The sequence below is a fragment of the Rhodococcus sp. MEB032 genome, assembly GCF_030208925.1.
Taxonomy (GTDB): Bacteria; Actinomycetota; Actinomycetes; order Mycobacteriales; family Mycobacteriaceae; genus Rhodococcus_F; species Rhodococcus_F qingshengii.
On record NZ_JARVSY010000032.1, the window covers coordinates 1 to 81,616 of the forward strand.

At 63.5% G+C, this 81,616-nt stretch carries 52 protein-coding genes and 1 riboswitch; of the genes, 28 read left to right on the forward strand and 24 right to left on the reverse strand.

Annotated features, from left to right (window positions below):
• The 5 genes from QRN54_RS27120 to QRN54_RS27140 all read left to right on the forward strand — a co-directional run.
• A partial coding sequence (locus QRN54_RS27120; RefSeq protein ID WP_285183464.1) for a HAMP domain-containing protein occupies window positions 1-942 on the forward strand: 942 nt, incomplete at its 5' end.
• A 159-nt stretch (window positions 943-1,101) separates the two neighbouring features.
• Window positions 1,102-1,743, forward strand: a complete 642-nt coding sequence (locus QRN54_RS27125; protein WP_019748499.1) for a ScbR family autoregulator-binding transcription factor — start codon at window positions 1,102-1,104, stop codon at window positions 1,741-1,743.
• Window positions 1,744-1,753: 10 nt separating this feature from the next.
• Window positions 1,754-2,113, forward strand: a complete 360-nt coding sequence (locus QRN54_RS27130) for a VOC family protein (RefSeq protein WP_019748498.1) — start codon at window positions 1,754-1,756, stop codon at window positions 2,111-2,113.
• Window positions 2,113-2,628 (forward strand): DUF1990 domain-containing protein, encoded by a 516-nt coding sequence (locus QRN54_RS27135; RefSeq protein WP_116056725.1) that lies wholly within the window; start codon window positions 2,113-2,115, stop codon window positions 2,626-2,628. The genes QRN54_RS27130 and QRN54_RS27135 overlap by 1 nt, the downstream gene beginning before the upstream one ends.
• Before the next feature lie 201 nt (window positions 2,629-2,829).
• Window positions 2,830-3,612 (forward strand): alpha/beta hydrolase family protein, encoded by a 783-nt coding sequence (locus QRN54_RS27140; protein WP_285183465.1) that lies wholly within the window; start codon window positions 2,830-2,832, stop codon window positions 3,610-3,612.
• 415 nt (window positions 3,613-4,027) lie between these two features.
• Here the strand turns inward: QRN54_RS27140 and QRN54_RS27145 are convergent, their stop codons facing one another.
• The 7 genes from QRN54_RS27145 to cobG all read right to left on the reverse strand — a co-directional run bounded on the left by QRN54_RS27145 (window position 4,028) and on the right by cobG (window position 8,991).
• Window positions 4,028-4,618: a dihydrofolate reductase family protein gene (locus QRN54_RS27145; RefSeq protein ID WP_285183466.1), complete on the reverse strand. Its 591-nt coding sequence runs from the start codon at window positions 4,616-4,618 to the stop codon at window positions 4,028-4,030.
• 77 nt (window positions 4,619-4,695) lie between these two features.
• On the reverse strand, window positions 4,696-4,935 hold the full coding sequence (locus QRN54_RS27150) for a PLDc N-terminal domain-containing protein (RefSeq protein ID WP_007729843.1): 240 nt from the start codon (window positions 4,933-4,935) through the stop codon (window positions 4,696-4,698).
• Entirely contained in the window at window positions 4,932-5,255 is a 324-nt protein-coding gene (locus tag QRN54_RS27155; RefSeq protein ID WP_285183468.1) for a nuclear transport factor 2 family protein, read from the reverse strand. Before QRN54_RS27155 ends, QRN54_RS27150 begins: the two co-directional genes overlap by 4 nt.
• A 77-nt stretch (window positions 5,256-5,332) precedes the next feature.
• Window positions 5,333-5,692, reverse strand: a complete 360-nt coding sequence (locus QRN54_RS27160; protein ID WP_076948440.1) for an HNH endonuclease — start codon at window positions 5,690-5,692, stop codon at window positions 5,333-5,335.
• A gap of 26 nt (window positions 5,693-5,718) precedes the next feature.
• On the reverse strand, window positions 5,719-7,206 hold the full coding sequence (gene cobJ, locus QRN54_RS27165) for a precorrin-3B C(17)-methyltransferase (protein WP_030536355.1): 1,488 nt from the start codon (window positions 7,204-7,206) through the stop codon (window positions 5,719-5,721).
• A complete protein-coding gene (locus tag QRN54_RS27170; RefSeq protein ID WP_007729839.1) occupies window positions 7,203-7,829 on the reverse strand; it encodes a precorrin-8X methylmutase in 627 nt (208 codons plus the stop codon). Before QRN54_RS27170 ends, cobJ begins: the two co-directional genes overlap by 4 nt.
• Before the next feature lie 19 nt (window positions 7,830-7,848).
• Window positions 7,849-8,991 (reverse strand): precorrin-3B synthase, encoded by a 1,143-nt coding sequence (cobG, locus tag QRN54_RS27175; protein WP_064444610.1) that lies wholly within the window; start codon window positions 8,989-8,991, stop codon window positions 7,849-7,851.
• Window positions 8,992-9,042: 51 nt separating this feature from the next.
• Window positions 9,043-9,174: riboswitch (cobalamin riboswitch) on the forward strand.
• A gap of 39 nt (window positions 9,175-9,213) precedes the next feature.
• Here cobG and QRN54_RS27180 point away from each other — a divergent pair.
• The gene (locus QRN54_RS27180; RefSeq protein WP_042919753.1) at window positions 9,214-12,834 is read left to right on the forward strand and encodes a cobaltochelatase subunit CobN; all 3,621 of its coding nucleotides are present in this window, start codon (window positions 9,214-9,216) and stop codon (window positions 12,832-12,834) included.
• A 39-nt stretch (window positions 12,835-12,873) separates the two neighbouring features.
• Here the strand turns inward: QRN54_RS27180 and QRN54_RS27185 are convergent, their stop codons facing one another.
• The gene (locus QRN54_RS27185; protein WP_081305393.1) at window positions 12,874-14,529 is read right to left on the reverse strand and encodes a GMC oxidoreductase; all 1,656 of its coding nucleotides are present in this window, start codon (window positions 14,527-14,529) and stop codon (window positions 12,874-12,876) included.
• 203 nt (window positions 14,530-14,732) lie between these two features.
• Between QRN54_RS27185 and QRN54_RS27190 the strand changes: the two genes are divergently transcribed.
• Window positions 14,733-15,113 carry a PPOX class F420-dependent oxidoreductase gene (locus QRN54_RS27190; protein WP_042450954.1) on the forward strand — a complete coding sequence of 127 codons (381 nt, stop codon included), beginning with the start codon at window positions 14,733-14,735 and terminating at the stop codon, window positions 15,111-15,113.
• 7 nt (window positions 15,114-15,120) lie between these two features.
• On the opposite strand, the gene QRN54_RS27195 is transcribed toward QRN54_RS27190, so the two are convergent.
• The 4 genes from QRN54_RS27195 to QRN54_RS27210 are packed head-to-tail and all read right to left on the reverse strand — an operon-like array spanning window position 15,121 to window position 19,699.
• Window positions 15,121-16,026, reverse strand: coding sequence for a TIGR01777 family oxidoreductase (locus QRN54_RS27195; RefSeq protein ID WP_285183470.1), 906 nt, complete (start codon window positions 16,024-16,026; stop codon window positions 15,121-15,123).
• Entirely contained in the window at window positions 16,026-17,384 is a 1,359-nt protein-coding gene (locus QRN54_RS27200; RefSeq protein ID WP_285183471.1) for a metallopeptidase TldD-related protein, read from the reverse strand. Before QRN54_RS27200 ends, QRN54_RS27195 begins: the two co-directional genes overlap by 1 nt.
• On the reverse strand, window positions 17,381-18,901 hold the full coding sequence (locus QRN54_RS27205) for a TldD/PmbA family protein (RefSeq protein ID WP_003944822.1): 1,521 nt from the start codon (window positions 18,899-18,901) through the stop codon (window positions 17,381-17,383). Before QRN54_RS27205 ends, QRN54_RS27200 begins: the two co-directional genes overlap by 4 nt.
• A gap of 30 nt (window positions 18,902-18,931) precedes the next feature.
• Window positions 18,932-19,699 carry a TSUP family transporter gene (locus QRN54_RS27210; protein WP_285183473.1) on the reverse strand — a complete coding sequence of 256 codons (768 nt, stop codon included), beginning with the start codon at window positions 19,697-19,699 and terminating at the stop codon, window positions 18,932-18,934.
• A gap of 38 nt (window positions 19,700-19,737) precedes the next feature.
• Between QRN54_RS27210 and QRN54_RS27215 the strand changes: the two genes are divergently transcribed.
• Together QRN54_RS27215 and QRN54_RS27220 are read left to right on the forward strand one after the other, a co-directional pair.
• Window positions 19,738-20,901 (forward strand): sensor histidine kinase, encoded by a 1,164-nt coding sequence (locus QRN54_RS27215; RefSeq protein ID WP_064074782.1) that lies wholly within the window; start codon window positions 19,738-19,740, stop codon window positions 20,899-20,901.
• A gap of 57 nt (window positions 20,902-20,958) precedes the next feature.
• Window positions 20,959-21,618 (forward strand): response regulator, encoded by a 660-nt coding sequence (locus tag QRN54_RS27220; RefSeq protein WP_003945024.1) that lies wholly within the window; start codon window positions 20,959-20,961, stop codon window positions 21,616-21,618.
• A gap of 37 nt (window positions 21,619-21,655) precedes the next feature.
• Here QRN54_RS27220 and QRN54_RS27225 read toward each other — a convergent pair whose 3' ends face one another.
• Entirely contained in the window at window positions 21,656-22,315 is a 660-nt protein-coding gene (locus tag QRN54_RS27225; protein ID WP_003944837.1) for a hypothetical protein, read from the reverse strand.
• 250 nt (window positions 22,316-22,565) lie between these two features.
• On the opposite strand from QRN54_RS27225, the gene QRN54_RS27230 reads away from it, so the two are divergent.
• From QRN54_RS27230 to QRN54_RS27255, 6 genes are all read left to right on the forward strand, one after another.
• Window positions 22,566-23,126, forward strand: coding sequence for an FxsA family protein (locus QRN54_RS27230; RefSeq protein ID WP_064074781.1), 561 nt, complete (start codon window positions 22,566-22,568; stop codon window positions 23,124-23,126).
• Between the two features lie 12 nt (window positions 23,127-23,138).
• Window positions 23,139-24,773: an amidohydrolase gene (locus QRN54_RS27235; RefSeq protein WP_218695019.1), complete on the forward strand. Its 1,635-nt coding sequence runs from the start codon at window positions 23,139-23,141 to the stop codon at window positions 24,771-24,773.
• Window positions 24,774-24,810: 37 nt separating this feature from the next.
• A complete protein-coding gene (gene lnt, locus QRN54_RS27240; RefSeq protein WP_003944845.1) occupies window positions 24,811-26,379 on the forward strand; it encodes an apolipoprotein N-acyltransferase in 1,569 nt (522 codons plus the stop codon).
• Window positions 26,380-26,471: 92 nt separating this feature from the next.
• Window positions 26,472-27,302 (forward strand): hypothetical protein, encoded by an 831-nt coding sequence (locus tag QRN54_RS27245; protein ID WP_064074779.1) that lies wholly within the window; start codon window positions 26,472-26,474, stop codon window positions 27,300-27,302.
• A 136-nt stretch (window positions 27,303-27,438) separates the two neighbouring features.
• On the forward strand, window positions 27,439-28,092 hold the full coding sequence (locus QRN54_RS27250) for a hypothetical protein (protein WP_228400993.1): 654 nt from the start codon (window positions 27,439-27,441) through the stop codon (window positions 28,090-28,092).
• The gene (locus QRN54_RS27255; RefSeq protein ID WP_276116942.1) at window positions 28,089-29,267 is read left to right on the forward strand and encodes a PrsW family intramembrane metalloprotease; all 1,179 of its coding nucleotides are present in this window, start codon (window positions 28,089-28,091) and stop codon (window positions 29,265-29,267) included. The genes QRN54_RS27250 and QRN54_RS27255 overlap by 4 nt, the downstream gene beginning before the upstream one ends.
• A gap of 429 nt (window positions 29,268-29,696) precedes the next feature.
• Here QRN54_RS27255 and QRN54_RS27260 read toward each other — a convergent pair whose 3' ends face one another.
• Window positions 29,697-30,035, reverse strand: a complete 339-nt coding sequence (locus QRN54_RS27260) for an RNA polymerase-binding protein RbpA (protein ID WP_003944971.1) — start codon at window positions 30,033-30,035, stop codon at window positions 29,697-29,699.
• A 189-nt stretch (window positions 30,036-30,224) separates the two neighbouring features.
• Here QRN54_RS27260 and QRN54_RS27265 point away from each other — a divergent pair, with 189 nt between their 5' ends.
• The 4 genes from QRN54_RS27265 to QRN54_RS27280 all read left to right on the forward strand — a co-directional run bounded on the left by QRN54_RS27265 (window position 30,225) and on the right by QRN54_RS27280 (window position 59,285).
• A complete protein-coding gene (locus tag QRN54_RS27265) occupies window positions 30,225-30,581 on the forward strand; it encodes a hypothetical protein (RefSeq protein ID WP_042450945.1) in 357 nt (118 codons plus the stop codon).
• 294 nt (window positions 30,582-30,875) lie between these two features.
• Window positions 30,876-57,452, forward strand: coding sequence for a non-ribosomal peptide synthase/polyketide synthase (locus QRN54_RS27270; protein WP_285183475.1), 26,577 nt, complete (start codon window positions 30,876-30,878; stop codon window positions 57,450-57,452).
• A 110-nt stretch (window positions 57,453-57,562) separates the two neighbouring features.
• Window positions 57,563-58,738: a lipase family protein gene (locus QRN54_RS27275; protein ID WP_054827626.1), complete on the forward strand. Its 1,176-nt coding sequence runs from the start codon at window positions 57,563-57,565 to the stop codon at window positions 58,736-58,738.
• A gap of 73 nt (window positions 58,739-58,811) precedes the next feature.
• Window positions 58,812-59,285, forward strand: coding sequence for a DUF5709 domain-containing protein (locus QRN54_RS27280; protein WP_003945009.1), 474 nt, complete (start codon window positions 58,812-58,814; stop codon window positions 59,283-59,285).
• Here QRN54_RS27280 and QRN54_RS27285 read toward each other — a convergent pair.
• Window positions 59,274-60,596, reverse strand: a complete 1,323-nt coding sequence (locus QRN54_RS27285; protein ID WP_285183477.1) for a GGDEF domain-containing protein — start codon at window positions 60,594-60,596, stop codon at window positions 59,274-59,276. The genes QRN54_RS27280 and QRN54_RS27285 overlap by 12 nt on opposite strands.
• A gap of 398 nt (window positions 60,597-60,994) precedes the next feature.
• Between QRN54_RS27285 and QRN54_RS27290 the strand changes: the two genes are divergently transcribed.
• Window positions 60,995-61,822 carry a hypothetical protein gene (locus tag QRN54_RS27290; protein WP_285183478.1) on the forward strand — a complete coding sequence of 276 codons (828 nt, stop codon included), beginning with the start codon at window positions 60,995-60,997 and terminating at the stop codon, window positions 61,820-61,822.
• Window positions 61,823-61,829: 7 nt separating this feature from the next.
• Here QRN54_RS27290 and galE read toward each other — a convergent pair whose 3' ends face one another.
• Genes galE through QRN54_RS27315 form a run of 5 tightly spaced genes read right to left on the reverse strand, consistent with a single transcriptional unit; the run spans window position 61,830 to window position 67,226 of the window.
• Window positions 61,830-62,828, reverse strand: a complete 999-nt coding sequence (galE, locus tag QRN54_RS27295) for a UDP-glucose 4-epimerase GalE (RefSeq protein ID WP_064688194.1) — start codon at window positions 62,826-62,828, stop codon at window positions 61,830-61,832.
• The gene (locus QRN54_RS27300) at window positions 62,825-63,955 is read right to left on the reverse strand and encodes a nucleotidyltransferase family protein (protein ID WP_064688195.1); all 1,131 of its coding nucleotides are present in this window, start codon (window positions 63,953-63,955) and stop codon (window positions 62,825-62,827) included. The genes galE and QRN54_RS27300 overlap by 4 nt, the downstream gene beginning before the upstream one ends.
• A complete protein-coding gene (locus tag QRN54_RS27305) occupies window positions 63,934-64,812 on the reverse strand; it encodes a hypothetical protein (protein ID WP_244993111.1) in 879 nt (292 codons plus the stop codon). Before QRN54_RS27305 ends, QRN54_RS27300 begins: the two co-directional genes overlap by 22 nt.
• Before the next feature lie 7 nt (window positions 64,813-64,819).
• Window positions 64,820-65,092 (reverse strand): PqqD family protein, encoded by a 273-nt coding sequence (locus QRN54_RS27310; protein ID WP_007732082.1) that lies wholly within the window; start codon window positions 65,090-65,092, stop codon window positions 64,820-64,822.
• 46 nt (window positions 65,093-65,138) lie between these two features.
• Complete coding sequence (locus QRN54_RS27315) at window positions 65,139-67,226, reverse strand: glycosyltransferase (RefSeq protein WP_285183479.1); 2,088 nt, start codon at window positions 67,224-67,226, stop codon at window positions 65,139-65,141.
• 52 nt (window positions 67,227-67,278) lie between these two features.
• Here QRN54_RS27315 and QRN54_RS27320 point away from each other — a divergent pair, with 52 nt between their 5' ends.
• Window positions 67,279-67,560, forward strand: a complete 282-nt coding sequence (locus tag QRN54_RS27320; protein WP_285183480.1) for a hypothetical protein — start codon at window positions 67,279-67,281, stop codon at window positions 67,558-67,560.
• Between the two features lie 451 nt (window positions 67,561-68,011).
• Here the strand turns inward: QRN54_RS27320 and QRN54_RS27325 are convergent, their stop codons facing one another.
• Window positions 68,012-68,809 (reverse strand): ArsR/SmtB family transcription factor, encoded by a 798-nt coding sequence (locus QRN54_RS27325; protein ID WP_285183482.1) that lies wholly within the window; start codon window positions 68,807-68,809, stop codon window positions 68,012-68,014.
• Between the two features lie 411 nt (window positions 68,810-69,220).
• Between QRN54_RS27325 and QRN54_RS27330 the strand changes: the two genes are divergently transcribed.
• Window positions 69,221-70,636, forward strand: a complete 1,416-nt coding sequence (locus QRN54_RS27330) for an NAD(P)/FAD-dependent oxidoreductase (protein ID WP_003944885.1) — start codon at window positions 69,221-69,223, stop codon at window positions 70,634-70,636.
• An 84-nt stretch (window positions 70,637-70,720) separates the two neighbouring features.
• Here QRN54_RS27330 and QRN54_RS27335 read toward each other — a convergent pair whose 3' ends face one another.
• Window positions 70,721-71,149, reverse strand: coding sequence for a PaaI family thioesterase (locus tag QRN54_RS27335; protein ID WP_285183483.1), 429 nt, complete (start codon window positions 71,147-71,149; stop codon window positions 70,721-70,723).
• Between the two features lie 236 nt (window positions 71,150-71,385).
• Complete coding sequence (locus tag QRN54_RS27340) at window positions 71,386-72,168, reverse strand: hypothetical protein (protein ID WP_285183484.1); 783 nt, start codon at window positions 72,166-72,168, stop codon at window positions 71,386-71,388.
• Window positions 72,169-72,370: 202 nt separating this feature from the next.
• Between QRN54_RS27340 and QRN54_RS27345 the strand changes: the two genes are divergently transcribed.
• The 3 genes from QRN54_RS27345 to QRN54_RS27355 are packed head-to-tail and all read left to right on the forward strand — an operon-like array spanning window position 72,371 to window position 75,767.
• A complete protein-coding gene (locus QRN54_RS27345) occupies window positions 72,371-73,831 on the forward strand; it encodes a FecCD family ABC transporter permease (protein ID WP_073512408.1) in 1,461 nt (486 codons plus the stop codon).
• Window positions 73,828-74,919: a FecCD family ABC transporter permease gene (locus QRN54_RS27350; RefSeq protein WP_003944960.1), complete on the forward strand. Its 1,092-nt coding sequence runs from the start codon at window positions 73,828-73,830 to the stop codon at window positions 74,917-74,919. The genes QRN54_RS27345 and QRN54_RS27350 overlap by 4 nt, the downstream gene beginning before the upstream one ends.
• Window positions 74,916-75,767 (forward strand): ABC transporter ATP-binding protein, encoded by an 852-nt coding sequence (locus QRN54_RS27355; protein WP_030536377.1) that lies wholly within the window; start codon window positions 74,916-74,918, stop codon window positions 75,765-75,767. The genes QRN54_RS27350 and QRN54_RS27355 overlap by 4 nt, the downstream gene beginning before the upstream one ends.
• A 10-nt stretch (window positions 75,768-75,777) precedes the next feature.
• On the opposite strand, the gene QRN54_RS27360 is transcribed toward QRN54_RS27355, so the two are convergent.
• The gene (locus QRN54_RS27360; RefSeq protein ID WP_285183485.1) at window positions 75,778-78,351 is read right to left on the reverse strand and encodes a bifunctional lysylphosphatidylglycerol flippase/synthetase MprF; all 2,574 of its coding nucleotides are present in this window, start codon (window positions 78,349-78,351) and stop codon (window positions 75,778-75,780) included.
• A gap of 191 nt (window positions 78,352-78,542) precedes the next feature.
• On the opposite strand from QRN54_RS27360, the gene QRN54_RS27365 reads away from it, so the two are divergent.
• The 3 genes from QRN54_RS27365 to QRN54_RS27375 all read left to right on the forward strand — a co-directional run.
• On the forward strand, window positions 78,543-78,956 hold the full coding sequence (locus tag QRN54_RS27365; RefSeq protein ID WP_003944876.1) for a BlaI/MecI/CopY family transcriptional regulator: 414 nt from the start codon (window positions 78,543-78,545) through the stop codon (window positions 78,954-78,956).
• 25 nt (window positions 78,957-78,981) lie between these two features.
• Complete coding sequence (locus QRN54_RS27370; RefSeq protein ID WP_003944922.1) at window positions 78,982-79,935, forward strand: M56 family metallopeptidase; 954 nt, start codon at window positions 78,982-78,984, stop codon at window positions 79,933-79,935.
• Window positions 79,936-80,196: 261 nt separating this feature from the next.
• On the forward strand, window positions 80,197-81,616 hold a 1,420-nt coding region (locus QRN54_RS27375; RefSeq protein ID WP_285183486.1), incomplete at its 3' end, for a DEAD/DEAH box helicase.

The window sequence follows — 81,616 nt, forward strand, 5'->3', positions numbered from 1 at the left end:
CGAAAACCATCGGGAATTCACGTGCGGACGCTCCATGCTCGCGTGAAATTGCTGACTGCAGGCCTGGTGGCGATCGCGGTGATCGTGTCGGCGTCGGCGGTGTACATAGTGTTCAACGCGTATTTGCAAGGCAACGTCGATCGACAACTCGAGCGCACGAGTGACGCGATCACCGACACCGTCAATTTCGGCGGTGTCACACCGGTTCTGGGATTGACGGCCGGCGCGGATACAGCGGTCATCCAGGCGGTGGGGCTTCTTACTGCCGACGGCGCCTTGGTGACGGCGACTCCCGGTCTGCCGCCGTTCAGCACGAGCGCAGACGCCATCAGGTCGATCGCAGACGGCAATTCGTCGCAGACAATCGCGACGGTTGATGCGTATCGAATTCTTGTCGAGCCCTCGGTTGCGGGCCAGACTTTGGTTGTCGCGCAATCCCTGGGGCCGACGCGTTCGGTACTCAAGCGACTGGCAGTGGTGTTGGCGGCACTCGGGGCGGCCGGAATCGCCCTAGCTTACGCGGCCGGAGATGCTGTGGCACGCACAGGATTACGGCCGATTGCGCGACTTACTGCGGCGACGCGGCGGGTCGCCGAAACGGATGATCTTGCGCCGATCCCGGTGACCGGTGACGACGAGTTGGCGTCGTTGACAGTCAGTTTCAATCGGATGCTCGGGACGTTGTCGGAATCGCGGGCACGCCAGAGAAGTCTGATCACCGAAGCGGGCCAGGACCTTCTGGCTCCTTTGACTGCACTTCGCACCAATATCGAGTTGTTGATGTCTTTCGATACCAAGTCCGGCGCGATTTCCGAGGCGGATGCAACGCAGCTGCGTGAGGAAATCACCGACCAGATGATGGAGTTGACGCTCCTCGTCGGAGAGTTGGTGGACCGTGCGAGGGTTGACGAAAGCACGTTGGGGAGAGGAGATTCCCTCTAAATCGGACGTCTGACCAGCGACTTTGTTGCATTCGTAATTGAAGCAATGGAAGGAGCGCTGGTAATGTGGGGCAATTGTGAAGTTTTTGGGTATAGCTGGAATGTGGCGCGAACCGTGGGGTTTGCTGGGCGGGGGCCTTTGGAGGACGAGAGGGATTCAGTGGTCAAGCAAGCACGCGCCGAGCTGACTCGGCAGCAAATCGTTGCCGGCGCGGCCGCGCAGTTCGAGAAGACTGGTTACGGCAGCACCAGCATGGCCGACATAGTCTCGGGGGCCGGTACTACCAAGGGCGCGTTGTATTTCCATTTCGCGTCGAAGGACGAGCTCGCGCAATTCATCATTGCCGAACAGCATCGGCTCTCGATCGAGTCGGTGCAGGCGATTTCCGCGACGGGCAAGGACCCGTTGGAACAGATGATCATGCTCACGCACGAAATGGCACGCCAGATTGTCGACGAGCCGATCGTTCGCGCGGGCATTCGCCTCACGCTGGAACTGAGCACGTACGAGGGGCCGGTGGAACCGTACGCCGAATGGATCTCGGCAATCACCGATCTCACCGCCAGAGCTCAGGCGGAAGGTGAAATCCGAAAATCGGTCAGCGCAGAATCGTTCGGCAGGTTCATGCCCTCGGCATTCACGGGGGTACAGCTGGTTTCGAACGTCCTCACCCGACGCTCGGATCTTCCGGATCGTGTCGACGAGATGTGGCAGATCCTGCTTCCGGGAATCGTCAGCGACGAACTTTCCGGTGATATCGAGCGCCTCGTCAAGTCGCGGTGGACTCCGGCGGCGGCGTAGCCTGCGGGACATGGCCGTCACGCGGATAGTTTCGGATCTGTCGAGTAGCTCGCTCGAGGCCGCGCAGCGCTTCTACACCGAAGTGCTGGGCCTCGAAGTTGTCATGGATCACGGGTGGATCGTGACGTTGGCTTCGCCGACGGATCCGTCATTGCAGATCAGCGTCATGACGCACGACGCTCATGCGCCCGTAGTACCGGACGTCTCCGTCGAGGTGGATGATCTCGACGCGGCGTACGAGGCCGCGGTGCAGCGCGGCGACACCATCGTCTATCCCGTCACCGAGGAGCCGTGGGGTGTGCGCAGGTTCTTCGCTGCCGACCCCGACGGCCACGTGATCAACATCCTCAGCCACCGACGCGAGCAATGATGGCGTCCCGCCCGGGCGGGCTGACGTACCTCGAGGTGGGCGCAACGTCAGGCGTTCTCCCCGCCGGCTATCACCACGTTCACGAGAGCGCGACGGTCGGATCCGGACGGGAGGATTTCGAGGTTGCCGCTCGAACCGTCGCGAATTGGGGAATGCACCGCGGAGCCGGACTGGCCGTACGGACGGCAGCCCTGACCGCCGTGGCGGGTCAGGATGCGACTTTCGGACTTGGTCCGGTGACTATCCCCGTTCGGATCGTCTATGTCGTAGACGAACCCAATCGCAAGGGCTTCGCGTACGGAACCCGCGCGGGCCACCCCGAATGCGGGGAGGAATTGTTTGTCGTCCAGTTCGACGAGGCCAGCCAAGCGGTTCGTATCGAGATCGTTGCGTTCTCCAAGCCCGGAACGTGGTGGGTGCGTCTCGGCGCTCCGATCGGACGTCGAGTACAGGCGTTTGTCACGCGCCGCTACATCCGTGCCGTCCGCCAGAGCGTCGCCCGATCGCGGGTATGACCGCTGCCGGGCGCGCTGGAAAAATGATTGGACGAGCTTCGGTTCGGGTTGATAGCTTGTGCGAGACCGTGACAACACGCCAGGAGGTGAGACCCATGAACGCTGTAACCATGTGGGTGCTCCCACTCGTGTTCACGGATCGGCGATTGACGTAGGTGTCGCCGGGAGCGCCTCGAGTAGGCAATCCCGAAAGGTAACACCATGCAATCCAATTCTCAGACCATCGAATTCACCTCCGAGACAACGTCGAACGGTGCCATCGAACGCCATTTCGTTGTAGACGACATCACCGGCGTGCTCTGGTCACCGCCATCCGGATCCGTCGGATCACCACTTCTGCTGTCCGGGCACTCCGGCGGCATGCACAAGAAGGCGCCGGGACTGGTTGCCAGCGCACTCCACAGTGTGAGCTCCCACGGGTTCGCAGTCGCCGCGATCGACGCGCCCGGACATGGCGATCGGCCGCGGAACACACAGGACGAACAGTGGGTCGAGGCGATCCACCAGGCTAGGGCGGCCCACGAGCCGATCGCTCCGATCGTCGTCGAGTACAACCGATCGCTGGCGGAGCGTGCAGTGCCGGAATGGCAGGCGACCATCGACGCTCTGCAAACGCTGCCCGACGTCGACGCCGACGCTCCGATCGGCTTTGGCGGCGTGTCGCTAGGGGTCGTGACCGGGCTGATGTTGGCCCCGGTCGAATCCAGGATCGCTGCCGTGAGCTTCGGTGGAGTTTTTGTGGACGACTCCCTCATCGAAGCGGCACGAAAGCTCACGGTCCCGGTCGAGTACCGGATCCCTTGGGACGACAAGGATTACGACCGCACGTCAGGGGTAGCGTTGTTCGATGCCTTCGGCTCGAAGGAGAAGACGCTGCACGCCTACTCGGGCAGGCACTATCCGGTGCCCGACTACGAGCGAGACAGTTCGGCTCGGTTCTTCGCCCGCCACCTCGGCGGGAGCGGTGGCGCTCCTGTGAGCTGACGTGAACACGTATCGGCGTCCGGCCTGTGTCGGACGCCGATACGATCTCGATCCTTCGCTCGCTAGTAGCCGTCCAGCTTGGCCACTTTTGCTGAGGCGCGCGAGGGTGCGCGCAAGCATGGCCCTCGACCGGGGGTGCTTACAGCTCGAGGTGCAGTGCCCGTGGAATAAGGGGCCAGAGTGTTCGATAGCGACAAGTGGTCCTTACTGTCCGCCGGACGGAACGAACTTGTTCGTGATCCAGTTCGATGCTTCGATCTCGTCGAGGGTTGTCCGGAGAACTTCGGTGGCTAATGTTCATGCTGTGCCGAGTGTCCGGTCGATACCGAACACCGAACAAGACTGGGAACTCTTCTCGCGTCCGAACTGAGGCGACGACATGTCTTTCAACCGCGCATGTCCAGCCATGCGTCGACTACCCGTCCGATACCTGACCAGGGGGCGGTATTTGAGTGGGCCGATATCGCACGGCGACTGCACCCGACTGGAACTCGTGGCGATCGACGAGTTCGAGTTGGATGCGCTTGCGCAGACCGGCGAGCAACGTCGGTCCGTGTCCGGCGAGGACCGGTTGCACAAGGAACTCGTACTCGTCGATCAGTCCCAGGTCTGCCAATGCCAGGGGGAGTGTTACGCCGCCAACCCACAGGCCTTCGCCGGGCTGCTCCTTGAGTCGCTGAACTGCTGGCCCCAAGTCGTCCAGCACCAGTTCGGCATTCCAATCGACCCCGCTCAGCGTGTTCGACACGACGTACTTCTTAGCCCGGTCCATTGCCTCGGCGAACGGGATCTCCCACTCGTCCATCCAGTCAGGCCACGCCCCCGTTGCGGGCCGCCGCCACGCCGACTCCATCATCTCGTAGGTCACCCGGCCGAACAGCAAAGCATCGGCTCGTTCCATCTGAGCGGTCCAGTAGCGCATCGACTCCTCGTCGGGTGGAAGCCCCGCCTCGTGATGGCAGCAGCCGTCGAGGGTGACGTTGATCGAGTATCGAAGTGGTCTCATCTCGTTGTTCTCCCCTGATACGCGCAGAGTGACAGCACCGGACCGTACTCAGACTACTGCCGGGCCGTCGGTGTAGATCAGGTTCGGGACCTGGAGTCACGCGGGGGTCGACCGAACAGTAACCAGACGAGCGCACCGAGTACAGGCACCGCGATCACCAGTGCCGACCACCAGAATTTGCTCCCCAAGCGGTCGAAATCGGTGCGCACGATCGCCACGAGCGCGCTAATCGTGATGAAGATCCAGGCAAGAACGAAGACGGTGAAGGTGATGTCCATCCAAAGCGGAATGGTGGGGTTGGGGGTCGATTCGTTCACGCTTCCAGACCACTTTCGACGACTGTGCCTTGATGAAACAACACGCTCCATCGATTCTCGGTGAACCGCCAGATGGATGATCGCTCGGTAACTCGTTGCGCTTGCGCCAGCCGGTACGTCACCAGATACGTGTCAGGCGCAATCCGGCTCAGCGCTGGCCGGTCAGCCGTCCACCCGAGTTCGGCGGCGTCGTTCACCTCGCCGCGGAGGCGTCGGCGCTCAACTACCGACTGCACGTAGTCGCGGGTGTATCGAGCGCCGGAGGCTCCGATCTCCCGGAACTGCGGGTCGACGACCGCATCGAACTCGTCTCGTGACATCGCTACTCAAGTTCGGTGAAACAGAGGTTCGAACTCCATCAACTCGTCGAGGATCGGGCGAAACTCGTGTGGGGTCGTCACGACTGCTCCGAGAACTGCGCCCTCATCTCGATCCCTATCTCCGCGTGTCGCAGGAGGAAGGCCTTCTCGTCATACCCCTTGCGCCGCAACCAGAGAGTGACCTCGCTGTTGCATTTGCTTGCATTGCACGAGCGGCACGCCGGTGCGATGTTGTCGAGTGTGTAGCGCCCACCGCGGGAGATCGCCAGCACGCAGTCACGTTGCGGCGACTCGTCCGACTCGCCGCAGTACGCGCAGCCACCCCAGGCCGCTTTGAGCGCGGACCACTGCTCGACGGACAGATCGTGCTCCACCAAATCCATCCGGCGTTTCCGTTTACGCGCGTATCTTGCTTTCCGGGTCCGGTTGACGGGCATGACGCCATGCTATCGCCGTGCGGCGTTCACTCCGGGTAGCGCCGCGGGGTGAACACCTGACGGCCCGAACCGGTTTCGACGACGGTTGTCATCGACGAACCGACGATGAGCAGCGTCCGCATGTCGATCTCGGAAGGCTCGAGCTCGCCGAGGGTCACGACGCGAACTGATTCCTCGGCACCGGCAACATCGCGGCCGATGACGACGGGAGTCTCGGGGGAGCGGTGCTCGAGCACGAGGTCCTTCATGGCTTGGACCTGCCACGTCCGGGACTTCGACGCCGGGTTGTAGACCGCAAACGCCATGTCCGCGGCTGCAACTGCCGAGATACGGCGCGCGACGACATCCCACGGCTTGAGGCGATCAGACAACGAGAGCACCGCGTAGTCGTGCCCGAGGGGAGCACCGACGCGACTGGCGACAGCGTTTGCCGCCGTCATGCCGGGAAGGATGCGGACCGGCACGCCGCGCCACTGGTCTTCGGCGGCAACTTCGAGAACTGCTGCAGCCATGGCGAATACGCCGGGATCTCCCGACGAGACGACAGCTACACGGGCGCCGTTCTTCGCCAGGTCCAACGCCATCGCGGCGCGTTCCGCTTCGACGCGGTTGTCGCTGGAATGGCGACGCTGGCCCGGACGCGTCGGCACGCGATCGACGTACGGGCCGTAGCCGACGAGGTCGGTTGCCAACGAAAGCTCATGCGCCACTTCGGGTGTGGTCCAGGCGGTGTCGCCCGGCCCGAGTCCGACCACGACCACCTCGCCGCGAGACTCGGTCGCAGGTCGAGGGTTGTTCGACGGGCTCGGAACGATGGCGATCGAAAAGTACGGAACTCCGTCCGGGTCGACCTCGGCAGCGGATTCGACGCGTTGACGTGTGGTGCTCGCGCGCTCGACGTAGTGGGCCTCGCCGAGGCGACCGGAATCCTCGAGCGATTGGAGGACCGGTGGGAAGGTACGTCCGAGCTTGAGGATGGCCGCGGCGTCGGTTTCCTTGAGCCGCCTGGTCAGCTCGGCCTGCGGCAACGTTCCGGGCAGGATCGTGAGGATCTCTTCACCCTCGACCAGCGGCTTTCCGAGTGCAGCAGATGCCGCGCTGACGGAGGTGACGCCGGGAATCACTTCGGCGTCGAAGCGATCGGCCAGTCTCTTGTGCATGTGCATGTAGGAGCTGTAGAAGAGCGGATCGCCGGCGGCGAGCAACGCGACGGTTCGACCGGCCGCGAGGTGAACTGCCAGCCGTTCGGCAGCTGCTTCGTAGAACTCGTCCATCGCGCCCTGGTATCCGCCGGGATGATCAACGGTCTCGGTGGTCACGGGGTAGACGAGGTGTTCTTCGATCTGTCCTTCGCGCATGTACGGCGCTGCAACTCCGCGGGAGATGCTCTTGCCGTGCCGCGCGGAGTGGAACGCAACCACATCGGCCTCGCCGATGACGCGGGCGGCCTTGACGGTCACCAATTCGGGATCGCCGGGGCCGATACCGACACCCCAGAGCTTGCCTGCACTCATTCGACTTCGCTCGCAATCGCATTGACGACGGCGGCGGTGATCGCGCTGCCGCCGCGTCGGCCGCGGAGAACGAGATGATCGATCCCGCTGGCGTGTTCGATGAGGGCTTCCTTCGACTCGGCAGCGCCGATGAAGCCGACCGGACCTCCGACGATGGCGGCCGGACGGGGTGCGCCGGCTTCGATGAGGTTCAGGAGATGGAACAGTGCGGTGGGTGCGTTTCCGATCGCGACAACAGCGCCCTCGAGCTTGGCTCCCCACAGTTCGAGAGCAGCCGCCGAGCGAGTGTTGTCGATGGTCGACGCCAGCACGGGAACCCGCGGATCGCCGAGGGTGCAGATGACGTCGTTGCCGGCGGGCAGACGCTTGCGCGTGATGCCGGCAGCCACCATCTGGGCGTCGCAGAAAATCGGCGCGCCGTCGCGCAGAGCTGCGCGCGCAGCCGAGACGACACCGGGTGTGAAGGCGACGTCGTCGACGAGATCGACCTGGCCACTTGCATGAATCATGCGCACGACAGCTTGCGAGACATCCGCCGGGAAACGGCTCAGGTCGGCTTCGGCCCGAATGGTGGCAAAGGACTGGCGATAGATTTCCGCGCCGTCACGGATGTACTCGATCATGTGCCACACGATAGAGGCATCACCGATCGGCCGGATTCACCCGGTAACCGTCGCCCGTCGCAATCACATCCGCTACGTCCCCGCGGGGACGTCCACAACTGCGGTCGCACCCGGCCCAGTGCTGGCGCCCGACAACGGGAAGTTCTGCCTGCTCGACGGCGGTGATCGCGTCGGTGCGCACATCGGCGAGCGACTTCTCGCATCCCGGACTTCCGGTGCAGGCGGTGACCTCGAGCCACGGTGAGTTCTCGTCGAAGATCAACCCCATGGGTGCCAGCACCCGGACTACCTGCTCGGCTGCCCATTCGTCGAGGTCGAAGATATGCACCGATCGCCACGGCGTCACGACGACGGGCTTGTCGACGGCGGCGAGGAACTCGGCCAGCCGAGCGTCGAGCAGCCCGAATCGCAGGCCGCCGCCCAGAGCTACGGTCCCGTCGCGCTGCTCGAGCCAGCCGATAGTGGGCCGTGCATCCGGCGTGAGGTCCGCCGCAACGGTGGACTCGGCGCTCAGACCCAGCTGCTCGAGGGTGCGTTCGATTCCGTCCGGAACCTCGGCCAGGCGCCAGTGCTTGTCGCGGACGTCGAGGAATGATCGAGCCGCCTCGAGGAGCAATTCGACGGCGTCGTCCGCCTGGACGAGATGAGTGGTGTGGTGACCGGCGAGCACCAGTGAATGCTCGGTGGCGCTGCGCGCATGGAGTCCGAAATCGCCCCGTAGCCCGGTGATGTCTCCGCGCCCGTCGTCGAGGGTGAACAGGGTTCGCCCTGGCAGATCCGCCAATGCTTGATCCGCTTGGATCGCCGAATCGAGACGGTGGACCAGTTCACGAATGTCGGCGACGCCCCCGATACGGCCGGACAGTGGGGACGCGAGGATGTTGCGCACTCGCTCGTGCGTCGCGGACGGCAGCAGGCCGGCCGACGCGATTCGCGCTGCGAAGGCTTCGGGATCCGAGACCGAGCGCAGTTGGACGTTGCCCCTCGAGGTGAGTTCCATCTGCCCGTTGCCGAGATCGCGCGCTGCGTCGGCGAGCGTCTGCAATTGGACCGGGGTGAGGAGTCCGCCGGGTAGGCGCACGCGTGCCAGTGCGCCGTCGGCGGCGTGGTGAACTTGCAGTGCACCCGGGCACGCGTCTGGCTGTGAACGGTCCGTGGGCATGGCTCCAGGGTACGACCTGTCATGAGTGCCTTCTGCGGACCGGTAGCATCACCACCACCAGTGACGGCAGTTGAGGAAACCGGTGAGAGTCCGGTGCGGTCGCGCCACTGTGAGTGTTGCTCGAGCGGGACGTGTTCCGCTCGGAAACACGAGTCAGACCCTCAACCGCCGTCTATGACAGATCTGTGCCACGGGGCGCGAAACCCCAGGAAGGCTTCACCCGTGATTCTTCTGCTCTCCACGTCCGACACCGATCTGCTGAGCGCCCGCGCCAGCCAGGAAGCCGGCGACGGCGTCTCCTATCGCTGGGCCAACCCCTCACGCTTGCTGGTCTCGGAGGACTTGCCGCCCTTGCTCGACGGCGTCGACCTCGTGATCGTTCGTATCCTCGGTAGCCGTCGCAGCTGGGAAGACGGCCTGGACATGGTCCTCGCCTCCGGACTCCCCGTAGTCGTTCTCGGCGGCGAGCACGCGCCGGACGCCGACCTCATGGAGTGCTCGACGGTTTCCGCCGGTGTTGCTGCCGAGGCTCACAACTACCTGGCCGAGGGTGGCGCACAGAATCTGGCACAGCTGCACCACTTCCTGTCCGACACCGTCCTGCTCACCGGCCACGGGTTCGAACCGCCGGCCCACCTGCCTTCCTGGGGCATCGCTGATTTCGCGCCCGATCTCGACTCGGCGAGCGGTCCGGTCATCGCAGTTCTGTACTACCGCGCCCAGCATTTGGCCGGAAACACCCGGTACATCCAGGCGTTGTGCGACGCGGTCGCCGAGGCCGGTGGCACCGCGCTGCCGATCTACTGCGCATCTCTGCGAACCGCAGAAGCCGAACTTCTGAGCACGCTCCGCCGCGCCGACGCCATGGTCGTGACAGTTCTTGCTGCCGGTGGCACGAAGCCCGCGACCGCGTCCGCCGGTGGCGACGACGAAGCCTGGGATGTCGCCGCACTCGCTGCGCTCGACGTCCCCATCCTGCAGGGCCTGTGCCTGACCAGTAGCCGCGCCACCTGGGACGAGAACGACGACGGACTGTCGCCTCTCGACGTCGCGACCCAGGTCGCGGTGCCGGAATTCGACGGCCGCATCATTACCGTCCCGTTCTCCTTCAAGGAAATCGACTCCGACGGACTGTCCACGTACGTCCCCGACGTCGAGCGCGCTGCCCGTGTCGCCGGGATCGCGGTCCGTCACGGCAAGCTGCGCCACATTCCCACCACCGAGCGTCGCGTTGCTCTGATGCTCTCGGCGTACCCGACCAAGCACGCCCGCATCGGCAACGCCGTCGGTCTCGATACTCCGGCGAGCGCAATCGACCTGCTCACCGAAATGCGTTCTGCCGGTTACGATCTCGGTCCGGTCGACGGTCCGGACGCAGTTCCCGGCCTGGCGGCGAAGGACGGCGACGCGCTGATCCATGCCCTGATCGCGGCCGGCGGACAGGATCCCGACTGGCTCACTGCCGAGCAGCTCGAGGGCAATCCGATCCGCATCTCGGCAGCGAAGTACCGCGAATGGTTCGCCACCCTGCCCGAGGAACTGCGCAGCGGTGTCGAAGAGCACTGGGGCGCAGCGCCCGGAGAGCTGTACGTCGACCGCTCGCAGGATCCCGACGGCGAAATCGTCATCGCGGCACTGCGATTCAACAACATCGTCCTCATGGTCCAGCCGCCGCGGGGATTCGGTGAAAAGCCCGTCGCGATCTACCACGACCCGGATCTGCCGCCGAGCCACCACTACCTCGCGGCCTACCGCTGGATCGCTGCAACACCGGACAACGGCGGATTCGGCGCCGACGCCGTTGTGCACCTCGGCAAGCACGGCAACCTCGAATGGTTGCCCGGCAAGACACTCGGCATGTCGAGCAACTGTGGCACCGACGCAGCCCTCGGCGACCTGCCGCTGATCTACCCGTTCCTCGTCAACGACCCGGGTGAAGGAACACAGGCAAAGCGTCGTGCCCACGCGACACTCGTCGATCACCTGATCCCACCGATGGCCCGCGCCGAAAGCTACGGCGACATCTCCCGTCTCGAGCAACTGCTCGACGAGCACTCCAACATCTCCGCACTGGACCCGTCCAAGCTGCCGGCCATTCGCCAGCAGATCTGGACGCTGATGCGGGCAGCCAAGATGGACCACGACCTCGGCCTCGCGGAGCGTCCCGAAGAAGACGTGTTCGACGACATGCTCCTGCACGTCGACGGGTGGCTGTGTGAGATCAAGGACGTCCAGATCCGCGACGGCCTGCACATTCTCGGCCGCGCACCCGAGGGCGACGCCGAAATCGAACTGGTCCTGGCTATGCTCCGTGCCCGTCAGATGTGGGGCGGCGAACAGAGCGTCCCTGGTCTGCGCGAAGCTCTCGGGCTCAGCGAAGACGGCGACGAGTCCCGCAACCGTGTCGACGACGTCGAGGAAAAGGCGCACGCACTGGTTCGCGGCATGTACGACGCCGATTGGAACCCCGCTGCGGCAGAACAACTCAGCGACGACGAGACCGTCGTGAAGATCCTTCAGTTCGCCGCCACCGAAGTGGTTCCACGCCTCCGACAGACGAACAACGAGATCAAGCAGGTCCTGCACGCGCTCGACGGCGGCTTCATCGCCGCCGGCCCGAGTGGGTCACCGCTGCGCGGCCTGATCAACGTGCTTCCCACCGGTCGTAACTTCTACTCCGTCGATCCCAAGGCAGTTCCCTCACGACTTGCGTGGGAGACCGGTCAGGCGATGGCCGAGTCGCTCGCCGCTCGATATCTCGCCGATCACGGCGAGTACCCGCGCTCGGTGGGTCTGTCCGTGTGGGGTACCGCCGCCATGCGTACCTCCGGCGACGACATCGCCGAAGTGTTCGCGCTCCTCGGTGTTCGCCCTGTCTGGGACGAAGCAAGCCGACGTGTGGTCAACCTCGAAGTCATCGATCTCGAAGAGCTCGGCCGCCCGCGCATCGACGTCACCGTCCGCATCTCCGGATTCTTCCGTGATGCGTTCCCGCACGTGCTCGCACTGCTCGACGACGCTGTTCAGTTGGTCGCCGCATTGGACGAGACGGACGAGCAGAACTACGTGCGCGCCCACGCGCAGGCCGACCTTGCCGAGCACGGCGATGCCAGGCGTGCGACCACCCGCATCTTCGGTTCGAAGCCCGGAACTTACGGCGCCGGCCTGCTGCAACTCATCGACTCCAAGACCTGGCGCGGTGACGACGACCTCGCCGAGGTGTACACCAACTGGGGCGGCTTCGCGTACGGCCGTGGGCTCGACGGAATCCCGGCAGCCGACGACATGCGCAGTGCATACCGTCGAATCAACGTGGCGGCCAAGAACACCGACACGCGTGAGCACGACATCGCCGATTCGGACGACTACTTCCAGTACCACGGCGGCATGGTTGCGACCGTGCGCGCGCTGACCGGAAAGTCGCCCGAGGCGTACATCGGCGACAGCACTCGGCCGGAATCGGTTCGCACACGCACACTTTCGGAAGAGACCGCACGTGTCTTCCGGGCGCGCGTGGTCAATCCCCGCTGGCTCGACGCGATGCGCCGTCACGGGTACAAGGGTGCGTTCGAGATGGCGGCCACGGTCGACTACCTCTTCGGGTACGACGCCACCACAAACGTGGTCGCGGACTGGATGTACGAAAAGCTCGCCGAGACCTACGTTCTGGACGAGCAGAACCAGAAGTTCATGACGCAGTCCAACCCGTGGGCCTTGCACGGAATCGCCGAGCGGCTCCTCGAAGCCGCCGAGCGCAACATGTGGGAGCACCCCGAGCAGAAGACACTCGACGGCTTGCGTCAGGTGTACCTCGAAACCGAAGGCGAGCTCGAGGGGGAGTAGACCTCGAGCATCACCGGCAGATCCGGGCGCTGAAGTGAGTCAGCGTCCGGACTTGATGATCTGAGCGATGTTCCGCTCCGCCAGAGCAGTGATGGTCAGTGACGGGTTGACGGTGCCGGTGCTGCCCGGAATAGCGGCGCCGTCCATCACGTACAGGCCGTCGTAGCCCTTGACTCGCCCGTAACCGTCGGTGGCCTTGCCCAGAACCGCACCGCCTAGGGGATGCGCGGTGAACGAGGAATTGACGTCCTTCGCGAACGGCAATGCCGACGGCAGCGTGGTGCCGGCGAAGGCCATCTTGTTCTGGACGGCGCGTAGTGCCTCGACGGTGGCGTCGTTGCCGTTCTTCGGCCAGTTCAGCACCACCCGATCGGAGCCGCCGTCGTAGGCGAAGTCGGCGCGCTGCGAGTCGAGGGTCATCCCCAATGTTCCGAGCATGCCGATGTTGACGGGTAGGCCGGGGACGTACCAATTTTCCAGGGAGAGTGGCATTCCCGACTCGTCGACGATGCGTGATGCCGACGGTGCGGCTTGCGCAGTGCCGTCACTGAAGCCGAACGAGCGCACCATCCCGGCGTCGCCGTTCGTTCCCCAGCCCTTACCGACGTGTTCGTTGAGGTTGGGCAGCGCGCCCGTCGCCTGGGCGCGTACCAGCAGTTCGGAGGTGCCGATCGAGCCGGCGCCGAGGAACAGACGGTCACAGGTAAGAGTCTTCCGGGCCAGAACGCCACCCGTCGGATCCGTCGATTCGACGTCGACGACGTAGCGTCCATCACGTTCGCGACTGATCGCGAGCACCTGATGTCCGTAACAGACGGTGGCTCGTCCGGTGGCTTCGGCGGCGGGAATGTAGTTCTGTGTGAGGTCGAACTTCGCGCCGTTGGAGTTACCCATGTTGCTGTCACCGACAGTGGCCGAGGCTCGGGTTCGGCCGTCGAGTTCTGAGCGCACCACGTCCCAGTTCCAGATCCCGTCGATCCGCTGCGGATCGAATCCGGCACGACGAGCGTCCTGATCCCAACGACGCGAGTGGCCGAAATTCGGGGTTTGGTAAATGTCTTCGGGCAACGGGCTCAGACGCAGCATCTGGCGCACCTTGGGGTACCAGGTGGACGCCATCTCGTCGTAGTCGAGGGAGTTGCCGAAGACTGCGTCGAAGAATCGGCGCTCGGGCGCGATCATCACGCCGGTGAAGATGATGGAACCACCGCCGACTGCAGCGCCGCGCCAGACCGAGATGTGTTCGTAGTCGGTGGCATCGAGGACGCCGCTGAAGTAGTCGCACACCACCGGGAGTCCGGTGAGGTTGGTGAACGATGTTCGCCGGAAGACTCCGCGGCCGTCGGCCAGCATGTCGGAGGTGTGAATCTCCCGTTGCGGATCGTGGGGCCACCGAAGTCCGCGTTCGAGGATGGTGATCTGGGTGCCGCTCTGCGCCAACCGGAGAGCGGTCGCGCTGGCGCCGAATCCGGACCCGATGACGATGGCTTCGGAATGCTCCGGGGGAGTAGGAGAGGGTGCGAACAACTCGGGGACGAGCGCGCGGTAGTGATCAGCACCCATCGGGAGCGCCCGCAGTGGTGCGGGGGTGGCGTGGCTGGTCGACGTCGACATGAGCGGTGTCGCGGCTGCAACTGCCGCCCCCGCCCCGGCGGCTTTGAAAAAGTCACGACGCTGCATGTCACGGCGCTGCATGTGTAAGTTCGACTCCCCAGTTCGACGGTTTGCCTCAGAATAACTCGAGATGGAGTTCGGGGACGAAACGGCGTGTCCGACGTCAAGAAGAACCGGATAAAACGTGCATAAGTGGCACTTCCTGGGTGGTACTGATCAGTCGCCAGATAGTCGCGGAATCCTGTCGGTGTTCAGCGAGAGGCGCTCGCACCTATCCTCGAGGAGTGAACTCCGACTTCAAGCGCGTCTCCGAGGCCAAGTACGTCCTACTCACGACCTTCCGCAAGGACGGAACGCCGGTGGCGACTCCGCTCTGGGCCGCGCCGGACGGCGACAAGCTCCTGATGTGGACCGTCACCGATTCCTACAAGGTCAAGCGCATCAGGCGAAACCCGTCGGTCACCGTCGCTGCGTGTGACGCGCGGGGAAATCCGAAGGGTGAACCGGTGGCCGCCGTCGCCGAGATCCTCGACGGACCGGGCACCGATCATGCTCGCGACGCGATAGCACGTCGGTACGGAATCCTCGGCTGGATCACCATGAAAGGCAGTCTCCTTCGCCGCGGCAAGACCGGAACGATCGGACTTGCCGTCACTGCAGCCTGACCGCGCTTCAGTTGCCGAGCAGATCGTCCAACGCTGAGTCGAAGCGCGGATAGGTGAATGTGAAGCCTTTGTCCGCCAACACTTTCGATACGGCTTGACGACCCGTCAGGCCCAGGGCAGCGTCGCTGCGAAGAAGGAACGCGCCGATTCTGACCATGAAAGCGGGCGTCGGCGGCGCAGGTGGCCGGTGAAGGTGCTTGCGCAGCCCGGCCATCAGTTCTGAGTTTCGGACGGGATCCGGAGCCGTCGCGATGACCACGCCCGAGGCAGCCGAATCGGGTTCGAGTGCCCAGCGCACTATCGACAGCCAGTCCTCGATGTGAATCCAACTGGTCCACTGCCTACCCGAGGCGACGCGTCCGCCCAGACCGAGACGCACGAGCAACAGCAGTCGCTCGAGCGCCGGTGTGCCCTTCTCCAACACGACACTGGTTCGCAGGATCACCACTCGTGACGCGTTTGCTCCCTCGACCGCTGCCTCCCAGTCCTTTGCGACGTCGGTCATCTGAGGTGGTCCGTCAGCGAGTGGGGAAGCCTCGTCGAGTCGGGTCTCTCCGGCGTCGCCGTAGATTGCGAGCGTGCTCGCCTGGATCCACACCGGAACAGGGTGCGCCAGTAGTTTCGACGCTTCGACCAGCGCGCGGGTCGGATCGACTCGGGAGTTGGTGAGCAGTGCGATGTTTGCCGGGGTGGGTCGGCGATCGACCAACTCGCCGGCAAGGTTGATCACAGCGGCGCCGTCGAGTTCGCGTGCCCAGTCGCCCACCGTGACGCCGTCCCACTGAACCTGCCTGTGCCTGCCGGGTTTCGGTGAGCGAGTCAGGACCACGACGTCATATCCGCGGTCCGCGAGATCGTCGCTGATTCGGCGGCCGAGAGCGCCGGTGCCGCCGGCGATCACGACCTTCGTCATCACTGCGCCTGGCTGACCGAGGACATGTGGAAGTCGGGAATGCGCATCGGCGGCATGGCCGTGCGGGTGAACCAATCTTTCCACTCCCGGGGAAGCGTGATCTCGGTGCGTCCAGCCTCGGTGACCCGCCGCAGGAGATCGAGCGGACTCTCGTTGAAACGGAAGTTGTTGACGGCGCCGACGATCTTGCCGTCCTCGATCAAATACACCCCGTCACGGGTGAGTCCGGTCAACAGCAGCGTCGTGGGATCGACCTCACGGATGTACCAGAGGGTTGTGAGCAGTAGACCCTTCTCGGTACCTGCGATCATGTCCTCGATCGAGGTGTCGTCACCACCGGTCAGGATGAGATTGTCGCCGGGAACTGCGACAGGTCGACCGAATTCTCGTGCAGCGTGGCGCGGGTACGCCAGCGCATTGACGACGCCGTCTCGGACCCAGTCGACGGGTTCGATCTCCATACCGTTGTCGAACAGTGAGACGGATTCACTCGACGACGTCGTGATCACGAACGGCGCGGATTGCAAGCCCTCGGCGCCGGGGTCGGAGGTGAGTGTCAGTGGCAATCCGAGCTTCTCGCCGATCCGGGTTCCACCGGTGGTGGACAGTGCGGTGTGGCCTTCTTCGGCGCCGCGACCCTCCATGGTCCACATCAGATAGATCATCAGGTCCGCCACAGCAGACGGCGGAAGAATTGTCTCGTAGCGGCCGGCAGGCAGACTGACGGAGTTACCCGCCCAGTCGAGTCGAGTGGTCAACTGCGACAAGAGCTTCGGTATCGAGATATCGCTGAAATCGACAGTTCCGGATCCGACCCAGGCGCTGGCGTCGCCGCGCTTGCCGTTGATTTCCACGGAGCCGGTGGCCTGAGCCGTTCTACGTCGCACGCCCGTCGAAGTTCCGAGCCAGGTGGTGTGCAACTGGTGGTGAGCGAAGCCGAACAACTGGTCGCCGCCGTCGAAGCCCTTCGCCAGGTCGGCAGCCAACTGAGCAAAGACACCGATGTCGGTCAGGGCGGCCGGCAGGTCCCAGTCGGTCTCTGCCGCCGACTGCGTGATCAGGTCGGACGCGTCGTCAGCCGGAGTGGCTATGCGCGCAGCTTCTTCGCTTGCCTGTACGAGTACGGAAATCTGCTCCGGATCGACACTGCTGGAACTGACAGTGCCCACCTTCGCGATGTCACCCTCGCGCACGATCGAGATCACCGTCCACGTCCGGGACAGCGAAACTCCGTTGGTGGTCATCGAATTGTTGGCCCACCGCAGCGACGCCTCACTCGCATCGGTCACGATCACCAACGATTCGTCTACCGTCCTCGCGGCCAATGCACGCTCGACGACCTGCTGCGGATCGATCACTGCTGAGCCTCCGAACGAGTATTGAGGATGTTGACTCCGCGGAACAGAGCGGACGGGCAGCCGTGGCTGACCGCCGCAACCTGACCGGGTTGCGCCTTGCCGCAGTTGAATGCGCCTTGCAGACGCCAGGTCGACTCACCGCCAACGGCTTCCATCGAGCCCCAGAAATCCGTCGTCGTCGCCTGATACGCCACGTCGCGCACCTGACCGTCGAGCTTTCCGTCACGGATCTTGAAGAACCGCTGACCGGTGAACTGAAAGTTGTAGCGCTGCATGTCGATCGACCAGGACTTGTCACCGACGACGTAGATGCCGTTCTCGACTCGCGAGATCAGGTCTGCAGTCGAGGTGTCCGTAGAAGGGTCGGGGGAGAGCGAGACGTTGGCCATTCGCTGGATGGGAACGTGATGTGCGGAGTCTGCGTACGAGCAACCGTTGGAACGCGTCAGCCCCAGCCTCGGCGCGAACACGCGGTCTAGTTGATACCCGACCAGTGTTCCCTCTGCCACCAGATCCCACCGTTGAGAGGCGACGCCGTCGTCGTCGAATCCGACGCTGGCCAGGCCGTGCTCTTCGTTACGATCGGCGGTCACGTGCATGAGTGGCGTTCCGTATTTCAGCGTTCCCAGCTTGTCCGGCGTCGCGAACGACGTACCGGCGTAGGCCGCTTCGTAGCCGATCGCCCGGTCGTATTCGGTGGCGTGTCCGATGGATTCGTGGATCGTGAGCCACAGATTGGTCGGATCGATCACGAGGTCGGTCGGACCCGCTTCGACGGTCGGTGCCTTGGTCTTCTCGGCCAGCCACTCCGGGATCTGCGCGAGCTCATCGCCCCAGTTCCATGTGCTCTCCGCCCCGAGGTACTCCCATCCGCGGCCTACCGGCGGCGCCAAGGTGCGCATCGATTCGAAGCTGCCGGCCGACTTGTCGACGGCGGTCGCCTCGAACTCGGGGTGCAGACGCACCCGTTGCTGGGTGATCGACGAACCGGCCAGATCCGCGTAGAAGGTCTGCTCCTTGACCTGGAGGACACTCGCCGTGACGTGATCCACGCCGTCGGCGGCTTGAAGCCGTCCGGAGTAGTCGACCAGCAGGCCTACCTTCTCGGCCGTCGGTGTCGCGAAGGGATCTTCGAGGTACGGCGACACCCACGTCGCGTCGGCGTAGACGGGCTCGTCGGCGAGGGTGACCGGATCCCGATTGAGCGAGCGCAATGCCTTCGCGACCTCGACCGCTTGGCGTGCCAGCGCAGCAGCGACATCGGGGGACACCTCGGCGTGCGAGGCGAATCCCCACGTGCCGTCGACGATCACACGGACGGCGACCCCGATCTCGTCTCCGTCGGACACCGCCTGAACTACGCCGTCGCGCAACCTGATCGACTGTGTGAGCACGCGGTGGACACGAACATCGGCGTGCTGGGCGCCGGCCGTTCTCGCTGCCGACAGCGCCGCATCAGCGACAGCTCGCAGCGGGAGGGCGAGGAAATCTGCATCGACATCTCGGGTGACGGTCACGCACACGACGCTAGCCGACGACCGCCGATCTCAGCCGAACTGCTGCCATCCGAGGCGAATCACCATGGCGATCACGACCACCAACAGCGTGATCCGCACGAATCCGGATCCCTTGCTCAGCGCCATCCGCGAACCGATGACCGCGCCGAGAACGTTGCACACCGCCATCGCCAAACCCAAACTCCACCAGACATGCCCGGTGACGGCGAAGTAGGCGAGCGCGCCGAAATTGGAACCGAGATTGATCACCTTCGCCATCGCTGCGCTCCGAACGAATTCGGTTCCGAGGAAGGTCGCGAAGCTGATGATGAGGAAGGTGCCGGTGCCGGGTCCGAGCAGACCGTCGTAGAGGCCGATGAGTCCGGCGGAGAGCAGCAGGACGAGGACGGTCTTGCCCTGCGTCGGACGATGGGTCGCGATCGTGGTGCCCAGCGTCGGACGCATGGTCACGAAGACGGCGACGGCGACGAGGACGACCATCACGATCGGAATGAAGTACTTCTTGTCGATCAGCGAAACGGCCGCCGCCCCGCACGCGGCCGTCACCGCAGCCAACGCGGCTGCCGGCGCCATCTGCCGCCACTCCATCGGGATTCGACGGGAGAACGTGTACACCGCAGCACTCGTCCCGGTGAATGCCGTCAATTTGTTGGTGGCCAGTGCCGCCTGTGGGGTCAATTGGGGTGCGACCAGAAAGAGCGCCGGCAACAGAATCAATCCACCGCCGCCGACCACGGCGTCGACCCAACCCGCCGCCGTCGCTGCCGTCATCAGCAGTCCCCAATCAGCAATATCCACGGCGGTGACTCTTTCACAGCTGTGACACTCTTGAGCACATGCGGAGGTTCAGCCTGTGGCTGCGAGGAAAGCCGATGATCGCGGACAGCGCGCTGGCGCTCGTGTTCTTCGCGCTCGAGGTAGTCACATTCGTCAGTTCGCCGCGTGAGGAGCGGTGGCCTCAGCTCGTCGTCGGATTTCTGATCTGCCTTCCCGTCGTGTGGCGTCGCAAATATCCGCGTGTGTCCGCTGCGTCCATTTTGTCGTTGTCGTACTTCGCAACCTTGATGATGTGGGCGACAGGGGATCCGGCTGCGGAACATCCAGGCCTGTTGGCGCTCGGGGTCTCGCTCTACACACTCGTCGCCTACGTCGATCGACGCACCGGGGCGATTTTCGCGTGCTTCCTTGCCCTGGACATGACACTCTCGTTGCTCGTCATCCGCGAAGACGTGATCCTCACGATCATCATTGCGACCCTGCTCTATGCACTGGCCTGGATCACCGCCGAGTTCTTGAGCGCCCGCCGCGCCTACGACGAGGAAGTGGCCGCCAGACTCGAAGTGGCCGAATACGAACGGGATCGGCGGGCCGAGGATGCGGTGGCCACGGAAAGAACCCGAATCGCCCGCGAACTCCACGATGTCGTCGCCCACGCGGTCAGCGTGATGATCGTCCAGGCGGACGGCGCGTCGTATGCGGTCGATTCCAATCCCGCGTTGGCCAAGAAGGCGCTCGGCAACATCTCCAGCACCGGACGCGACGCCCTTGCCGAGCTTCGCCGGACCGTCTCGCTGCTGCGCACCGAGGTCAGTAGTGATGCGATGCCGCAACACGGAACTGCCGGCATCGCCAAGGTCGTCGAGATGATGCGGGCCGCTGGTCTCGGCGTGCGCCTCGAGCTGACCGGCGAGCTCGACGACGTCAGTCCTTCAGTCAGCCTGGGAATTCATCGCCTCGTTCAGGAATCACTGACCAATGTCCTCCGCCACGCCGGCGCAAACCCGAAGGCCCGAGTCACCGTGCGCCGCACCGACACCGCGGTACTACTCGAGGTCGTCGACAACGGAACGTCGAGTTCGACCTTCTCCCACGGTTCGGGGAATGGACTGGTCGGCATGCGTGAGCGGGTGGCGGTACTGCACGGGACACTCGAGACCGGACGACGCCCCGACGGCAGTTGGCGTGTGTACGCAGAGCTGCCGCTCGAGATCCACGATTGATACCGGCTCGCCGCAATCGCATTGGCACCGACGTCTCAGGCCCGATAGGTTTACGCCGTGCCCATCACCGTGCTGCTAGTCGACGACCAGGAACTCATGCGGATGGGCCTGAACATGGTGCTCGAAGCACATGAAGACATCTCGGTTATCGGTGAGGCCGGTGACGGAGCCGCGGCGGTCGCAGCGGCGGTGGCGCTGAAGCCTGACGTCGTGTTGATGGATGTGCGGATGCCGATTGTCGACGGGGTGAAAGCGACGGAGCAGATTCTTGCGTCCGGGATCGAATCCAGGGTCCTGGTGATGACGACGTTCGACCTGGACGAACACGCGCTCGGCGCCCTGCGTGCCGGAGCGAGTGGTTTTCTTCTCAAAGACACCCCGCCCGAGGACCTCGTGTCGGCTATCCGCAGCGTGGCAGCCGGTGACGCGGTTGTCTCCCCGAAGGTGACACGTCGTCTGCTGTCGAGGTTCATCGTGGACGGTCCGGCGCCCCGGCGCGATCCGGTGGTTCTCGACGTCCTGACCGAACGCGAACGCGAAGTCCTCGGGCACGTGGCCACGGGACTGTCGAACATCGAGATCGCACAGCAGCTGTACCTGTCCGAATCGACGATCAAGTCGCACGTCGGACGCATTCTCACCAAACTCGATCTGCGTGATCGTGTGCAGGCTGTGGTGCTGGCCTACGAGACCGGACTGGTGACTCCGGGCGCGTAGGCCAGCCGCCTGTCAGGGATCGAGCGTTTCGCTCTGCTCAAGCATCAAAAGCGCCCACGGTTGGCAGCACGATGCAGGTCTTCCCGTCTGCGTAATCGACATTGCCGAACAGAGCGGCAAACACCTTGCCGTCACCGGTGTCGACGACCTTCGAGAGCAACGGCGTATCGAGTACGGGCAACTTCTCGTCCAACGGGACGATGCCGCCCTTGAACGTGCCGACGTTGATCCAGGCAACACTCAACCCTGAGGTCTTGGGTATGCCGACGTAACCCGGGATTGCCTGGAACCGGAGATGGTCGGCCTCGACCCACGGCGGCAACGGGAAGTTCGGACCGGCCTGTGCGGAGCTGAGGGTGACGGTGACGGGTTCACCGGCCACGCCACACCCGACCGTCGGTGCGGGGTACATGAACGACTGCGGCTTGGTGACGCCGATGTCCGGGAGATCGAGAGCGGTCGTGATCTGATCAGCGCCTGCCGTGCCGATCAACTGCTGAACAGCAGCAGAGGCTTCGGGGGAGATGGCTGCGGCCTGCGCGATCAGTGCGGCAATCCCTTCGGGTACCACCGGTTCTGCGGCCGCGGTTCCCGCGCTGATCATCGCGCTGCCGGCGGTGAGTGCCACGACGGCGGCAGTGCCGGCGATGGCAGCGGGAATGCGTCGGGCGAGTGTCTTGCCGGGGAGTCGGCTCATGTCGGGCTCCTTCATTTCATGAGGCCGGGAAATGCGGCCCGAAGTGACTTGACCATGCGCAGAGTCTCAACGTCAACTTGAGGTTTAGAATCGTTAGCGGAGCGTTAGTTAACGCCAGGCAAGTCGCACGTGCGTGAGAGAAGGCCCGTGTGACTCACGGCACCCACCTGTTTTGCACCTCTGCGTCGTTGTCGGGAGAAAAACCGGCCCCTCGAGCGTTGAACGAATAGACCGTCTGAAAGGGGACGTCATGATCGCCGCCGTATTTCTCCTCTACGTGATCGTCGAGATCGCAGCCTTGGTCATCGTGGGCAACGCCATCGGTGTCGCCTGGACAGTGCTGCTGTTTCTCGCCGGATCGCTTGTCGGATTGATCCTCATGCGCTCGCAGTGGCGACGGGTCATGGACGGGTTCCGTAAGGCCACGCGGGGTGAGGGATCGCCGTCACTGGCGGTCGCCGACGGCGCCTTGGTCGCGGCGGGCTCCGCGTTGATGTTCGTACCCGGACTCGTGACTTCGGTTCTGGGCCTGCTGCTTCTGATTCCGCCGACCCGCTGGGCGCTGCGCCCGCTTGCAGTGCTCCTGGCAGGTAAGCGCGCAGCAGCATTTGCCGCCGGTGGTGACGCCTTCGCCGGAACCGTCGGCTACGCGGCGCGGATGCGCGGAAACGGCGAGGTGATCGACGGCGAGATCGTCGTCGAGACACCCGAAACCACCGAGTACGTCGCCAGCAACGGCAAGGAACTGGTGCTCGAGGGTGAGATTCTGGACACGGATACACCCACCCGTTCGCGGGGGCCGCAGTACTAACAGGCAGACTGGGTGCTCGTGACTACTCGTCTGCTGGTCAACGGCCGGATCTACAGTTCATTTGCACCTGACGCGACCTCGATCGCCATCACCGACGGCACCGTCGTGTGGGTCGGCGACGAGCGCGCCGGACGGGCGTTGCACCCCGCCGCGGAGATCGAAGACCTGGGTGGTGCGTTCGTCACTCCCGGGTTCGTCGACACCCACGTCCACATCACCGCACTGGGACTCAATCTCGTCGGCCTCGATCTCGTGGGCGCGAACTCTCTGGACGAATGTCTCGCGCGAGTACGAACATTCGCAGCCGCGAACCCCGAAACTGCCCATCCCGACGCAGTCATCTGGGGACACGGTTGGGACGACACCGAGTGGGCCGAACAGACCCCGCCGTCGACCGCAGATCTCGACGCGGCCGCCCCTGGCCGCAAGGTGTATCTCTCGCGGATCGACGTTCACTCGGCCGCGTGCTCGAGCGCACTGCGCGACGGGATCTCCGGCCTCGCCGACACCGCTGGATACTCAGCCGAAGGCCCGTTGACGTTCGACGCACACCACCTGGCGCGCAATGCCGCTCGGAATCTGCTGACGGAAACTCAGCGCGCTTCTGCTCGTACCGCTGCGCTCGATCTCTGCGCCTCACGCGGAATCGTGGCCGTTCACGAGTGCGGGGGACCGGACATCTCGGGATTGACCGATTTCCAGGAACTGTTGGCCCACGATCACGGCGTGGAGGTTCGGGGCTACTGGGGTGAGCGTGTCGACAGCGAAGAGGATGCTCGCGCGCTCCTCGACAAAACCGGAGCAGACGGACTCGGCGGGGATCTCTTCATCGACGGCTCGCTCGGTTCGCATACCGCGTGGTTGCTCGAACCCTATGCAGACCAACCTGATTCGACGGGCAATGCCTACCTCGACGTCGACGCGATCGCCGCACACATCCGGGCCTGTACCCTCGCGGGCGTCCAGGCCGGGTTCCATGCCATCGGTGACGGCGCCGTCTCGTCGGCAGCTGCCGCGTTCCGCAGGGTCGCCGACGAACTGGGTGGCCCCAAGGTCGCCGCGTTGGGTCACCGCCTCGAGCACGCGGAAATGATGTCCATGGCCGACGCGGAAACCTTTGCCGCCTTGGGTGTCATCGCTAGCGTCCAACCGGTGTTCGACGCACTGTGGGGTGGCACCGACGGTCTTTACGCCACGCGCCTGGGAGTCGAGCGCGCAGCAGCGTTGAATCCGTTTGCACCTGCTGCCGGTAAGGGTGTCTCGCTCGCATTCAGCTCCGACGCCCCGGTCACCCCCATCGAGCCGTGGGCGATGCTGCGCGCCGCTGTCCAGCACCGCACCGACGGAAGTGGAATCTCGCCGCGTGCGGCCTTCTCCGCGGCAACTCGCGGCGCCTGGCGCGCGGGCGGAGTGCGGGACGGCGCCGCGGGAACCCTCAATCCGGGCGCACCGGCCTCCTACGTGTTGTGGGAGGCAGGCGAACTCGAAGTGAGCGCACCCGCCGACTCGGTTCAGCGATGGTCTACCGATCCGCGCTCGCGCGTACCCGCTCTGCCGAGGCTGGCGGAAGATGCGCCGATTCCGGTCTGCATCAAGTCGGTGCATCGCGGACGCGTCGTCTATCAGCGCGGCTCGTCGAGTGAGTGAGGCCGGCGCAGAGGCGTCTGTCGGTGATCGCTCCCGTGTGAGCGCTGTGCTCACCGGTTCCGCATGGCTACGTTCGCTGTACGCGGCCGCTGGTGGATTCCTGATCTTCGCAGGGTTCCCACCCCGCCCGCTGTGGTTCTTGGCGCCCGTCGGGATCGCTCTTCTGACGTGTGTGTTGACGAACTTCGGGCGCGGCGGACTGCGCCTTCGTGCCGGCTTCGGTTACGGATACTTGGCCGGTCTCGGATTTCTGGTTCCGTTGCTTCCGTGGATCGGTGTGTTCGTAGGTGCGGTCCCGTGGATCGCGTTGGCCGCGGTGGAGTCGTTGTTCATCGGACTGTTCGGGCTGCTTGCGGTTCTGGTGGCGAGGTTGCCATGGGCACCCTTGTGGATTGCCGCGACCTGGACGCTCACCGAGTGGCTTCGTTCCAGCGTTCCTTTCGGCGGATTTCCTTGGGGCAGGCTCGCATTCGGTCAATCCGAAGGGTGGCTCCTCCCACTTGCGAGTGTCGGCGGTGCGCCGCTGCTCAGCTTCGCGGTGGCCCTGACCGGTACCGGCTTGGCAGCAGTTGCAGTCGCTGTCGCGGCCAAACGATGGGACCGAGGATTCTTCGGAGCTGTTGCCGCTGCCCTCGTGCCCGTGATCATTGCTCTCGTGGTGTCGCCGTTCTTGTCCACCATGGATTCCGGTGATCGAACGATCACCGTCGCCGCCATTCAGGGAAGCGTTCCGAGGTTGGGCTTGGACTTCAACTCGCAACGCAAGCAGGTCCTCGACAACCATGTCGCCGAAACCGTGAAACTTGCTGCCGAGGTGGACGCGGGCCGCGTCGATCAGCCTGACGTCGTGATCTGGCCGGAGAACGCCTCGGACATCGACCCCCTGCGAAACGCCGATGCCGCTGCCGACATCACCCGGGCCTCCGAAGCGATCGGAGCGCCGATTCTTGTCGGCACCGTACTCGTGAACGCCGATCGTACGACCACCAATTCGGTGATCGTGTGGGACGGCGCCAACGGTCCTCAGGAACAGCACGACAAGAAGATCATTCAGCCGTTCGGCGAATACCTGCCCTACCGAAGCTTCTTCCGGAACTTCTCCTCGTACGCCGATCGCGCGGGCAATTTCGTTCCCGGCGAGGGCAACGGCGTTGTCCATGCAGCGGGGGTACCCATCGGTGTCGCGACTTGTTACGAGGTGGCGTTCGACCGGGCGTTCCAGGAATCGGTGCGCAACGGTGCACAGTTGCTGGCGGTACCGACCAACAACGCCACTTTCGGGGACACCGAGATGACCTATCAGCAGCTGGCAATGTCGCGTGTGCGGGCAGTCGAGCACGGCCGCGCCGTCGTTGTCGCCGCAACCAGTGGTGTCAGCGCCATCATCGCTCCCGACGGTGCGGTGACTTCGCAAACCGACCTGTTCGTGCCGGCGGCCCTGGTGGCGAAGGTGCCGCTCTCGACCAGCTCCACCCTTGCCAGCCGAGTAGGTCCGGTGCCGGAGATCGTGCTCAGCATCATCGCGGTCGGCGCGATTGCCATGGCAGTGCTGGCCCGGCGCCGAGATCAGGCTGAGCACTCACCCGAGGAGACTGCGGCAATCTGAGCCGAGCATCGGATATTAGGGCTGCCGATGTTCCGAGGAGCGCCTACGCGGGTACTCGCTGTGCCACCCGTTCCTGCGTAAGGCGGCTTCTTGTGACCGAGCCTGAGAAAACCGAGCCAGACAAGTCCGAGACCCGGGATGCAGTTCACAAAACCAGTGTCGTCGACGCGGTTCTGCAGTCACCGCTCGCCGGCCTGTCGCCGTGGATCTTGCTGTCCTTGCTCTCCGGGCCGGGAAGGTTCGAGGAATCCGCGGCCGCAGCCCTCGGGTTGTCGCTGCTGATCTTGGCGGCCAGTCACCGGCGCGGCGGCACCGTGAAGCTGTTGGAGGTCTTCGACGTCGTGTTCTTCGGCGTTCTGGCGGCCATCGGCCTCCTCGCGTCGGCGAACACGATTCGGTGGTTCGAACTCTGGGGAGGCGAACTGACCAACATCGCGCTGGTGGTCTTTGCCTTCGGATCGATCCTGCTCCGCAATCCTTTCACTTTGCAGTACGCGAAAGAGTCGACGCCTGAAGAGTATTGGACGACGCCACTGTTTCTGCGCATCAACTACGTCATTACGGCGGTGTGGGCTCTCGCCTTCACCTGGTCGGCCGTAGTGGGCCTGTTCGGAGACGCACTGCTGCACGACGGTGACAACTTCTGGACCGGATGGATTCTGCAGTTGCTCGGAACCTTCTTCGCGATCTCCTTCACCGAGTGGTACCCCGAGTATGCGCCGAACAAGGCCGCTCAGGCTCAGGGCCTCGAAACCGAACCACCGCAGTCGATTTTCAGGCTGTTCGACTTTTTGCCGGTGTTCGTAGCCGTGACCGGCATCGCGGGGTTGGTGACCGACTCCGTTTCCGTGACCGCAGGCGTCACGTTGATTCTGGTCGGCGTGTTCGGACATCTGGCGATGCGACGGTTCACCGTCGACTAGGAGCTCTCGGTGATCTCGCGCCTACGGGAACTTGGTGCACGATCGTCTCGATGACCGGCAGGTGCCGGCTGATGCACGGAATTTGTCCGTTTCTGCGATAGTCAGTGCGCCTGCCGTGCAATGGAAACGAGGGAAATTGAGCGTTATTTCGAGTACTGCACACAAGCACGAGCCCCTACACGGAAGACGTCCACCAGCGGATCACCGCTTCCTCGGATTCGACACACGAGTCTTTCCACACGCCCTCGCGATCTTGGCGGTGTGGATGCTCTGGACCGTGATCGTGCCCGCCATCGATTCCGCTGTCTCCTCCGAAGATCCAACCGGCGCCGGAGACCGGATGGCCGTGACCGAAACGGTCTCCTTCGCCGCACCTGCGGGCTGGAATGTCGACAGTGGTTTCCGAACCGACCAACATGGCGCGTCCGATTCGCTCCCACGTGTGACGTTGACCGATGGCACCGTCACCGTGAGCGTCGACGCCGACACATTCAGTGGAACTGCCGACGAACTCCTTTCCCAAACAGATGCCGTGAGTCTTGCGACGAACGGCAGTTCCGTGCTTGCGGTCTCCGGTGCGCGCCAGCCGATCAGCACCGCCGGGGGTCTGAGCGGCGTCCAGGTCAGCTTTGACACTCCGCGGTCCGCCGGATCGGTGACCACATTCGTCGTCGACGGCAAGGGAATTCGGGTACAGGTAGTCGGCCCACCCGATCAGATCGCCGCCCGCAGTCGAGAAATCACCGACATGATCGCCTCTATCGGCACACACGAGGGAGACACCAAGTGAGCACCGATCTCCTCGAAACCCGCTCCCGCGCATTCGATACGACGGCCTGGGGCGAGAAATTTCACTTCTTCCAGCCACGCAACGTCGTGTTCTGGATATACCTGTGGATGTGCGGATTCGGCCTCGTCAAAGGCTGGCAGATGTTTGCTCCCTTCGCCGGATACTTCGGGCGCGCACTCCTCGTTGCCGGCATCGTCGGCGTCATCAGCGCCGCGGTCTGGACATGGTGGTTCCGGCACATCGACCGCTACGAACGCCAACCCGTAGGACTAGTGGTCACCGGCTTCATCTGGGGCGCCACCGCAGCAACGTTCACTATCGCAGTACCCGCGAACGGAGCAGTCGGTTCGCTCTACTCGAAGATTTTCGGGCAGGTATGGGCTCAGGACTGGCATGCGGGCCTCTCTGCACCCTTCGTGGAGGAAACCGCCAAAGGCATCGGCATCGTAGTCCTCCTCGCGCTTGCACCACGCCTGGTGCGCACCGCAACCGACGGCCTGCTCCTCGGTGCTTTCATCGGCTTGGGATTTCAGACCAGCGAAGACTTTCTGTACTCGATTGCCGGCGCAACACAGGGCTTCGGCGCCCACCAAACCGACGGCCTGCTCGGTTCCATCGCCACCCGCACCTACTCCGACATCGTCTCTCATCCCCTGTTCACCGCCCTTTTCTGCGCCGGCGTGATCTATCTGATCGGCACCCCGGCCCAGCCCCGGCGGATCGGACGCGGATTGGCGTTGATCGTGGCACCCATCCTGATCCACGGCGTGTGGGATTCCATGCTCGCGATCGCCGGCGGCAGCAGTTCGCTCGTGTTTGTCATCATGATCGGCGACATCGTCTTCGCGTTCACTGCCTTGTGGATCGCGTTCGTCTGGGCGCACCCACGTGAATCCCACTTCGTCCGTGACATTCTCGCCCCGGAAATCGAGTCCGGCGTCCTGACCGACGCCGAGGTGACAGCCGCCGGCGGATGGCGACAACAACGCACTTACGCGAAAGCCGCACCCACTCGCGCCGAACGTCGCCAACGACGACATATCGTTCGTGCCGCGCTGGATCTGTGCAGCGACCTAGCTGTCAGCAAGGGCGACGACAGCCCCCAGGTCGTCGAATCACGCAACGAAATCACCCGCCTCCGCCAAGGAACCGCGGCACAGAGCATCACTCGGTGACAGGGAAGTAGCGGAAGAACCGTTCAGCACCGCAAAACATTCACCCACACCTCAGTCGGCCGGGTTGCTTGCCATCGTCACTTGGCAAGCAACCCGGCCGAGTGACTGGGCTACCAGTTCACTCCGTATCGAAGTTTGGTGTACCGAAGTTTGGTGTGCCGCGGGGTGGGGGATACAGCTCACACTGGTGCACGAAGCAGTGCCGATGGTTCTCCAGCGCAAGTCCAGGATTTGCGCACTGTCGGCCCGCGAGTGCGCCTGGATGCTGAATGACGTTGCCCTGAAGTGTCTTTGAGGACCGCGAAGCATCCTGAAGTTGCCACGTCGAAGAAGGGCCGAAGTATGACGTCGACTTGTGAACGATCACTCCCCGAAGAACGAGAAAGACCGCCCGGTGTAGAACCGGACGGTCTTGATCGAAGTGCTAGTTCATGCGCCGCGACGCTTGGCCTTCAGCAAATCGAGACGCTCTTTGAGGAGCTCTTCGAGTTCCTCGACCGAGCGACGCTCGAGCAGCATGTCCCAGTGGGTGCGGGGAGGCTTGACCTTCTTGGCTTCGGGAGCAGTCCCCTCCATGAGGGTGCCTTCGAGGCCGTTTCGGCACAACCAGGTGCCGGGGATCTCGGCTTCGTCCGCGAACGGGATGTCGAAGATCTCGCCGTTCTCGCACTTGTACTTGGCCATACGACGGGGCGCGAGGTCATGGTCACGGTCGGTCTCGTAGCTCACAGCTCCGAGTCGGCTACCTCGAAGTACGCGATCTGCCATGGTGGTGTCCTCTCTTCGTTCGTCACCGCTGGTGGGCGCCCTGACTTGGGGAGTAGACGCTCACACTCATCTACAACGCCACGAGCACCCGATTGGTTCCCGTGTGGCGAGAAGACGCAACCTCTCCATCTTACCGGGTACCGTGCGCGTTCATCGAAGGCGTCCGAATCTCGAGTACAGTGTCGATTCATGGCTGAGAGCACACGCGTCGGATCACCGCAGTCTGCGCGTTCGGGAAACCCGTGTGTGTGGTGTGGTCGAGAGGTCGCGGTGACCGGTGTCGGTCGTCGACGCCGGTACTGCAGCCAGTCTTGTCGACAGCGTGCGTACGAGCAGCGCAATGCCGTCAAGGGCACGTCGATCCCGGCTGACGCCGTCATCTTGACCGCAGTCGAAGCGGTCGAACTCGTGGATCGGATGTTCGAGGTCCGATGCGCTGCCGAAGATGTGGCGACAGCAGTTGCCGAGGGCGCAGAGAGTTCAGAGCTCACACAGTTGTGTGAACGGTTGACCGAGCTTGCCCGCGAAGCCGAACGTTTCCGGTAGAGCAGGTGTGGGCAACCGGTTTCTAGCCTTGCGTCGAGCACTGCAACACTGCGGTGCTCCTGACGCCTGACGACGACAAATTTTGATCCTGAGTTCGGACCTTCGGGGAGGTTCGGACTTCGAAGCGACCCTTCGTCGAGGTCGATGACCTTCGGCTGCGCTCTCGCAGGATCGCCACATGGTTTCCACTCGATATCGAGGCGGTGCGATGTTTCTCTTCAATCCCCGAGCCACACTTCCCGGCGCTGATCGTGACAACGCTGATCGTCGCAACGCTGTGTGGGGGTGGTCGTGATGGATACCGACAAGAGGATCGACCCGCTCACCGGATCGCGAAGCCTGCCGGCAGGAGCGTTCCCCCTGTCTGCGGTGCAGCGCAGCATGTGGTTTGCGCAGCAACTTCACCCGACGGTCCCGTACTTCATCGCGCAGTACATCGAGTTCCACGGCGATTTGGACATGCAACTGCTCAGTCGCGCCGCGGTGGAGGCTGCCCACGAGTTCGAATCGCCGTTTCTACGGTTGATGTACCCGGATGGGGAGCCCTGCCAGATCGTGGACTTCACAATCGACCCGGGCATCGACTACTTCGACTTCCGCGAGCGTGAGAACCCTCGGCAGGCTGCCTCGGAGTGGATGGACAACGATTACGCGACGACGCTCGATCTGACTCGCGATCGTCTCGTCGAGATGACAATTCTTCAAACTGGTGATCGGGATTACCTGTGGTACACCAGGATTCATCACGTCGCTCTCGACGGATACAGCGGTATGACGATCGTCAATCGGATTGCGGCGATCTACACCGCAGCCGTCGAAGGTCGAGAGCCTGCGGTGAACAAGGCGCTCGACGTCACGACGCTGTCCGAGCTCGACCAGAAGTACCGCGAATCGAGCCGATTCGAAGCCGACCGCGAGTACTGGGCCCAGCGTGTGTCGGGCGTCGAACACGGTTCGACGTTGGCCACCCGTGAGGGACCCCCGACTGCACGCAGTGAACTCGTCAGTGCCGCGATGTCGGCGGACAGCCTTGCTGCCTTGGACGAGTGGAATTCACGTTCCGGTGCAACTCCGGCCGCAGTGTTGATTTCGGCACTGGCGTGCTACCTGTCCCGCAGTACCGGCTACGACGACGTGCTGATCAACCTGCCGGTTTCCGCGAGGACGACGGCACCGCTGCAGCGGTCCGGCGGAATGCTGGTCAACGTCGCGCCGCTACACATCCACGTAAACCCGGACGAAAGTGTCGACGATCTGGTCGGGCGCGTGCAACTCGAACTTCTCGGTGCGCTTCGTCATCAGCGATGCAGCCTCGAGGACATCCGGCGTGATGCCGGTCTGACCGTCGGCGACGCGCGTCTGTCCGGCCCGATGATGAATGTGATGCTCTTCCGGCAGGAGATAACCCTCGGGCCACTGACCGGTGAGTATCACATCGTCACGTCGGGTCCGGTCGAGGATCTGCTGGTCAACGTGTACCAGAGCGGCGATCCGGCGCAGACGTTGATCGACTTTCGCGGAAACCCCAATCGCTACGGCCACGACGAACTGGCCGAGCACCACCGGGCGTTCACCGAGTTGGTCGCAGAACTGACAGCAGCACCGGCCGGTACGCCGATGAACCGGATTCATCCGGCAAGTGCCGAGGCAGGGGCGCGCAGTGCACAGCGCAGGGAACTCGAGCGGTTCTGGGCGAGATACCTGGGGGACTCCGACGAGGGCTCCACACTGGACCTCGAGACACTGGGCCTCGAGCGAATCGACGCCGAATCGGAGCCCACCGGTACGAATCGGCTGAGCGTCCCACTCGATCCCGCGGTCGCCGAACTTGCGCGCACGGAAGGCGTCTCCCTCTTTGCCGTTGTCCATGCCGCATTTGCTGCGTTGCTGTCGAGATCGACCGAGCGCCGGGACGTGCTGATCGGAACGAGGACCGAGTGGGGAACTCTGCCCCTGCGCTGCGAGGTCGATCCGGCGGCACCGTTCGACGAGTTCGTGAGTTCTCTTGCTCGAGAACGCGATACGTTGTCGATTCGATCGGCGGCAGGTGTCCCCGCACTGCCCGAGTTGCACGTCCACCTCAACGACGGCTCGCAGGAGACCACGATTGCCGGCCTCGACGTGGCGATCGACGTCCACGCAGATACCGGCGCCCTCGAGGTTGCGTACTCCACGCAGCACTACGCCGAATCCACGGTCCGAGCCTTCCTCTCGCGACTGGTGCGGATCCTTGCAGGCGCAGCAGCAGCCCCGCGAACTCCGGTCGGAGACCTCGATCTCCTCGACGACTTCGAGCGTGAGTCCCTGGTACCGGCGCGGGGAGCGACCGCGTCCTCCCCGTTGACCCTCCCCGATATTCTCCGCCGGGCCTCGGCTGTGAACCCCGATGCCCCAGCGCTCGTTTTCGGTGATCGTGAGGTGAGCTACCGGGATCTCGACGCCGAGTCGAACACACTCGCCCGTGAACTGATCAACAGGGGAGTCGGCCCCGGCACCTATGTCGCCCTTGCGCTGTCGAGGTCTCTCGAATCGGTGACCGCGACGTGGGCGGTGGCCAAGACCGGCGGTGCCTTCCTCCCGATCGATCCGCACTACCCCGAGGATCGTATTCGGCACATGCTCACCGATTCGGGAGCTGTAGTCGGAATCAGTGTGGGGGAGCACCACGGCGGGCTCGCCGATTCGGTGGATTGGCTGCTCCTCGACGAACTGGACACCTCGCACCATTCCGATGCACCGGTCGACGACGCCGAGCGGCGTACGCGCCTGAGCTACGACGATCCGGCATACCTCATCTACACGTCCGGCTCCACCGGTGTCCCCAAAGGCGTCGTGGTCAGTCACCGCGGGCTGAGCAGCTTCGCCGACGAAGAACGAGTCAGGTTCGGAGTCGAACCTGGAGACCGCACCCTGCATTTCTCTTCGCCGAGCTTCGACGCTTCAGTCCTCGAACTCCTCCTTGCCTTCGGGGGCGCGGCAACGATGGTGATCGCGCCGCCCACCGTGTACGGCGGCGACGAACTGGCACAGGTGATGCGTATCGGACGGGTCACCCACGCATTCGTCACCCCGGCCGCGCTGGCAACAGTCGATCCCGCCGGCCTACCGGATCTACGAGTGGTCGTGACCGGCGGCGACGCATGCTCACCCGCGCTGGTGGATCAGTGGTCACACGGACGCTCGATGTTCAACGCGTACGGACCGACCGAAACCACCGTCGTCGCCACTCTGACCGGACCGCTGAGCAGCGATGTTCCCGTCACCATCGGGAAGCCGATGCGCGGAGCCGCAACCGTCCTCCTGGACTCGCGGCTTCAACCGGTGCCGATCGGTGTCGCCGGCGAGCTCTATGTGAGCGGTGTCGGTTTGGCGCGCGGGTACCACGCGCGTGCCACGATTACGGCCGAACGATTTGTTGCCGACCCCAACGGTGTTGCGGGAGAGCGCATGTACCGCACGGGTGACCTCGCGCGGTGGAACGGCGAGGGTGAGCTGGAGTACCTCGGCCGGAGCGACTTCCAGATCAAGATCCGCGGTTTCCGCGTCGAGCTCGGCGAGATCGACGACGTGCTGCGCCGCCACCCGAGCGTCGCACAGGCAGTCACCGCCGGAGTTGCGGGCCCGAGTGGGGAAACACTGTTGGCGGCGTACGTCACGGCGGCTGCGGGCACACACATCGACAACTCCGAACTGGTCGCCCACGCGAGATCTTCGTTGGCAGCCCACATGGTTCCCGCGCGGATCGTCGTCCTCGACTCCATTCCGTTGACTCCGGCAGGAAAGATCGACAGGAAAGCGTTACCGGACATCGATTCTGTGGGGGGGTCGGCTGAATACCGTGCCCCCGAGACCTCGACCGAGAAGCGAATTTCGGCGGTGTTCTGCGATCTGCTCGGTATCACCCGGGCGGGAGCAGACGACAGTTTCTTCGACCTCGGCGGTGACTCGTTGATCGCGACCCGCGTCGTGTCGCGAGTCAACGGAGCTCTCGGAACGACGCTGAGCGTTCTCGACCTCTTCGAGGCGCCGACCGTCTCCGCTCTGGCCGCACGTGCCGACCTCGCGGACTCGCGGAACACACGTGCCCCGGCACTGACGCGTATCGATCGCCCTGACCGGATACCGGTATCTCTGGCGCAGCAACGAATGTGGCTGACCAATCAACTCGATCCGAGTTCGCCGGCGTACAACATTCCGATCGCGGTTTCGATGACCGGCGATCTCGACGTCGATGCACTGTTCACCGCGCTGCGGGACGTGATCGTTCGACACGAGATCTTGCGGACCGTTTTCCCCGAGAGTGCGCGTGGCCCCGTCCAGCACGTTCTCGGTGTAGACGAGATGTTCGATCATCTCGAGGTGGAAACGGTGCCTGCCGCAGCGACCTCGGCGCGGGCGAGTGAGCTCGCGCGAGAGGGATTCGACGTCAGCGAATCGGTGCCGATCCGCGCGATTCTGCTCGAGGTGAACGAACGCGAGCACACCTTGGTCCTCGTCGTGCACCACATTGCAGCAGACGGCCTGTCGATGGCGCCGCTGGCTCGTGACGTGATGGTGGCGTACGCCTCGCGGGCGAGCGGACGCGTGCCGGCGTGGCTGCCACTCGAAGTGCAGTACGGCGATTTCAGCGAGTGGCAACGCGGAGCGCTCGGTGAAGCGTCCGACCCGGATTCGATTCTTGCCGAGCAGTTGCGGTTCTGGTCGCACACGCTCACCGAACGCGGTGAGCTCGCGGAACTGCCGATGGATCATCCGCGCCCTGCGGGTGTCTCGCTGCGCGGTGACGATCTCGATTTCCGGATCGACTCCGCGACGTACCGCCGGGTCGGCGAGATCGCGGCGCGCAGCGATGTCAGCGTGTTCATGGTGATCCACGCCGCGCTGGCCGTCCTGCTCAGCCGAGAATCCGGAGCGAACGACATCACGATCGGCACTCCGGTGGCCGGGCGGAGCGAGCGCGCTCTCGACGACGTCGTCGGAATGTTCGTCAACACGGTGGTGCTGAGGACGGTTCTCGAGGGGGGACTCACCTTCGGTGAAGTTCTCACCCGCGTCCGCGACGTCGACGTGGCGGCCTTGCAGCACACCGAAGTGCCGTACGACGTACTCGTCGAATCCCTCGCAGACAACCAGGCGCCGCTGTTCCAGGTGATGCTGGTTATGCAGGGCGCCGCTCCCACCGAGGTCACTTTGCCCGAGCTCGAGGTCACGGTCGACGAACTGTCGACGGGCGCGGCAAAGTTCGATCTTCAGGTCATTCTCACCGACCGCGGCGACCATCTCGACGGCCAGTTGAACTACGCCAGCCAGCTTTTCGACTCGGACACCATGTCCGGCCTCGCTGATCGCTTCACGATGCTCCTCGACGCGGTAGCTGCCTACCCGGAATCCGTCGTCGGCGACGTCGATCTCACAGCTCCGGGCGAGGCGGAACTGGTCCTCGAGCGTTGGAATGCCACCGAACACGCCGTACCGATCACCACCCTCTCGGACCTGGTGGCGGAGCAGGCAGCCCGGACACCCGAGGGGGCCGCGCTGGTCTACGGCGAGCGGACACTGACCTATGCGGAGTTCGACGCGAGGGTCGGTGAACTTGCCAGAACCCTCATCGCCCGCGGGGTCGGCCCGGACATGCGCGTCGCGGTGTCGATTCGACGGTCACCGGAACTACTCGTCGCGGTCCACGCCGTGATCCGTGCCGGTGCGGCATACGTCCCGGTGGATCCCGATCATCCCGCCGAGCGCATCGCGTACGTCTTCGACATCGCGGAACCGATCTGCGTGCTGAGCCGGCCCCAGGACCACGGCGCTCTTCCCGCGCGAGTCCCGATCGTGGACGTCGATCTCGATCGTCAGGTGTCCACGACGGCGCCGATCACCGACGCTGATCGGCTCGGACCCCTCCGCCCGGACAATGCTGCTTACGTGATCTTCACGTCCGGATCGACGGGTCGACCGAAAGGTGTTGCAGTATCACACCGTTCGATCGTCAATCGCCTGCTGTGGATGCAGGACACGTACCCCCTTCACGCGTCGGACGTGGTGCTGCACAAGACCCCGGTGACCTTCGACGTCTCGGTGTGGGAACTGTTCTGGCCCCTGCAGACCGGCGCGCAGTTGGTGATCGCGGAACCGGACGGGCACCGTGATCCCGGGTACCTGTCGGCGTTGATTGCCGACAGAGGCGTCACGACGGCGCACTTCGTTCCGTCGATGCTCGCGGAATTCGTCGCTGCCGCGACTGCCGGGCAGTGTGCGAGCCTGCGTCAGGTGTTCTGCAGCGGTGAAGCCCTCGCGCCTACCACTGCGGAGGCGTTCACCCGTCTGAGTTCTGCGGGACTGTTCAACCTGTACGGACCCACGGAGGCTGCCGTCGACGTCAGCGCCGCCGAATTCACCCCCGACATGACCGTCACCGTTCCCATCGGTGCGCCCGTGTGGAACACCCAGCTCTATGTCCTCGACGGGCGGCTGCATCCGGTTCCGGTCGGCGTTCACGGCGAGCTGTACCTGGCGGGAGTGCAACTGGCGCGTGGATACCTCGGGCGCAGCGATCTCACCGCCGACAGGTTCGTGGCCGATCCGTACGGCCCTTCGGGCACCCGGATGTACCGAACCGGTGATGTCGTCCGGTGGCGCGCCGACGGGCTGCTCGACTATGTCGGTCGACGCGATTTCCAGGTCAAGATCCGCGGCCAGCGCATCGAACTCGCCGAGGTCGAAGCAGCGTTGCTCAGGCTGCCCGGTGTCGCGCAAGCTGCTGCTCTCGTCCATCACGACGACGTGGTCGGTGACAGTTTGGTCGGCTACGTCATCGCCGAGACCGGCACTTCGATCGACACGGACGGTCTACGCACCGAGTTGAGAGGTCTCCTTCCGGCCTACATGGTTCCCGCTGTGGTCATCGCCCTCGACGTGTTCCCTCTCGGTTCGACCGGCAAGCTTGATCGGAAGGCTCTGCCCGCGCCCAGCTTCGACAGCTCGCAGACGTATCTGGCGCCGCGAACACCGCTCGAAGCGCAGTTGGCGGCGATCTTCGAGGAGCTTCTGGAATCCGGGGCAGTCGGTGTTCACGACAACTTCTTCGAGATCGGCGGAAACAGCCTCGTCGCTGCACGCGCTGTGGCGCGCGTGAACGATTCGCTGTCGTTGAACTTGTCGATCAGAGAGTTGTTCGACGCGCCGACCGTTGCGCAGTTGGCGGTCGAGTGCGCCACGGCACGAGGGGGAGCGGCAGTCCTTCCGCTCGAGGCGTTGCCGCGGCCACAGACGATCCCGCTGTCGCTGGCACAAAAGCGCATGTGGTTCGTCAATCAATTCGACGTCACGTCCGCGGCGTACAACGTCGCCATAGCGATCAGGCTGAGAGGCCGGTTGGACGTTGCCGTGTTGGAGGGCGCGATCACCGACGTGCTTACTCGCCACGAATCGCTGCGCACGCTGTTTCCCATGATCGAGGGAGTGCCGGCGCAGGTGATCGTCGAACCCGGTGAAACGTTGGGCGCGCTGCCGGTTGTCGCCGCAAACGCCGAAGCGGTACTCGGGGAGATCGAACGTCTCACCTCGAGGGGCTTCGACGTCACGCAGGCTCCACCGATCAGGGCGGAACTGATCGAGGTCGACGAAGAAGATCACGTCCTGACCGTGGTCGTCCATCACATCTGCGCCGACGGATTCTCGATGGCACCGTTGGCGTTCGACGTGATGAGCGCGTACTCGGCAAGGCATCGAGGTGAGGCGCCCGACTGGTCTCCTCTTCCGGTCCAGTACGCGGACTTCGCCATCTGGCAGGAAAGGGCTCTCGGTCGGATCGACGAAGCGGACAGCACTCTTGCCGGTCAGCTCGAGTACTGGACACGTCAACTGGCGAGTGTTCCCGAACTTCTTGCGCTCCCCGCAGATCGACCGCGTCCGCGTGTGCAGGATCTCTCGGGCGGCGTCGTTCGATTCGACATCGATGCCGGCATCCACCGCCGTCTGAGCGAAACCGCGATCGAACACCGAAGCAGTATGTTCATGGCGGTACACGCCGCATACGCAGTGCTCGTGGCGAGATTGTCCGGCATGGAAGACATCACGATCGGCTCACCGATCGCCGGGCGCGGAAATGCCCTGCTGGATCCGATGGTCGGTATGTTCGTCGGCACGTTGGTCCTGCGCGCCGACGTCGACCCCGCCGCCTCGTTCACCGATCTGTTGGCCAGAGTTCGCAGCACCGACCTCGACGCCTTCGCTCACGCAGACGTCCCCTTCGAGCGCGTCGTCGATGCGCTGGCTCCGGAGCGGTCGACGTCGCATTCACCGTTGTTCCAGGTGATGCTGGAGTTCAAGAACACCACTCGGCCAGCAGTTCGTCTGACGGATTTGGACGTCGAGGTCCTCGAACTCGAATCCGCCGTCTCGAATTTCGATCTGCAACTCACGCTTGCCGAGACCTTCGACGACGACGGCCGGCCGGCGGGAATCGAGGCCGGGTTCACCTACGCCAGCGCCCTGTTCGACGAGTCGACCGTCGAAGGTTTCGCTCGATACCTGGTTCGGATTCTCGGTGCTGTCACCGAATCACCGCACACGCCGGTCGGCGACATCGATCTCGTGAGTGATCTCGACACGATTCGCGCCGTCACACCGGAACTTCCCGAGCAGGTTCACTTCTCGACGTTGCTCGAGCGGAAGTACGTCGACGAACCGCAGAGGACTGCACTGATTTTCGGCGACCGCCATCTGACCTACTCCGATCTGGACCGCCGCGCCAACCGGCTTGCACGACTGTTGATCAGCCGCGGGGTCGGTCCGGAATCCGTTGTCGCCCTGGCATTACCACGCTCACTGGAATCCGTGGTCGCGATCTGGGCGGTTGCCCGGTCCGGCGCTGCATTCGTACCCGTCGACCCGGCGTATCCCGTCGACCGCGTGCACCACATGATCAACGACTCGGGAGCGGGCGTCGTTCTCACCACCGCCGAGCATGTGGGTGTCGTCCCCGACGAGGCAGACGCCGTTCTGCTCGATCAGGCAAAGACACTCGCAACCCTCGAACAGATCGGTGATCAGCGGATAGATGCCTCGGAGCTGCTGGCTGCGGCGTCCCTGGACAACCCGGCCTATGTCATCTACACCTCCGGTTCCACCGGCGTCCCCAAAGGCGTCATGGTCACTCACCGTGGGCTTTCGGCACTTGCCGAGCAGGAACGCAGTCGCTTCCGCGTCGAGTCGACCTCGCGCACGCTGCATTTCAGCTCACCGAGCTTCGACGCCTCGATTCTCGAACTCCTGATGGCTGTTGGTGCCGGGGCCACGATGGTCATCGCCCCACCGAGCATCATCGGCGGAACCGAACTGACGAGTCTGATCGCCGACCAGCACGTCACGCACGCCTTCATCACACCAGCCGCACTGGCCACGGTCGATCCGAGCGGACTGAACGAGCTGGTGTGCATCGGAACCGGCGGCGACGTCTGCCCACCCGATCTCGTCGCCGCCTGGGTCAGCGATCACCGGATCATGATCAATGCCTACGGACCAACCGAATCGACGGTCGTCGCCAGCATCACCGAGCCGATGTCCCCGACCGATCGAGTCACGATCGGTCGCCCGTCGACAGGCATCACCGCGTGGGTCCTCGACAATCGCCTGCACCGCGTCCCGGTCGGAGTGACGGGAGAGCTGTACGTCAGCGGCGACGGACTCGCCCGCGGTTACCGAAACCGCGCCGGCACGACCGCCGAACGATTCGTGCCCAATCCCGCGGGCAGTGCGGGCACACGGATGTACCGAACCGGCGACCTCGCCAGGTGGAACAAGAACGGCGAACTCGAGTACCAGGGTCGAGGCGATTTCCAGGTCAAGATTCGCGGATTCCGCATCGAACTCGGCGAGATCGAGGCAGTTCTGGCTCGCTATCCCGGCGTTGCACATTCCGTGGTGACCACGCTCGAACGTGACGGAGGCGCCGCACGGATCGTCGGATACGTCGTGCCTGCCAACGACGCTCAGACTGTGGATCCCGAGGCCGTCATCGCGTTCGCGGGCTCGGCTCTGGCCCCGTACATGGTTCCTGCGGTCGTGGTCGTTCTCGACGAACTGCCGATGACTGCCAACGGAAAGCTCGACCGCCGAGCCCTGCCGGTTCCCGACTTGCGAGCAACCCAGGCACGCTCGCGGGCCGCCGAATCCGATACCGAACGCACGCTGGCCGCCTTGTTCGTCGATGTCCTCGGTGTCGAATCGGTGGGCGTCGACGACTCGTTCTTCTCGATGGGCGGCGATTCGATCATGTCGATTCAGCTCGTCGCCCGTGCCCGCGATGCCGGGCTCGTCTTCACCCCGCGTGACGTCTTCGAGGTGAAATCGGTCGCCGGTCTTGCGGTTTTGCTGGCATCGACCAAGGACGACGAACCCGAGGTGCTCGAGGAACTTCCCGGAGACGGCGTGGGCCACGTGCCGTTGATGCCGGTGGCTCAGTGGTGGCTCGACCGGCTCGGCTCCGATCTCCGAGGTCTCGATTCGTTCTCCCAAGCGACTCTTCTCAACGCGCCGCACGGGCTTCACAGTGTGGAGCAGTTGACCGCGGCTCTTCAAGTTGTTCTCGATCGTCACGACATCCTTCGCGCACGCCTCGAGCTCGACGGCGAGCGCAGGCTTGTTGTCGGCGAGCCGGGATCTGTTGCAGCCGAGAATATTTGCCGGGTGATCGAGGTAGAGGCCGAGCCGGGCACCGCGGTGTTCGACGCGGCGATCGTCGACGCACTGGGCGGTGCGCGTCGAGAACTCGACCCCGGCCGGGGCGTGATGGTGCGGGTCGTCTGGTTGTCCGGCGTGCGCAACACCGGCCGGCTGCTCCTGGTGATCCACCACCTCGCCGTCGACGGTGTCTCCTGGCGCGTCCTCGTGCCGGAACTTGCGTCGGCTTTCCACCGCATCGATGCAGGCGAGGAACCGGAGCCGTCGTACTCGGGCACGTCGGTTCGTCGTTGGTCGCATGCGCTCCGCGACATCGCGCCCGATCGAAGAGTCGAATTGCCCCGGTGGCGTTCGATACTCGAAGGTGCCGACCCGCTGATCGGAACCCGGCCGCTGGACCCGCGGCTCGACACGTTCGATTCGGTCGGCCGAGTTGTCGCCGACGTACCCGTCGAACTGTCCGACACAGTCCTGACCACGCTTCCGGCGCTTTTCGGTGGATCAGTCAACGACGGTCTCGTTGCTGCTCTCGCACTGGCACTGACGCAGTGGAGGCAGGCACAGGGCATACGAACCGACAACGTACTCATCTCGATGGAGGGCCACGGACGCGAAGCTCACGTGGTGCCCGGTGCGGACGTCCTGCACACGGTCGGCTGGTTCACCAGTGTCTTCCCGATGCGAATCGACCTCGCCGACATAGACATCGCGAACGTGTTGAGCAGCGGCTCCGAGGCAGCGGTGGTTCTCAAGCGGGTCAAGGAAGAACTGTTGGGAGTTCCGGACAGCGGCATCGGCTACGGAGTTCTGCGTTACCTCGACGAGGTGGGTCGAGCGGAACTCGAAGACCTCCGCCAACCGCAGATCTCGTTCAACTATCTGGGCCGTTTCTCCGGCACCGAAGCAGGAGAGTCACTGGGGGACTGGGCACTGGCCCGGGACGTCGATCTGGAAGCGGCAGCGCGGTCCGAGATGCCAGTGGGTTCGGTCCTGGACGTCAACGTCGTCACCACCGAGATCTCGGGCGCACCGCACATCGGTGCCACTATCGCCTATCCCACCGGCGTGCTGGCAGAGCGCGATGCTCGCGCCATCGCCGACCTCTGGGTGCAGGCGTTGCGCGCGCTGGCCACCTATGCCGAACACAGCGAACGCGGGGGACTCACCCCGTCCGACATCGACCTGATCGACCTCGACCAGGATTCCATCGACCACCTCGAGCGCGAGTTCCCGACACTGACCGACGTCTGGTCCCTCTCACCGCTGCAATCCGGACTGCTCTTCCACGCCCGCTACGCCGAACACACAGTCGACGCGTACACCGTCCAACTCGCACTCGAACTCGACGGCGTCGACGCGTCCCGGTTGCACCGTGCCGCACAGGCACTGCTCGACAGACACGAGAACCTACGCGCGGCGTTCACGACCGACACCGGTGGACGATCGGTGCAGGTGATCAACGCAGACGTTGACGTGCCGTGGACCGAGATCGACATCTCTCCGTTGGCCCCCACCGAACAAGCGACCGAGATACGCGAGCTTCTCCATGCGGATCGGGTCCGCGGCTTCGACATGGCCACTCCGCCCCTGCTGCGGTTCCTGCTTCTGCGAACCGGTGACGACGCTTATCGGTTGATCCTGACCAACCACCACATCCTCCTCGACGGATGGTCGATGCCGCTGCTGGTCCGCGACCTACTGACGCTCTACGCGACAGACAGTGATCACAGTGCCATCCCACGCGTACACCCCTACCGGGACTATCTGAGCTGGATCAGCACTCGCGACGACAGCGTGTCGATCGAAGCCTGGGGCGAAGCACTCCGCGGACTCGACGACCCGACGCTGCTCACCGGAACTCACGCCGTCGACGAGGACGGCGCTACCTCACGCTCGACGACCACAGCGCTCGGAGAACGTGAGACGGAACTTCTGCGTGGATTCGTCCGCTCCCGTGGCCTGACGACAGCCTCCTTGATCCAGGTGGCCTGGGGAATCGTGCTCGCCGAACTCCTCGGCCGCGACGACGTCGTCTTCGGTGGAACCGTCTCCGGCCGACCACCCCAGGTGTCCGGCGTCGAGTCGATGGTGGGTTTGTTCATCAACACCGTCCCCGTCCGAGTTCGCCTCGATCCAAGAGAGTCCCTGGCGGCGCTGTGCGTTCGCGTCCAAGCGGAACAGGCGCGGTTGTCCGATCACCATCATGTCGGGCTTTCGCACATCACTTCGGCTGTGGGGTCCGCTGCATCGTTCGACACGCTGACTGTGTTCGAGTCGTATCCCGTCGACCGCGGTGGACTCTCCTCCGGCACCGACATAGCCGGAATGCACGTTCTCGACGTCCACGACGCCGAGGATGCCGCGCACTATCCACTCGCGATCGTCGCCTCTGCGGCAGACGGGCGACTGCGGCTCAAATTCGAGTATTTCCCGGGAGTCCTGGGCGATCACGACATCGACGCGATCGCCGACCGGCTGCTCCGCACCCTCGAGCTGATCACCGCGCAACCGGATCTCCCGCTGGCGAAACTGCGCCTGATGCCGGATTCGCAAGTGCAGCAATTGGTTCCCGCGCGCGGCCGGCAGGGCCGCTCGGTCAGGACACTCGATCGCATCTTTTCGGACACCGCGAGCAGATTCCCCGAACGGGTCGCACTGTCCTGTGGTGACAGAAAGATGACCTATCGAGAGCTGGACGAGGCGTCGAACCAGTGGGCGCGCGTGCTCATCTCGGAAGGCGCCGGCCCGGACTCACGGTTGGCGATCTGTGTGGAACGGTCCTTCGAATCCGTCGCAGCGGTCTGGGCGATCACCAAGACCGGCGCCGCCTTCGTGCCGATCGATCCTCGCTACCCGAGTGACCGGATCTCGTTCATGCTCGAGGACTCGGCATCCTCGCTCGGATTGACCACGGCTGCCCACAGACCCGGCGACGGCGGTGTGACGAAGTGGCTCGAACTCGACGACCCGACGAGCATCGCTCGGCTCTCCGGAGTATCCGCGGCACCGCTACGCGAGGACGAGCGTCGAGGAACCCCGCGGTTGGAGAACACTGCCTACCTCATCTACACCTCGGGCTCGACCGGCCGACCCAAGGGCGTCGTCGTCACGCACACCGGTCTCGAGAACTTCGCCGACGAACAGCGTCATCGCTACGGTCTCACCGAGAATTCACGCGCACTGCATTTCGCCTCTCCGAGCTTCGACGCCTCCGTTCTCGAGTACCTGCTCGCCTTCGCCGTCGGCGGCGAACTGGTCGTAGCTCCCACCACCGTCTACGGAGGAACCGAACTGGCCGACGTTCTCCGCGAGGGACATGTCACCCACGCGTTCATCACGCCTGCAGCGCTGACGTCGGTGGATCCCGAGGGAATCGACGAACTGACCACCATCACGGTGGGCGGCGAGGCGCCCTCGGCGGACCTGGTGCGCACCTGGGCGCCGGGAAGATCGTTCGTCAACGTCTACGGACCCACCGAAACCACCATCTCCTGCAACCTCAGCGACCCCATCCCGGCCGGCGAGAAGGTCTATCTCGGACCGCCGAACCGCGGATTCAGCGAGGTCGTCCTCGATCGCAGACTTCAACCGGTGTCCGTCGGAGTTCCCGGCGAACTGTATGTCGCCGGAGTCGGACTCGCGCGCGGCTATCACGGGCGCTCACCACTGACGAGCGAACGATTTGTCGCCAACCCGTACGGCGAGCCGGGGGAGCGGATGTACCGCACGGGCGACGTGGTGCGCTGGCGCAGCGACCGCACCATCGAGTACCTCGGACGCAGCGACTTCCAGGTCAAGATCCGCGGCTTCCGTATCGAACTCGGCGAGGTCGACACGGCGTTGGGTCAGCTGCCCGGCGTGGAGTACGCGGTCACGTTGGCGGTGCGCGGACCCTCCGACGAGCAGGCCTTGGCGGCATATGTCGTCTGCGACGACGAACGCCGGGTGAGCGCCGAGGACATCCGGGCGGCGGCACGGGAGCTACTGCCGGCACACATGGTGCCCGCAAGCGTCGTCGTGCTCGACGAACTACCGCTGACCGGCGTCGGCAAGGTCGATCGGGCTGCTCTTCCGGCGCCTCGTTTCGACACCGATGCCGAGACACTCACTGCACCGGCCACCGAGTTGGAACGGCTGGTGGTGGGCGTTTTCGAGGACGTGCTCGGAGTGTCTCCGATCGGTATCGACACTCACTTCTTCGACGTCGGCGGAAACTCACTGACCGCGACCCGCGTCATCGCCCGCGTCAACGCACTTCTCGGCACCGACATCGGCGTTCGAGGACTGTTCGAGTCTCCGACAGTTCGGCAGCTGTCTCGTCTGGCGGAGAGCGTCGGCCGCGGAGAGAGCCCCAGACCACCGTTGACTCGGCGATCCCGCCCGGACCCACTGCCCGTGTCACTGGCACAGAAGCGGATGTGGTTCCTCAACCAGTTCGACGTGACGTCCCCCGCCTACAACGTTCCCCTGGCAGTGCGCCTCGACGGCGATCTGGACTTCGCCGCATTGCAGGCCGCGGTAGCGGACGTACTGGGGCGCCACGAGAGCTTGCGGACGAAGTTCCCCTCGATCGACGGACAGCCGGTTCAGCAGGTGATGTCCAGCGACGAGGTCATGCCGATCCTGGAGCCGGAAATCGTCACTGCTGCCAGAGTGTCCGATCGAATCCTCGAGCTGGCCTCGGCAGGCTTCGACGCCTCGGCCGAAGTTCCGATCCGCTGCGCGGTCCTGCGCGTCGACGGGGACGAGCGCAGGCACGTACTCGTGATCGTCGTCCACCACATCGTCGCCGACGGGTTCTCGATGAACCCCCTCGCAGCGGACGTGGCAGCGGCTTACGCGGCCCGCAGTGCCGGCAGTGCGCCGAACTGGTCGGAACTGGCCGTGCAGTACGGCGACTTCGCTGTGTGGCAGCACGAAGTGCTCGGCTCCGAGGAAGATCCGGACTCGGCTCTGACCCGTCAGCTCGATTACTGGAAGGACCGACTCGCGGGACTGGGCGAGCCGATCGCGTTGCCGACGTCGTTCCCACGTCCGGCAAAGCCGTCCATGGTCGGCTCGGTCCACCGGTTCGCGGTATCGCCGCAGACCCATCGGGCGCTGACCGACCTGGCACGTGAGCACGGCACCACCATGTTCATGCTCATGCACGCAGCACTGGCGGTACTTGCGGCGCGCCTGGCCGGTACCGAGGACATCGCCATCGGGACACCCGTCGCCGGCCGCGGCGAGGCCGAACTCGATCACCTGGTCGGTATGTTCGTCAACACTCTCGTGCTGCGAACACAGATCACGCCCGACGCGTCGTTCGAGGACGTCCTCGCCCAGGTTCGCGAAGGCGACCTCGGCGCGTTCCAGCACACCGATTTGCCCTTCGAAAGGTTGGTCGACGCACTCGACCCGGAACGCTCGACTTCGCACACTCCGTTGTTCCAGATCCTCATCGAGTTCCGCAACAATGCACTCCCACAACTCGAATTGCCGGGGCTGTCGGTCTCGGGAGTCGAGTTCGACCTACCCGTCGCCAAGTTCGATCTGCAACTCTCGGTCACCGAGCGTTACGACGCGGATGGCGGAACGGATGGAATCGACGCCGAATTCATCTACGCCACAGACCTGTTCGACGGTGACTTGATCGATTCGTTCTCACGCAGACTGCTCACCATCCTCGAGGCGGTCTCGCGAGAGCCGTCGACTCCTACCGGTGACATCGACGTCGTGGGCGCCGACGAGCGTCGACAGATGCTGACCGAGTGGAACACTCACGCCGAACCGGCTCCAGCGGACAACATCGCGGACCGATTCTTCGAGGCTGTTGCAGCACATCCGTCGTCGACCGCGGTCAACGACAGCGACGGCGCCATGACGTACGCCGAACTGGACGGGCGCGCTAACCGCCTGGCCCGACTCCTGATCGGCCGCGGTATCGGTCCGGAATCCGTGGTTGCCGTTGCAATGCCCAGAACCACCGATCTCGTGCTCGCCCTCGTCGCCGTCATCAAAACCGGAGCGGCATACCTGCCGGTCGACATCACCTACCCGGCCGAGCGCATGCGGTTCCTCTTCGACGACGCGCGGCCGGTATGCCTGGTCACGACCGGAGACTTCCGAAGGGACCTACCTTCGGAGATCATCGAATCCGGCATCGACATCGTCGAACTCGGATCGCCGGAGATCGCGGTACGCCTCGATCACTCCGCGCCCCATCGCATCACCGACGCGGACCGGACGACACCACTTCTGCCCGACGCGGTCGCGTACATCATCTACACCTCCGGATCCACAGGGCGCCCCAAAGGTGTCCAGGTCAGCCACCGCAACGTCCTGACTCTGATGGACAACACCGCCCCGACGTTCGGGTTCGACGACACGGACGTGTGGACCATGTTCCACTCGTACGCATTCGACTTCTCCGTCTGGGAGCTGTGGGGGCCGCTGCTACACGGGGGCCGGCTGGTCGTCGTCGACTACTACACGACCAGATCACCGGACATGTTCCACGAACTGCTCCGCAGGGAGCGAGTGACGGTGCTGAACCAAACACCCACCGCCTTCTACCAACTCGCCGAAGCCGACCGTGCGTACTCACCGAACGGCACGGATCCCGACCTTGCACTGCGCTACGTCGTCTTCGGTGGCGAAGCGCTCGACCTCGGGCAGTTACGCAAGTGGTACGACAGGCGGGCCGACACGGCTCCGACGTTGGTCAACATGTACGGGATCACCGAGACGACAGTGCACGTCAGTCGAATCGCACTCGACCGCAACGACAGCGAGCACGCGTCGGCGAGCATCATCGGGCGAGCAGTACCGGGATTGTCCGTCTACGTACTCGATCGGCGACTGAACTTGGTACCACCAGGTGTCGTCGGCGAAATGTACGTCGCCGGTGATCAGGTGACTCGGGGATACCTCGGGAAACCCGCATTGACTTCGGTGCGGTTCCTTCCCGATCCATTCGGTAGTTCGGGGGATCGAATGTATCGGAGCGGGGACCTGGCGAGGTGGAACGACGCGGGGCAGTTGGAGTACGTGGGCCGCAGTGATTTCCAGGTGAAGGTGCGTGGTTTCCGCATCGAACTCGGCGAGATCGAAGCCGCAATGCTCCGCTGCCCCGGCGTCGCTGCCTCGGTAGCACTTGTTCGAACGGAGGGAGCGTCACCGCGGATCGTCGGGTACGTGGTCGCCGAAACAGGCAGTACCGTCGATTCAGCGACGGTGACCGACTTCGTCGCCGCCGAACTCGCGGAGTACATGGTGCCCACCGCCATCGTCGTCCTCGAATCGCTTCCACTGACGGTCAACGGAAAGCTCGACCGACGCAGCCTCCCGGCTCCGGACTTCACCGTCACGGGAACAACCGAGGCGACGCGGGCGCCGGCCACTGCTACCGAAGCGGTCCTCGCGGACCTCTTCGCGGAGGTGCTGGGTCGGGGCAGTATCGGAGTGGACGATTCCTTCTTCGGTCTCGGCGGCGATTCGATCATGTCGATCCAACTCGTCTCACGGGCGAAGTCCGCAGGCCTCGTCTTCACTCCGCGGGACGTCTTCGAAGCGAAGACCGTGGCCGGCCTCACCAAAGTGCTCCTCATCGAATCATCGGAAACGGCACCGGTTCTCACGGAGCTACCCGGCGGGGGAGCCGGCCCGCTACCGCTCACGCCGATCATGGAGTGGCTCGTCGAACGCAGTCGCGGTGACCTGAGCACGATCCGCAGTTACAGCCAGAGCGCGCTGATCGCACTGCCCGCGGATGTCTCCGGCCCCGCGCTGGAACGAGCATTGCAAACGATCCTCGATCGTCACGACGTGCTGCGGGCGCGCCTGGACGCCGCGACTCACCAACTCGAGATCCGCGAGCCAGGGAGCATCACCGCCCCCGACATCCTGCGCCGAACCTCCATCGTGTCCACCAGCGGCGAAGAATTCGTCGCCGCTGCGGAAACCGCGATGCAGGACGCATCCAGCCGCCTCGATCCCGAACACGGGAAGATGATCAGCGCAGTCTGGTTGGATCCCGTCAGCTCGAACGGCAACCGGGCCGAAGCCGGACGGTTGCTCCTGGTCCTTCATCACCTCGCGGTCGACGGTGTGTCCTGGCGCATGCTCGTCCCGGGCCTGGTCACTGCTTATGCCTCGGCGTTCGACGGAGAAACACCGATACTTCCGCCGGGTGGAACGTCGATACGTCGCTGGGCGACAGCGCTCGCCGAGACCGCTGCGCAGCGACGCGACGAGATCGACCTGTGGTCGAGAATGCGGACCGACGAGCCATTGCTCGGGGCACGCGGGCTCGACCCAGCCGTCGATGTCGGAGCCACCGTCGACCGCGTCAGCGTCGACGTTCCGACCTCCGTGACCGAGAACGTCATCTCGACGGTGCCTCAGCATTTCGGAGGCTCGGTGAACGACGGGCTGCTCGCTGCTCTCGCGATTGCCGTCACCGCCTGGCGTCGATCGCGCGGACAGCGCAGCGGGGACGTGCTCGTCAACCTCGAAGGGCACGGCCGCGAGGAGAACGCCGTACCGGGCGCCGACCTCTCGCGCACGGTCGGCTGGTTCACCACCTTGTTCCCCGTCCGGATCGATCTCACCGGACTCGATGTCGTCGATGCACTGGCCGGGGGATCAACCGCCGCCTCCGCCGTGAAACTCGTCAAGGAAACGCTGCTCGGCCTGCCCGACAACGGAATCGGGTTCGGCATCCTGAAGTACCTCGATCGAAACGAGGAACTTCGTGAGCTGCCCACGCCGCAGATCTCGTTCAACTACCTCGGACGATTTGCCGGCTCGGATCCCGAGCACGGCGAAGTGCCGTGGCTGCCGATCTCGGAAGTGACCCTCGACGAAGCGCACAGCGGCGAATTGGCCGCCGCGTCGGTGCTCGACATCAACGCCGTCACGACCGATACCGCACACGGTCCGATTCTGCGCGCTACGTGGTCCTTCCCCCGCGGCATTCTCAGCGAGGCCGAAGTCACCGAACTGGCGGAGCTCTGGACCCGAGCACTGGGCGCACTGAGTGAATACGTGGAGGAACACTCCGAGCGCGAGCTCACGCCCACCGATCTCGATCTCGTCACCGCGGATCAACAGAGCATCGAACAGCTCGAGCGCAGATTCCCCGACCTGACCGACATCTGGTCACTGTCACCTCTGCAGTCGGGCATGCTCTTCCACGCCCAGTTCGACGAAACTGAAATCGACCCGTACATGGTGCAACTGACCCTCGAGCTCGGGGGTCGGGTGGAGGCGCCGCGCCTGCGCCGCGCCGCGCAGGCCTTGGTTGATCGTCATCCGAGCCTGCGCGCGGGATTTGTCTCCGCACCGGGAGGGCGGGCACTGCAGGTGATCCGTTCCGGTGCCGACATCGGCTGGGCCGAGATCGACCTGTCCGGGGCCGAAGACAGTGAAGTCGCGTTCGGTCTACTGCTCGAACGCGATCGCGCTCATCGTTTCGACATGGAAACAGCCCCGCTGATCCGCTTCATGCTCGTGCGAATCGGACCGGACACAGCACGCCTCGTCGTGACGAACCACCACATCCTGCTCGACGGCTGGTCCACCCCGCTGTTGCTTCGAGACCTGCTCACTCTCTACGCAACCGACGGTGACCCCGAGATTCTGCCCCGAGTTCAGTCGTATCGCGACTATCTCTCCTGGATCTCGAAGCAAGTACCCGAGACTTCGCTACGGGCGTGGCAAGAAGCGCTACGGGGCGTCGACACGTCCACCCACCTCTCGAGGGCAGACACCGCCGCCGAAACCGTGGCAAGTGAAATCCACTCGTACTCGCTGCCGACCGAACGAGCCGAGACTCTTCGGGCGTTCGCGCGAAGCCGCGGCCTGACCATGGCGACCCTGGTACAGGTGGCATGGGGAATCGTGCTCGCCGAACTTCTCGGACGCGACGACGTCGTCTTCGGCGGAACGGTCTCAGGACGCCCACCACAGGTGCCCGGCGTGGAATCGATAGTCGGCCTGTTCATCAACACGGTGCCTGTCCGAGTCCGCCTCGACGCCCGAGAAACCCTCGCCGAAATGGCCATTCGCGTCCAATCCGAGCAAGCGTCATTGCTCGACCACCACCACATCGGACTGTCGGACATCGCCGGAGCAGTCGGCGCCGCCGGTTCCTTCGACACCCTGACGGTATTCGAGTCGTATCCCGTCGACGAGACAGCCCTGACCGCCGAAACCGACATCGCGGGAATGCACGTTCTCGGCATCGACGGACGCGACTCGGCGCACTATCCGATTGCCGTGGTGGCGTCCGAAAGTGACACGCTGAATCTGAAGATGGAGTACTTGCCGACGCACTTCTCCGCCCGCGAAGTCGCCAAGATCACCGAGCGCGTGGGCATCGTCCTCGGGCAACTCGCCTCGGCACCGGATCAGCCGCTGGCCCGTCTGCAGGTTCTCACGGAGTTCGAGAGCCGTGATCTTGCGCCGGTCTTCGGCTCCCCGGGGCGCTCCGCGCGAACGCTCCCAGAGATTCTCGCCGACGTCTCTGCCACCTATCCCGACCGCATCGCGCTCTCGGCCGGCAGCCGTTCCATGACCTACGCCGAACTGGACCGGCGCTCGAACCAGTTGGCCAGAGCCATGATTCGCCGCGGCGCCGGGCCCGAGACGTCGGTTGCCATCGGCATCGAAAGGTCCGTCGAATCCGTACTCGCGGTGTGGGCGGTGGCCAAGACCGGCGCAGCGTTCGTCCCCGTCGACCCCACCTATCCGGCTGACCGAATCGAACACATGCTCAGCGACTCCGAGGTGCTGTTCGGGTTGACCGTCGTCGACGCCATCGACACACTTCCACCCATCGTGTCCTGGTTGGTGCTCGGAGAAGAGGCATTCGACGACGACGTCGCCACCAGTTGCACGCTGCCGATCACCCAGGACGAACGGCGTGCACCGGTGGTCATGGACAACGCCGCCTACGTGGTCTACACCTCGGGATCCACCGGCCGACCCAAGGGAGTTGTCGTCACCCACACCGGACTCGACAGCTTCGCACTCGACCAGCAGCGTCGATTCCACGCAGATCACCACTCTCGAACCCTGCACTTCGCCACCCCCAGCTTCGACGGAGCCGTCTTCGAGTACCTGCAGGCATTCGGTGTCGGAGCCACCATGGTGATCGTCCCGACCGACATCTACGGCGGCGCCGAACTGGCAAGTCTCATCCGCCGCGAACACGTCACTCACGCGTTCGTCACCACGGCAGCGCTCGCCACCGTCGACCCGGCCGGCCTGGACGAGTTCCGGCACGTCGTCGTCGGGGGAGAGACACTACCGCCGCATCTCGTCGGCCTCTGGGCTCCCGGACGAGAATTCGTCAACGCCTACGGCCCGACCGAGACAACCGTCATGGCAGACATCAGCGAACCCATGACAGTGGGCGCACCCATCACGATCGGTGGACCGATCCGCGGCGTGCACGAGATGATCCTCGATTCGCGCCTGCAACCCGTACCCGTCGGAGCTCCCGGTGAGCTGTACATCGCCGGCATCGGCCTGGCTCGCGGATACCACCGGCGTCCCGGCCTGACCAGCGAGCGATTTGTCGCCGACCCCTTCGGCAAGCCAGGCGACCGGATGTACCGCACGGGCGACATCGTCTCCTGGCGAAGCGATCACACCATCGAATACGTCGGGCGCAGCGACTTCCAGGTCAAGATTCGCGGATTCCGCATCGAGCTCGGCGAGGTCGACGCCCAGATCACCGCAATGGCGAGTGTCACGAATTGCGTGACACTCGGCGTCGACGGACCGGCCGGCGCCACAGTTCTCGCGTCCTACCTCACCGTCGAGGAAGGATCGACGCTGACCGGGGCAGAGATCACCGCGCACCTCGCCGGACGTGTTCCCTCGCACATGGTTCCGGCCAGCATCATGATCGTCGACGAGCTACCGCGCACCGCGGTCGGCAAGCTCGATCGAAAAGCGTTGCCGACGCCGGAGTTCACCGGAACCGGTGTGGAATTCCGGGCGCCCGGCACCAGCCTCGAACGTCGGATCGCCGATGCGTTCATCGACGTACTCGGCGTCGAACGGGTCGGCGTCGACGACAATTTCTTCGAGCTCGGCGGCAACTCGCTGATCGCCACTCGCGTGGTCTCGCGGCTCAACTCCGCACTGAACATCGACGTCGGGGTGCGCGTGCTGTTCGAGGCACCGACGACGGCTCAGCTCGCCGAACGGCTCTCCAGCGCTGTCACTGCCGTCGGCGCTGTGCCGCTCACTCCCATGGAGCGCAGTGGCAGCGTCCCGCTCTCGTTGGCGCAGAAGCGCATGTGGTTCCTGAACCAATTCGACACACGCTCAGCCGCGTACAACATCCCACTAGCTGTTCGCCTTACCGGTGACCTCGACGTCACGGCCATGCAACAGGCCATCGCCGACGTCGTCGAGCGGCACGAAACACTGCGGACGGTGTTCCCCGCCGTCGGCGGCGATCCGATTCAGCAAGTGCTCACCGTCGACGAGGCAGTACCGCCGGTCCGTGAAATGACGTTGGGGGAGGACGAGCTCGCGGAGCGCATGCAACGACTCGCCACGACCGGCTTCGACGTGTCGGTGGACCTGCCGCTGCGCGTGGCACTGTTCCGACTCGACACCGCTGAACCCGTTCACATTCTGTTTGTCGTGGTCCATCACATCTGCGCCGACGGATCGTCGATGGCGCCGCTCGCACGCGACGTGATGACGGCCTACCTGGCGCGTACGGCAGGGACCGAGCCCACGTGGGCGCCACTCGAGGTGCAGTACGCAGACTTCACGTTGTGGCAGCATCGCGTCCTCGGATCGGAAGACGACCCGGAATCCGTCATCAGTCGCCAATTGCACTACTGGAGTGAGCAACTCGCCGGACTCGACGACGTCATCGCACTGCCCGCCGACCACCCGCGACCCGTGCAACAGACCTTCCACGGTGACCGATTCACCTTCGACATCGACGCGAACACCCACCGCGCCCTCGCGGACCTCACCAGGGCAAACGGTGTCACGATGTTCATGGCGCTGCACGGCGCGCTCGCAGTGCTGATGTCCAAGTTGTCGGGCGCCGACGAAGTCACCATCGGCACACCGATCGCGGGCCGAGGTCAGGCAGCGCTCGACCATCTCGTCGGAATGTTCGTCAACACACTGGTCCTGCGAACCAGCGTCGATCCCGACATCACGTTTGCCGACCTGTTGGAGCACGTCCGGGAAATCGACCTGGCCGCATTCCAGAACTCGGACCTGCCATTCGAACGGCTCGTCGACGTCATCAACCCAACCAGATCCACGTCGTACTCACCGTTGTTCCAGGTCGCCCTCGAACTTCAGAACAACGAACCCGCACATTTCCACCTACCCGGCCTCGACATCGACGGACTGACCGTGGAAACCAAATTCGCGAAGGAGGACCTGGAGCTGATCGTCGACGAGAAGTTCGACGAGTTCGGCATCCCGGCTGGGATGTCCGCAGCCTTCGACTTCGCAACCGATCTCTTCGAACCCGCCACCATTCGTCGGTTTGCCGACCGACTGCGCCTGATCCTGGACGCTGTCGGACGCGAACCCGCAACACGTATCGCCGACATCGGCATCCTCGGCGCCGATGAAACAGCTGCCCTGGTGCCGGCATCCGGTGCCGCCGCGACTCGAGCGCGGGTGTGGCCGGAGATCCTCGCCGAAGCAGTCGCCTCGAACCCGGATGCCCCAGCCCTCTCGAGTCGCGAGAGGTCGATGACCTACCGCGAGCTCGACGAGGAATCGACGAAGCTGGCGCGCGCGCTGTGTCGGCGCGGCGTCGGTCCCGAAGATTTTGTGGCGCTGGGTCTGCCGCGGTCCACTGCGGAGATCGTCGCGATCTGGGCGGTCACGAAAACCGGTGCAGCGTTCTTGCCGGTCGACCCGAACTATCCCGACGATCGCATCAACCACATGCTCGACGATTCGCGGGCCGTACTCGGCATCACCGACGACGCTCACCGCAGTCAACTTCCCGACACGGTCGAGTGGATGGTCCTCGATGAAGCCGAGACCGTCGACGAGATCGACGCCCAGAGCGCAGCCGCGATCACCGATCGCGACCGCACGATCCCCTTGCATCACGGGCATCCCGCGTACCTGATCTACACCTCGGGTTCAACCGGGAAGCCGAAGGGCGTCATCGTCACCCACCTCGGGTTGTCAAACCTCAACGCCGAGGAACATCAGAGATTCAACGTCCAGCCCTATTCGCGGATCTCTCACCTGGCATCACCGAGCTTCGACGCCTCGGTCTTCGAACTCATGATGGCGTTCGGCAGCGGAGCGTGCCTGGTCGTCATCCCACCGACGGTCTTCGGCGGATCCGAGTTGGCCGAAATCTTTGCCGACGAACACGTCTCACACGCGTTCATCACTCCGACCGCGCTCAGCTCGATCGAAAGCTCCGCGCTACCCGAACTCCGCGTACTCGCAGTCGGTGGCGAGGCCTGCCCACCCGAACTCGTGGACATCTGGGGCCGCGACCGTCGCATGTTCAACGGATACGGACCCACCGAATCCACCATCCAGGCCAGCGTCAGTGAACCCATGCGGCCGGGCAAGGACATCAACATCGGACGACCGGCCATCGGCTTTGCCGGACTGGTCCTCGACGGGCACCTCAAGCCCGTGCCGGTGGGAGTCATCGGGGAGCTGTACGTGACCGGCCCCGGACTCGCCCGGGGATACCACAATCGTCCCGACCTCACCGCCGACCGATTTGTCGCCGATCCGTTCGGCGAACCAGGCCAGCGGATGTACCGCACGGGCGACCTGGTGCGCTGGCGCTCCGACAGCACCCTCGAATACCTGGGCCGCAGCGACTTCCAGATCAAAGTCCGCGGATTCCGCATCGAGCTCGGCGAAATCGACTCTGTTCTGATGGCACACCCATCCGTCTACTTCGCCGCCACACTCGGGCACGAAGCGCCGTCGGGGGAGACGATGATCGCCTCCTACATCCAGCCCGTGGAAGGACAGACCGTCGACGACTGGGAGCTTCGCCGCCATCTGTCTTCTCGCCTGCCCGCGCACATGGTTCCCGGCGCGATCGTCGTCGTCGACCGCATTCCGGTGACACCGGTCGGCAAGCTGGACCGCAAGGCACTGCCGACCCCGAGCTTCGAGCGACGCACGGTCCCGTACGCACCGCCGACAAACAACACCGAACGAACGGTCGTCGACATCTTCGAGACCGTGCTCGGGCACGAGCACATCGGCGTCGACGACGACTTCTTCGAACTGGGCGGAACGTCGATCGTGGCCACTCGCATCACCATCGAACTCGAGAAGCGTCTCGGGATGCGAGTGCCGTTGCAATCGCTTTTCCTGGACCCGACACCTGCCGGAGTCGCCCGGGCTGCCGACGGAATGGACGCACACTCGCCGGACGATTCGTCGGATCTTCTCGCCCCGATGATCACGCTGCGCGCCGGATCCGATCGTGCACCACTGTTCTTCGTCCATCCGGGTATCGGATTGTCCTGGGGTTACGCAGAATTCGTCAAGCATCTCGAGCTGGATCAACCCGTCTACGGTCTTCAGCTACCGTCCCTGAGCGGCGGGCCCAGCTTCGACTCGCTGACCGAACTCGCCGACGACTACGCGAATCGCATTGCAGCCGTGGCATCGACCGGCCCGATCCATCTGGCCGGCTGGTCGCTCGGCGGCGTGATCGCACACGCCGTGGCACACAGCCTCACTCGGAGCGGACGTGACGTGACTCTGTCGATACTCGACAGCTATCCGTCGTCGGATTCCGATCAGCCCGCAGAACTCTCGGTCTCCGAACTACTGGCCGGGCTCGCGATGCCGGCGGGATCCAAGACGGTCGAGACCTTCGAAGAAGCGGCGGAATTGCTGGAGCAGACCCTGGGTGCCGGAATCGGAATCGAAGCGGAGCATCTGGCGCGGATCAGTCGCGGTTACTCCCACTCCGTCGAATTGACGAATCGGCACCAACCGCCTGTCCACGTTGGAGCCATCGAGTTCTTCGTAGCCGGAAGATCTACGGAGAACGGACACGATGTCGCCGAATGGCGAAGGTTTGTAGAAGGGGACATCCGAGTCACCGAAGTCGATTGCGAACACAACCAGATGATCGAACCGGGTCCGGCGGCAACCATAGCTGTACGATTGCGAGAAGTTATCGCTCAGTGGGGTGTCTGAACCAGGTTCGACATGGGTATGAGTGAAACACACAGGGTGATGGACCCCGGGTGGGTCCGGACGAGGGGAAAACGTTGAAACTGCGAACCACACGCGTGTTTACCGGATCGATGCTGACTGCCGCTGCACTGACTGCCGCACTGCTCTCCGGGGGGACTGCACAGGCCGATCCCGCATATCCGGCACCGGACCCGGACCCGTTCTATTCGCAAGCAGCGGCCGAGGGGACCGCCGGCACGCCGATCTCCGTGCGCCGGGCCCCTGACCTGATGACCTTTCCCGGCGTCGCGATCTGGCAGGTCAGTTACAGGTCCACGAACTCCGAGAACAAGCCTATTGCCGCGGTCAGCACGATCCTGGTCCCGCCGAATCAAGCACAAGACGGCCCGTTGCTCTCGTATCAGCACATCGTCAATGCACTCGGTACGGGATGTGCGCCATCTCGCGCGCTTTACGCATCGGATCCCAACATCGTCATCCGTGAAGCGCCCATCCTCAACGTCGCGCTGCAACGTGGATGGACTATTGCCCTTCCCGACCATCTCGGACCCAACAGTGCGTACGGCGCCGCGCGCCTGGGCGGACAGATCACGCTCGACGGTATCCGCGCCGTTCAGAAAGTCCCCGAATTGCGTAGTGGCGCCAGCCCTGTCGGTATTGCCGGCTACTCCGGCGGCGGCATGGCCACCGCGTGGGCGGCCGCACTGGCCCCGAGCTACGCACCCGAGGTCAACCTTGTCGGTGTAGCCGAGGGCGGCGTCCCGATGAATCTGTCCAAGATGGCAAACGGCCTCGGACAGGATCCGCACCCGGCATTCGGCCTCGCCTTCGCCGCAGCCATGGGCCTCGAACGCGAGTATCCCGACCTACTGCCGCTGAGCAACCAACTCAACGACCTCGGACGGTCGATGCGGGCCGAACTCACCAACGCGTGCACCAACGACATCCTCAGGGTCGGTGCCGGGCGCAGTGCCTCTCAGGTGTCGACGTCGACATCCTTGCTGTCCAGCCCTGAAGTGCGAAAGGTGATGGACGACAACAGCGTCGAACTCTATCCGGGTGTGCCGACTGCCCCGGTGTTCGAATGGCACACGCCCGACGACGTTCTAATCCCCATCGATTCGGTGGTCAACACGATTTCGCGGTACTGCGCCGCCGGAGCCACGATTCAATCCCAACTGTTCCCCAGCCCGGACCACCTCACCACTGCGGTCCTCGGTCTGCCCACCGCATTCGAGTACCTACAGGACCGATTCGACGGAGTGCCGGCCCCGCGTTCGTGCTGAATGTCTCCGGAGTGACGTATCGAGCAGGCGCGGCACATGGCCAACTCGGTGTGCCCGTGGCATCGTTGATCGTATGAGCGACACGGATGACACCGGCGCGGCCGGCAATGGCGATTACAGTCTCGATCCCGACGACCAGCTTCAACCTGAAGACACTCTGATCGATCGAGGCGTCGACGACATTCTCGACGAGGGAATCTCACCACCGGAACGCCCACTGGGACTTGATGCCCACGGGTTGACCGGCAGCGAGGAATCAGCGGGGGAGACCCTCGACGAGCGCCTGGCCGAAGAAGAACCCGATCCGTACGCGTCGCTCGGAGATCCTTTGAAGGATCCCGCCGATGCCGACGAATTCGAACGGGAAGAAGAATTCCCGAACGGTGACGAAGTGGGTAACCGTCGGGTCGGGCGTCTCGTTGCCGAAGACGAGGGCAGATACGAGGACGAGGAAAGTGAACTCATTGCCGGAGACGTCGGAATCGACGGCGGCGCAGCGTCGGCAGAGGAAGCCGCGATGCATCTGATCGACGATTCAGAGGACTGAACGACCGCCTGACTGTTGTGGCTGTTGTAGCTGTTGATCGGTGAGAACGATGGAGTGGACGTGATTTCCACCCATTCTCTTGCTTTCGTACATCGCCGAATCGGCGAGGCGATGTAGATCGTGAACGCCACTTTCTGCTGCTTGTACGTCCGGCCAGGCGCCGTTGTGGATGGCTATGCCGATGCTTGTCGTCGAGATTGGTTCGCCTGTAGGGGAGTTCATGATGGGCGCGATCCGGGCCAGTAGATCGCCGACGTACGGCAACGGCATCATCTGAACGACGACGAACTCGTCACCGCCGATGCGCGCTATCGCCGCGTCCGATCTGGCCCAGTCGTGTAGTCGATAGGCCGTGCGCAGTATGACTCGGTCGCCGACGTCGTGACCGTAGGTGTCGTTGAAGTGTTTGAAATTGTCGATGTCGATCACCACCACCAGCAAGGACTGGTCGAGGCTGGATTTCGCTTGTAGTAATTCGGAAGTCCGCCGTGCGAGTCCGCGCCGATTCAGCAGGTCCGTCAACGGATCGAGTTCTGAGCTTTGAGCGTCGTTGCTCAGGAGCGCCAGAGCAATCTGCGTGACCACCGGTATGACAGTGATGACAGGAATGGCAAAGGCAATGCGTCCCAGGACGTCTGGAAGGCCAGAAGGTACATCGGTGAACACGCCGATGCTGGCAACAACGATGACCGCCCCGGAAAACAGCAGGTGCCACAGCTGAGTTCGAAGATTGTGAAAGAAGGCTATGTACGAGCCGACGAGCCCGAAGACGAGACATCCAAGCAATCTCTGATCCGGATTCGCCTCGGCCAGCACGATCACCGCAACAGCGAAGTCCCCGGCAACGACGAAGAAATACGACCTTTCACGGGTGGTCGCTATGACAGGCAAGGCAATTCCGCCGATCATCACAAGCACTGCGACGACGACGTCCAACGGAAATCCGATGGTCTGTACCGAATGAGTGCCCAGTCGCTTCAGCAGAATCGTGATACCCAGGAGGAAAACCAATACGCCGATGCCTATCCGAGTCGGCATGAGAATTCCGTTGTCGCGCAAGAATCGCGTGAATCGGTCAAACTGGTCTGGCACTGCGAGCCAGCGATGCACGACCTTGGGTGTGTCGCTCATCGCGGCCACTGACCATGAGAAGCGGCCGGTCGAATACAACACATGCGGCGATAGTAGTCCGTGGCGATGACAATGGAACTGAACTCGCCTCCAGCCTGTCAACCATAATACGTCACAGTGACGAATTGAGGTGGGGTAGCCGGAAGTCGGTGAGACGTGTTTATCGGCATCAATCCACATCAGAGCACTTATTGGTCGTTCCTGATGTCCAGGTCGCGCGGCGTAGCCGCAGTCGCCGGCGAGGCCAGGCGGTGATCGGCAGCAATTCAGCCGGCGATCGCGGAGTCGCAATAGTCGAGTCGCGCAAGCCGGTCGCAGATCTCGGACGGAAACGCAGGAAAGCCGGCAAATGTACCGGCAGACAGACATAGGTGGGCGGAAACAAAGAAGGTTGCACGAACAAGGCGTGAGCCGGATATCGCCAGGTCGAGAATTTGCCGATAATCTACATTATGTCAAGTAATGGATATTCGAACGTCCCCCGTCAGCTTGTCCGCTAGCTTTACCCACATGGATTCCGTTGCACTCGTCCTCGGTTCACCACGTGGCCGTCGCTTCTGTGCGAACGTCGGGCACGCGTGCCAGCAGAAATGTCGGAACTCGAGATTCTGCACTGTCTTGCGTATGCCGTAGATTGCGCACGCTACTGGGAGCCGCCGGACGAAGAAGACCTGATCTTCGTCCGGCCGGATGTCGCAGCGGCGCTGCGACCGGTTGCCGAAGCACTACTCGACTCCCCACACACTGCCTGGTGGACCGAGCCGATCGACCGTCTGAACCAGAATCTGGTTGAAAAGCGAAACCCTATTTACGGCTGGTCGGACCTACCCTTGCGGATTTACCGTGCAGAGGACGGCCTCGAACAGTGGCGTGCTGAGGCACTCGACAACGAACGTCAGTTTCTGGAATACCAGATCGAAGATCCGGACCGTCACATCGGAGGCGAATGGTGGTCTATCCCGTTTGCCAACGGTACAACCGAAACAACCAGGGCCCGCGACGGTATCGGGGCGCTCGGGGTGTTTCTCGAAGAAGACAGCTCCTCGAACGAGGCGCGGGTGCAGCCGGTAAGGATCTACGGCGCGCCCCGGATCTACGAGATCACCGGTCCGCAGGACTGGGCGAATCTGGTCGATACCTATCCCCTGCCAGTGCCCGCTTCACGTCGCTCCGTGTGGTACGACACGACCGGTGAATACCGTGACTGGTTCATTCCGGACTGGGTTTCGGTCGCTGCAGATTACGACGCCGTGCACCTGACCATGATGGCTTATCTGACCACGCCAGGCATCGCGATCCCGTTGTCGGCCAACGCGGGGGCCACCGTGCTCGCCGGGTGGGATCCGGACGCCACCTTCTGGCTACGTAGCAACAACATCACCGTTGACGACGACCCGACGGGCTGACGTTCGGCTACACCGAGTTGAGCAGGTGCGGCCGCACTGCCAGCCACCGCGCGGTGTCCTCGATCCCCTGTTCCAGGGTGAATGTCGGAACCCACCCGAGTAGTCGCAACGCACGATCGTTCGACGCATAAGCGCCGGCAGTGTCACCGGTGCGTCGGCCGGCAGCGACCACGTCGATATCTTCGCCGAGCACGTTCTCGAATGTGTGTACCAGCTCCCACACCGTCGTCCCCCGCCCGCTGCCCAGATTGACCACAGTCATGCGTGATGATTCAGCGGTGACCCGGTCGAACCTTTCGAGTGCTCGAACATGAGCGTCTGCAAGGTCCCAGACATGAACGTAATCACGCACTCCGGATCCGTCGCGCGTCGGCCAATCCGTTCCCGTAACCCTGAAAGGCGTTCCTGTCGAATATGATTCGAACAGCTTTCCGAGTGCGTGGGTCGGGCGTGCCGATGGTGTACCACTTCGTAGCTCCGGATCTGCCCCGACCGGATTGAAGTAGCGTAGAGATATCGCCGATAATTTAGTGGCCGCCGCAATGTCGTCGAGCATCGTTTCGAACTGAGCCTTGCTGTGCGCATAGGGACTCTGCGGTGCGATCCCCCAACGTTCGTCGACACACCCACCGTCGCTCGGCGCATACACCGCCGCAGAGGAACTGAACAAGAAGCGCTCACACCCGTTCCGAAGGACACTCGATACCAGCGTCAGCGACTTGGATACGTTGTTCTCGTAGTACCGCGCCGGGTTACTCACGGAATCTCCGACCACGATCAAGGCCGCACAGTGAACTGTCGCATCGATATCGGAATGATCTGCGAATACCTTGTCGAGCAGTTTCTCGTCCGCGATGTCGCCGCAGTAGAACGGGAATCTGTGCGCAAATTCGGCGCGGCCGGTCAGCAGGTTGTCGAGAATCACGACATCGATCCCGGCGTCGACGCACTTCGACGCGACGGTGCTTCCGATGAATCCCGCTCCGCCCGTGATCAGTACTTTCACGCCGCTCCCCCGGCATCTTCGACGGCAGTCCTCGCACGACGGACGAAGTGGGACACGCGTGAGCGGGCCAAGTCCCATCCACGTAGGTCGCGCCCGTCCCGGATGGAAAGCCGATCACGGTCGAGAAAGAGCGGCACCATGACCAGATCGCGGTAGAGCGAGTGCAGGCGTGGGCGATCCGCCAACCACAGCGTCCATCGCCACCACCAACGCGCCGAGATGGTCGTCATTCCGGTACTGACGCCGAAGATCGATTCCACCGCCGCCCAGTGGACGTTCACCGCCCGACGGACATCGCGTGGCAACTGGCGTCTGGAGAGCGTCACAGCGAGTTCCGGTTCGGAAGTGAGCAGGTACCCCACGTCGAAGACACTGTTCAACGACAAATCGGCTCGAATCAAGGCCCGATCGGCAAGCCGCGCGTGAGCGATGACGTGCAGCGTCACGTCGGCCATCGCAAGGCGGGATCCTTCCGCCTCCGCGCTGATTTCTCGGACCGCGGCCTCTCGGGTCAGCGCGTGACGTGCGAACCTCGGAAGTAAGTGCGAATGGATTTCGACGGAGCCATGACGGTCGTCGCGAAGGAGTGCCGGTTCCTGGTGATCGTCGTGATCGATGGAGTCGGAGTCCACTTCGTCGGGGCGGACCATTCGGTAGCCGAAATCGAGGATCGCGTCGTTGGCCGGAACGGCATGTGCAGGGTCGACGACCAAAAGGTCGATGTCCGTCATCCGTCGAGCTGCCGGGTTCGGCCAGATTCTTCGCTCGAGAAGGGCGGCACCCTTCAGTGCAACCGTCGGAAATCCGTTGCTGTGTAACAGCTCTTGCAGTTCCACTCGTTGCGCGTCGAGGTCCGAGATCCTTATGGTGTTTCGGTGATGGACAAGGCTCAGCGTCAATTCCGGACTCGATGCGGTGGCCGAGGATTCCGACAGCATTTCCGCGAAGCTCGCAGGTAGGACCGATGCGAAGCCGGCCTCGACCGCTCGGGAGGCGAGCAGCGGCAATACCTTGTGCCTTACAGCGGCGTCGATGACTCTGGGCCAATCCTGCTGCGAACACAAGCGGATGACGTCGGCCCCACACTCGGGTTTCAACATGGAAATCAGGTACCGGGTGTCACGCATGACGCCACCAGTTCCTCCACCGTGTCGGCGCCGGTATCGCCGTGATGTCGAATCAGTCTGTAGCACGGGGCATTCGAGAGTAGAGCAGCGATGTTTCTCAGGGTCACTCCGTGATTGTCGGACCACAGTGCGGATTGCCCGGCCAGCGACTGTATCGCTTGGGATACGGGCATCGGAGCGAGTCGAGTCGGCGCCTCGTCCCATCCATCGAGGATCAGCACCAGATCGATTCCGCGAACCGCCGAGCTGACGTTTCGTTCAGCAGGCAAGGTCGACGGGTCCAACGCCCACACCGGCGGGGCGTACGGAAGATACAGCGAATCGTGCGCTTTGATCTCCGGGAGGACGTCGAACGTACCGGCTTTGAGGTGAACCCGCCGCGGTAAGCCCACAGCTTCGGTACCACGAATGAAGACGCCTTCGTCAGCACGCAGTTGTGCACCCCGCATGGCAAGGGCGAGCGCCAAGGTGGTCTTGCCCGCCCCTGAATGCCCGGCGATCGCCACTCTCACACCGTTGCAGTCGACCAGAGCGGCGTGCAGGCGTGTCCACTGTCGGGCGTGCGCGGCCGTCATGACATCCCGGTGCACCGTGCGGTACACGCTCTCCGCGAGCTGGAGACCGTCCAGACCGATCAGCGTTTCATGGCTGCCGCCGATGGTCGATTCGATGGTGACGTCCCAGCGACCGAATGTCGCTCGATTCCGCTGAATCCGAACTTCGACGTTGTTGTCCGCAGGCCACGGGCTGGCAATCCGATGCTCGACGACACTGACCTCGGGTATGCGGAAACCGCGCACAATCGCGTCAACCCAAAGGTAGTGCGCCCGGAATTGTGGTACGTGGTTGCCTGTCACGGAATTCTCACACCAGCAGACGAGAGGTGCTCAGCTGTCCGTACGTCTCGTTGACTACCGACTTCGCCTCGTCGTCAGGGATCTCGAGCACTTCTGCCACGGCCTGGACAATTTCGCTGACGGTCCGGCCGTCACACAGTTCCCACACCAACGTCGCGACCGGGTTGAGGTGATGGGCAACCTCGCTGGAGCTGTCGTACAGCACAACACCGTCGGTGAGATCGTTGCTCTCCACCGTCTGAGAGCGTTGCGGTCTCACACCTTCGAGTAGTTCGGTCAAGATATCTCCTTGATTCAGCGAATCCGATTTCGTTTTGGTGGTGGTCTCACAGTGCGAAGCGTCGTGAGTATTCGGATTCGATTGCGCCCGAACGAATCAGGCTGCGTGTGGAGGCGATGCCGGGCGACAGCGTCAGGCACGTGAGCGCTCCCCCGGCACTCGCATCCACCAGGTAGTCGCCCAGAGTTCGGTAGTGACCCGCCCATTGTCCGAATGCTTCGGGATCTGACTCCGGATCCGCAATCTCATCGAGAATTCGCTCGAAGGCGCGCGAATGTACGAGAACGGCGTGGACTCCACGGTTCTCAGGACTGGTGCGCAAGAGTGCCGAACCGTCGAGCAGAGCTCCGTCCCTCGATTTCGGGTCGTGTCCGAGGTGGACGACATCCCAATCGCCGTGATCCAACTCTTCGCGGGCATGGCCAAGGATCGATGCGGCGGCATCCAGCAAACTGACGTCGTCAGCAGCGATGAGGACCGAATCCCAGCCCTTCTCAGTCGCCCGAGCGAGCGCACGACGCCACGAGACGGTGAAGGCCGCGTCCTGATTCATCGCGTCCTCGAAAGCCGACACTCTTTCCACCGCTGTTACGCGCGGTAAGCGAATGAATCTATGCCAGGACGCTTTCCATCTGTCGATGTCAAGATCGAGATTCACGACGGCAACACCGAGGTCCGACTGAGAATCCTCGACAACGGGGTTGGGTTCTCCCCCTACTCGGACAGGCGACAGTGGGCGATCGAGCACAACGTCGACTGCGCCTCGCTCGAGCAGATAAGCCGCCAGTGAGAAGTCGGACGGCACGGGTCCGTTGATCCTTCGTGAGAGTTCGTCTCGCAAAGTTCCGTATGTCGCCGCGCGAACAATCAGTGCAGCTCCGACCAGATCTTCGCCGTGTGCGTGGATGACAGCCGTATCGGCTTCGGCGGGGAGGTCGTCGACGATGTTCCGTAGCTTGTACATAACCGCGGGTTCGATCACGCGCGCCTCGTCCAGAAAAACCACCGACTTCCAGCCCAGCAGAATTGCCTTGTCGAGTCCGGCGACGAACGCAGAGGCCGTCCTCCACCCATCCGGACCGTCGTCCTCCGCCGGAATGGCACGGTGAACGGTCAGTTCGATCGACTCGGCCTCCGCCAGGCATGAACGCCACGGAGCGACTCGGCCGTCGTCGCTGAGAACGACCACCCCACCGAAGACCAACTCGGGTCGCTGGACGCTCAGCTCGGCACGGCGACGAATCTCGGGATACGAATCACCGAGGTACCTGGAGAACTGATGATGGAGTGAGTCGAGATCCCATCCGACCTCACTCCAACCGAGCAGGTAATTGTGAACACGATCTTCCCAGTTTATTCGATACGGGACACCGGCCGGGCGCTCGAATCGATGGTGCCAACCAAATGTCGGAAGGCAGACGACCTTTCCGCCGTTGATCCGGAACTTCTCGTGGATGTATCCCTCTTCACCGCCGAATCCGGTGAAGTGCGAGTTCAATCCCGGCCATGCCTCACGCCTGCAGGCAAATGAGCCGAGGCCCTGCATGACGATCTCGAAAGGCACGTCCGGGTGTTGCTTCGCTCGCGGATCAACTCCCCACGAGCCGAACATCCCGTTGCGCCACTTGGGGTCCATGTGGGTGGCCGCGATGTGCGAGGAATCCTGGGAGAGCATCGGTCCCTGGATCAGATCGTCGGTTTCCGGGTCCGCATCGAAATACGCCAGCAACGCCGACAACGATCCCGGTGCCAAGATCACGTGAGAGTCGAGGACAAGGACATACTTTCCGGTGGCCTTGCGGAACAGGACGTCCCGCACCGCAGTCGATCGAACGTCGGTGAACGGGATGTAGCGGAACCGATCGATGTAACCGGCAAACGATTCGAGCATCGGCGCCGGCAACCCCTCTGGGTTGTTGTCCAACAAGACGAATTCGACTCTGTCCAGAACCTCGCGATGATGGACCAAGATCGAGTGGATCGTGAAGTACGCGCCGTCGAAATCGTCGTAGGTCGCGATCGCGACAGTCAGATCGGCCGGTTCTCCGTGTGGCGGAGTCTCCTTCACCTGAACTGACCCCGCGCTCTGAAACTTCTTCAGAGCGCGGTGTAGCGCGACGTCGAACTCTGTCATCGTCGGTGTTCCCCCTCGGAACCAGTCGCGTCGTGTCGGCTACGTAGGTTCCGTGGGATTTGTCGGCTGGGTCGGAGGGGTCGGGAAGGTCGGCTCGGTGCGAGTGGTCGGCACCGTCGGTACGGTTGGCACAGTCGGGACGGTCGGCTCCGTCGGCGCTGTCGGCCCGGTGGGTTTGGCGGTCGTCGTTCCACCCGAACCTGACGAGCTACCGGTTGATCCGGAACCTGTGGAACTTCCGGACGATCCCGAACTGCCGGAACTACCCGAACTTCCTGACGATCCCGAACTTCCCGATGATCCGGGATTGCCCGGCTCGTTTCCGCCCGGCTGATTCCCTCCCGGAGTATTACCACCGGGTTGATTCCCGCCTGGTTGCTCGCCGCCTGGTTGATTCGGATTCTGCTGGCCACGACTTGGCGCTCCGGAAAGATTCGGCGTGTCACCGGCTGCGAAGGCCGGCGCCGCACCACCGAGGCTGATCGACGTCACGACTGGCACAGTTACCGCCGAGGCCGCTAGAACTGTCTTGACGAACTTGCGTCGATCAACAGGAACATTCTGAAAAGCGTCGCCGCCCATAGTGTTTCTCCCATGCGTCCGAGACGAGGTCGTCCTCACTCGATGTCGGGCAAAACGCTAGCATCCTTCTGGCAACTTTACAGACTGAACGCGCCGATATTTGACGGTTATGCGAATTTGAGTCCGGACTGGGCCGACTGTTCGGACAAACGTACGGCGATCTCCTCCTGTTCAGGGGACTCGTTTGTCCCGGTCGACAACCGTCAACCGACCGGCATCTCCCACGGCGCCACCGGAAGAGTATTTCCGGTTTCGAGGTAGGACTTCAGGTTCGACAGCACCGCCGACCATCCGCCGGCCACCTCCATGCGAGCCGATTCGTCCGCCAAATCGGTGTGTTTGACGGTCAGTCGCACGATCGCGCCGAAGGCTTCGATGTCGAAACTCACCCGAGAGATGTCGACGCCCGGTTCGCCGTTCGGATCAGCCCAGGTGGTGACCAACCTCGACGGAGGGTTGCTCTCGACTACGGTGCCGACTACATCGGCAATGTTCGAACCGTCGATCCGGCGGTGCTCCCAGGTCGATCCCGGCTGCCAGTCGGAGACGTTGCTGTGTCCCCAATACTCTGCGGTGGCCTGTGCGTCGGTGAGCGCTTTCCAGACGTTGTCCGCCGTGCTCGCAATGTAGGTGACGTACACAAAACTGGGCTTGTCGGTCATGGCTTCCTCCGCGATTTTTTTGACGGTACTGAGCGCATGAAGGCGCGGTACCTCGAACTTGTTGATCCACCGCTCTCGAATCTCCTCGAGCGCAACGGGATTGAGATAGTGAAGCTTTGCCCTCCCCTGTCGGACCGTGCTGATCAGATTGGCGTCCTCGAGCATGGTGAGGTGTTGAGTGACAGCTTGCCGACTCATGTCGAGGCTGTCGCACAGCTCGCCGAGCGACTGACCGTTGGCTACGAACAAGCGGTCCAGGAGAAGCCTTCGTGTGGGATCGGCCAGTGCTTTGAAGGCTGCATTCATCCGGTCGTTCACAACTTCACAATATGCAAGCATTTACTTGCATGTCAACGCTTGGGCGTGCCGGGTTTCGAAAGTTGGGACAGATGAGGTGTGATGTCTCTAGGCAGATGTGATCTGAATCCCGGATTACACCGTAAGAGAGGTTGGGCACATGGACTGGGCAGCAATTGGAGTGGGTGTCGGGTATGCCTCGGTGGCCCTGTCGATCCTGGTTTTCGTCGGCGGATGCATCGCACTGTTCATCTTGTCCGTCCGCCAGTAGCCGACACCTCGACAAAGTGGTGATCACCCCGGGGTCCGGCCAAGCCGATCACCTCGGGAGTGATCACCCTCGAGGCCGCTTGATCGATTCGGACACACCGGCGCGCGTCGGACTGCTCGCAGAGAAGCTCGGCCGCGGTGGGACTACCGTAGGACTGTCGCCTAGAACTCGAGGAGTACGGAATGAGCATCCAGTCGGTTGAACCGCACCGCCACCGCGTAGTGGTGATCGGTTCCGGCTTCGGAGGATTGTTCGGCACTCAGGCTCTCAAAAAAGCCGATGCCGACATCACGATGATCGCGCGTACAACCCACCATCTGTTTCAGCCGCTCCTCTATCAGGTTGCGACGGGCATCCTCTCGGTCGGTGACATCGCTCCCGCCACGAGACTGGTGCTGCGCAAGCAGAAGAACGCACAGGTACTGCTCGGTGAGGTCGAGACCATTGATCTCGAGAATCAGACCGTGACCTCGCGCCTGCTCGAACGCGTCACTGTTACGCCGTTCGACAGTCTGATCGTGGCAGCCGGTGCCGGTCAGTCGTACTTCGGCAACGACCAGTTCGCGGAGTTCGCCCCCGGAATGAAAACGATCGACGACGCCCTCGAACTGCGCGGACGAATCCTCGGGGCCTTCGAACAGGCCGAACTGTCGGACGATCCCGCCGAGCGTGCGCGCTTGCTCACCTTCGTCGTTGTCGGCGCCGGCCCCACCGGCGTGGAGTTGGCCGGGCAGATCGCCGAGCTTTCCCGTCGAACGCTGGACGGCGCGTTCCGCAAGATCGATCCTCGTGAAGCGCGCGTGGTGCTCCTCGACGGCGCCCCTGCCGTGTTGCCCGTGTACGGCGGGAAGCTCAGCCGCAAGGCTGCCGAGACGCTCGAGAAGCTCGGCGTCGAGATCCAGCTCGACGCGATGGTCACCGACGTGGACAACGACGGTCTGATCATCAAGGAGAAGGACGGCACGCTTCGCCGTATCGAGTCGCAGTGCAAGGTGTGGTCCGCCGGCGTGCAGGCCAGCCCCCTCGGCAAGCAGCTCGCAGAACAGAGCGGCGGAGAAACCGACCGCGCCGGCCGCGTCATGGTCAATCCCGACTTGTCTCTGCCCGGGCACCCCAACGTCTTTGTCATCGGCGACATGATGTCGCTCGACAAGCTGCCCGGATTGGCTCAGGTTGCCATGCAGGGTGGCAAGTATGCGGCCAAGCAGATCAAAGCGTCACTGGACGGCAAGTCCCCGTCGGAACGAGTTCCGTTCAAGTACTTCGACAAGGGCAGTATGGCAACGATCTCGCGCTTCAGCGCGGTAGCCAAGGTGGGCAAGCTCGAGATCAGCGGCTTCATCGGGTGGGTTGCCTGGCTGGCAATTCACCTCCTCTACCTCGTCGGATTCCGTTCCCGTGCCTCGACGCTGTTGTCATGGGCGGTGACGTTCTTCGGGCGTGGCCGTGCTCAGATGGCGTCCACCGAGCAGCAGGTCTTCGCGCGAAACGCGATGGGCGAATTGGAGAAGAAGAACAAGGAAGCGACGGAGTCCGGCAGCGCTTCGAATGGCGAAGCCAAGAAGGCTGCCGGCAAGCAGCAGAAGGCCGCCGGCTGAATCAACACCTGAGTGACCGGCGGAGGGCGGCTGTGGAGTTCAACTCCACAGCCGCCCTCCGTCATTCGATCGACTGCCGGGTGGTCAGTTTCCGATCTTCGCCACCTCGGTGATGTTCGCGAGGCGAACCTGTCCCTTGGAAACGAGTCGGTCGTTCTCGTCGGTGATGCGAACTTCCCAGAGTTGCTGGGTGCGTCCGCGATGAATCGGGGTGGCTTCAGCGGTGAGAGTGCCCTCCCGCGTTGCGCGCAGGAAGTCGGTGTTGTTGTTGACTCCGACCACGTGTCCTCGCTCGCCCAGCCACACGGTGCCACCGACGCTGGCGAGTGACTCCACGACCGAGCAGTACACGCCGCCGTGCTGAATCCCGGCGGGCTGGTGCAACGTGGGCTTGACGGTCCATTGCGCCCGCACGCGATCTGGGCTCAGTTCGGTGTATTCCAGGCCGATGGTGGCGTCGAAGCCCGTTCCGAGCCGTTTCATCATCTCTGTGGTCTCAGCAGTGTCGACCATGCCATCTCCATCTGTGATTCTCTGGCGCCGGTGTGGCTGCCACTCCCTACCTGATTACACGAGAGGTAACTCGAGCTTGGAATCAGGTCTGGAAAAAGAACCGGCGGGTTTCACATCATTCGATGTGAAACCCGCCGTGGGAAGGACCGGGAGTCTCTGCAGCCCTCAGGACTCCGGCGCGGTCCGGCAGTTTCGTCACTCTCGCGGGGTGTAGCTCTCCGCGTGGTGTTCCACAATCATAGGCAAGGCTGACCTAATTTAGCAAGCCCTTCGTCGAACTGGTTCCAACGAGGACGCAGCGAGACCTTGCGGCGCGCACGCACGGGCAGCCCTGCGGCGACAAAGGCGTCCAGCAGCCCCTGCCCACGGCGCTGAGCGGCTGATTCGCCCCCGCCGGCCAAGATGGGGACATATGCCGCTGCGCCCAGGATCGACTCCCCTACCAAGCCCCAGAATCTGAACTGGTCGACGGGCGCACACCTGGAGACGGCGTCGTAGATCGCCCGTAGCGAGGTCAGGCAACGGTGCGCGGTCCAGACGAGGAGCGCTTCTTCGCATGGCATGTCGACGACGCCGTCACTGCCGGACTCCCGTCCGTTCGGCGCAGCGCGCAGAGTTTCGTCGATCACCCCGGCCCAGTCGATACCGCCGTCGCTGTCCATGTGGATGAACAGGTTCTCGAGGCCTGGATCCCAAGCGGCACCTTCGGAGACGATCGATGCGGCAACCCTGCCGACCACAGCGTGAATCAGTGATGTTGCGACCTGTATCGCCGCAGCTTCGGCACTGTCGAGATCCTGGAGCGAGCGGGCGAACATCTGATGCACCCGATCCCCGCACAAGCCTTCACTCAACTGCCACCAACGCCGTTTGCCTTCACCTGACATGGCGGCAACCGCGTAGACGCGCGGGTAGTCAGGGTTGAGTGCTCGTAGGCGAACGCTGGTGCGGCTCAATGCGTTCGACCGGAGTTCGAATTCACGAACATCCGCATGCTGGGTGGTCAAGGTGATTGTCACCGTGCACTCCAATCGGCCGAAGTTGTCTTGTGGTTCTTAATGTAGGTTAGCCTCACCATAATTCAAGAGTAAAGAACTGTGACGCTGGGCACCGCATATTCACAGGAACTTGCCCCGCAGGGAGCACACCCACATAGGGTTCCGTAACCTAAGATGCGAATTCCCTGCGCACAAAGACCAGGAGCTCGAACCGCCAGTGACGATGATCAAACCGCTCGGGAACGGACATCCCCGAGGACCCAGCGAGACGTACGGACGGCGCATAGTGCCGCGCGGCCCGGCTCCTGTCCGAATGCGTGTTCTAGCTGGGATTTTCGACGCGGGGGTGTTCCTGCTTCCGTTGCTCGTCGGCTGGTACGTCGTTCAGTCGCTCCGAGACGAGAACGGTGGCGGCGAAGCCGACCGCGCAGTATTCGGTGGGACGGCAATAGCCATTGCCGTTGGTCTCCTCGTGTGGAACCTGGGATTCCGCGAAGGTGCCACAGGCCGGACCTCGGGAAAGGGATGGGTAGGTCTGGTCACGCGTGACGCGAAGACAAAGCAGCCCATCGGTGTTCGCCGGGCTCTGCGCAGGCCGTTCGATCGAACCGGTATCGAGGTGGTCCGTGAAAGCACGGCGCGCGAAGAAGGGTTCGAGGAACTCGCGCGCGACAACAGCGTCGGGGCAACTCGTCGACGCCGGCTGATCGGTCTCGCGGTGCTCACGGTTCTTCTCGCGCTCGTCATGCTCGCGAGCATCGCGGTGGGCGCACGTCCGCTGACGTTTGCCGAGATCTTCCACGCCATCTTCAGTTCGGACGGCACCCAGACGGACATCATCGTGCGAACGTTGCGCGCTCCGCGGACCATCCTGGGTCTTGTCGTCGGCATCGCACTCGGTATCGCCGGCGCCCTGATTCAGGGACACACGCGTAACCCGTTGGCAGATGCCGGACTACTCGGCCTCAACGCCGGCGCGGCTTTCTTCGTAGTCATGGCGATCTATCTCTTCGGCTTCACCGCACCGAGTCAGTACCTCTGGTTCGCGTTTGCAGGATCGTTCGTCGCCAGCATCGTCGTCTTCGGCTTGTCCTCCATCGGAAACGGCGGCGCAAGTCCTCTGAGTCTGGCTCTGGCGGGCGCGGCCGTCGCGTTCTTCCTGCAAGCCATGACCAACGCCGTGATAATCCTCGACCAGACGAGCCTGGACGCCTACCGTTTCTGGGTAGTCGGGTCGGTGTCCGGTCGCGGGTTCGACGTTCTCTGGCAGGTCCTCCCCTTCCTGATACTCGGGTTGGTCATCGCCCTGGCGAGTACGCCTGGTCTCAATGTCCTCAGCCTTGGTGAAGACGTCGCAAAAGCGTTGGGAACGAACATCGCGTTCAGTCGCACCCTCGGCATCATCGCGATCACCCTGCTGACCGGCGCCGCGACCGCAGCGTGTGGACCTATCGCGTTCATCGGATTGGTGGTCCCCCACGTGGCCCGGGCCATCACCGGACCCGACTATCGCTGGCTGGTCCCGTACGCGGGCTTGCTCGGTGCGGTCATGTTGATCACCGCGGACATCATCGGTCGCGTAGTCGTGCGCCCCGGCGAGTTGCAGGTCGGAATCATCCTGGCCCTCTTCGGCGCCCCGTTCTTCATCGCTCTCGTACGCCGCAGGAAGTTGGCAAGTCTGTGACGCTCAAGCAAGAACTCCGGGTACTCCCCCGGACCGTCCCCTCACGTAAGTCGATTCGTATCGGTGGATTCTCGCTGGTCTACCGTCCACTCGCGGTGTCGGTGTGCATTGCGCTCGCGGTCGCACTCTTCCTTCTGCTCTGCATCAACATCGGACGCGGCGACTATCCGATCTCGATCCCCGATGTCATTTCCGTCCTGCTCGGTAATGGAAGCAAGACACAGAACCTGATCGTCTTCGATCTCCGACTTCCTCGATCGCTCACCGCACTCTTCATCGGCATGGCACTCGGTATTGCCGGTGCGGTCACCCAGACGATCGCTCGCAACGCCCTCGCCAGCCCCGACATCCTCGGAATCACGGCCGGATCGAGTGCTGCCGCGGTTGCTCTCATCGTGCTCGGTGGTGGCGGGTCGTTCGTGGGACTGCTTGCCACACTGGGGATTCCGTTGGCTGCACTCTGCGGCGGCCTACTGACAGCAGTGGTGATCTACGCCTTGGCGTGGCGCAAGGGCGTCGAGGGGTTCCGCCTCATCCTGATCGGCATCGGCATCAACGCCATGCTGGTGGCAGCGACGGGATGGCTCCTCATCTCGGCGGACATCAACGATGCTTCCCGCGCCCAGGTGTGGCTCAACGGTTCGCTCAACGGTGCCACCTGGAATCAGATGTGGCCGGTAGCCATCGCTGTCGCGGTAGTCGGCGGCTACGCGGTGATCGCTTCGTTCACCATGGGAGCGCTGCGGTTGGGCGACGACAACGCCACCTCTCTCGGTGTTCGCTTGCAATCATCGCAGGCCAAACTGTTGCTCTCCGCCGTGGCGCTGGCCGCCATCGCAACCGCCGCAGCAGGTCCGGTCGGCTTTGTCGCCCTGGCTGCGCCACAGGTCGCTATGCGTCTGGTGCGCTCTGCCGGCCCGCCCATCGTGGCGTCCGCGCTGACCGGTGCTGTACTGGTGGTCGGCAGCGACGTCATCGCTCGAACAATTCTGCCTGTGGAACTCCCCGTCGGAATCGTGACTTCCGCACTTGGTGGTCCGTTCCTGCTCTACCTGTTGGTTCGTAACAATCGGAAGGTCACAGCATGACCACCATCGCCCAGTCCACCGATACTCCTTCGCGTCTCGTCGCCAAGAACCTGACGCTCGGGTACGGGGACCGCATCATCGTCGACGGACTCGATCTCGAGATCCCTACCGGCGTGATCACGACGGTCATCGGCCCCAACGGTTGCGGCAAGTCGACGCTCCTGCGTGCGCTCGGTCGTCTGCTCAAGCCCAAGGGCGGATCGGTTGTCCTGGACGGCAAGGCGATCAGTTCGATGAAGACCAAGGAAGTCGCACGGGTGCTCGGAATGCTCCCCCAGACTCCAGTTGCGCCCGAAGGACTCACCGTCGCCGATCTGGTCTCACGTGGGCGCCACCCGCACCAGTCGTGGATCAGGCAGTGGTCCGCGGACGACGAGGGCGAGGTCGCCGAAGCGCTGGAGCTGACCGGTGTCTCGGATCTCGCCGATCGACCCGTCGATCAATTGTCCGGCGGTCAGCGCCAGCGAGCCTGGATCTCGATGGCTCTCGCCCAGGGAACCGACATTCTGCTTCTCGACGAACCGACTACCTATCTGGACCTCGCGCACTCGATGGAAGTCCTCGACCTGGTGGATCAACTCCACGAGGAAATGGGGCGCACCGTGGTGATGGTTCTGCACGACCTCAATCTCGCGGTCAGATACAGCGATCATCTGATCGTGATGCGCGACGGCGCCGTCGTCGCTTCTGGTGTCCCCAAGGACATCATTTCCGCGGAACTTCTGCTCGACGTATTCGGTCTCGAAGCTGCGGTCATCGACGATCCCGTCTCGGATCGGCCGCTGATCGTTCCGATCGGAACCCGGCACGTGTTCGGCGCCGTCGGCGGGCCGGCAAAGCCTGCGTGACGATCGCGAATCAGCGACCCAGAATCGTCCGAACAAGTTTGAATCCCTGACCGATCGTCACGGTCGGCAGGTACGCCCGTCCGACCGCGTTCCCGATGCTCGGCAACGCGGCTGGATCGGCGAAGGTCATGTGCATCGGCACGTACCGAGGCTGGAACTTCGATTTGAAGGCCAACAGCGAACGAAATCCGTACACCGGTTCCAGGGTGCGACCGAGCAGGTCGAGCACGCTGTCCATCATCGCCGAGAAAGTCGTGGCCTCCGGTTCGTTCGCATTCCTCTCGGAATCACCGGCGATTGTTGCCAACGGTGCACCGGACAGACTGAGGAACTCGACGTCCTCCTCCTCCAATTTCAGTGCAGCGGAGGCGATGAGGAACTCCATCGCGGGACGGAATCCTTCGGAGCGTCGCCTCATGAAGTCGAGTGTCCACCCGACGACTTTGCCGTCGCGGTACACCGGTAGCCACGACGTGACACCGTGCACGGTGCGATCCTCGTCGACGGCGATCAGGCACCGCACTTGTTCGTCGTCGATCTCGTCGAGTCCGCCGAGGGTGAATCCCATCTCGGGCATCCCCTTGTCCGCCACCCATTCCTCCGAGATCGCAACTATCTGATCCTTGATCGCGAGAGGTGCATGAGGGAAGGAAATCCACTCGGCCGTGATCCCGGACTTCTTCGCCCGGTTCAGTGCTGTTCGCACATCCTGGAACCGCTTTCCTGTGAACGCGACCTGTCCGAGGTCGAGCACGGTTTCCTCGGCGACCTGCAGGCCGCTCCAGCCCATGGAATCAGTGATGCTTCGGGCGTCGTCGGTCACTGAATAGAAGCAGGGAATCCAACCGTTCGACGAAGCGAACTCGGCAAACTCCTCGATCGCCGTGCGCATGCGATCTGGAGGACCGACCGGATCACCGGTTGTGAGAGCAACACCGGCGATGACGCGATACGCGACGTAACTCGAACCGTCCGCGCTGAACCAGTATGTGTTTCCCTTCCACGTCGTCATCCAGGACAACGGGCTGCCGGTACCGGCGATCAACATGGATCGTGCTCGTTCGGCGGCTTTGGGATCGGCGGTCTTGACCGGCTTGAGGAAACTCACGAACACCAACACGGCGGCGACGCCCCAGAACACGACGCCGGTCCACTCGAAGAGCAACGTCGACTCGATGTCCACGGGAAGCAGACGCGGATCGATCAACTGCAGGTACACGGGCGGTACAAGGCGCTGAGGGAAGTCCGCGAGCAACATCGTTACGGTGGGCTCGCGATCGAACCCGTGCCTGGCGAGCATTCCGCCGCCGACGTAGATCACGGCGAGGACCGCGAGCAAGGTCACGATCGCAGCACCGAGACGTCGGTATGTCTTGGCCGGGGCCGCGACGTCGAAGTATCGACGTGTCGCGATCAGCAGGATCAGTACGAAGAGCGGTGTCAGGAACGGCACCAGAGTTCGGTACACGTTCGGATCGCTGATTCCGTAGAACAAGCTGTCACTGTCGACGGCGTCGACGAACCTGATGACGAAGTTCCCGATCGAGAGGACGAGTAGGACGACCTGAGCACACACTGTCGCAATCCAGGCGAATCTGCGGCCACGACGGAGCCCGTCACTCAACACGAGAACGAAGATCGACGGCATCAGCGAGAGCAGAGTCGGGCCGATACCGGAGAGTCTGAGCTCGAGGAGTCCTCGTCGGCAGTCCGGATCCGACGACGACTCCTCGCACAGTTCTCGAACCTCGGCGACAGTCCAGGGAACTCCGCGGAAGAGGTCACGGAGGACCGCGAGTGGGCCGACCGCCTGCGGGGACAGCGCGGCGATCATCGGGCCGATCGCACTCGCCGCGACGACGATGGCGACCAGGACGCGACCCTCTCGCTGTGTCCCGGCGATGCGCTCACCGCGCGCCGATCGTCCGACGATCCACTGTCCGATCACCAAACCCACCACAGCGGCAAAGAATCGGATGACGTCTTGCAGCTGACCACTGAACAAGGCCAAAGTGATCGTCAACGCCAAAGTTCCGACGCGAATGCGACGGCGCCACAGGGTGCCCATGTTCGAGCTGGCGGCCATCGCAGCGCCGACGATCCATGCACTGGCTCCGACCGCGGAGCCCACGTGGAGGCGGAATCCCCAACTGGAATCGAACACCTTCGCAAACGACGCCCAGCCGAGCCCGAGCAGGACTCCCAAGATTTGAGTGCTTGCGCCGGCGATCGCAAGCTTGATCGTTCCCATTCGGCGTTCGAGGGGTGCGGCGACTGCGATCAGGAGCACGGTCGCGCCGAAGTACCCGAGCAGGTTTCCTGCCCACAGCACGGACGTGAGCGGAGTCCAGATGCGGCCGTGCTGGATCGAGCCCATTCCGGCACCGATCGTGTGCTCGAGATCGCGGGACGGTCCGTGAACGAGGCTGCCGGTTGCGGCACCCACGATCCACATGGTGAGAAGTAGAACGACCGTCAACGGTGCGTCGCGAATGCCGAAACGGATGATGCCGGCAGCTTTCTGCGTGAATACCCGCGCCCGTGATGTCGATTCTTCGGTGCCCGGCGAACTGTCGATCGTCATCTACGTGCGGCTACTTTCTGCGGATCGACTGTTGGCTTGCAATTATCGGGCATCGTCATTGTCGGGACTTTCGTCGTCTCACACCACCGTAACCGTCACGCAGATCACTATGGCCAATACCACACCCCCACCGAGGTGGTTACTACTACCAGTAGTACGTATTTCGTCGTGGAAGTCCGTAGAATCGAAGAATGGCAGGTCTAGGTGAACTCGAACGCGCGGTGATGGATCATTTGTGGTCCACATCGGAACCGCAAACTGTGCGACAGGTGCATGAAGCACTCGCGACGCATCGCGAATTGGCGTACACGACGGTGATGACCGTTCTGCAGCGCCTGGCGAAGAAGCATCTGGTGATTCAGCAGCGTGACGATCGCGCACATCGCTATCTTCCCGTCAACAAGCGCGAAGAACTGGTCGCGAGTCTGATGGTCGACGCGCTGGCCCAGGCTCCGGAGTCCGGCGGTCGCGCTGCGGCGCTCGTCCACTTCGTGGGACAGGTCAATGCTGACGAAGCCGATGCTCTCCGCGAGGCGCTCGCTGCCCTCGAGGTGCGCGAGTCCGCGAAAAAGGCTGCGCAGCCCGGAATTTCTAGGCCGAACTGATTTCGTCGTGCATGATGTGTAGGACATGAACGCCACTACTGCACTGGTTTTCGGACTGCTTGCCTTGTTGCTGGCCGGTCCGGTTCCCGCACTCCTGAGCCGCTCCACGTGGCCTTACCGCGCTCCACGCGCGGCGTTGGTTCTGTGGCAAGCCGTCGCAATTGCTGCGGTGTTGTCGGCATTCAGCTCGGGGCTGGCCATTGCCAGCCAGCTGCTCGTTCCCGGCGCTGACGGTAGGCCGACGACGGCCCCGACCGCCGAAATCGATGCACTTGGGCTCCCGCTGTGGATTCTGTACGTGGTTGTTTTTGCCCTGACGCTCCTGATCGGCGCGAAGCTGATCTTCTCGATCATCCAGGTCGCTGTGAGAACCCGACGTCGCCGTGCACGTCACCGTGTGTTGGTGGACCTTCTCGACGACTGCGCCATGCCCGCGTCAGTGGAACGCACACCCGATCTGCGCGTACTGGACGTCGACGAACCGATCGCGTACTGCCTGCCAGGTCTGCGTCAACGCGTGGTCCTCAGTCAAGGCACTCTGCAGAACCTCGATCATGCCGAGGTCAAAGCCATCCTGACGCACGAGCGTTCCCACCTGCGAGCTCGTCACGATCTGGTCCTCGAGGCTTTCACGGCCGTCAATCACGCGTTCCCCCGCTTCGTCCGTAGCAAGTCGGCGCTCGGATCGGTACAACTCCTGGTGGAGTTGCTCGCCGACGATTCAGCCGTGCGGGCTACCGGTCCCACTCCCCTCGCGCGGGCGCTTGTCGCGTGTGCCGGATCGACGGCACCCCGCGGGGCAATGGCAGCGGGCGGGCCGTCGACGCTCATCCGGGTGCAGCGCCTCTCGGCCGACGACGCAGATCCCCGCATCGCAGTTTTTGCGTATCTCGGGGCGGTCGCGATTCTCGTTGTTCCCACGGTTGCGGTTGCTGTGCCCTGGCTCACCGAACTTCGACTGCTTTTCAACGCATACTGAGTCTTGACCTGCGTAACCCCGTGTAGTAGTGCAGGTCACAGGCGGGGCTACCTGACTTCGGTGTCCCCGGTGGCGTAGAGTGGATCACGGCCACCATCGTGGTCCGTCAACATATAACGGCACACAGCCCAATTCCCCGCAGTATGCGTTCGGATTGCCAGGTGACATGTGCCCTGGCTCGTCCCTTTGCGAACTGTGTCGTGTATTTCAGCATGGCTTCTTCCGCTCCGCGACGTGCCCGTAGTCCGGAGAGGTTTCCGCGTGACCAACGCTGTCCAAATGTCGTCTTCCGAGAACATCGAAGACCCCACCGTCAACACCCCCGCTGCCGAAGAAGCAGTCGCCACCGAGCCGGGTATCACCTTCGCCGAGATCGGCCTGCCCGAGCAGCTTGTTGCCGCATTGGCGCGCAACTCCATCACCGTCCCGTCCCCCATCCAGGCGCAGTCCATCCCGGACGCGCTCGCCGGAACCAACGTTCTCGGCCGCGCACAGACCGGATCGGGCAAGACCCTCGCCTTCGGCCTGCCGATGCTGACCCGCCTCTCACGCCACGAAGATCACCCGGCCGCCAAGCGTCCCCGCGCACTCGTGCTCGTCCCCACCCGTGAGCTTGCTTTCCAGGTGGTCGACTCCCTCAACTCCTACGCCGGAGCACTCGGACTCACGGTTCGCCCCGCTGTCGGTGGAACGCCGTTCGCCAAGCAGGTCGATCAGCTTCGCCGCGGCGTAGACGTCCTCGTCGCAACGCCGGGTCGTCTCGGCGACCACCTGCGTCAGGGCACCTGCATCCTCGACTCGGTGGAAATCACCGCACTCGACGAAGCCGATCAGATGGCGGACATGGGCTTCCTGCCCGAGGTTCGCTCGATCCTCGGTGAGACCCCCGCAGACGGACAGCGTCTGCTGTTCTCGGCAACCCTCGACCGTGAGGTCCAGTCGCTGGTTCGTCAGTTCCTGGCCAACCACGTCACCCACTCCACCGAAGACGGCCGCGCAAGCGTCGACACGATGGAGCACTACGTCCTCCTCGTCGATCGTGGACAGAAGGATTCAGTCCTCGCCGAGATCGGTGCCCGCGACGGACGCACCATCATGTTCGCCCGCACCAAGCTCGGTTGCGAGGGAATCACCGACCGCCTCCGCGCAGTCGGCATCGCTGCCGAGTCGCTTCACGGCGGCAAGGCACAGAACCAGCGCACCCGCGTCCTCGAGCGTTTCAAGAACGGCCGCACCCCGGTCCTCGTCGCAACGGACGTCGCAGCACGCGGCATCCACGTCGACGGCATCGACCTCGTCGTTCACGTCGATCCCCCGGCCGACCACAAGGACTACCTGCACCGCGCTGGTCGTACCGCTCGCGCCGGCGAGAAGGGCACCGTTGTCGCCATCGTGCTGCCGAACCAGAAGCGTCAGTTCAAGCGTCTGACCGGTATGGCCGGCGTCAATGCCGCAGCCGTTGCCGTCACCCCGGGTTCTGCTGAACTTGCTCGCATCACCGGCGCCAAGAAGCCGACCGGAGAACCGTTGCGCGAGAGCTCTTCTCGTGGCGAGCGTTCCTTCGGTGATCGTGGTGGAAGCCGTGGCGGCTACCAGGGCAACCGCTCGTCCGGTGGATACCAGGGCAACCGCTCTTCGGGTGGCTACCAGGGCAACCGCGACGGCGAGAGCCGCGGCGGAT

Coding starts and splice junctions, on each gene's coding strand:
- QRN54_RS27130 (WP_019748498.1), top strand. CDS start 1,754: ATGGCCGTCACGCGGATAGTTTCGGATCTGTCGAGTAGCTCGCTCGAG.
- QRN54_RS27135 (WP_116056725.1), top strand. CDS start 2,113: ATGGCGTCCCGCCCGGGCGGGCTGACGTACCTCGAGGTGGGCGCAACG.
- QRN54_RS27140 (WP_285183465.1), top strand. CDS start 2,830: ATGCAATCCAATTCTCAGACCATCGAATTCACCTCCGAGACAACGTCG.
- QRN54_RS27145 (WP_285183466.1), bottom strand. CDS start 4,618: ATGAGACCACTTCGATACTCGATCAACGTCACCCTCGACGGCTGCTGC.
- QRN54_RS27155 (WP_285183468.1), bottom strand. CDS start 5,255: ATGTCACGAGACGAGTTCGATGCGGTCGTCGACCCGCAGTTCCGGGAG.
- QRN54_RS27160 (WP_076948440.1), bottom strand. CDS start 5,692: ATGCCCGTCAACCGGACCCGGAAAGCAAGATACGCGCGTAAACGGAAA.
- cobJ (WP_030536355.1), bottom strand. CDS start 7,206: ATGAGTGCAGGCAAGCTCTGGGGTGTCGGTATCGGCCCCGGCGATCCC.
- QRN54_RS27170 (WP_007729839.1), bottom strand. CDS start 7,829: ATGATCGAGTACATCCGTGACGGCGCGGAAATCTATCGCCAGTCCTTT.
- cobG (WP_064444610.1), bottom strand. CDS start 8,991: ATGCCCACGGACCGTTCACAGCCAGACGCGTGCCCGGGTGCACTGCAA.
- QRN54_RS27185 (WP_081305393.1), bottom strand. CDS start 14,529: ATGCAGCGCCGTGACATGCAGCGTCGTGACTTTTTCAAAGCCGCCGGG.
- QRN54_RS27195 (WP_285183470.1), bottom strand. CDS start 16,026: ATGACGAAGGTCGTGATCGCCGGCGGCACCGGCGCTCTCGGCCGCCGA.
- QRN54_RS27215 (WP_064074782.1), top strand. CDS start 19,738: ATGCGGAGGTTCAGCCTGTGGCTGCGAGGAAAGCCGATGATCGCGGAC.
- QRN54_RS27225 (WP_003944837.1), bottom strand. CDS start 22,315: ATGAGCCGACTCCCCGGCAAGACACTCGCCCGACGCATTCCCGCTGCC.
- QRN54_RS27230 (WP_064074781.1), top strand. CDS start 22,566: ATGATCGCCGCCGTATTTCTCCTCTACGTGATCGTCGAGATCGCAGCC.
- QRN54_RS27260 (WP_003944971.1), bottom strand. CDS start 30,035: ATGGCAGATCGCGTACTTCGAGGTAGCCGACTCGGAGCTGTGAGCTAC.
- QRN54_RS27265 (WP_042450945.1), top strand. CDS start 30,225: ATGGCTGAGAGCACACGCGTCGGATCACCGCAGTCTGCGCGTTCGGGA.
- QRN54_RS27270 (WP_285183475.1), top strand. CDS start 30,876: ATGGATACCGACAAGAGGATCGACCCGCTCACCGGATCGCGAAGCCTG.
- QRN54_RS27275 (WP_054827626.1), top strand. CDS start 57,563: ATGCTGACTGCCGCTGCACTGACTGCCGCACTGCTCTCCGGGGGGACT.
- QRN54_RS27280 (WP_003945009.1), top strand. CDS start 58,812: ATGAGCGACACGGATGACACCGGCGCGGCCGGCAATGGCGATTACAGT.
- QRN54_RS27285 (WP_285183477.1), bottom strand. CDS start 60,596: ATGTGGATTGATGCCGATAAACACGTCTCACCGACTTCCGGCTACCCC.
- QRN54_RS27300 (WP_064688195.1), bottom strand. CDS start 63,955: ATGCGTGACACCCGGTACCTGATTTCCATGTTGAAACCCGAGTGTGGG.
- QRN54_RS27315 (WP_285183479.1), bottom strand. CDS start 67,226: ATGACAGAGTTCGACGTCGCGCTACACCGCGCTCTGAAGAAGTTTCAG.
- QRN54_RS27325 (WP_285183482.1), bottom strand. CDS start 68,809: ATGCTTGCATATTGTGAAGTTGTGAACGACCGGATGAATGCAGCCTTC.
- QRN54_RS27330 (WP_003944885.1), top strand. CDS start 69,221: ATGAGCATCCAGTCGGTTGAACCGCACCGCCACCGCGTAGTGGTGATC.
- QRN54_RS27335 (WP_285183483.1), bottom strand. CDS start 71,149: ATGGTCGACACTGCTGAGACCACAGAGATGATGAAACGGCTCGGAACG.
- QRN54_RS27345 (WP_073512408.1), top strand. CDS start 72,371: ATGATCAAACCGCTCGGGAACGGACATCCCCGAGGACCCAGCGAGACG.
- QRN54_RS27355 (WP_030536377.1), top strand. CDS start 74,916: ATGACCACCATCGCCCAGTCCACCGATACTCCTTCGCGTCTCGTCGCC.
- QRN54_RS27360 (WP_285183485.1), bottom strand. CDS start 78,351: ATGACGATCGACAGTTCGCCGGGCACCGAAGAATCGACATCACGGGCG.
- QRN54_RS27365 (WP_003944876.1), top strand. CDS start 78,543: ATGGCAGGTCTAGGTGAACTCGAACGCGCGGTGATGGATCATTTGTGG.
- QRN54_RS27370 (WP_003944922.1), top strand. CDS start 78,982: ATGAACGCCACTACTGCACTGGTTTTCGGACTGCTTGCCTTGTTGCTG.